Annotated in this window: 73 protein-coding genes and 3 pseudogenes (2 of these 76 running past the window's edge); 55 read left to right on the top strand and 21 right to left on the bottom strand. The window is 65.4% G+C overall.

The features are described from left to right. A protein-coding gene (locus ACQP2U_RS25265) for a YdcF family protein (RefSeq protein ID WP_433709770.1) crosses the window boundary here: on the bottom strand, window positions 1-333 show its 5' portion. The gene continues 318 nt to the left of window position 1, outside the view; 333 of the gene's 651 nt are visible here — the first part of the coding sequence; its start codon is at window positions 331-333; its stop codon lies off the left edge, out of view. A gap of 337 nt (window positions 334-670) precedes the next feature. Here ACQP2U_RS25265 and ACQP2U_RS25260 point away from each other — a divergent pair, with 337 nt between their 5' ends. Together ACQP2U_RS25260 and ACQP2U_RS25255 are read left to right on the top strand one after the other, a co-directional pair. Next, on the top strand, window positions 671-1879 hold the full coding sequence (locus ACQP2U_RS25260; RefSeq protein WP_433709769.1) for an esterase/lipase family protein: 1209 nt from the start codon (window positions 671-673) through the stop codon (window positions 1877-1879). A gap of 362 nt (window positions 1880-2241) precedes the next feature. Next, window positions 2242-3042, top strand: coding sequence for a VOC family protein (locus ACQP2U_RS25255; RefSeq protein ID WP_433709768.1), 801 nt, complete (start codon window positions 2242-2244; stop codon window positions 3040-3042). Window positions 3043-3060: 18 nt separating this feature from the next. Here ACQP2U_RS25255 and ACQP2U_RS25250 read toward each other — a convergent pair whose 3' ends face one another. Continuing rightward, complete coding sequence (locus ACQP2U_RS25250; protein ID WP_433709767.1) at window positions 3061-4014, bottom strand: AsnC family transcriptional regulator; 954 nt, start codon at window positions 4012-4014, stop codon at window positions 3061-3063. 85 nt (window positions 4015-4099) lie between these two features. On the opposite strand from ACQP2U_RS25250, the gene ACQP2U_RS25245 reads away from it, so the two are divergent. The 6 genes from ACQP2U_RS25245 to ACQP2U_RS25220 all read left to right on the top strand — a co-directional run bounded on the left by ACQP2U_RS25245 (window position 4100) and on the right by ACQP2U_RS25220 (window position 9460). Beyond that, the gene (locus ACQP2U_RS25245; protein ID WP_433709766.1) at window positions 4100-4981 is read left to right on the top strand and encodes a VOC family protein; all 882 of its coding nucleotides are present in this window, start codon (window positions 4100-4102) and stop codon (window positions 4979-4981) included. After that, on the top strand, window positions 4978-6192 hold the full coding sequence (locus ACQP2U_RS25240) for a carboxylesterase/lipase family protein (RefSeq protein ID WP_433709765.1): 1215 nt from the start codon (window positions 4978-4980) through the stop codon (window positions 6190-6192). Before ACQP2U_RS25245 ends, ACQP2U_RS25240 begins: the two co-directional genes overlap by 4 nt. 24 nt (window positions 6193-6216) lie before the next feature. Beyond that, window positions 6217-7173: a hypothetical protein gene (locus tag ACQP2U_RS25235; RefSeq protein ID WP_433709764.1), complete on the top strand. Its 957-nt coding sequence runs from the start codon at window positions 6217-6219 to the stop codon at window positions 7171-7173. Continuing rightward, window positions 7170-7622: an ABA4-like family protein gene (locus ACQP2U_RS25230; protein WP_433709763.1), complete on the top strand. Its 453-nt coding sequence runs from the start codon at window positions 7170-7172 to the stop codon at window positions 7620-7622. Before ACQP2U_RS25235 ends, ACQP2U_RS25230 begins: the two co-directional genes overlap by 4 nt. Beyond that, window positions 7623-8135, top strand: a complete 513-nt coding sequence (locus tag ACQP2U_RS25225; RefSeq protein WP_433709762.1) for a DoxX family protein — start codon at window positions 7623-7625, stop codon at window positions 8133-8135. It begins immediately after the preceding gene. A 359-nt stretch (window positions 8136-8494) separates the two neighbouring features. Continuing rightward, a complete protein-coding gene (locus ACQP2U_RS25220) occupies window positions 8495-9460 on the top strand; it encodes an alpha/beta hydrolase-fold protein (protein WP_433709761.1) in 966 nt (321 codons plus the stop codon). A gap of 63 nt (window positions 9461-9523) precedes the next feature. Here ACQP2U_RS25220 and ACQP2U_RS25215 read toward each other — a convergent pair whose 3' ends face one another. Beyond that, window positions 9524-10741 carry a PucR family transcriptional regulator gene (locus ACQP2U_RS25215; RefSeq protein WP_397029147.1) on the bottom strand — a complete coding sequence of 406 codons (1218 nt, stop codon included), beginning with the start codon at window positions 10739-10741 and terminating at the stop codon, window positions 9524-9526. An 828-nt stretch (window positions 10742-11569) separates the two neighbouring features. On the opposite strand from ACQP2U_RS25215, the gene ACQP2U_RS25210 reads away from it, so the two are divergent. The 15 genes from ACQP2U_RS25210 to ilvD all read left to right on the top strand — a co-directional run bounded on the left by ACQP2U_RS25210 (window position 11570) and on the right by ilvD (window position 32966). Continuing rightward, window positions 11570-11833 (top strand): acyl carrier protein, encoded by a 264-nt coding sequence (locus ACQP2U_RS25210; RefSeq protein WP_433709760.1) that lies wholly within the window; start codon window positions 11570-11572, stop codon window positions 11831-11833. 3 nt (window positions 11834-11836) lie between these two features. Next, window positions 11837-17872, top strand: coding sequence for an aminotransferase class III-fold pyridoxal phosphate-dependent enzyme (locus ACQP2U_RS25205; RefSeq protein ID WP_433709759.1), 6036 nt, complete (start codon window positions 11837-11839; stop codon window positions 17870-17872). Next, window positions 17869-18708 (top strand): hypothetical protein, encoded by an 840-nt coding sequence (locus ACQP2U_RS25200; protein ID WP_433709758.1) that lies wholly within the window; start codon window positions 17869-17871, stop codon window positions 18706-18708. The genes ACQP2U_RS25205 and ACQP2U_RS25200 overlap by 4 nt, the downstream gene beginning before the upstream one ends. Further along, window positions 18705-18959 (top strand): acyl carrier protein, encoded by a 255-nt coding sequence (locus ACQP2U_RS25195; protein ID WP_397029155.1) that lies wholly within the window; start codon window positions 18705-18707, stop codon window positions 18957-18959. The genes ACQP2U_RS25200 and ACQP2U_RS25195 overlap by 4 nt, the downstream gene beginning before the upstream one ends. Further along, the gene (locus tag ACQP2U_RS25190) at window positions 18956-20671 is read left to right on the top strand and encodes a fatty acyl-AMP ligase (protein WP_433709757.1); all 1716 of its coding nucleotides are present in this window, start codon (window positions 18956-18958) and stop codon (window positions 20669-20671) included. Before ACQP2U_RS25195 ends, ACQP2U_RS25190 begins: the two co-directional genes overlap by 4 nt. After that, a complete protein-coding gene (locus tag ACQP2U_RS25185; protein WP_433709756.1) occupies window positions 20668-22047 on the top strand; it encodes a cytochrome P450 in 1380 nt (459 codons plus the stop codon). Before ACQP2U_RS25190 ends, ACQP2U_RS25185 begins: the two co-directional genes overlap by 4 nt. Continuing rightward, window positions 22044-24767 (top strand): PEP/pyruvate-binding domain-containing protein, encoded by a 2724-nt coding sequence (locus tag ACQP2U_RS25180; protein WP_433709755.1) that lies wholly within the window; start codon window positions 22044-22046, stop codon window positions 24765-24767. The genes ACQP2U_RS25185 and ACQP2U_RS25180 overlap by 4 nt, the downstream gene beginning before the upstream one ends. Beyond that, window positions 24764-26086, top strand: a complete 1323-nt coding sequence (locus tag ACQP2U_RS25175) for an aminotransferase class I/II-fold pyridoxal phosphate-dependent enzyme (protein ID WP_433709754.1) — start codon at window positions 24764-24766, stop codon at window positions 26084-26086. The genes ACQP2U_RS25180 and ACQP2U_RS25175 overlap by 4 nt, the downstream gene beginning before the upstream one ends. A gap of 1 nt (window position 26087) precedes the next feature. After that, window positions 26088-27491 (top strand): nucleotidyltransferase domain-containing protein, encoded by a 1404-nt coding sequence (locus ACQP2U_RS25170; protein WP_433709753.1) that lies wholly within the window; start codon window positions 26088-26090, stop codon window positions 27489-27491. After that, window positions 27488-28210, top strand: a complete 723-nt coding sequence (locus tag ACQP2U_RS25165) for an HAD family hydrolase (protein WP_433709752.1) — start codon at window positions 27488-27490, stop codon at window positions 28208-28210. The genes ACQP2U_RS25170 and ACQP2U_RS25165 overlap by 4 nt, the downstream gene beginning before the upstream one ends. Then, window positions 28195-29127, top strand: a complete 933-nt coding sequence (locus tag ACQP2U_RS25160) for a diacylglycerol/lipid kinase family protein (RefSeq protein ID WP_433709751.1) — start codon at window positions 28195-28197, stop codon at window positions 29125-29127. The genes ACQP2U_RS25165 and ACQP2U_RS25160 overlap by 16 nt, the downstream gene beginning before the upstream one ends. Then, window positions 29124-29900, top strand: coding sequence for an SDR family NAD(P)-dependent oxidoreductase (locus tag ACQP2U_RS25155; RefSeq protein ID WP_433709750.1), 777 nt, complete (start codon window positions 29124-29126; stop codon window positions 29898-29900). The genes ACQP2U_RS25160 and ACQP2U_RS25155 overlap by 4 nt, the downstream gene beginning before the upstream one ends. A 164-nt stretch (window positions 29901-30064) precedes the next feature. Continuing rightward, complete coding sequence (locus ACQP2U_RS25150; RefSeq protein ID WP_433709749.1) at window positions 30065-30538, top strand: HAD-IIIC family phosphatase; 474 nt, start codon at window positions 30065-30067, stop codon at window positions 30536-30538. A gap of 248 nt (window positions 30539-30786) precedes the next feature. Then, on the top strand, window positions 30787-31122 hold the full coding sequence (locus tag ACQP2U_RS25145) for a hypothetical protein (protein ID WP_433709748.1): 336 nt from the start codon (window positions 30787-30789) through the stop codon (window positions 31120-31122). Between the two features lie 137 nt (window positions 31123-31259). After that, entirely contained in the window at window positions 31260-32966 is a 1707-nt protein-coding gene (gene ilvD / locus ACQP2U_RS25140; protein WP_433709747.1) for a dihydroxy-acid dehydratase, read from the top strand. Between the two features lie 559 nt (window positions 32967-33525). On the opposite strand, the gene ACQP2U_RS25135 is transcribed toward ilvD, so the two are convergent. Then, window positions 33526-34410, bottom strand: coding sequence for a sigma-70 family RNA polymerase sigma factor (locus tag ACQP2U_RS25135; protein ID WP_433709746.1), 885 nt, complete (start codon window positions 34408-34410; stop codon window positions 33526-33528). 102 nt (window positions 34411-34512) lie between these two features. Between ACQP2U_RS25135 and ACQP2U_RS25130 the strand changes: the two genes are divergently transcribed. Beyond that, entirely contained in the window at window positions 34513-34860 is a 348-nt protein-coding gene (locus ACQP2U_RS25130) for a DoxX family protein (RefSeq protein WP_433709745.1), read from the top strand. A 469-nt stretch (window positions 34861-35329) separates the two neighbouring features. On the opposite strand, the gene ACQP2U_RS25125 is transcribed toward ACQP2U_RS25130, so the two are convergent. The 5 genes and pseudogenes from ACQP2U_RS25125 to ACQP2U_RS25105 form a co-directional block, all read right to left on the bottom strand. Then, window positions 35330-36928 (bottom strand): GMC family oxidoreductase, encoded by a 1599-nt coding sequence (locus tag ACQP2U_RS25125; protein WP_433709744.1) that lies wholly within the window; start codon window positions 36926-36928, stop codon window positions 35330-35332. A gap of 106 nt (window positions 36929-37034) precedes the next feature. Then, a pseudogene (locus ACQP2U_RS25120) lies at window positions 37035-37321 on the bottom strand (F420-dependent methylene-tetrahydromethanopterin reductase); the annotation flags it as partial. After that, window positions 37312-37443: pseudogene (locus ACQP2U_RS25115) on the bottom strand (LLM class flavin-dependent oxidoreductase); the annotation flags it as partial. The pseudogenes ACQP2U_RS25120 and ACQP2U_RS25115, both read right to left, overlap by 10 nt. 78 nt (window positions 37444-37521) lie before the next feature. Beyond that, window positions 37522-38973, bottom strand: a complete 1452-nt coding sequence (locus ACQP2U_RS25110; protein ID WP_433709743.1) for an MFS transporter — start codon at window positions 38971-38973, stop codon at window positions 37522-37524. Between the two features lie 79 nt (window positions 38974-39052). Further along, entirely contained in the window at window positions 39053-39676 is a 624-nt protein-coding gene (locus tag ACQP2U_RS25105) for a peptide deformylase (RefSeq protein WP_433709742.1), read from the bottom strand. A gap of 137 nt (window positions 39677-39813) precedes the next feature. Between ACQP2U_RS25105 and car the strand changes: the two genes are divergently transcribed. Next, on the top strand, window positions 39814-43293 hold the full coding sequence (car, locus tag ACQP2U_RS25100; protein ID WP_433709741.1) for a carboxylic acid reductase: 3480 nt from the start codon (window positions 39814-39816) through the stop codon (window positions 43291-43293). On the opposite strand, the gene ACQP2U_RS25095 is transcribed toward car, so the two are convergent. From ACQP2U_RS25095 to ACQP2U_RS25085, 3 genes are read right to left on the bottom strand one after another with little or no spacing between them, the layout of a single operon-like run. Continuing rightward, complete coding sequence (locus ACQP2U_RS25095; protein ID WP_433709740.1) at window positions 43294-43917, bottom strand: TetR/AcrR family transcriptional regulator; 624 nt, start codon at window positions 43915-43917, stop codon at window positions 43294-43296. A 12-nt stretch (window positions 43918-43929) separates the two neighbouring features. Next, a complete protein-coding gene (locus ACQP2U_RS25090; RefSeq protein ID WP_397029194.1) occupies window positions 43930-44835 on the bottom strand; it encodes an SDR family oxidoreductase in 906 nt (301 codons plus the stop codon). Then, window positions 44832-46310 carry a flavin-containing monooxygenase gene (locus ACQP2U_RS25085; RefSeq protein WP_433709739.1) on the bottom strand — a complete coding sequence of 493 codons (1479 nt, stop codon included), beginning with the start codon at window positions 46308-46310 and terminating at the stop codon, window positions 44832-44834. Before ACQP2U_RS25085 ends, ACQP2U_RS25090 begins: the two co-directional genes overlap by 4 nt. A gap of 531 nt (window positions 46311-46841) precedes the next feature. On the opposite strand from ACQP2U_RS25085, the gene ACQP2U_RS25080 reads away from it, so the two are divergent. From ACQP2U_RS25080 to ACQP2U_RS25070, 3 genes are all read left to right on the top strand, one after another. Next, a complete protein-coding gene (locus ACQP2U_RS25080; protein WP_433709738.1) occupies window positions 46842-47270 on the top strand; it encodes a nitroreductase family deazaflavin-dependent oxidoreductase in 429 nt (142 codons plus the stop codon). A 201-nt stretch (window positions 47271-47471) separates the two neighbouring features. Then, on the top strand, window positions 47472-47609 hold the full coding sequence (locus ACQP2U_RS25075) for a phosphotransferase (RefSeq protein ID WP_433709737.1): 138 nt from the start codon (window positions 47472-47474) through the stop codon (window positions 47607-47609). Window positions 47610-47746: 137 nt separating this feature from the next. Continuing rightward, complete coding sequence (locus ACQP2U_RS25070; RefSeq protein WP_433709736.1) at window positions 47747-49216, top strand: bifunctional phosphatase PAP2/diacylglycerol kinase family protein; 1470 nt, start codon at window positions 47747-47749, stop codon at window positions 49214-49216. 9 nt (window positions 49217-49225) lie between these two features. Here the strand turns inward: ACQP2U_RS25070 and ACQP2U_RS25065 are convergent, their stop codons facing one another. Beyond that, entirely contained in the window at window positions 49226-50686 is a 1461-nt protein-coding gene (locus ACQP2U_RS25065) for an aminotransferase class I/II-fold pyridoxal phosphate-dependent enzyme (protein ID WP_433709735.1), read from the bottom strand. Window positions 50687-50806: 120 nt separating this feature from the next. On the opposite strand from ACQP2U_RS25065, the gene ACQP2U_RS25060 reads away from it, so the two are divergent. From ACQP2U_RS25060 to ACQP2U_RS25025, 8 genes and pseudogenes are all read left to right on the top strand, one after another. After that, entirely contained in the window at window positions 50807-51361 is a 555-nt protein-coding gene (locus ACQP2U_RS25060; protein WP_433709734.1) for a hemerythrin domain-containing protein, read from the top strand. 72 nt (window positions 51362-51433) lie between these two features. Further along, complete coding sequence (locus ACQP2U_RS25055; RefSeq protein WP_433709733.1) at window positions 51434-51667, top strand: hypothetical protein; 234 nt, start codon at window positions 51434-51436, stop codon at window positions 51665-51667. A 404-nt stretch (window positions 51668-52071) separates the two neighbouring features. Next, the gene (locus ACQP2U_RS25050) at window positions 52072-53466 is read left to right on the top strand and encodes a hypothetical protein (RefSeq protein WP_433709732.1); all 1395 of its coding nucleotides are present in this window, start codon (window positions 52072-52074) and stop codon (window positions 53464-53466) included. Window positions 53467-53484: 18 nt separating this feature from the next. Further along, window positions 53485-55038, top strand: a complete 1554-nt coding sequence (locus ACQP2U_RS25045; protein ID WP_433709731.1) for a hypothetical protein — start codon at window positions 53485-53487, stop codon at window positions 55036-55038. Between the two features lie 9 nt (window positions 55039-55047). After that, window positions 55048-84192, top strand: a complete 29145-nt coding sequence (locus tag ACQP2U_RS25040; RefSeq protein WP_433709730.1) for a helix-turn-helix domain-containing protein — start codon at window positions 55048-55050, stop codon at window positions 84190-84192. A 117-nt stretch (window positions 84193-84309) separates the two neighbouring features. Continuing rightward, window positions 84310-84501: pseudogene (locus ACQP2U_RS25035) on the top strand (transcriptional regulator); the annotation flags it as partial. A gap of 44 nt (window positions 84502-84545) precedes the next feature. Then, window positions 84546-86129: a recombinase family protein gene (locus ACQP2U_RS25030; RefSeq protein WP_433709729.1), complete on the top strand. Its 1584-nt coding sequence runs from the start codon at window positions 84546-84548 to the stop codon at window positions 86127-86129. A 110-nt stretch (window positions 86130-86239) separates the two neighbouring features. Next, window positions 86240-87139, top strand: coding sequence for a helix-turn-helix transcriptional regulator (locus ACQP2U_RS25025; protein WP_433709728.1), 900 nt, complete (start codon window positions 86240-86242; stop codon window positions 87137-87139). A gap of 84 nt (window positions 87140-87223) precedes the next feature. On the opposite strand, the gene ACQP2U_RS25020 is transcribed toward ACQP2U_RS25025, so the two are convergent. Next, on the bottom strand, window positions 87224-87376 hold the full coding sequence (locus ACQP2U_RS25020) for a hypothetical protein (protein WP_433709727.1): 153 nt from the start codon (window positions 87374-87376) through the stop codon (window positions 87224-87226). A 1198-nt stretch (window positions 87377-88574) separates the two neighbouring features. On the opposite strand from ACQP2U_RS25020, the gene istA reads away from it, so the two are divergent. Both istA and istB read left to right on the top strand, forming a co-directional pair. Beyond that, window positions 88575-90074 (top strand): IS21 family transposase, encoded by a 1500-nt coding sequence (istA, locus tag ACQP2U_RS25015; protein ID WP_433709726.1) that lies wholly within the window; start codon window positions 88575-88577, stop codon window positions 90072-90074. Continuing rightward, entirely contained in the window at window positions 90071-90862 is a 792-nt protein-coding gene (gene istB, locus ACQP2U_RS25010; RefSeq protein ID WP_433709725.1) for an IS21-like element helper ATPase IstB, read from the top strand. The genes istA and istB overlap by 4 nt, the downstream gene beginning before the upstream one ends. Window positions 90863-90921: 59 nt before the next feature. Here the strand turns inward: istB and ACQP2U_RS25005 are convergent, their stop codons facing one another. The 5 genes from ACQP2U_RS25005 to ACQP2U_RS24985 all read right to left on the bottom strand — a co-directional run bounded on the left by ACQP2U_RS25005 (window position 90922) and on the right by ACQP2U_RS24985 (window position 96269). Next, window positions 90922-91665, bottom strand: a complete 744-nt coding sequence (locus ACQP2U_RS25005; RefSeq protein WP_433709724.1) for a VWA domain-containing protein — start codon at window positions 91663-91665, stop codon at window positions 90922-90924. A gap of 12 nt (window positions 91666-91677) precedes the next feature. Further along, entirely contained in the window at window positions 91678-92091 is a 414-nt protein-coding gene (locus ACQP2U_RS25000; RefSeq protein ID WP_433709723.1) for a TerD family protein, read from the bottom strand. Between the two features lie 296 nt (window positions 92092-92387). After that, window positions 92388-93572 (bottom strand): DUF4041 domain-containing protein, encoded by a 1185-nt coding sequence (locus ACQP2U_RS24995; RefSeq protein WP_433709722.1) that lies wholly within the window; start codon window positions 93570-93572, stop codon window positions 92388-92390. Then, entirely contained in the window at window positions 93569-94834 is a 1266-nt protein-coding gene (locus tag ACQP2U_RS24990) for a hypothetical protein (protein WP_433709721.1), read from the bottom strand. Before ACQP2U_RS24990 ends, ACQP2U_RS24995 begins: the two co-directional genes overlap by 4 nt. A 634-nt stretch (window positions 94835-95468) precedes the next feature. After that, window positions 95469-96269 (bottom strand): helix-turn-helix domain-containing protein, encoded by an 801-nt coding sequence (locus tag ACQP2U_RS24985; protein WP_433709720.1) that lies wholly within the window; start codon window positions 96267-96269, stop codon window positions 95469-95471. Window positions 96270-96510: 241 nt separating this feature from the next. Between ACQP2U_RS24985 and ACQP2U_RS24980 the strand changes: the two genes are divergently transcribed. Further along, on the top strand, window positions 96511-97269 hold the full coding sequence (locus ACQP2U_RS24980) for a helix-turn-helix domain-containing protein (protein ID WP_433709719.1): 759 nt from the start codon (window positions 96511-96513) through the stop codon (window positions 97267-97269). 157 nt (window positions 97270-97426) lie between these two features. Here ACQP2U_RS24980 and ACQP2U_RS24975 read toward each other — a convergent pair whose 3' ends face one another. Further along, window positions 97427-98281, bottom strand: coding sequence for an MBL fold metallo-hydrolase (locus tag ACQP2U_RS24975; RefSeq protein ID WP_433709718.1), 855 nt, complete (start codon window positions 98279-98281; stop codon window positions 97427-97429). Window positions 98282-99038: 757 nt separating this feature from the next. Here ACQP2U_RS24975 and ACQP2U_RS24970 point away from each other — a divergent pair. The 15 genes from ACQP2U_RS24970 to ACQP2U_RS24900 all read left to right on the top strand — a co-directional run bounded on the left by ACQP2U_RS24970 (window position 99039) and on the right by ACQP2U_RS24900 (window position 114060). Next, window positions 99039-99842, top strand: coding sequence for a hypothetical protein (locus tag ACQP2U_RS24970; RefSeq protein WP_433709717.1), 804 nt, complete (start codon window positions 99039-99041; stop codon window positions 99840-99842). Continuing rightward, window positions 99839-101086, top strand: a complete 1248-nt coding sequence (locus tag ACQP2U_RS24965) for a cutinase family protein (RefSeq protein WP_433709716.1) — start codon at window positions 99839-99841, stop codon at window positions 101084-101086. Before ACQP2U_RS24970 ends, ACQP2U_RS24965 begins: the two co-directional genes overlap by 4 nt. Beyond that, the gene (locus ACQP2U_RS24960; protein ID WP_433709715.1) at window positions 101086-102234 is read left to right on the top strand and encodes a lipase family protein; all 1149 of its coding nucleotides are present in this window, start codon (window positions 101086-101088) and stop codon (window positions 102232-102234) included. Before ACQP2U_RS24965 ends, ACQP2U_RS24960 begins: the two co-directional genes overlap by 1 nt. Before the next feature lie 77 nt (window positions 102235-102311). Then, window positions 102312-103814, top strand: a complete 1503-nt coding sequence (locus tag ACQP2U_RS24955) for a cutinase family protein (RefSeq protein WP_433709714.1) — start codon at window positions 102312-102314, stop codon at window positions 103812-103814. A gap of 125 nt (window positions 103815-103939) precedes the next feature. Then, window positions 103940-104638, top strand: coding sequence for a hypothetical protein (locus tag ACQP2U_RS24950; RefSeq protein WP_433709713.1), 699 nt, complete (start codon window positions 103940-103942; stop codon window positions 104636-104638). 3 nt (window positions 104639-104641) lie between these two features. Beyond that, window positions 104642-105295: a DUF6668 family protein gene (locus tag ACQP2U_RS24945; protein WP_433709712.1), complete on the top strand. Its 654-nt coding sequence runs from the start codon at window positions 104642-104644 to the stop codon at window positions 105293-105295. After that, on the top strand, window positions 105292-105588 hold the full coding sequence (locus ACQP2U_RS24940; RefSeq protein ID WP_433709711.1) for a hypothetical protein: 297 nt from the start codon (window positions 105292-105294) through the stop codon (window positions 105586-105588). The genes ACQP2U_RS24945 and ACQP2U_RS24940 overlap by 4 nt, the downstream gene beginning before the upstream one ends. A 3-nt stretch (window positions 105589-105591) precedes the next feature. Continuing rightward, window positions 105592-106596, top strand: coding sequence for an alpha/beta fold hydrolase (locus tag ACQP2U_RS24935; protein WP_433709710.1), 1005 nt, complete (start codon window positions 105592-105594; stop codon window positions 106594-106596). Continuing rightward, window positions 106593-106826 carry a hypothetical protein gene (locus tag ACQP2U_RS24930; protein WP_433709709.1) on the top strand — a complete coding sequence of 78 codons (234 nt, stop codon included), beginning with the start codon at window positions 106593-106595 and terminating at the stop codon, window positions 106824-106826. The genes ACQP2U_RS24935 and ACQP2U_RS24930 overlap by 4 nt, the downstream gene beginning before the upstream one ends. A gap of 21 nt (window positions 106827-106847) precedes the next feature. After that, the gene (locus ACQP2U_RS24925) at window positions 106848-107489 is read left to right on the top strand and encodes a hypothetical protein (RefSeq protein WP_433709708.1); all 642 of its coding nucleotides are present in this window, start codon (window positions 106848-106850) and stop codon (window positions 107487-107489) included. Between the two features lie 16 nt (window positions 107490-107505). Beyond that, on the top strand, window positions 107506-108312 hold the full coding sequence (locus ACQP2U_RS24920) for a hypothetical protein (protein ID WP_433709707.1): 807 nt from the start codon (window positions 107506-107508) through the stop codon (window positions 108310-108312). Next, entirely contained in the window at window positions 108309-109760 is a 1452-nt protein-coding gene (locus tag ACQP2U_RS24915; protein ID WP_433709706.1) for a hypothetical protein, read from the top strand. The genes ACQP2U_RS24920 and ACQP2U_RS24915 overlap by 4 nt, the downstream gene beginning before the upstream one ends. After that, window positions 109757-111229, top strand: a complete 1473-nt coding sequence (locus ACQP2U_RS24910) for an SCO6880 family protein (protein ID WP_433709705.1) — start codon at window positions 109757-109759, stop codon at window positions 111227-111229. The genes ACQP2U_RS24915 and ACQP2U_RS24910 overlap by 4 nt, the downstream gene beginning before the upstream one ends. Beyond that, window positions 111226-112935, top strand: a complete 1710-nt coding sequence (locus ACQP2U_RS24905; protein WP_433709704.1) for a hypothetical protein — start codon at window positions 111226-111228, stop codon at window positions 112933-112935. The genes ACQP2U_RS24910 and ACQP2U_RS24905 overlap by 4 nt, the downstream gene beginning before the upstream one ends. Before the next feature lie 6 nt (window positions 112936-112941). Then, window positions 112942-114060, top strand: coding sequence for a C40 family peptidase (locus tag ACQP2U_RS24900; protein ID WP_433709703.1), 1119 nt, complete (start codon window positions 112942-112944; stop codon window positions 114058-114060). 85 nt (window positions 114061-114145) lie between these two features. Here ACQP2U_RS24900 and ACQP2U_RS24895 read toward each other — a convergent pair whose 3' ends face one another. Continuing rightward, complete coding sequence (locus tag ACQP2U_RS24895) at window positions 114146-114721, bottom strand: DUF664 domain-containing protein (RefSeq protein WP_433709702.1); 576 nt, start codon at window positions 114719-114721, stop codon at window positions 114146-114148. Between the two features lie 367 nt (window positions 114722-115088). On the opposite strand from ACQP2U_RS24895, the gene ACQP2U_RS24890 reads away from it, so the two are divergent. Next, window positions 115089-115343, top strand: partial view of a hypothetical protein gene (locus ACQP2U_RS24890; RefSeq protein WP_433709701.1) — the 5' end (the start) only. Its footprint extends 285 nt past the window's final position; 255 of the gene's 540 nt are visible here — the first part of the coding sequence; the start codon lies at window positions 115089-115091; its stop codon lies beyond the right edge, outside the window.

Raw genomic sequence — 115343 nt, 5'->3', positions numbered from 1 at the left:
CAGCGGAGCCAGCAGGGCCTGCACATATCCGGCGTGCAGCCGGCTGACCAATTCCGGTCGCATCTCGCCGTCGGGTAGCAGTCCGTAGCCGAGCACCACGATCGCGGTCTGCGGTCCGCGGAAGCCGAGCGGCTGTGCCGAGGGCGCGGGTTCGGTTGGCGGCCAACCGAAAAGCATCCCCCGTGGCTGCTCGGCCGCGCCGCCCGCATCGGCGAACGCTGGCGGGCTGTGCAGCAATGCCGCCGCCACCGTGGCGGCGCCGAGCAGCGTCCCCGCGGTCATCCGGGCGATGCCGCGGCCGAAGCGGACGGTGGATTCGATCGGATCGAACATGGCAGCTCCACTCATTAGCCGTCGGGTCGCCGCCGACGGCGGGGAAAACGTAGAACCATGGTCTTCTCGAATGTTCCGAATTCCTCGTAACCCTTTGGTGATCTGGAGAATTCACCGAATTCGATCGTCTGAATTGTGGCCGTCGCCGCTACACCGGAAACCGCAATTGTGCCGCACCCCTAACAGGGGCAAAGCCGTTTGGTGAGGTATCCAGTTACGTTGCCGTCGTATGGGTTTCGCCTACACCCGGCTTTAGCGTTGGCGCAGTTTCAGTGCCGTCGACCGACATACCTCGGCGCTGCGACTCGAACGCTGACGTTCTCCAGAAAGGCATGTCATGAAACGAAGTAGATGCGGTCGGTCGGTCAGCGCCGCGGTGATGATGGGCGTCTCGGTGCTCGCCATGAGTGTGACCGGGGTCGCAGCACATGCGAATCCCGATCCGGCCCCAACGGAGCAGACACTGGCCGACTACATCGCCGCGGGCCGCAAGGCGGCCCCGATCGCTGATTCCGGCAGCGCGGGCAGTTCGGGTTCGGCCTGTACCTCGGGCAGCGGCGCGGGATCGGGCAATGGCTCCGGTGATTGCTACGGCGGCTCCGGCAGCAGCTCCGGATCATCGGGCGGATACGCCAGTGACACAGTGGGTTACGGCCCGCCGATGACATCGTTCCTGGCCGCCTTCGGCTACGGCCTGTTGAATCCTGATGTCGCACCGCCAGGTACCAACGACTGGAACTACAAGCCGACCGCCGAACATCCGCGCCCCGTGATCGCAGTGCACGGCACGTGGTCGAACGCCTACAACGGGTTCGCCTACATGAGCCAGCCACTGAAGGACGCGGGCTTCTGCGTCTTCACCTTCAACTACGGTCGCTCGAACCTGTTGGAGGGCGGCGGTCTCGGTTCGGTACTGCCCGGCGTGAACGGCACCGGCTACATCCAGGACTCGGCCAAGCAGGTCGCTGTCTTCGTCGATCGAGTACTCGCCGCGACCGGCGCGTCCGAGGTCGATATCGTCGCCCACTCGCAAGGTGGCTCGATGTCGAACTGGTACACCAAGTTCGAGGGTGGTGCGGCCAAGGTGAAGAACCTCGTCACTTTCGGCGCCACCCACCACGGCACCAGCCTCGACGGCATCGGCGCATTGGGTCGGGCCATCAATAACCTCGGTATCGACGTTCTCGGCCTCATCGAGATCTTCGTCGGTCACGCGGGCATCCAGCAGACCATCGGCTCGGATTTTGTCAACCAGCTCAACGTGAACGGCGACACCGTCCCCGGCGTCGACTACACCGTGGTCGGAACTCGCTACGACGAGGTCACCAACCCCTACGACCTAACCTTCTTGAAGGCCGGTCCGGGCACGACCGTCCGCAACGTCACCCTGCAGGAGGGCTGCGAACAGGACCTGTCCGACCACCTGACGATGATGTACTCGCCACGCGCGCTGTCGATCGCGCTGAACGCGCTCGACCCGGTCGGACATCCGAATCTGGAATGCGCTTTCAACCCATGGTTGATCGGCGGTAGCGGCAAGCTGTGACATCACAGCAGGCGTGCACCGCGGCCGGACAGGACGAACCCTGACTCCCCGAGCCTGTGCGGCGGGTGCGCCCACCGCCACGCGACCCGTCCCGGTGAAACGGATTCTTACCCCGCCTCCGTTTCCCGGTCGGTGCAGGCGCGTGGCGGCCTGCCCACCGGGCCGATTCCGCACAATCGGCCCGGTGGGCATTCGGTTGTCCTGACTGTCGCGGTAGTGGTGGTAAACGTTCAGCGAACTCCGGGACATCAGCGAGGAAATGCTGGTTCACTACTAGACAGCAGCGCAATCGGCACCATCTCGGGTGGATCGGTACACCCCGCCCGCGATCTACGGCAACCGACGAGTGAACGGAGATATCGATGCCTGTTCGAAGCACACCTTGGTCCGAGGGCACCCCATGTTGGGTCGATTGCCAGGTCGACGACCCGGTCAAGGCGAGCGAGTTCTACGCCGAGCTGTTCGGCTGGACCATCGAGGGTGGTGGGGACGAGGCAGGCGGATATCTGATGGGGATGAAGGGCACGGATGCGGTAGCCGGAATCGGCCCCAAGCCGCAGGCCGAGATGCCCTCGGTGTGGACGACCTACCTCGCCGCCGACGATGCCGACGCGATTGCCGAGAAGGTGAGCGCGGCCGGTGGCCAGGTGGTCATGCCCCCATTCGACGTGCTCGACGCCGGCCGCATGTTCGTCGGAATCGACACCGTCGGCGCGGCATTCGGCATCTGGCAGGCCCGTGCGCACAACGGCGCCGCCGTTCACAACGAGCATGGCGCCTACTGCTGGAACGAACTGCACACCCGCCAGCTCGACACCGCGAAGAAGTTCTATGCCGATGTCTTCGGTTTCACCTACGCAGACGTCGGTGACGGCAAGAACATGATCTACGCGATGTTCACCCCGCGCGCCGGCGAACAGCCCGCCGGCGGCATGAACGACGACACCGTGATGCCCGGCGACCCCATGCCGAGCTACTGGCTGACCTGGTTCCAGTTCGACGACGTCGACGCCGGGTTGGCGCGGGCTGCCGAACTCGGCGCGACAGTCCTGATGCCCGCCGCTGACTCACCGGCCGGTCGGATGGCAATGGTCTCGGCGCCACAGGGCGAGGTGTTCGGAATTATCGACACCAACGTGACGGTAGGCGCGATGCCGCAGTAAACGACCGTTGCCGGACGACTAACGAAATATTTGGGCGTCGCGCTTGGTGTAGGAGGCGATCGGTGTGGTCTCCATGCGTTCGATGCCGTCCAGCGTGGTGATCCGTTCGGCGAGGTAGGTGTACAGCTCTGCGGAGTTGCGGACTACCGCGATCGCTATCAGATTGTGCTCGCCGGTGGTGGCGCCGATGAATGCTGCCTCGAAGTCGGAAGCCAAGGCTGTCGCCACAGTTTGGAGCTGGTGCGGCACTATGCTCATCCAGATCACGCAGGAGATGGTGAAACCGAATGCGGCGGGGTCGATTTCGACGCTGAACCGCAGGATCCCTGCGCGTCGAAGCTCATCGAGTCGACGCCGGATCGCTGTTTCGGACCAGCCGACGCGGCGGGCGAGATCGGGGTAGGCGGTACGGCCGTCGAGTGATAGGGCGGCGAGCAGCCGGCGGTCGAGCTCGGTCAGCGATAGAGACTGTGTCGCGGCGGTATCCGGTGGTTGTAGTGCCTCGATTTGCGCGGTGGTCAGCGCGGAGGTGCGGCCGCGCCAGCGGCGGTTCATGAAGTGGTGCAGGAGCCGGTGCGCGGAGATATCGAGGACATCCCCGTGTCGGGCGAGTCCGGCCAGCGGTGCCGGGCCGTCGTCGGGAATGCGGAAGATGCACACGATTTCGGTGCCACTGTCCACCACCGTCACCCAGGCGGTGTCCGGTCTCTTGGCGAGGGCGCGAGCCAGCGTAGTGGCGGCACTGGCTCGTACCGTGATTCGGACGATCCACTCGGCGGTAGCGATCTGCCCCGCGGCGGCGACGCCGGTGACTCGGACGAGTCCGTTGCTGCGCAGGCGGCCGAATCGACGGGCCACGGTGCGCGAGGAAACCCCCAGTACCTGGGCGATTGTGCTGTACGCGGCGCGGCCGTCGATCTGTAGTGCGTGCAGCAGTTGCAGGTCGAGATCGTCGAGGGTGTCCGAATCCACCCGATCAGGGTAGATAGATGTCCGAAAACGGCGTCGACCGCCCGATAAGCGGTCTTCGACGCTGTGTTCCAGCAGGGTCGTTCACATGAACGACGACATGGGCCAGCGGTACATCGGGGCCATCCACCACACCGGTCTCAAGGGCAATGACTTCGATGCGATGACGAGTAGATACCGGTCCTTCGGATTCACCTTGACGCCGCGGTCGCGACACCTGATGAGCCAGCGGCCGGGTGAACCGGCGATTCTGGGGTGCACCGCCAACGAATGCGCGGTGTTCGGCGGCTCGTACATCGAATTGTTCGGCATCGTCGATGCCGCGGCGCCGGACCCGTGGCACGCGAAGCCGCTGCCGGATGGATTCCGGCTTCTCAATCTGGAGACCGACGACGCCGCTGTCGTCAGCGCGCGGCTCATCGAAGCCGGGCTCCCCGCTTCCGGTGTGCTCGAGCTGGAACGTGACGTCGACACCGAGGACGGCGTGCGGACCATGCGCGCCCGCACGGTGCACATCGACCCGCGCAGCACGTCCGAGGGTCTGCTCGGCATCTCCCAGCACCTGACCCGCGAATATGTGCACCAGCCACGGTATCTCGACCATCCGAACGGGGCGCGCGGGATCGCGGCGGTGACGATCGTGGCCGCCGACACCGAGTTCGACGAGATCGTCGACCGCTACCGCCGCATCGTAGCGATCGATCCGACCACCGAGGGGTCATTGACGGTGTTGGCGCACAAAGAGGTGCGACTGGAGTTCGTTCGGGCGTCGGACGCCGGCCAGGTGCTGCCCGGCGAGCCGGTGCCAGCGTCGTCGTACTTCGCGGCGATGACCATCCGGGTCGATGATGTCGACCACGCGCGTCGGATTGTGGAAAGCGGTGGCACGCCGACTCGCACGACCGCGGCGGGGTTCTTTGTGTCCGCGCGCGACGCGTACGGCGCCGGGCTGGCATTCGTCGCGCAATGATCGTCGAGACTGCCGGGGGGAAGGTCAGGGGGAGTGTCGACGGTGCGGTAACCGCATTCCGAGGTATCCCTTTCGCGACTGCCGAGCGGTTCGGCGCGCCGCGCGCTCCGGCGCCGTGGCCGGGCATCCGCGACAGTGTCGAGATCGGCCCGGCCGCACCGCAGTTGGCGTCACGGCTGGAGCGCGTCATGGGTCGGTTCACGGTTGCCCAGGCCGAAGACTGTCTGTCGCTGAATGTTTGGGCACCGGCCGGGTCCGGTCATCCGGTGCTGGTCTTCTTGCACGGCGGCGGATTCACCAGCGGCTCGGGCGGATTGGCCTGGTACGACGGTGCGGAATTGGCCGAGCACGGCGACATCGTGGTCGTGACGATCAACTATCGGCTCGGTGTGCTCGGATATCTGTGCCTGCCCGGGGTGAGCGAAGGCAATCTCGGATTGCTCGACCAACTGGCCGCACTGGAGTGGGTGCGGGACAACATCGCCGCGTTCGGCGGGGATCCGGCGCAGGTCACCGCTGCCGGGCAATCCGGCGGGGCGCTCTCGATACTCGCGATGCTGGCCGGAACCGCCGGACTCTTCCGGCGCGCGATCCTGCAGAGCACCCCTGCGGGTATGCCGCCCGCGTCACCCGAGGACGCGGTGGCGGCCGGGCGAATGCTGTTGAGCGAGTTGGGTCTTGCGCCGGCCGAGCAGCGGCGCTTGTTCGAAGCTCCGGTTGCCGAGCTGCTCTCGGCGCAGTATGCAGTCGCGGCGCGGATCGGTGGTGCGGCTCCGCCGTATCAGTTGGTCGCCGATGGTGTTCTCATCAGCGACGACTTGGTGCGGTCGGTCTCTGCGGCGGGCATCGAGGTCCTGCTGGGAACGACAAAGGACGAGGCGGCGGCGATGGTCGCCGACGCAGCCGACACTGTGACCCACCAACTGTTCCGTGCTCCTACCTTGCGTTTGGCGGAAACCCTTGCCGCGCAAGGAAATAGTGCATGGCTCTATCGATTCGACTGGCATCCCGCGGGCAGCCCCTTCGGCGCCTGTCACTGCTTGGAACTGCCGTTCCTGCTCGGTAGTGCGGCAGCGTGGGCGCACGCACCGATGCTCATGGGCGAGCGGCCGCATGCCCTCGTCGAGGACATGCGCGAGCGCTGGATCGGCTTCATCCGCCACGGCGACCCCGGCTGGTCCCGTGCCACCGAACACCACATAAACACCTGACGAGTTCCTGCCGAAGGACACGACATGACCGCTCTGCAATGGCATCGCCCACTGATGCTGCTCGCCATCGCGATGGCACTGCTTGTTCTCTTCTCGATCGGGGGCTTGATCGTCGACGATCGCGTCCTCACCGGACTGCCGATCTGGGCCAAGGCGGTGAAATTCGCGCTCTCGGTGCTGATCTACGCGGTCACCTGGGCTTGGCTGATCGCTCAGCTGACCCGCTGGCGGCGGATCGCCTGGTGGGCCGGCACGGTGGCGGCCGTCGGTCTCGGTGTGGAACTGGCCGTCATCGTGACCCAAATCGCGCGCGGCACCACCAGCCACTTCAATTTCACGACTCCGCTCAACGCGGCGCTGTGGGACACCATGGGGCTGTCCATAATCGTGGTCTGGGTCGCGACGCTGGTCGTATCGCTGATTCTGTTCCGCAACCCGACGCAGGATCCGGCACGCAACGCCGCGATCCGCTACGGCGCCGCACTATCACTGATCGGCGCGGCGCTGGGGATGCTCATGGTGGTGCCGACCTCGGCGCAACGCGAGACGGGCAGCGCCATCCAAGGCGCGCACACCGTCGGCCTGCCCGACGGCGGGCCAGGCCTGCCGATTCTCGGCTGGAGCACCACCGGTGGTGACCTACGCATCCCGCATTTTCTCGGAATGCATGCGGTGCAACTGCTTCCACTGGTCGTCATCGCCCTGGAATTCGGTGCCCGCCGAATCCGTGCTTTTCAATCGGCCCGATCCAGGGCGGCGCTCGTGACCGTCGCGGCAGCAACCTTCGGCTGCCTGCTCGCCGTGCTGACCTGGCAGGCGCTGCGCGGACAATCCGTGGTGCATCCGGACGCACCGACATTGTTGGCACTCGCTGTAATCTCCACTGCTGCAACCGGATCGGCCACGATGATCATTCGGCGGCGAACGCGATTTACGCATCCGACACCCGATCCGCTGACCGCGACCGGAGCGATTCGATGACCCGTGCGCTATTCGACCTCACCTTCTGGCCGGCCGTGCCCTTCTGGGCTCTGATGATCCTGGCGCCGCGGTGGCGCCGAACGCCAACCATCGTCGCGTCACCGCTGATCTGCGCGCCGCCGCTGCTGATCTACGCGACGCTGGTGCTACCGGAGTTCGGGCCGTTCCTGTCCGCTCTTGCCAACCCGAACCTGCCTGGGCTGCGAACAATTCTCGCCGGCAGTACGGGCGCGGCAGCGGCGTGGGCGCACTTCGTCGGATTCGATCTTTTTCTGGGCCGCTGGATCTACTTCGACAGCCGCGAACGCGGCATCCATCCCGTGCCGATCAGCGCGCTGCTGCTGTTCACGATCTTGTTCGCGCCGCTCGGCGTACTCGGCTACCTGATCATCCGATTCCTCCCGGCATACCGACCGATACCGAACCAACCCACCTATGCGGAGACATAAATGGAAACCCTGATCTTTCTCCTGATCGTGCTGCTCGTGCTGCGCCTGGCGGGTGTACTGGGAGCCACTCGATTCACCGACTGGGGGACGTGCGCGGCGTATGCGCTCGCGGCGATGCTGATGCTCACCGGCACAACACATTTCCTTCCCGACGGCCTCGCGAGCGGACCCGCTCCCACCCATAGTGATCTGCTGCCGATGGTGCCGCCATCCGTACCATTTCCGAGTTTCATGGTGTACCTGACCGGTGTGCTGGAACTGCTCGGCGCGCTCGGTCTCGTCCTCACCAGAACCCGCCGACCCGCCGGGATCGGCTTGGCCGCACTGTTCGTCACCCTGCTGCCCGCCAACATCTACGCCGCCGTATCCGACATCCCGTTCAACGGTTCGCCGGCATCCCCGCTGTGGATTCGGATACCTGAACAGGTGCTCTACATCGCGGTGGCGCTGTGGGCGGTCGGGCTCTACCGCCCGAGCCGTGTCGAACGCGTCGACGTGACAGCGGAACGCTGACCGGTGTTGTCACACCGAACGTTGGGCCATTGTGCTGGCCAGGGCGCCAGCGGACGCCGAGAAGGGTGGCGCGTATCGCGGGCTGTGTCGTATCCCTAGAGGTGTCGGACGCATTCGTGAGGTGTCCACATCCGGCCGATGTTTGCCCAACATCGTTCTGCTCCGGTCTTAGCGTTGGCGCAGTTTCTGTGCCGCTGACGAGCACAAACGGTGTGAGTCGACGAACGCCAGGGTGCTGGAGGATGTGAATAATGAAGCAAAGTCCCGCCGGACGGACGGCTGCGCCGGTTGCTGATTCGGGCAGATCGAGGGGTGAAATACGTTGGCGCCGTTGTCTACACGCGCTGGCGGTGCTGGCGATGATGTTCACTGTGGGTGTGGTTGCGGTACCGTCGGCCGCGAATGCCGATGCGCCGTCGTCGATCACCGGATCGTGGGCTGAGGATGATCGCACGGTGCAGTTGCGGGTGTATTCCGCTGCTATGCGGCAAGACATCATGGTGAAGGTGCTGCGTCCGGCAGATAGGTCGACGCCGCGGCCCACGTTGTATCTGCTCAATGGTGGCGGGGGTGGTCAGGACAGTGCGACCTGGCAGAAGAACACCGATGTGCTGAGGTTCCGTGCCGACAAAGATGTGAATGTGGTGCAGCCGGTGGGGGGAAAGTGGAGCTACTACACCGACTGGCGTGCGCCGGATCCGAAACTCGGTCTGTACAAGTGGAAGACATTCCTCACCGAGGAGTTGCCGCCGCTGATCGATGCCGAATTGGGCACCACCGGTGTCAATGCCATCGCTGGGTTATCCACCTCGGGCACTTCAGTTCTGCAGCTACCGATCGCGAAACCTGGTCTGTACCGGGCGGTTGCGGCCTACAGCGGTTGTGCGCAGATCAGCGATCCGATCGGCCAACAGTTCGTGAAGCTCGCGGTGGAGGGCTGGGGCGGTGGCGATACGGTGAATATGTATGGGCCGTCGAACGACCCGATGTGGGCGGCCAACGACCCGTACCTGCATGCCGAGCAGTTGCGCGGCATCCACCTGTTCATCTCCACAGGTACCGGCGTACCTGGCATGTACGACGTCTACAACGGCATTCACATGCAGCCCGGGCCGCGAGGGTTCTTCAATCAGCTGGTGATCGGCGGTGTCATCGAATCGGCGGTGAACTGGTGCACGCAGAACCTGCGAGTCGAACTCGATCAACTGGGCATCCCGGCCACCTACGACTTCCAGCCCACGGGAACTCACTCGTGGGGGTATTGGCAAGAGGCACTGAAGGCTTCGTGGCCGGTGCTGGCCGAGGGACTCGGCCTACCTTCGTGATCGGCGTACCCTCCTGATGCAAAGGCCCGCCGGACGATGCGGCGGGCCTTTCGAAGTGCGTTGTCAGGTGCGGTACGTGCGCGCGACCAGAGCGGAGCGCAGATACCACAGTCCGGACGGTTGTGACGGATCGAAGCCGGTGAGTTGTCCGATGCGCTTGAGCCGGTAATCGACTGTATTGGTGTGCACGTGCAGCACCCGGGCGGTGCGCTGACGGTTGAGGTTGTTGCCGATGTGGCGCTGCAGGGTTTCCAGCAGTTCGGGGTGTTCGTCCAGCGGGTCCAGCAGCGAACCGAGGTATTCGCGGCCTGGGCCGGGCCGGGTGAGCTGGTATTCGAGGGCGAGTTCGTCGAAGCGGTAGAGCCCGGCCACCGCCTGCAGCCGCTGCACCATGTCCAGCAGTTCGTGCGCCTGGTCGGCGGCGTTGGGAATCTGTTCCGGCGTGGCCACGACCATGGTCGCGGTAATGCCGACCTGCGCGGCGTGCGAGAGCCTGGTCACCACCGCGTCGAGCTCGTCGTTGTCGAATTGGGTCGAGGGGATCAGTACGGTCCCGCCGTCCACGCTCAGCAGCGACAGCGCGCTGGCACCGCATTGCGTGGCGAGTTCGGCCTGCAGTCGACGCAACTTGCGCCGGGCGACCACCTGGGCGTCGAGCATCGGATTGTGCTCTTCGTGATGCGGTGGAATGGCAACGGCGAGAACGTCGTACGACTCGGCGATGGCGATTCCGCATTCGCGCGCCATGGTGGAGGTGCTGTGTCCGCCGAGTAGTGCGGAGGTAAGTGTGTGCACGGCGGTGTGATGCTCGCTGACGACGGCGCGCAATTCGCGGATGTAGGCAACCGAGATCGCCGAGGTGAGCTTGTCGAGCAGTTCGACAACCATCTTGGCGCCATTGACGAGATTGTCGTAGTCCTTGATCGTCGCACTCGACACCACCAGCTCGAGGCCCATCTGGAAGCCCTCGTGGATGGAATGCAGGATGGTGTCGATCGGCACGCCCTCGCGGGCCCAGCCCGCGGCATGGTCCTCCAGCCGCTGCACCTTCTCCGGGATGTCCTTGCCGTCGAGCATGCTGACCGCGATCTCGAGGCAGACACGGGTGCTCGCGGTGAAATCACCGGTAATCGCATCCCCTGGCATCGTCGAGCAGGGGATGACGTTGTCCACGAAGTGGCCGACCATCTGTCGGGACAGCGCGCGGACGTCCTTGAGCGAGGACGACATCGGCTTGCCCGATAGGGTCAGGGTCGGCCTGGTCGAGTGGTCGACGGACATTGGCGACTCCTTTTCGGCCACGGGTGTAGCTGTGTGGAGCATTCACAGTAACCGCCCTGGGGACCGTGTGGACTGGTTCGCATGGTTCTGTGAGAGTGCGCTACCCGGGCGGTGGAGCGCTTGTGACCGATCACAGTGGGTCAGAGGAGCTACTGGCCGGTAATGAGAGCCGTCACATCTGCCGACGGGACCAGAAGTTAGCCGGAAGTTCGGGCGCGGCGCACCACCGGCCGTGCGGCGTAAAAATGTCGTTACGTGACTTTGTATTCGCCGCGAAATGTGCTAGCGCCCGATGTAAAACAAAAGTACCGATGGGTCGGTTCGAAAACTCCACTATCCGCTCGGTGAACCGGGTGTGAACAGCGCATTTATTGACAGATGATTCTGCGCTGGGGTGGTTGGGCGAATTGGCGCATTATCTGTGACGGTGAATCGCGGAATATATTGTCTCAGACGCGGCCTTGGTCGGCCCCCTTTCAGGTGGGCTTAGCCGAGTTCTGTACGCGCCTGGGCAAAGAATTAGCGATATGGTTGCTGAAAGTGCGATCCCGCGCTGAGTCGCGGCTATTCACATTGCCAGTCGGAAATCTGCGGTGTACAGATGGGGACATGCACCGCTGTGATTGCTGACAGTCGTGCGCATGAACGAGATATTGGACGTGACAGTCCTGATTGCCGTATCGGAGGGCAAGTGATCGCAGTCTCGGCTGACGGTGAATATCGCGCTGAACAGCGAAAATTAGTGGCGTATGCGGCGGACTCGCTAACTTCTACCGGCGTTGCGTGCGCGGTGTACGCGACAGGTTCGAGCGTATGGGAGGACGGTCGATGACCGGGTTGAACGATATCGGTACGCGGGTGCGTGAACTGTTTTCGCGTGGATTGCAGGTGCCCTCGATCGATGTGAATACGCCGTTGCTGGATTATGGCTTGGACTCGGTCCGCTCAGCGGAACTCGTCATCGAACTCGAGCACGCGTTCGGCATCGAGATCTCCGACGCCGAGGCTGCGACACTGCATACCGCGCGTGAGGTAATCGACTGTGTGGTCGCCAAGTGCGCGCCCGAACGACACTCTGGTATCGGAGCATAAGGCGTGTCCGCAGGCCTTCTGTTTTCGGAACAAATAAATTCTTCCGCCATTGTTTCCGAAGACGAATTATTCGATGATTTCGCCCGGCACAACCGTCCGGGACTGGCTCGGCTGCTGCGTGCCTGCCATCTGGATGTGGTGTACGCGGGCGCTGAAAGTGATTACCTGATCCGGCCGGATGGGACCCGAGTACTTGATCTTGTCGGCGGTTTCGGTGCGGCGCTGTTCGGACACAACCATCCGGCGCTGGTGCGGGTGGCGACCGCCCTGCTGAATCAGCGGACGACGTTCGTCTCCCAGGGCAGTGTCCGGCCAGGGGCCGCGCGACTTGCCCGAAGACTTTCCGAAGCGGTGGCCGCCGAGCGCGGTCGCGAGTACGTGGTGACCTTCGGGTCCACTGGTGCCGACGCGGTGGAGGCGGCGATCCGGCACGCGGCGGTGGCGCACGCCCGCGCCCTCGACGATCTGGAGACCGAACTGCGGCGCACCCTGCGCCGGGTTGGGCGCGACGGTATACACGACGTTCGTCCGATTGCCCTGGCCGACAACGGATCCGACGACGACCGCTCGGTCGCCGAGATTCTCACCGAATCGCTGCGGGTGATCGACGAATTGCGACGGCGCGGCCCGGTTTTCGTCTCGCTGACCGGAGCCTTCCACGGTAAGACAGCCGGTGCCTTCGCCCTGACCGAGCAGGCCGATACGCCCGCAGACCTGGTGGTGCCCGGCCCGGAACGGCGCAGGCTCGACAGCTGGGTACCGGACGCGGTCGCCAACGCATTCGCTGAGGAGCTGCGGCCGGTAAGCCGGATCACCTTCGATGGCATGGGTCGGCCGGTGCGATCGTGGACCGGGATCTCGCCGATCGCCGCGGTATTCGCCGAGCCGATCCAGGGGGAGGGCGGTGTCCGCGAGGTTCCGGACGCGACTCTGCGGGCACTGCGCGAGTTGGCCGATCGGCACACGGCGGCCCTGGTATTCGACGAGATCCAGTCGGGCATGGGCCGCACCGGAACCTTCCTCGCCTCATCGCCGTCGCAGGTGAACGCGGACTACTACCTGCTCTCGAAATCGCTGGGCGGCGGGCTGGCGAAGATCTCGGCGCTGCTGGTCGACCGGCAACGCTCGATCGCCGACTTCGGTCGATACCACACTTCGACCTTCGCCGATGACGATCTGTCCTGCGCGATCGCCGACGCGGCACTGGACCTACTGCGGGACAACCAGATCCGCATCATCGATACCGGTGCGCGACTGCGATCGCGACTCGATGCGGTGGCGCTGCGCTGGCCCAAGGAGATCGTCGCGGTGCGGGGGCGCGGGCTGCTGCAGGGCATCGAACTGTCACCACCGGAACCGACATCGGCGCTGCTGCGCGAGATCTGCGATCCGGCCATGTTCGGGTATGTGGTGGCGGGATATCTGCTGCACAGCCACCGGATCCGCATGCTGCCGACACTTTCCGCGCCGACCACACTGCGCATCCAGCCCTCGGCGTTTCTCGCCGACGCCGAGCTGGACCGCCTGACGACGGCGCTCGATGATCTCGCCGCACTGCTGCACCGCGGCGACTACGCCGAACTGCTCGCACATTTGGCCGCACCGGTCACCACGAATTGGCCGGTACCAGAACGCAGGTCGCCATCGCGGCGACGCACCAACGAGGTCGCCCGCGATTGGAACGCCCCGACCAGGGTGGTATTCCTGGCCAATCTGCCCGACGCCGCGGATCTGCGCAGATTCGCACCGGAACTGGCCGGATGGTCCGACGGCCAATTCGCCGCACTGTTCGAACGGTTGCGCGGGGTGGCCGAACCCTTCGAACTGACCAGACAGATCGTCACGTCGCCGACCGGCGCGGTGGTAGAGGTATGCCTGATCGCGGTGCCGATTTCGGCCGAGCAGATCATCGAATGCCAGCGCGCCGGACATCGTGCCTGGTTGCGCGATCTGGTGCTCGAGGCGGTAGATCAGGCAGTCGCGTTGGGTGCCAGCGTCATCGGGCTCGGTGGGTACACCTCCATCGTCACCGATGCCTCGCGCGATGTGGTGGAGGACGCCGTCAAGGTGACCTCCGGCAATTCGCTCACCGCTGCGTGTGCCTACGAAGTGGTTCGCGCCGAACTTGCCCGCCTCGAACCGGGGCAGCGCCGGATCGGCATTCTCGGTGCGCTCGGCAATATCGGCGCGGTGATGGCCGAACTGCTTGCGCCACTCGCTGATTCGGTCACCCTCGTCGGTCGCACCGGGTCGGCGTCCCGGCTGGACCGGGTGGCCGCTGGCCTCCCCGGAGTGGTAGTGGTCAGTGAGGACCTGGCCGCCCTGCGTACCTGTCGCATCGTCCTCACCGCCACGAATTCGGCCGTGCCCGTGGTCGCCACCGAAGTGCTGGCCGATGACCATCCGGTGCTCGTGGTCGATCTCGCGGTCCCCGGCGATGTGGAACCCGCGGTGTCCCAGCAGTCGAATATCACCCTGGTCTCCGGCGGGCGCATGGCGCTACCGCTGGGCCAGACACCCCCGTTTCCCGAAACCGGACTGCCCGCCGGGGTCGTCTACGCGTGTATGGCCGAAACCGTCCTGCTCGGTTTCGAACCGCGCACGGCGAGTCCGTCCTATGGCGGCCTGACCGTGGCAGGCGTACTCGCCGCCCGTGACCTGGCCGCTCGTCACGATGTGCGCCCGGTTCTGCTTCCGACAGGAGCTCCCACCGTGTCCGAAACACCTACCGCAGCTGTCCCCGCCGCGATGTTCCTCGGCGCGGCCGATTTCGCACCGGACCGCGCCGGCGGCAAGGCAGGGACTCTGCACGAACTGATCATCGCCGGATTCGAGGTGCCGCCCGGCTTCGTCGTCACGGCCGATCTCGATCTGGCCGAGGTATCCGATGACGACCTGAACGGCTGGGTCCGCGCGCTGGGCGGCTTCCCGGTCGCCGCGCGTTCGAGTGGTGTGCTCGAAGACCTCGATGACGCGAGTTTCGCTGGTCAGTACGAGTCGTACCTCGACATCACCGATATCGCGACCTTGCGCAAACATATCGAGCAGTGCCGAGAGTCGGTGCACAACGAGCGAGTTCGTACCTACCTGGCCCGGCGCGGCTATCGAGAAGCCGGTGCTTCAGTTGCCGTTCTGGTGCAGCGCATGGTCGACGCGCGGTGTGCCGGTGTCGGATTCAGCATCGATGCGTTTACCGGTATCGAGGACCACGCGGTGGTCGAAGCCTGCCGGGGACTCGGCGAACGACTCGTCTCCGGACATGTCACGCCGACCAGATTCACGGTGCGATTGTTCGACGGCACGGTGGTCGAGCGTGACGCGGGCGATGAGGATGTCGAGCTGAATGCCACCACCACAGCCGAACTCGCCGCCCTCATGCTCGCGGTGCAGGCGCACCGGCACCGTCCACAGGACATCGAATGGGCCATCGACGGCGACGGGAAACTGTGGCTGCTCCAGGCGCGGGCCATTACCGCGATCACCTGGCGTACCGATATCGACCAGTTCTCCGATGCCGATCTACGCGATGGCGGCGTCTCGGCGCGGGTCTGCACGCCGATGATGTTCTCGTTGTACGACAACGCCTTCCAGTATTCGATGCAGCAGTTCTTCGAGCGGTTGAAGCTTGCCGAGCCGGGCGTGGAACCGGACTGGATGGCCATGTACTACGGCCGCGCCTACTGGAATGTCAGTGCGGTGAAGAAGTGCTTCTTCCGCATTCCCGGCTTCGACGAACAGCATTTCGACGACGACCTCGGTGTGCTCAACGACTACGGGCCCGACGGTCCGCACCGCACTCCGACAAACGCGAAGACGATCGCCAGGGCGCTGCCCGCGGCGCTGGCGGTGCAGAGGAGCTACCAGGATCAACTGGCTGCGGTAGACGCGTTCGCAGCGGAATGGCCCGCGAAATACGCGGTGTGGCGCGAGCGAGTACGCGAACTGCCGCGGACCGACGAGGCAACCTTCGTCGCGGATCTGGCGGACTGCCTGCTCACCTTCCACGCCGCCACCGAGCGCACCTACTTCACAACCATCTACAACAACTCCAGCGTCCAGACCGACTTCAAGCAACTGCTCGACAAGGTGGATGCCGCGACCGGCGCGACCACCTCGGCCATCGGCCTGATGGGCGGGCTCGCCGATATCAGCCATATGCAGCTGCAGCGCGGCATCGTCGATTTGCACCGGGTGGCACGTGATCACGGCCTCGATGGTCCCGAATGGGTACCGACGCTCGATGCCTTCCTCGACGAGCAGGGCTTCCACGCCGATGCGGAACTCGATCTCACCAGCCCGCGCTGGTCGGAGGCGCCCGAGCGGGTGCGCTCGATGATCGCGGTCATGCTCGAACACGGCACGCCGCCAGCGGATCCGGATGTGACGCTGGTGGACCAGCGCAAACGCTACGAAGACGAACTCGCTGCGGTGCGTGCGCGGTTGCGGGCCAAGCCGCTCGCTCGAGTGAAGTACGCCAAGGCTTTGGATAAGCAGGTCGAGCGGATGCGGCGGTATCTCGTTGCGCGTGAACGCATGCGGGAGTTCTCGTCGCAGTGCTATGCGGTCGTGCGCGCGTATGTCGTCGAGGCCGGGGTGCGCCTGGCCGCGGCAGGCACGCTCGAGCAGGCCGAGGATGTGTTCCAGCTGTCGATCCACGAGCTCTGCGATCTCGCGGCTGGACGGGTGGATATCACGACACTCGCCCCGCAGATCGCTTATCGCCGTGCGGTGTACGCCGGCTACCGGGACCTGGCACCACCGCATGAGCTCGGAGGCGGAGTCACCGTTGGCGCGGTCCGCGAGATCGGTGACGGCGATCTGACCGGACTCGGGTGCAGTCCCGGTATCGCCGAGGGCACCGCACGGGTGATCACCTCGCTCGCCGATATCGACCAACTGCGCGAGGGGGACATCCTCGTGACTCGTTTCACCGATCCCGGGTGGACACCCGCGCTCGGACTGGTTTCCGCCGTGGTGACCGAGGTCGGCGGGATGCTCTCGCACGCGGCGGTTATCGGCCGCGAATACGGAATACCAGCGGTGCTGAATGTCGCGGGTGCGACGACCGCGCTGCGCTCGGGTCAGCGGATTCGGGTCGACGGCGGTGCCGGTGTGATCAGCGTGGTGCAGACCGCATCCGAGCCGGTTGCGCCTGCGTCCGGTCAAGGCGACCACGCGCACGGATTGGACGTCAGCTCCGTCGCGGAACCGGAGCAATTGAACGAGGCGCCGATTCCGAAACCGGAACAGGTACAGAAGCGTCCGCGGCCGGTCCTGGGCGAGCCGCCGATCCCGGCACCGGATGCACCAGCCGCGCCTGCGCATGCGGTGCCGCTACGACCAAGTGACCCCGAACAACAACCCAAGCCCCCGGAGCACCCATGCCCGGCAGCCACTAGAACGGACGAACCACTGACCGCACGCAAACGCCTGATCTGCATCGCCGGTGCCGACGGATCGGGTAAGACCACCCAGGTTGCCCGCATCGCCGCGGAATTCGAGGCGCAGGGCCAAAGCGTTGCCGCCGTGACTATTTGGGACGCATTCCTGGATCCGAAAGTCTCCTCGAAGCTGCCCTGGCGCAGTCCCGCCGAGATCTACGACTATCTCAAATTGCTGTCCCCGCTGAGTCGCGCGCACTTCCTGTTCCACGCCATGCAGCTGTCCTTCGATCTCGCCGCCGAACGCGGCCCGGACATCCTGTTGGCAAATGCATACTGGTACAAGTACTTCGCCACCGAGGTCGCGCACGGCGGCGATGCGGCGGTGCTGCGCAAGCTGGCGGCTGGATTCCCGGAACCCGATCGCACCTTCTATCTCGCGGTGAGTCCACAGGATGCCTTGGGGCGCAAGCAGTTGCGCAGCGACTATGAGAGTGGCTACGGGGACGAGGAGGAATTCCTGGCGTTCCAGCGGCGCAGTCACGACGCGCTGGAGGCCTTGTCGGAGGAATTCGGCTGGATCCGACTGGACGGCACCGACGCACCCGCCGACATCACCAAGGCCGTTCTCGCCCAACTGCGGGAGGACGACCGGTGACCCGTCGCGTCGCGATCGTCGGCGTCGATGGTTCGGGCAAATCCTCGGTCATGGCGCGGCTGCGCGAAATGACCCCGGGTACCGACTCTTTCGCATCGATGACCTGTCCGGACTTCCACAACACCAGGAATGTGCCGCTGACGGATCTATCCGAGCAATTCAAGGCCTTCAGCGTCGGATGCGATGAAATCGGCAGCCTGGAAATGAAGGCCACCGCGATGTATCTGCAGATGACGCTGTTCGGCCCGGTGGAACGGCACTTCCTGACCACCTGGTCGCCGGATGTGCTGGTATTCGAGCGGCATCCGCTGATCGAATTGCTGGTCTACGGGCCGCTGTATGTCGCGTTGGGCCGCCCGGAATGGAACGGTCACGATCGCGCCGATGAGATCGCTGCCGTGTTGGAACGCCATCGGCCGGGCACCTTCGATGACATTCTCGCTTGGCAGCGGTCGGAATCCAGGCGTCTTGGCAGCTCCCCGGATATCTGGGACCTGCTGTCGGAGATCGCGGATCTGGTGCGCCGGGACGTGACCGTATCCGTCCCCGGCTTCGCCGACCGTTTTCGCACCACACTGCCCGACGCTGTGCTCTGGCTGGACGCACCGCCGGAACAGGCCGCGGCACGCTGCGCGCAACGTTCGGGCAACGGGCCGAAGGAGGCCCATGAAACGGCAGAGCGGCTCGCAGCCCTGCGTGAGGGATATCTACAGGTGCGCGACAACCTCGCGGTGGCCTTCCCCGAAGTGGGATTCCATCGCATCGACACCGGCGACGGCGTCGATCTCGAGGAGTCGGTCCGCGCCTGCGTGACCGAAGGGAAGTTACTCGGGTGAGTACACAGGCAGGTACCCCGGCCACCGAAACCGAGGCGCGGGTGCGCGCCATTGTCGGTGAGGTGCTGTGGGTTTCGGCGGATGAGATCGACGCGTCCGCGCAATTGATCGACTACGGACTGGATTCGCCGACCGCGATCGAGCTGACGATTCAGCTGGAGCAGGCATTCGGCATCGTCATTCCGGAAGATGCCGCGGCACAGTTGAATACGGTCGGCGAGATCGTGCGTTACGTGCGGGGTGGGCAGTGACGACTTTGGTTCCTGCACATCCGACGATCGTGCACGCGCTGCTGGCCAATGCCGAGCGTGGAGCGTCGGCGCCATCGACGATTTTCGTACCGGAGCGTGGCGACCACGGCGGTGAAATCGCCTGGCGACACAACGATCTCGTGGCGGCGGCGGGCAGGACCGCGGCCGCGTTGGCCGCCGAGGGTGTCGAGCCGGGCGATCGGGTGATGCTGTGTCTGCCCACCTCCCCGGAGTTCGTCACGGCATTCTTCGGTGCGCTGCTGCTCGGTGCGGTGCCGACCGCGGTGGCGACACCGGGCGGATTCGGTTCGGCGGATATCTTCCGCGACAAGTTCACTCGGCTGCTCAGTTATCTGGAACCAGCGGCGGTGGTCGCGACCGGGTCGGTCCTCGCAGGGGGAGAACTGCCGGACGCCGCGGCCGCCATCGATGGCGATGTGCTGCACGCCTCGGCCTGTTCATCCGACGCGTCGACGCTGGCACCGAGACTCCCCGAACCAGGCGATCTGGCATTCATCCAGGCGACCTCCGGCTCGACGGGAACGCCGAAAGGTGTGCAGATCACCCATGCGAATCTGGCGGCCAACTGCGAACAGATCGCACAGGCCGCCGCGATGGATGCGGGCGATACCTGGGTCGGCTGGCTGCCGCTGCATCACGATATGGGGCTCATCGGTGGATTCCTTACACCGGTATTCCGTGGTATCGACGCGGTGCTGATGCCGCCGAGTCGATTTCTGCGCAGTCCGGGGGACTGGCTGCGTGCGGTCGGACGGTATCGCGGAACATTCACGGCGGCACCGAATTTCGCCTACGGATATGCGGCGGCGCGGGTTACCGACGCCGAACTCGAGGGTGTGGATCTGTCGAGTTGGCGGTTCCTGTTCTGCGGCGCCGAGCCGATCCATCCGCCGACCGTGCAGAGCTTCGTCGACCGGTTCGCGGCCTGGGGACTGCCGAAAGACGCGCTGGTGCCCTGCTACGGCATGGCCGAGGCGTCCCTCGCGGTCACCGTGAATCGCCCGCATGCGCCGGTCGCCTATGACTCGGTGTCACGCCGAGCACTTACCGGAAACGGTGTGGCCCTGGATATTCCGGAGAGCGATCTCGACGCGATGCATATCGTCGACTGCGGCGCACCGCTGTCCGGTACCGAGGTGCGCATCGTCGACGAGGACGGCGTGGCGTGCGGTGCGGACGTGGTCGGTCGCATCCAATTCCGTGGCCCGTCGATGACCATCGGCTACTTCCGGCTGCCCGAGCAGACCGCGGCCGCGACTCGGGACGGCTGGTGGGACACCGGCGATATCGGCTACCTCCGCGACGGTCGGCTGCGCATCACCGGCAGGCACAAGGACCTGATTATCATCCGCGGCGCGAATTACCTGCCCAGCGATTTCGAGCTCGCCGCACAGGAAGTCGCTGGTGTGCGTCTCGGTGGTGTCGCGGCCGTTGGTCACGCCGATACCCAAGGGCTTTCGGAGGAGTTGCATCTCATTGTCGAATCCGGTGCGGAGGCGACCGAACACGACGCGTTGCGCCGGGCGGTGCGCGTCGCGGTGAGCAAGCGCACCGGTGTGCTGCCCGCCGGGGTTCGGGTAGTGCCGCCGCGCAGCATTCCGAAGACGACGAGCGGCAAGGTGCAGCGCGCAGAGGCCCGACGGCTGTTTCTGGTCGAGGACGATCTGGTCGGTGCCGGGGGCGCGGCATGAGCGAACGACTCGGAGGTCCGGCACTGCGACATCCACTGGGTGCGTATCCGGACTACCGCGCCGACCCGCTCGCCCTGTTCTACGAACAGGCCGTCGCACACGGCGGCAGCGTTCGGCTACGCCTGGCGCATCAGCAACTGCATCTGCTGGTCGAGCCGGAGCATATCAATCAGGTGCTGGTCACCAATGCGGCCAAGTACGAGAAGGGCATCAGCTACCAGAGTCTGAACTATCTGCTCGGCCCCGGACTGCTGACCAGCGGCGGCGAACTCTGGAAACGCCAGCGCGCCCTGATCAAACCCGCGTTCTCCCGCCGCCACGTCGACACCGAGATCCCGCTCATGGTCGAGTGCGGACAGCGGATGCTCGATCGGCTCGATGCGTACGCGGCGACGGATGCGGTCTTCGACCTGGTCCCCGAGGTGATGAGCTTCGCGGCGGATGTGGTGTGCCGCGCGATTATGGGCTCCGATATCGACGGTGTGCTGCCCCAGATCGAAGACGATGTGCGCGAAGGCGTTTCGTGGGTGATGCGGCATATGGCCGCACCCATTCAAGTGCCGCTGAAGGTGCCGACCCCCGCCAATCGGCGCTTCCATGGTGTTCGCGAACGACTACATCGCGTGGTGGACAGCGTCATTCAGCGACATCGGGACGCCGATGCCGAAACGACGTCCCTGCTGGCCCGACTTCTCGCGGCCCGCGATGACGCCGGGCACGCCATGGATGACGCGCAGCTGCGTCACGAGGTGCTCACCTTCCTGCTCGCCGGACACGAGACCACCGGTGGTGCGATGGCGTGGACCATCTACGAACTGGCTCGCAATCCAACGGTGCTCGCCCGGGTCCGCGACGAGATAGATATCGCACTCGCATCGGCCGATGTCGACCGGGCGCTGCCCGCGCTGGAGCTGACCGGACGCGCGATCGACGAGGCCATGCGCCTGCACCCACCCGCGTGGGCATTCAGCCGCACCGCCATCGAACCGGATAGCTTCGACCGCTTCGATCTGCGACCGGGCGCGATCGTGGTGATCAGCCCGTTCGTGAACCACCGCTTCCCCGAATTCTGGGATTCACCACTGACCTTCGATCCGGACCGGTTCACCAAGGAGCAGACCAAGCTCCGTCCACCGTTCCGCTACTTCCCGTTCGGCTGGGGCGCACATCTGTGCGTCGGCCAGCATATGGCACTGACTGAGGTCCGGGTCGGCATCGCAATGCTGTTGGCCCGCTATGACATCCAACTCGTCAACGGGATGCGGGTGCGGGAAAACCCGGAGATCTCCAATACCCCCGATCCGGTACTCGTGCGGCTCACCCGGCGTGCGCCCGCGGTGCCGACGGCCACGACCATGCGGGAGGCCGCGCAATGACCGGAACAATCGTCAGCGATATCGCACTGGCCGCCGATGCGACGACGGCGACGCAAGTGGGCGCCAAGGCCGCGAATCTCGGCAGACTGGTGGCGGCGGGCCACCGGGTGCCACCGTTCGTGGTGCTGAGCGCCACCGCGTGTGCGCGCATTCTCGGACCGATCCGTGAATCCATCACCGCGGAGCTGGCTTCGCTCGTTCACACCGACCCCGCGTCGTTGCGTGCGGTGGCGGGGGAGATCCGCACGATCATCCTGGCTCAGGAAATTCCGGCGGAGATCAGTACCGAGCTGGGTGCGAATGTGCGTGAAATCGTGGATCGCACATCGCAATCCGATGCTCGCCTGGCGGTGCGCTCCTCGGTCAGCGGTGAGGATTCGGCGTCGGACTCCTTCGCGGGCCAACTCGACACCCTGCTGAATGTCGCGCCGGCGGACGTTTCGTCGGCCGTGCTGGAGGTGCTGGCCTCCGCTTACTCGGAGCGGTCGCTGTTCTATCGAGTACATCGTGGACTGGACAACACCGAGATCGACTGCGCCGTCCTGGTGCAGGTGCTGATCGACAGCGCGGTCTCCGGCGTCGCCTTCAGCTGCAACCCGCAGACCGGCGATCCGGGCGAGGCGGTCGTCTCGGCAGCTCTGGGTCTTGGCGAAGGTGTGGTCGCCGGAACCGTGGAATGCGATACCTATTTCGTCGACACCGCACGGCGCACGATCGTGTCCCGTTCGGTGGCCGAGAAGCAGAGCCGGGTCGTGGTCGCGGCCGACGGTTCCGGAACCGTCGTCGAACAGATCGCCACCGTCACCGATCAGGCGCTCACCGACGCGCAGGTGGTCGAACTCGTTGACATCGCAACGGGATTGGCCGAAGAACTCGGCGTGCCGCAGGATATCGAGTGGGCCTATGACGCCGACGGCGTGCTGTATCTGCTCCAAGCCCGCCCGATCACCGCGACCGGCGCCCGCGAAACCATTTTCGACAATGTGAATGTCGCCGAGTCCTATCCCGGTGTGTCCAGCCCGTTGACCTTCTCGATCCTGCGGAATGCCTATGCACAGGTTTTCCGTGCCTGCCACAAGGATTTCGGCGCCACCGGCGCCATCGTCGAACGCAACACCGCGAGCCTGTATCCCTATCTGGTCGGTACGGCGCACGGCCGCATCTACTACAACATCAGCAACTGGTACCGGCTGTTCCTGCAGATACCGGGCATGGAGTTCGCCATCGAAGGCTGGGAGGCGGCACTCAATATCGAGAACCGTTACCAGCGGCCGTCCGCGCCGAAACGCGGTCGGGCACGGGTTGAGATGTATCTGCTGCGGTTACGGATCGCCGCCATCATCACCGTTGGCTGGTTGCGGCTACCGCGGCGGCTGCGCGCATTCTTCACCGAACTTCAGCTGTTCACCGCGGATCTGGAGCACCGGTTGCACCCGGAAACACCGGAGCGGGAACGGGATCCGGAAGCACTGCTGCAGTGGATGGAGCGCTGCCTGCGCGAACTCGTCCCCGCCTACGCGGTGCAGATCTTCAATGACTTTCTGGCCCAGCAGATGTTCCACGTCGTCGGTCTGCTGCTGGAACGCGAAGGCCTCACCGAAACAGCAGCCATCACCCTGCGCAATGAATTGTTCTGTGGTGAAGAGGGCGTCGACAGCGTAGACCCGGTTCGCTCAGCGCTCGCTCTGACCGCAACGGTCCGGGCGGACACCGCGCTGCGTGAGCTGTTCGAGGGTCCGCTGGAGCCGCATGAGGTATGGAAAGCCTTGGCGCAGCCCGAATTCACCGATTTCCACGGTGCATGTCTGCGGCATATCAGCCTGTTCGGCGACCGTACCGTCGACGAGCTGAAGCTGGAAACCGATCCGCTGAGCGAACATCCGCAGCGACTGGTTCCCATGCTGCGCAACTACCTGCGTGGCGGTCAGAACATCGACGAAATGGTGGCCAGAGAGAAGCAGATTCGGCGCGAGGCGGAGCGCACGGCCGCGAGACTTTTCCGTGGCAAGCTCCCGCAACGGTTGGCATTCCGGTTCGCACTCGGCCGCGCGCGCGAGCACGTGAAACAGCGCGAGAATATGCGGCTGGGCCGCAGCCGATCCTTCGGCCTGGTCAAACGGGTTTTCCGGGAATACGGCAGGCAGATGCACGCGGCCGGATTGCTCGAGGATCCGCGCGATATCTTCTGGCTCACCTACGAGGAAATCGCGGCCCTCACCCGTGGCACCGCGGTCGATACCGATGCGGCACGTACGGTCGCCACACGCAAGAGTGACCACGAGCGGTGGCGCGCCGAGCAGTTGCCCTCCCGAATCGTCACGGCCGGAATCGCGGCCGTCGGCATCAATGATCCGGCCTTCGATCATCCGGCCCCTACCGGCGATTCCGGCAGTGTGCTGCACGGAATCGGTTGTGCGCCAGGTCGTGTCGAAGCCCCGGCACTGGTGTTGACCACTCCGGAACCGGATGTGGTCGTCGACGGGCAGATCCTCGTCGCATCCAGCACCGATCCCGGTTGGGTCTTCCTGATGGTGGCCGCCGCGGGATTGGTCAGTGAGAAGGGCAGCCCGCTCTCACACACCGCCATTATCGGCCGCGAACTCGGCATCCCCACCGTCGTCGGCGTCCCTGACATCACCCGGCTGGTCGCAAGTGGAGATGTGCTGATTCTCGACGGCAAGGCCGGAACCGCAACCATCGTTGAGGAACACAGCTCATGACATCCACCGCAGCCGCACCGCACGAGACCGCGCACGGCGAGAATTTCAACCTCGAGCATTACCTCGATCCCGCAGCGCACACCTTCGAACAGCGCTTCGAGGAGTTCCGGACCTATGTCGCCAACGCGCGCGGCACCGGGTTCGTCCTGCGCGAGATCACCGGACCTGCGGGTCCGGTCGTGCAGGTCCGCGACCCCGACGGCGGCGCGGTCCGCGACCTGATCATGTTGGGGTCGAATAACTACCTCGGCCTCGGCAATGAACCGGAGATCGTAGAGGCTGCCGTCCGGGCCGTGCGCGAATTCGGTGTCGGCCACGGCGGGCCGCCACTGCTCAACGGCACCACCTCGGTGCATCGGCGGCTGGAGGAGCGCCTCGCCGAGACCAAAGGCTGCGAATCCGCACTGGTGTTCTCCTCCGGTTATGCCGCCAATGTCGGCTGGGTAACCGGTCTGCTGCGCAAGGGCGACATCCTGCTCTACGACGAGCAGAGCCACGCCAGCCTCTACGACGGCATCCAACTCGGGCGGGTCCGCTCGATGGCCTTCGAGCACAACGACCTTCGGCACCTGCGCCACCGGCTCATGCAGATCCGGTGGCGCAATCCGGGCGCCAACATCGTGGTCGCCGTCGAGGGCGTGTATTCGATGGACGGCGATATCGCACCGGTGCCGGAAATTCGGGCGCTGTGCGATTCGTTCGGGGCCTGGCTGGCCATCGACGACGCGCACGGCACCGGTGTGCTCGGCGCGAACGGTCATGGCACCGCCGAACATTTCGGCATGGGTTCCGGATCGGTCGAGCTGTACATGGGCACATTCTCGAAGGTGTTCGCCACCACCGGCGGTTTCGTCGCCGGTTCGAAGGATCTGGTGGACACGCTGCGGTTCTTCGCGCGCTCGTACATGTTCTCGGCGTCGCTGGCACCCGCGGTCGTCGCCTCGGTACTCGCCGCCATCGATTTCATCGACGCGCATCCGGAGCGAGTCCGCCAATTGCACGACAACGTCGACTATTTCGTGCGGGAACTGTGCCGAATGGGTTTCGCGGTCGATCCGCAGACCGCGATCATCCCGATCCTGGTGCCGCAGCGCCTCGCCGTCGCAGAGGTTGTCGCGGCACTGCACGCCGAGGGGGTGTTCGTCAACGGGGTCGAGTTCCCGGCGGTCCCGCGCGAACAGCAGCGGCTTCGGGTCAGCATGATGGCCACGCTCAGTCGCGATCAGCTCGATTTCGCATTGGAGAAGATATCGGCCGTGGCCCGCCGCTTCGCCTTCCACCCCGACCAAATCGGTCCCACCGAAGAAGGAATCCGCTGATATGACCGGAACCGAAATCGCCGCGGGCGGCACGGCTTCCGAACGCCTGCTGGTGCACGCCGCACTGGCCGAACCGAGCCAGGATGAGCGCGCCGCATTGGCGAAGCTCGCCCATGAGATCACGGACTGGGCCGAGGTTTTCGAACTCGCCGCGCTCAATGCGACTGTCCCGTTGGTACAACGCCGATTGGAATCCGAGCAGCTCTACGAACGCGTTCCGGAGCTGGTGCGCGCACATTTCGCCAGCGTGACCGATCACATTGCCGCCGTGAACGAGCGACGCCTGGCCGGTGCCCGTGAACTGTTGCGCCGCTTCGACGAACGCGGTGTGCGGTGCGTGGTGCTCAAGGGCATGTTGTTCTCTGCGCAGATCTACCACGACCCGCGCTACAAGCGCATGAACGATCTGGACATCCTCGTCGAACTCGATCAGGTCGACACGGTTATCGAGATCTACCGTGAGCTGGGCCTTTTCGCCACCTCCGAACTGCTCGGCAAGGCGCCGAAGGTCCGCGCCGAACGCTCACACCACCTGCCGTCGTTCGTCTCCCGCGACGGATCGCTCGTCGTCGGCACGCACTGGGGCCTGATCACACCGTTGGCCCCGTACACCGTCGACTACACCGCCATCTGGAAACGCGTGCGGCGCATCGACTTCTACGGTGTGCCCGCTTGGGCGATGTCGCACGAGGACAATCTGCACCACCTCGGCATCCACCTGCCCTACTACAAGACCGGTGTGCGCGAACTCGCCGACATCTGGAACCTGGCTCGCTATGCCGATGACCTCGACTACCACCTGCTGGCCGGTGAAATCGCCAAGGCAGGCAGCGAAAGCCTGATGTACCACGCCCTTTCGCTGGCCGATCGACTCGTTCCGGTACCAGAGTTCGCGGCATTGACCGGCTGGATCGCGCCGAAGGTCAACCGCTTCACCCGCTACGACACCGCGCGCAAAACCGCCGACATCCATGCCCTGCTGCGCAGCCGCTCCACCCACACCTCACGCATCGAAAAGGCCTATACCGAATTCAACATGACCGCAGTCGCGAGCGAGAAGCGCGACCGCTTCGGTCGCCTGTGGTCGGATCTGCTGCTCGTGCCCGGTGCGGAGGCGCGCAAGATGAGTTCACTGCGCGACCCTGCGCCGCTATCGGATCTCGGCGCGCGAATCTCGGCACCCTACCGGCTGACGCGTGTGTTCCAGCGCGATCTGGGCCGCTGGCTGTTTCCGGCGGCTCTGGCCAAGACCGTCTTCGATCTAGGTGCCGCATACGGTTCGGAGCTGGCAAGCCGGGCCGGAATCGGCGCGAGTGCGACCGAGCGTCCCGGCATCGACGAATACGCGGCACAGCTGGGCCTGACCCGAGCCGATCTACAAGCGGTACTGGACAGCCAGGAATGAACCGCACAGTGCTGTGGGACCTGGACGGCACCTTGGTGCGATGGCATCGACGTCGATTCAAGGCGCTGATGCCGCTGGCGGCCGCGCAGGCATTTCGCGAGTTGGCCCCACCGCATCGGTTCCTGCGTGTGCTGTCGGGCGTGCTGAAGCAGGTGCGGGCCAACGACACCGAGCACACCAACACCGAGCTCATGGTCCGGTTGCTCGCCGAGCGGTTGGACCTTGCACCGGATGAGGTGGCGAGGCAATTGAAGAGCCTGGCGGAAATGGGTTTTCCGCGCCTGCGTCGTTGTTTTCCGCCGGAGCCGGCGGCACTGGATACCGTGACTCGGCTCCGAGGAGCGGGCACGGTACAAGTAGTCGCGACCAACCCGCTGTGGCCGGACAGCACGGTCGCCACCCGGCTCGGCTGGGGCGGCTACGACCCGTCCGCGTTCGCCTACCGGACCAGTGGTGAAAATATGCGCCGCTCGAAACCGCGCATCGAGTTCTATCGAGAACTCCTCGACCGGCTCGGCGCGGAACCGGGGGAGTGCGTGATGATCGGCAACGACCCGGTCAACGATGCACCGGCAGCGCGAATCGGGATCCCCGTCTTCTTGGTGAATGTGCCGAAATTGGCTGTCCCACAGAAATATTCGGAGCTCGTACATGTAGGGGATTGGCCTCGGCTACGCGAGTGGCTTGGTATCGAGGAGGAATCATGCTCGTCGTCCTGAATCCGCAGTCCAATGCCGGGAAGGCGCTGCGGAGGTGGCGTCCGGTAGAAGACGTGCTGCGCGAACGGAATAACGATCTGACCGTCGAAATGCCCAGTGACGCGGAACAAGCAACCAAACTGGTGCAAGCGAGTCTCGAGTCGGATCCACCCGAGGTGATCGTCGCGGCGGGCGGCGACGGCATGGTCAACCTGGTACTCAATGCGATCATGGACCCGGCGACCGACCGGCCGCGGCATGGGGCGGACGCGATCGCACTGGGCGCGATCGGCCTCGGCAGTTCCAACGACTTCCATAAACCGGGGCGAACCAGCATCGCCGACGTCCCGGTCCGGCTCGGCGCACCCGAACTCGTCGATGTCGGCAAGGCTACCCTGCTCCTCCCGGACGGCACCCGAACGGTCCGCTACTTCCTACTCAATGCCAGCATGGGACTCGTTGCGGCAGGAAATCATTCGTTCAATCAAGCGCACGGGCTGATCGGCTGGCTGAAATCCCGCAATGTCGAGGCGGCCATAATCGCCACCGCACTGAGCAATATCGCCACTCACACGTCACTTGCCGTCCACCTGCGCGGATCCGACTGGGTACACACCGCGCCGATCACGAATGTCGGTGTGCTCAAGAGCGTCCACTTCGCCGGTGGTATGTACTACGACACGCCGGTAACCGGCGCGGACGGCATGTTCGATGTGAATATCTGGAAAGCTGCTGGACGGGCACGCATTCTCGGCCTCATCGCCGGTCTCTACCGCGGCAAGTTCAGGGGTTCCGCGCTGGCCACCTGCCGTCGCGACACCGTGGTGGAACTGCGACCCGCCGCACCCGCGCCGCTCGAATTGGATGGTGAGATCACGATTGTCGAATCGGCGCGGTTAGAGGTGCTGCCGCGCGTGTTGCGGGTGTGTGCGCGGTGAGCGTTGTCCTGGTGACCGGCGCCGCCAACGGTATGGGCGCGGCGACCGTCGAATACCTCGCGCGCGTCGGCTATACGGTCGAGGGCAGCGACAAGATCGCGCGGGATGGTGTGAGCGCGGTCGATGTTCGCGATACCGAGGCGGTGCGGAGCTGGGTGAAATCCGCGCACGCACGACACGGCCGCATCGATGCCGTTGTCACCTTCGCCGCCTACGGCATTGTCGGTTCGGTGGAGGAGACCGATCCGGACGAGGCCGCCGCGCTCATCGATACCAATGTGATCGGCACCCACCGCGTGCTGCGCGAAGTGCTGCCGGTCATGCGGGCGCAGGGCCACGGACGGGTGATCGTGGTGAGTTCTGGTGCGGGAGCCATCGCCGAACCCTATGGTGGCTGGTACTCGGCGACCAAGGCAGCCATCGAACGTCTCGGCGAGGCGATGCGGATGGAGACCGCCGGTTTCGGCATTCACGTCTCGGTGCTCGCGCCCGGATGGACGGTCACCCCGATCATCGATTCGGCTGCGCGCGTTGTCGATCCGATCGAGGCATACACGGCCGATCGGACTTCGGTATTGGCGCGCGTCACCGGATACCTGGAGCACGGGCAGTCCGCCGAGACGGTAGCCAGGAAGGTGCGGGCAGTCCTGGAAGCACCCGAGCCGCGCCAAACCTACCTGTGCGGCAGCGACGTTCGGCTCTCGTTCTGGACCCGACGATTCACGCCCGCTCGGGTCTATGAACGGCTCGTTCGCCGCTACTACGGCTTTTGACAGGAGCATTCGCGGGCGTGTCGGTAGTATCACCTCGGCCGCACGGGTCCCCAGAAAGCGGGGGCTTGTCCGGCACGTGCCGTTCGCTGGATGGTTTTGTCAGTAGCCCATCTGCCGACGACACGGCAGGAAAGGCAACAATGAGCAACCGATAGGGGCAGGCGATGGCACCGGCTCTGAGATGTCTGGTCTGGGAATTGGACAACACGCTATGGGATGGTGTCGTCTGCGACGCCACCAGCGGCGCACCACGCCCCGCCGCCCTGCGCACGCTACTGAAGCTCAGCGAGCGCGGCATCTGGCACGCGGTAGCCAGCCGCAGCGACCGCGACCTCACCCTCAAGAAGCTCTACCGACACGGGCTCTACGACATGTTCTCGGCCATCGAGATCGGCTGGGGCCGCAAATCCGCGTCGCTATTGCGGATCGCACACACCCTGGGCCTGGAACTGGACACCATCGGTTTCATCGACGCCGAACCGGTGGAACGAGCCGAGGTCACCCGAGCACTCCCATGCGTGCGTTGCTACGCCGCCCGCAACGCCGACGTACTACCCGCCCTCCCCGACTTCCGCCCCGTGCTCCGCACGGGCCCATCCCCCACCCCACCCATGGGCTTCGCCAGCATCAGGGCCTAACCCCCAGCGAGCGGGATCAAGATCAGGTGGACACTACGGCGGCGTCGGTCGAGAAGCCACCGCCCTCAGTGCCACCTGATCTTGGTCGGTCAGGTTCGGCCTGCTCGCTTTCCATCTCGCCAACCTGCAGCTCGTCCCGGTGGCGGTCGTCCCGATCGTCTATGGCGCGGCAATGGTCGTCGATGCCCTCGCCGCCTTGCTCACCGGCTGGTGCTACGACCGCAGCGGGTGCCCGAATCCTCATTGCGGTGCCGATACTCTCGGCTCTGATCCCGCCCCTTGCCCTTCAGGACAGCGCGATTCCGGCCGTTATCGGCGCATTGCTGTGGGGTGCGGTGCTAGACGTCCAGGAATCGACACTCCGAGTGGCCGTCGCCGATTTGGTCCCAGCAGCTCATCGACGCGGCACCGCCTACGGTGTTTCCGCCGCCGGATCGGGCTCGGCCGCCTTCGCAGGATCTGCGCTGTTGGCGCTGCTCTACACGCGTTCCCTGACAGCGGTGGTCAGCGTCACCGCCGCGATACAACTGATGGCACTGCTCGTCTTCGTCTGGGGATACCTTCGCTTGGACGAGCATCGTTGATCGTCAAGACGCTGGCTCTCCCTGGCGGGAGTGGCCGCGGTCCATCGGGACGTCCGAACCTGCTGGGCGCGGTCGAATTCCATGCCGATCGGCGTGGTCGGCAGCAGGTCGGGACACCGGCGGGGAATGATGTGACCATGGCGAATGATCCGAAGGGCCCCGATATCAAGCCGCGCAGTCGCGATGTCACCGATGGTCTGGAGAAGACGGCCGCGCGCGGCATGCTCCGGGCGGTGGGCATGGACGACGGCGACTGGGGCAAGTCACAGATCGGTGTGGCCTCCTCGTGGAATGAGATCACGCCGTGCAATCTGTCGCTGGACCGGCTCGCCAAGGCCTGCAAGGAGGGAGTGTTCGCGGGCGGCGGGTATCCGATGGAATTCGGGACCATTTCGGTCTCCGACGGCATCTCCATGGGACATGAGGGCATGAATTTCTCGCTGGTATCGCGCGAGGTGATCGCCGACAGTGTGGAAACCGTGATGCAGGCCGAGCGGCTCGACGGTTCGGTGCTGTTGGCCGGATGCGATAAATCCTTGCCCGGCATGTTGATGGCGGCGGCGCGGCTGAACCTGGCGAGTGTGTTCCTATACGCGGGCTCGATCCTGCCCGGTATCGCGAAACTCAGCGATGGCACCGAGCGTGAAGTGACGATTATCGATGCGTTCGAGGCGGTCGGCGCCTGTTCGCGCGGTCTGATGAGTCGCGAGGATGTGGATGCCATCGAACGGGCGATCTGTCCGGGTGAGGGCGCCTGCGGCGGCATGTACACCGCCAACACCATGGCCAGCGCGGCCGAGGCATTGGGTATGTCGCTGCCCGGCAGTGCGGCACCGCCCGCGACCGATCGACGTCGCGACGGCTACGCGCGGCGCAGCGGTGAGGCGGTGGTGGAACTGCTGCGGCGGGGAATCACGACGGCCGACATTCTCACCAAGGAAGCCTTCGAGAACGCGATCGCGGTGGTGATGGCATTCGGCGGCTCCACCAATGCCGTACTGCATCTGCTGGCGATCGCCCACGACGCGAAAGTCGATCTGTCACTCGAGGATTTCGCGCGCATCGGCCGCCGGGTACCGCACCTCGCCGATGTGAAACCCTTCGGGCGACATGTGATGACCGATGTGGACCGGATCGGCGGCGTGCCGGTGATGATGAAGGCGCTGCTGGATGCGGGGCTGCTGCACGGTGACTGCCTGACCGTCACTGGAGGTACGGTCGCGGAAAACCTCGCTACCATCGCCCCGCCCGATCCTGACGGAAAGGTGGTGCGGGCCATGGCATCTCCCATCCACCCGACCGGCGGCATCACTATCCTCGCCGGATCGCTCGCGCCCGGCGGTGCGGTGGTCAAGTCGGCGGGCTTCGATTCCGACGTATTCACCGGTACGGCACGGGTTTTCGACCGCGAGCGGGCCGCGATGGACGCGCTGGAGGACGGCACGATCACCGCGGGCGATGTGGTGGTCATCCGGTACGAGGGGCCCAAGGGCGGTCCCGGTATGCGGGAGATGCTCGCGATCACCGCGGCCATCAAGGGCGCGGGCCTCGGTAAAGACGTGCTGCTGCTCACCGACGGACGCTTCTCCGGCGGCACCACCGGTCTCTGCGTGGGCCACGTCGCCCCCGAGGCGGTCGATGCCGGGCCGATCGCCTTCGTCCACGATGGCGACCAGATCCGCCTCGACGTCGCCGCAGGCACCCTCGACCTTCTCATCGACCCGGAAGAACTCGACCGCCGTCGTGAAGGTTGGAAACCATTGCCGCCGCGCTACACCCGCGGCGTGCTGGCCAAATACTCGAAGTTGGTCGGCTCGGCTTCCTACGGTGCAGTCTGCGACTGAAGTGGGAGTCGTCAGCTGCCGATGCCGGTTGATCCGATCGACGGCCTAGGCGAGTCATAGGGTGGCTCAACGGCATTCCGCAAGCGACCATTCGGCTCGCTCAAGCGATTAGCAAGACCCACCCCGGTCGTATCGATGCTCTCGGAATCTTGCGAGCGTGGCGGTGTGCTCGCCAAGTGTTCGAAGTTGGCGGCTCGGTGCCATTGGGCGCCGTCCGCGACTGAAGTGGGAGTCATCAGCTGCCATCCCGGTTGATCCGATCGACCGCCCGGGGCGATAAGCGGCGTGTCGACCCGGTCGTATCGAGGCCCTCGGTATTTTGCGAGCGTGGCGGTGTGCTCGCCAAGGGTTCGAAGTTGGCGGGCGCGGTGTCCTTCGGTGCCCTCTGCAGCTGAGTATGGACCGATCGACCGCCGAGGTGAGTCATGTGGTGGTTCGGAGGAATTCGGTGCACGACCATTCGGCTCGCCTCGGCGATGGGGAGCCCGGGGTCCGTCTTATCGGAGCTTTCTACGCGACGCGTGGCGGCTGATGGTCGACGGACTGAACCGCCTCTGGCTCATGGCAATTGCGGGAGCACGGCCAGGTCGAGTTGCCGCAGTCGGGCTGGATCGGCGATCACCTCGTAGCCCGCGATTCGATCGTCTTGGACCGTAACCGCAAGCGCGAGGAGCAGTTTGCCGCGCGGCGCCACAATGATGCCGACCGCGCCATCGACCAGAGCGAGTGTGGCGACCTGGGAGCGGCGGCGCAAGATGACGGTCTCGCGGGCAACCGCCTGCGCACCCCGCACGACCGGGGCCATACCCGAGGGTAGTGCGGCCGGTTCGGCCGTACGCACCACATCGGGTGCCAGGACGGCGAGCAGTGCGTCGAGATCACCACTGCGGGCGGCAGTGAGGAAGGCATCTACGACATGCCGCTGCCGCGCGAGTTCGGCGGTGGACGCGGTCGCATCGCCGTGCGCCCGCGCGCGGGCCCGACTGGCGAGCTTCTTGGTGGCGGCGCTGGTGCGTCCGACGATCGGCGCGATCTGATCGAAGGGTACGGCGAACATATCGTGCAGCACGAATGCCACCCGCTCATCGGGACCGAGTGTATCCAGCACCACCAGTAGTGCGCGACCGACCGAATCGATCAGCACGGCTTCGCTTTCCGGATCGCGGTCAGAGGCGGTATCGCCGAGTTCGGCGAGCCGATCGATCGGATCCTCGCGTCGGGTGGTCCGCGAGCGCAGCATATCGAGGCAGATTCGGGAGACCACCGTGGTCAACCACCCCACGAGATTCTCGACACCGCTCATGTCGGAGCGATCCAGCCGCAGCCACGCCTCCTGCACCGCATCCTCGGCTTCACTCGCCGATCCGAGCATCCGGTAGGCCACCGCGTGCAGGTGATCGCGGTGCGTCTCGAATCGTCGCGCCAACAATTCCTGTGCGTGCATCGGTCACCTTTCGCGGTCGGCATCCGTCATGTGAATAGACGATCGGGTGCCCATCCCACGATCGCAGATCCGCAGAACCGAGATACCTGGAGGGTAGTTCCCATGTCTGTCGCATATGTCGTCGTCACCATCCTCGCCGCCGTAGCCGCCTTCGGCGCCGCCGGCTTCGATATCGTCAAGGCCGATCAGGTGCGCGAGACCATGCGCGGCTACGGCCTCCCGCAATGGACCCTCAACCCGCTGGCCATCCTGAAAGCGCTCGGCGGCCTCGGCCTCCTGATCGGCCTTGCTTTCCCGCTCCTCGGGCTCACCGCCGCCCTCTGCCTGGTCCTGTACTTCCTCGGCGCGGAAATCACGATCATCCGAGCCAAGTGGTACGCCGACCTCGCTTATCCCTTGCCATACCTGGTCCTGTCCGCAGCTTCCCTCGCCCTGTTCGCCTACGCCTGACTCGGCAGTGCCCCGTGCCCGCGATCGACCCCGCTGCGCCGTCGGATGCGGTCGCCGACGAGTGAGCCGCCTGACGGGGATGCGGCGTGCTCGTCGTCGCTGGTGGCGCCTGGTGCCGCTGGGTGCGTGCTGTCCGGCGCCGCTATCCGGCTGGTGCCATCGTCCTGCCAGGTGTATCGCACCGCCTTTCGGCGGAGACCAGCTGGTTCGCCTCGACGACCCGAGCCGCCCCGCCGTCGCAACAATTGGCCGGGCGGGGCGCTTCGACACTCGGTGCGATGCAGCATGTTATGCACGCACGCATGCAATGCGCTATTGCACCGCATGCCATTTCGAGCCCGATTTGCGCACGGACCCGCGGGACGATTGACCACTTTGCCGCCCCGGCACATTCCGTCGCCGCGGCGAGTCCGGCGGACTCGACCGGCAACAAACCGGTGGATCGAGCACCTTCGCTGACGGCAGCGCACTAACCGCGCAGAATGAACTGAGCCGCCTGCTCACCGATGAACACGCTCGGCGCATGGGTATGCCCGCGGATCAGCAACGGCATCACCGACGCGTCCGCAACGCGGAGTCCGTGCACTCCACGCACTTCCAGTCGTGGCGTGACGACACTGCCCGCATCGGTGCCCATTCGGCAGGTGCCGACCGGGTGGTACAGGGTGTGCGAGTAGCTGTTCAGTGTCAACTCCATCGCACCCTCGAGATCGGCTGGAGCTTGCGGCGGATAGATCAGCGGTCCGAGTACCGCCTTCAGCGCCGGAGCGGCGGCCAGTTCGGCGCACACGCGCAGACCGGACATGATCGCTGTTCGGTCCGCACCGCCGCTATCGGAGAGATAGCGCGGGTCGATGACCGGTTTGGCGGTGGGATCAGCCGAACCCAGCGAAATCCGTCCGCGACTGTGCGGCCGCAACAACACCGTCGCCAACACGACCCCGTGTTCGGTCGGATCCTCGAGACCCTCGTAGAAGAATGGCGCGGGCGCGAAAATCAGCTCCAGATCCGGCAATTGGAGATCGGACCGGCTGCGGATGAAGCCATAGGCCTCACCAACATTGGAGGTGAGCATGCCGCGATGCCGGATCAGGTAATCGAGCAGCTGACGCGGCTTCTCCGCGTCGAACAGCGAATCGGATTCGACGCCGTAGCCGAGCGCCGCCACCAAATGGTCCTGCAGATTCGCGCCCACCTCGGGCGTATGGTGCACAAGCGGAATGTGATGACGCGATAGCTCGTCCTCATCGCCGACACCCGAGAGCATGAGCAACTGCGGGCTATTGATCGCACCGCCGCAGAGGATCACCTCGCGCCGGGCGGCCACCGTCTGCGTGACGCCGTCCTTTCGATACTCCACACCGGTAGCGCGCGGTCGTCCTTCCGGCGAGGTTTCGAAGATGATCTGCGACGCGAGCGCCTCGGCGAATACGGTGAGATTCGGACGGCGCATCGCTGGCTTCAAATACGCATCGGCCGTACTCCACCGCCTGCCACCGCGCTGGGTGACCATGGTCTCGCTGAACCCCTCCGGCTGCGGCCGGTTCGGCGGCTCCACCGCGAATCCGGATTCCTCGACCGCGGCCAGATACGCCGCGGTGAGCGCGCGCGGACTGCGCTGCCGCGAAATATGCAGCGGCCCAGTGGTGCCCTCATCCGGATACTGGGCATCCTCGACGGTCTCGATCTTGCGGAACTGCTCGACCGCCGCCGAGAACCCCCACTCGTCCCCGGCCAGCAATGCCCACTCGTCATAGTCGGCCCGGAAGCCACGCACCCACATCATCGCGTTCATCGATGATGATCCGCCGAACATTTTGCCGCGCGGCCAGTAGATCTGCCGATTCTTCAGCTCGGGCTGCGGTTCGGTGAGGTAATCCCAGTCGACCTCCGCGCGGAACAGCTTGGCGAATGCCGCCGGAATATGGGCGAATTTGTTCTTATCCGGCGGTCCGGCCTCGAGCACCACCACCGAAATATTCGGATCGGCGCTGAGCCGGTTGGCCAGGACCGCACCGGCCGATCCGGAGCCGACGATCACATAATCCGCGCTAACCCCTGCTTGCACTGTCCCACTCCGATCTGAACTGCGTACGGCAAACATACGAGTAAGACGCGGTCTCGGGTTCGGTTTCCTGGCAAACGGGCCATCTTTCGCGGATCGGACGCGGTTATCAGCGCCTGGTCAACGGCGGTCGCGGCCGAGATGTTCGCGCAGGGTGGTGTCGGTGTACTCGGTGCGGTAGGAGCCGCGGTCCTGCAATTCCGGAATAAGCCAGTCGACGATCTCGTCGAGTCCGGTGAGCACCAGGTACGGCGAGATATTGAACCCGTGGGTCGCGCCGTGGCGGACCCAGCGGGTCAGTTCGTCCGCGACTCGGCTTGGTGTCCCGGCGAATCCGGACCGCTGTGAGGTCTCGATGGCGACTTGGCGCAGCGAAAGTGCTGATCCTTCGCATAACGGTTGATCGGCCGCTTCAGGCCGAGACTGGCGCGCAGCGTCGAACCCGGCACCGGACGGTGGGTCACACCAGCGCGGAAGAGTGCGGGTAGGACGTAGTGCGCCAGCGCCGGAAGGTCCTGATGATCCGAACCCGTCGGTCGCGAAATGGCGGTGATCCCGGATTCGCGACGAAGCGAATCCGGGATCGATTGTCGTGCTTATCGCGCGGCGCGCGCAGACAGCGCAGCGGCAACCAATACGGTGACGCCCTCCGCAATAGCGGTGCCGCCCAACGCGTGTGCGGCCGAGGGCAGCGTACTGCCCGCGAGGCCGAGGAAAACCGACCCGAAGCACGCGATCCCGACCACGATGCCGAGCTGCACACTGGTCACCAGAATGCCACTGGCATCGGCCGCGAGGGCCATCGGAATCCTGGCGAGGGTGCGGGTCATCAGCGGACTGAAAGCGAGCCCGAAGCCGATGCCCTGGATCCCGAAGACGACCAGCGGTAGCGGCCCGATGTCGGCGCCATTGCGCAGCATCGTGCCCAGCACCACCATGGTGGCCGCGCCGAGGACCAGCCCGAACGGAATCATGCTGGCGTGCAGGCGGTGTGGGATGCGCTCCCAGTTCAAACTGGCCAGTGCGAAGGTCACGCCCATCGGAATGAACAGCAGACCAGCGTGCAGTGCGGTGTAGCCGAGGGTGCTCTGCAGGTGGATCGCCATGACGAACATCCAGCCACCGAAGGTCGCCATGATCGTGAACAGCGTGCCCGCGGTGAGCGCCAGGCCCGGCGACTTCAGCACCCGCTGTGCGAACAGCGGTTCACCGTCGCGTGCCGCAACCACCCGCTCGATCGCCACGAACAATCCGACACCGATTACACTGGCTCCCAGTGCGATCCACGTCCACAGCGGCCAGTCCTGCTCATGTCCCAATACCAGCGGCAGTACGAGCAGCAGTACCGAGATGGTGAGCATGGTCAGCCCGGCCAGATCGAGCTTCCGATCGAATTGCGTGGTCGCCGTGGGCAATACCCGCGGCGCGATCAACAGCAGCACCACACCGATCGGCACATTCACCAGAAATACGCCGCGCCAGCTGCTCCCGAACAGGTCGGCATTGACGATCAATCCGCCCGCCACCTGGCCGACGACCATACCGCCGGAAATGATCGCCGAGTAGGCGCTGAGTGCCTTGGCCCTGGCGTTGCCGGTGAAGTTGCGCTGGATCATGGTCATGATCTGCGGAATCATCGCCGCCGCCCCGGCACCCTGCAGAAATCGGAATACGATGAGCGAGAACTCGTTCCACGCCGAACCGCAGGCCAGCGAGGCAACGGTGAACACCGCGAGCCCGGTAATGAAGGTGCGGCGCTGCGTGAACCGATCACCCAACCGAGCGCCGGTCACGAGCAATACTGCGTAGGCGATCACATACCCCGCCACGATCAACTGCAACGCGGATCCACTGGTATGCAACGAAGTACGAATAGAAGGAATGGCGACATTCACGATCGAGGCATCGAGCACCGCCATGAACTGCCCCGTGAGCAACACCGCGAGCACCGCGATGGTCCGCCGCGCACCGACCGCGGCGGGTTGATCTGCCGGTCCGGCAGCGGCAGACGTGGCCGCAGCGGTGCCCGGCTGCAAGGTCTGAGTCATGCGATGAGCTTGCAACCGATCCGACACCAGTAACAGGAGTCCGATAACACTGGTACTGGCAACACCTGGATACCGGCCCTCAGGGTAAGTCGAAGCCCAGGGCCTCGGCCGCGGCGGTGGGGGTTGGTTGAGACCAGCGGTCGATCAGGGTTTGCGCGGAGGTGAGCGAGCGGGTGATGGCGCGATCGAGGTAGAGGGTGCCATCCAGGTGGTCGGTTTCGTGCTGGACGATGCGGGCGGGCCAGCCGGAGACTTCCTCGTCCAGTTCGTGGCCGCCTGCGTCCTGGCCGCGCAGGCGTACGTGGGCGTGGCGCGCGACGACGGCCTGCCAGCCCGGAACGCTCAGGCAGCCCTCGAAGAATGCGGCGCGTGCTTCGCCGATGGGTTCGTAGGTCGGGTTGATCAGGACTCGGAACGGTAACGGGCACCGGCCGCGTACCGCGCGCACCTCCTCACTCACCTCGGCCGGATCCTCCAGTACCGCCAGCCGCAACGGTACCCCGACCTGCGGTGCTGCCAGTCCGACACCGGGCGCGGCATGCATCGTGTCCCGCATCGCCCGCACCAGGCGGTCCAATTGCGCCTGCGTCAGCTGTCCGTCGTAGCGCGCGGCGGGCGTGCGCAGCACAGGATCGCCTGCGGTAACAATGGAGAGTGGACCGTCGAGCAGCGTTTCGACAAGATCGGGAAGCGGGATCGTCATGGTCTCAGGATCGCAAGGCGCCGCGCGGCGCGATGATTTGGCCGGTCCGTCGCCTGATTCGGCTCGAAGCTGGAATATTTAGTCAAGCTAACGTATTACTGGATATAAGCGTCTTTTATGTGCGAAGGAGGCTGGCCATGCTGAGTAATATTCCGATGGAACGGCTCATGGATCGCATCGCCGATATGTACGCGAAATATTCGGACATTCGGGACGCGCGACCGATTCCGGAGACTTTCGCCGCGATCCGAGAACCCGGAATAGGGCCCGCGCAGATTGCGGCGACGGTCATGACGGCCTACGCCGATCGTCCCGCGCTCGGATATCGGGTCCGCCAACCGACCACGGACGCGTCGGGGCGGCGCACGCTGCGACTGCTGCCCGAATTCGCGACCATCACCTACGGCGAGTTGTGGGCGCGGGTCGGTGCGATCGCCGCCGCCTGGCACTACGATCCCGAAAACCCGATCCATGCAGGGGATTTCATCGCAACACTCGGCTTCACCAGTAGCGACTACACAACGCTCGATCTGGCGTGTCTGTATCTCGGCGCGGTGGCCGTACCGCTGCAGGCCGGTGCGGCTCCGAAGCAATTGTCGGCGATCATCGCCGAGACCGAACCGCGCATCCTCGCCGCGACGCCCGAAAACCTCACCGCCGCAGTGGAATGCGTCCGTATCGGCCCGACGCCGGAACGTCTCGTGGTCTTCGATTACCACCCTGAGGACGATGATCAACGCGAGGCATTCGAATCCGCCCGCAGCCGTCTGGTGCACGCCCCGATAGTGGTGGAATCGCTGGAATCGGTGCTCGAACGCGGTCGCGCCCTGCCGCCCGTGCCGCTGTTCGTTCCCGAGGACGACGCCTTGGAGCTGCTGATCTACACCTCCGGCAGCACCGGAACTCCCAAGGGTGCCATGTATACCGGCCGGTTGGTGACCGCGATGTGGTTGTCGCAGCCCGAGGTCGCCGGGATCGGCTTGAGCTATCTGCCGATGAGCCATGTGGCCGGTCGTATGTCGCTCTACGGCATGCTGGCCCGTGGCGGCACCGTGTATTTCACGGCCGAAAGCGATATTTCGACGCTGTTCGAGGATATCGGCCTCGTTCGGCCGTCCGAGCTGTTCTTCGTGCCCCGCGTGTGCGATATGGTCTTCCAGCGCTATCAGAGCGAAATGGAACACCGCGCCGAACCGGGTAGCGATCGCGCCGAACTCGACCGCGCGGTGAAAACCGAACTACGCGAGAAATTTCTGGGCGGACGCTTCATATCTGCCATTGTCGGTAGTGCGCCGCTGGCCGCGGAGATGAAGACGTTCATGGAATCGGTCATCGAAATGGATCTGCACGACGGCTACGGTTCGACCGAGGCAGGCGGCGCCGTCATGGTCGACAATGTCATCCGCCGTCCACCCGTGCTCGACTACAAGCTGGTGGACGTGCCGGAGCTGGGATATTTCTGCACCGACCAGCCACATCCACGCGGTGAACTGCTGCTGAAGACCGCTACGATGATTCCCGGTTACTACAAGCGTCCCGAGATCACCGCCGAGATCTTCGACGCGGACGGCTTCTACCGGACCGGCGATATCGTGGCCGAACTCGGACCCGATGAACTCGTCTATCTCGACCGTCGCAATAATGTGCTGAAGCTTTCCCAGGGCGAATTCGTCGCGGTCGCACACCTGGAATCCGTATATGCCAGTAGCCCGCTGCTCGAGCAGATCTTCGTCTACGGCAGCAGTGAGCGCGCCTACCTGCTCGCGGTGATCGTGCCGACCGAGGAGACGCTGGACAGCGCTGATCCCAAAGCGGCACTGAGTGATTCGCTGCAACGCATCGCCAAGGAAGCCGATCTCGAATCGTATGAGATCCCGCGCGATTTCCTGATCGAAACCGAACCCTTCACCACCGAAAACGGTCTGCTGTCCGGCATCGGTAAATTATTGCGTCCCAAGCTGATCGAGCGCTACGGCGAGCGGCTGCGGCAACTCTATGTCGAACTTGCCGAAGGACAGGCGAGCGAACTGCTCACACTGCGCCGCGAAGCCGCCGACCGGCCGGTTCTGGAAACCGTGAGCCGAGCCGCACGGGCATTGCTCGGTTGTGCGACAACCGATCTGCGACCGGATGCGCATTTCACCGACCTGGGCGGCGATTCACTATCCGCGCTGTCGTTTTCGAATCTGCTTCGCGATATTTTCGCCGTCGAGGTACCGGTGGGCGTTATCGTCAGCCCGGCCAACGGTTTGCGTGAGTTGGCGGAATACGTCGAATCGGCGCAGGGGACCGGCGCGATCCGCCCCACCTTTGCCGCGATCCACACCCACGGCGACCTCGCGCGTGCCGATGAACTGACGCTGGACAAGTTCATCGATGCGCAAACACTCTCCGCCGCAACGAATCTCCCACATGCGGTCGAAACGCAGACCGTCTTGCTCACAGGTGCCAACGGCTACCTCGGCCGGTTCCTATGCTTGGAATGGCTGGAGCGACTGGACACGACCGACGGCACACTTATCTGCATCATCCGCGGCAAAGACGCCGCGGCAGCACGGAAACGACTCGACGAGGCCTTCGACAGCGGTGATCCGGAGCTGCTGCGGCGCTATTGCGAACTGGCCGCCCGCCGCCTAGAAGTGCTGCCGAGTGATATCGGCGAACCAAATCTCGGCCTGGATGATGCGACATGGCATCGACTGGCCGACACCGTCGACCTGATCGTGCACCCGGCCGCGCTGGTCAACCATGTGCTGCCCTACGACCAGCTGTTCGGCCCCAATGTCGTCGGCACCGCCGAACTCATCCGCCTGGCCATCACCTCGCGGATCAAGCCCGTCACATATCTGTCCACCGTGGCAGTCGCCGCCCCGATCCAGCCGTCGTCCTTCGTGGAGGACGGCGATATCCGCCAAATCAGCCCTACGCGTGCGATCGACGACACCTATGCCAACGGCTACGGCAACAGCAAATGGGCAGGGGAGGTCCTGCTGCGGGAAGCGCACGATCTGTGCGGCGTTCCGGTCGCCGTCTTCCGATCCGATATGATCCTGGCGCACAGTCGATTCGACGGCCAGCTCAACGTTGCGGACATGTTCACCCGACTGCTGCTGAGCCTGGTGTCCACCGGCATCGCCCCGTACTCCTTCTACGAAACCGACGCCGACGGCAAACGCCAACGCGCACACTACGACGGTCTGCCCGCCGACTTCACCGCCGAAGCGATCACCACCATAGGCAGCCGGGCGCGCACGGATTTCCACACCTTCGACGTCCTCAACCCACACGACGACGGCATCTCCCTCGACGAATTCGTCGACTGGCTCATCGAATCCGGCCATCCCATCCGGCGGATCGATGACTATCACGAATGGTTGAGCCGATTCGAAACCGCGCTGCGCGGCCTCCCTGAGAGACAGCGGCAGGCCTCGCTGCTACCGCTGCTGCACGCCTATAGCCGACCCGCTCGGCCGATCCATGGCGCCGCCATCCCGGCAAAGGGGTTCGCCGCTGCCGTACAAGCCGCGAAAGTCGGCGCCGAACACGATATTCCGCATCTGACCCCGGCGCTCATCGACAAATACGTCAGCGATCTGCGATTGCGTGGACTGCTGTAGTCAGGTGAGCCCGAGGATGGTGATGGTGAGCTGGGTGGCGTAGTCGACGACCTCCCCGCGATTGGCCTCGACATCGCCGTCGAGCCAATCGAGGAACAGTGCGACGAGCGCGCCGGATATCGCGCTGACCGGCATCGGAATCCGGCCCGAAGTGGAGGTGAAGCGTGTGGCTTGCTCCGGAGCGAGCTGGGCGGCGACGAGTGTGACGAAGGCAGGCAGTGCGTCGGCGCCGTGAGCGCGCAGGGTGTCATCGGCGAGGGTCTCGCGGAACATGATCCGGCCACGGCGCGGATCATCCGCGAAATACTGTGCCGCCGCATCGAATGCCGCTCGGGCGCGGGCTGTTTCGTCGGCAGGTGCGTCGCCGAGCCGGGTGCTGACGGCATCGACGAGCCCGCGCGCGGTCTGGTCGTAGATCTCGATCAGCAGGGCTTCGCGGTCGGTGAAGTTCTCGTAGAAATAGCGCAGGCTCAGGCCCGCTTCGCGGCATACCGCCCGCATGGTGGTCGCCGCCGCGCCCTCGCCACCGAGCAGCGCATAGCCCGCGCGCACGAGTTGTTCGCGGCGCTCGGCGGCACGGCTGGCCATGGTGCTGCCGCGCCAGGTAGTGGCTGACGAACTCACGGTTGGATCATGTCATGCGCCGCTGGACTCGCGTTGCTCCAGGCTGGACTCACTGCGCGGGCGTTGCTCCAGCTTGCGAAGCAGAACACGCAGTTGTTCATCGGTGCTGAGGTACTGGTCCATCAGCACGTTGATCGCGCCACGCAGCAGCGAATAGGGCTCCCAGACGCGCGGTGCGATGGTGCGCGGGGCCCGGTGGGCAATGCCATCGGCCACGGCTGAAGCGGCCTGAGCGGCGCTGATGCGCTGGTTGAGGGGCCAGGGCAGCATGGCATCGGCCGCACGGCCGAATTCATCGTCATCGAGCGTGTCGTGGGTCATGGCGGTGTCGACGATGCCGAAATAGGCGACCCCGGCCGTGGCGCCGGAAGCGGCGAGTTCGACCCGCAGCGCGCGTCCCAACTGTTCCACACCGGCCTTGCTGATCATGTACGGCGACCCGCCCATACCGGGCGCGAATGCCGCGCAGGAGGAAACCACCACGACGTGGCCGCGGGTGGCGACGATATCGTCGAGCGCCGGTCGTACGGTATTGAACACGCCGGTCAGGTTGACACCGATGACCCGGTCGAAATCGGCCGGATCCATCGTGCGCAGCGTGGCGGGCATCGGGGTGATACCGGCATTGGCGATCACCAGGTCGATGCGGCCGAAACGATCGCGGACCGTCGCCATGGCGGCGACCATGCTGTCGCGGTCGGCGACATCGGCGCGCAGTGCGACGGCTCGTGACCCAAGTCGCGAGGCGACAGTGCGAACCTTGGCCTCGTCCACGTCGAGCATGACGACCCACGCGCGGCGGCGGTGCAGGATCTGCGCCAGTTCCGCACCGATGCCACGTCCGGCACCGGTGATCACGACCACCTTGTCGGCCACATCGAAGGTGTCATTGGTCGGCAACAGCCGTAGCAGGTTCATGATGCCTCGATCAGGTAGGCGTCGGAGTCGAATTGCTTGGTGCGCCTGGCATATTCGAAACTCCAGTTCGGATACAGCCCGGCATTGTGATGGCCATCGGCGGTCTGATAGTAGCTACGGCAGCCGCCGGTGACCCATACGGTATCGCGGCTGCGCTGCTCCATTTCCTCGACGAAGTCCCGCTGCGCCTGCGGTCGCACCTCGATACGGCGGAGTCCGTTGTCGCGCATATTCTTTACCGCGTCCACGATATAGCGGATCTGAGCCTCGATCATGAAGATCGCCGACTGGTTCCCGGCCGCGCCGAATGGCCCGAGAGTCGTGAAGAAGTTCGGAAATCCGGTAACGCTGGTGCCGAGATAGCTGCGTGGGCGTTCGCGATACAGCTGTGCCAGTGTGCGCCCCGCGGTGTCGTGGATGGCCTCGAATATCCGTGGCGGCACACCGAATCCGGTGCCCCAGATGATCGTGTCGACCTGGTGTTCGGTGCCGTCGACGGTGACGATCGATCGCGGGCGGATCTCGGCGATCCCGGCGGTTTCCACCTTGACATTGGGCTTGGACAGCGCGGGGTAGTAGGAGTCGGAGAAGATCGCGCGTTTGCAGCCGATCATGTAGTCGGGCGTCAGCTTGTGGCGCAGTCGCGGATCGGGAACCTGCCGACGCAGCTGCAATCGGCCCAGTGCCTCGAACGGATGACGGAACCGTTTGTCCACGAACCCGACCAGGCCGAATCCCTCGATGCCGGTGAAATATGCGGCGCGGATCGTCTTGCCAAGCAAGGGCATCCGGCGCAAGAGTGTGCGCTCGACGGTGCTGGTCGCCCAATCCATGCGCGGCACGATCCACGGCGCCGAACGCTGGAACACCGTCAGCCGTTCCACGATGGGCTGGATCTCCGGAATGAACTGCACCGCGGACGCGCCGGTGCCGATCACCGCGACCCGCTCACCGGTCAGATCGTGGTCGTGATCCCAGTGCAGTGAATGGAATTGGGTGCCGGTGAAATTCGCGATACCGGGCAGCCTGGGGATCTGCGCCTCGCTGAACGGCCCGATCGCCGAGACCAGCACATCTGCGGTCAGGGTTGCCTGCCCCGTGCGGATGCGCCACCGTCCAGCAGGCTCGTCCCATACGGCGTCGAGTACTTCGGTGTCGTACCGAATGTGTTGTGGCACATCGTATTTATTCGCAACACCGCGCAAGTAGTCGAGGATCTCCGGCTGGGTGCCGTAGCGGCGGGACCAATTCGGGTTCGGGGCGAAGGAATACGAATACAGCATCGAAGGCACGTCGCACGCGCAACCCGGGTAGGTGTTGGCGCTCCATGTGCCGCCCAGGTCGGAGCCCCGTTCGAGGATGACGAAGTCGCGGAATCCAGCTTCGCGCAGTTTCACCGCCAATCCGATACCGGCGAACCCAGCGCCGATGACAACAATCGGCACATGGTCGGGTCGCGCTGTCGGCTGATCCATCTGCACTCCTCCGGACGAGCATGCGCCCTTATGGGAATCGGTTGATTCCATTGGAATCATATGATTCCTCTACCGCCGTTCCTGTGTCAAGGTCCGGCAGTGTTATCGCAGGTCAACGGCCCAGCTATCGATTCCGGAATGCGCGCCGCGGCATATCGCCGCCGACGGGCATACTCCGAGGACCACGGTCTGCCTTCGTCCGCGTCGTCCGAACCCGGCCGTGTGTCGGTGTCACGCTCCGGAGCGCGCGGTGAGGTCGATTCGGGCACCGCGGCGGAGTTCATCGATGTGGGGCTGTGCGCGACGGCTTTGATAATTTCGCGAGCCGACGAGAACCGAAAACCGGGCGGTCGACTCCACCGCCGCGATCACGAACGCTGCCGTCGGCTCGACGACCGGCTCATCTGGGCGACCCGACTTCATCGAGGCTGCTCCCAGGCCCCTTGTCTACGCCGACGGACAGGTGGGACGCTCGAGTTCATGGCCAAGCCATATCGAGCCGGGTGGGGTGTCAGGGCATCCAACGCGTGGATGCGAACCGTGATACGCGCCGGATTGCCGATGTGGACCTTCCATGTCCTCACCGTGCGCGGACGCCGCACCGGCCGCGCGATCCAGACGCCGCTGGCGGTGTTCGAACAAGACGGCCGAAGATACCTGGTGGCGTCCTACGGAACGGTGAACTGGGTACGCAACCTGCGTGCGGCACAAGGCAAGGCGACACTGCGCCAGGGCAGGCACCTCGAGACGGTGACGGCCGTGGAATTGCCCACCGATCAAGCGGCCCAGGTGTTCCGCGCGTCGCTGCTGTCGGGGCCGCCGCACGTTCCCCAACCCATTGTGGCGCTGTATCGACGGTTTTTCGTGCTGCCCTACCTGGATGTGAATATGGACTCATCACCACAGCAATTCCTCGAAAACGCCCGCACCCATCCGGTTTTCGAAATCGTGCCGACGTGAGGGAAGCACCCAACACCAGCCGTGCGGTTCGTCGACTCATAGCCCAACCACCACCCCGAACCGCAAACCCGGTCGCGTTTCGCCAGGGCGGGCACGTCCGGTTCGCGTCGGCCGAACCAACAGTCAAGAGCTCCAGCCGAACCTGCATCGTGAGCGCGGGTCTACTAGCGCTGACAGCGCGCGGGAAGTCTGGGAGATGCCGTGGCAGCGCCCGTCTGGCAGGACGCGCAACTGTGGCTGCATGGTGACTTACATCCGGCGAACGTGGTCGTCCGGGACGGGATGTTCGCTGGGCTGATCGATGCAGGCCATGCCCCCACTGGAACCGAGAGACGGTGATGTCGACTCTTCCAGTGTGCCGAGACGCGCACGGACGAGCTGGACATGGCAACACCAGCCGGGCGCGAAATGACGCCTGACCTGGACTCACCGGACTCGCGGATACTCGTAGGACGAATCGTGGATAGCCTGTGAGGATGCGTAGGCAGTCACGGAAGCTCGCGAGTCAGGTGGACGCATGGCTCGTGGCGCGCAGTGCGCGGGCGCGTCCGACCGCAGCCGATCGGTTCCTGCGGACGCTGAGCATCAGCGCCGACCACAGTCGGTTGTGGCTGGTGGTAGCAGGGCTGATGGCGTTGGGTGGTCGAGCGCCGCGGCGGGCAGCTGTGCGTGGGCTGGTTTCGGTCGCGCTGGCCAGTTCGGTCGCGAACGGCATCGCGAAGCCGCTGTTTCCGCGCCGCCGACCGCCGGATGAATCGGTGCCCTTCGTGCGCCGGCTGGTGAAACCGCCGGTGTCCTCCTCGTTCCCCTCCGGCCACTCCGCATCCGCGGCGGCCTTCGCTACCGGCGTCGCCATCGAATCTCCCGCTGCGGCGGCCGTAGTCGCGCCGATTGCGCTGGCCGTGGGCTACTCCCGTGTGCACATCGGCGTCCACTGGCCCTCTGATGTGATAGCGGGCGGGGCATTGGGCGGCGCGATCGCACTGGGCACCCGGCGCTGGTGGGCGCAGCGCGACGATGAGCCCGCCGAACTCGGCGCGCATGAACGAATCACCCCGATGCGCGACGGATTCGGGCTTCTGCTGGTGATCAATTCGGGCGCGGGTGGTGGCACCGGCTCCGAACAACTGCGATTTCTGCACGAAAGACTGCCTGCCGCAGAGATTTTGTCGGTCACCGACGATCTCACCACCCAGATCGATAAGCGAGTCGGCCGCGATGAGATCGCCGCACTCGGCGTATTCGGCGGTGACGGAACGGTTTCGGCCGTCGCCGCCGCAGCTGTCGAGTATCGGCTGCCCTTGGCGGTATTCGCCGGTGGCACCCTCAACCATTTCGCCCGCGATACCGGTGTGGAATGCCTCGACGACACCCTCGCCGCGTTGGAATCGGGAGAGGCGGTCCGAACCGATACCGCCGAGGTCCGATCCGATGGACTCGAGCCACGAACCTTCGTCAATACCGCAAGTCTCGGCGGCTATCCCGACTTCGTCCGTTTCCGTGAACACTGGGAGCCGCGGCTGGGCAAATGGCCCGCCGCGGGAATCGCCATGCTCCGGGTGCTGTTCCGGGCACAGCCGCTGCCGACGACCATCGATGGCACCCGCACCGCCATCTGGATGCTGTTCGTCGGCAACGGCCACTACCGTCCCGCTCACCAGATCCCGATGTCGCGCCCCGCGCTGCGCCACGGCACCCTCGATATCCGCTATCTGCGCGCGGACCTGCCATTTTCCCGAACCCGACTGATCTGGGCCACCCTCACCGGCACCCTCGATCGCTCCGCGACCTACGTGAACCATCACGCCGACCGGATCAGCGTACACATCGAGGACGGCCCGGTCGCGCTAGCCACCGATGGCGAGGTCGATTACCGCGGTGACGACTTCACCTTTACCAGCCGTCCCGCGACACTCACACTGGTGCGCCGGGAAGAGCCGAATTGATGCCGTGCGTCACTCGGCGACCACGCGAACCGTCCGCATCGAACTATCGGCCGCGTCCGGCACCACCATTCCGGCGTGCACACCGGTGACCAAGTAGTCGATCACCGGCTCGTTGAGCCGCTCCCCGGGGACCGCGACCGGAATACCGGGCGGATACGGCGTGAGCTGCTCGGCGACAATCCTTCCGACGGCGGACTTCATTTCGATCGTATCGACCGATCCGAAGAACGCGTCGCGCGGGAGCATGGTGGTTTCGAGCTCGAGTTCTTGGGGATCGGGGAGTCGAATCTGTTCCGGCGCCGGAATTTCCGATGCCGCCGCGCTGAGCGACAGCAGCGCGTCGAGCAGCCGCCCGGTGGTCGACTCGTCATCGGCCATCGACAGTGTCGCCATGATCCGGCGATGATCGCTGAGACCGACATCTATGCGCGCGTTCTCGCGCAGCCAATCGGCGCACTGGTAGCCGGACAGCCCTAGCTCGCTGACATCAATGAGGACCTGCATACGGTCCAGATCGTGCGAGGACTCGGCGCCGAGCAGCTCGTCTTCGAGCACGTGAAGTCCCGGAATGTCCTCGATATCGGCACGCAGTTGTCCGGCCAATTTCAGTGCGGCGCCGAGCAATTCATGACCGTGCTCGACCATCTGGCGTCGCCAACCGTCCAACGCCGCGTACACCATGACATTCGGGCTGGTCGTCATCAACAGATCCGCGCACGCCGAGAGACGCTCGCGTTCGACGAGGTCGCCCTGCAGATGGAAGACCGAACCCTGCTCGAATCCAGTGCCCATCTTGTGCACGCTGACCACACAGACATCCGCACCGGCATCCATTGCCCAGGTGGGCAATTCCTCGTGGAACGGCAGATGCGCGCCCCATGCTTCATCGACGATGAGCGGTTTGCCGCGCTCATGGCACACCTCGGCGATACTCTGGATATCGGCGCAGGTTCCGTACGGACTCGGGCTGACGATCAGGGCCCCCGCCGCATCCGGATAGCGCTCCCAGGTTTCCCGGATCTGCTCGGGTGACGGCGGATGGGACAGGTGCTGCTCGGCATCCCAGCGCGGGGTGATCCAGCGCGGCTGCACACCGGAAAAGATCAGACCGGCGACGATCGACTTGTGACTGTCGCGCGCCACCAGCAGGCCCGGTGAGCCGCCCGCGACCGCCATCATCGCCGCCTTGACCGATAGTGAACTACCGCAGGTCGAGAAGAACGCATAGTCGGCGCCGACCGCGTCGGCCATCAATTCCTCGGCCCGCTTCAGATAGCCACCACTTGCCTTGCGGTCATCGAGCCCGCTGTTGCCCAGGACATCCGAACCGAACGTTTCGGCGCCGATGATGCGCCGTACGCGCTCGTCCGCGCCGCGGCCCTGTCGGTGGCCGGGCGGGGTGAAACCGTATCGTCCCAGCTCACGGTATTGAGCAAGGGCATCGAGTAGAGGAGCTACGGCATGGTCCATATTGCCGACCTACCCAGGGGCGCAGGTGGCAAACGGTTGGGTGGTGAGTTTGCCCGTGGCGCGCTGGTCGGCCTTCGGAGGAAGATGTGTAATACCCCGCCGCCAGAAATGAGGTGCACGATGGGAAAGCTGGATCAGAACGTGATCGATCTGCTGACCGCCCAGCACGAGCAGATCCGGCGCCTGCTCGAGAAGCTGAGATCGGGCCAAGACGATAAGCGGGAACTGTTCACCGAGCTGGTGCGCCTACTCGCGGTGCACGAGACCGCCGAGGAGGAGGTCGTGCATGCGGTGGCACGACGTGCGGCCTTCGGCGCCGACGACATTATCGGGCCCAGATTGGCCGAGGAAAACGCGGTGAAGCGCGCACTGGCCGAACTGTACGACATTGGGATCGACCATCCCGATTTCGATGCCAAGCTCGCCGCATTCGCCGATAAGGTCACCGAACATGCCGCACACGAGGAGACCGAGGAATTCCCCTTCCTACTCAAACAGTTCTCGGTGAACCAGCTCGAACGCTGGGCCGGCATGGTGCGCGCCGCCGAGCGCCTCGCCCCGACCCGGCCGCACCCGCATGCTGGAGAGAGCGGCTTGGCGAACCTCGTGACGAGTCCGCCGCTGGCCGTATTCGACCGAGCCCGGGATGTCCTGCGCGACATGCGTTCCCACTGAAACAGAATGGATTCGAACTCTTCCCGTTGTGTTCGGTGATCTATGTCCGCCACACAGGAGGAACGAAGCTCCATGATGACTACCCCGAACTCTCGGCGTTCTGCCCCGATCGCGGCTGTCTTCGCCGCGATGGCCGCGGCGTCGGTGATGGCTGCCGCTCCCGCGTTCGCCGCCACCGTTCCCCTGACGGCGGACCCCAGCCAGCCACCGCTGGCTTCGGGTTCCGAGGCGCAGGTGCGGGTGGCGCTCGTCGACCGTGACGGCATCGTGGTCTCCGGACAGGCAAAGAAGTTCACCGTGCCGTAGTGCGCACCTCGATTCCGCACCGGCACTCCAGTCGGGGTACCCGATGCCAGGATCTGGTCAGCCCATGCCTGAGTGATCATGGCCCGAGGTGCCGCCTGCGTATGCGGGAACGGCTCTGCCGGAAGATCTTCGGATGGTCCCGGGTCTTCGGAGCCGTTGCCGGGTGCTGTCGCGTTCACGTTATGACGGAGTTCACTGAGCGGTGGGTTTGCCATGGCTGGTAAATGCCGACGTTGCGCCGGGGCGGGAAATGCGAAATCTTCAGCCTGGGAATTTCCACATCATGACGACGTACCGATCCTGGTGATTGGGGGGACTGCTCGTGAACTGTTCGCGATCCATGTTGCGCGTTGGCGCCTCCGAGGTTTCGGCGCGCGTGTCGTTCCCGGAACACGGAGAGCGCCTTGACGCAGGCCGGGGATGAGGACCTCGCGGCGTTGGCCGATCGGATCGTGGCCGGGCTGCGTGAGATAGCCCCGCCCGGATGGCAGCGACTGGAGGCGCGCTTCGCGATGACCGTAGTCGCCGAATCGGCAGTCCTGATGGTCAACGACGGCGTCCGGTCGATCCGGTGCCCCGTACCGGATGCGGTGTTGGATGTGGTGCGTCGGCATCGGCAGGTGTCGGCAGACGCGGACGGCGGGCCGTGGTGGCGGTGGCTGGTCGGCATCGATGCGGACGGTGTCGAGACCGCTGCCGATTACGGTGCGGTGCCGTTCCCCAGCGAGCAGTTGTTCGCACCGGAGGCCTATCTCGCCGACCTGGAACGCTATCCGCGGGATCGGCTGCCGGTGTGGCTGGCGGCCTACCTCGGGCGCGGTGACCGTCGGACGCGGCCGCCGCGCGCTGCTGCCGCCGCGACGCGGGCGGACCAGCGCGCGGGTCTGCGGGCGGTCGCCGTGGATAACGAGCTGCCGGAGCTGGCTGTGTTGTGGGCCCGGTGGGCGGTGCTGGCGGCGGCCTTCGTGGCGGTCGGGTCGGGGCAGGGGCCGCGGATCGGTCCGTCGGTTGGCATCTTCGAAGGCGCCGGACGCAGCGGCTCGACGTTGACACTACTGCCCGGTGACCGGGCCGTGCTGTCGGGTGGTGTGTGGGATGCGTCGGTCTTGGACGCCGTGTACAACGCGGGTGCGGCAATGCCGGAATTGTTTGCGGGAGCGCCGGATTGGGTGGCTGATCCGGTGCTCAATCCGCGGGCGGCAACCGGTTTGCTGTCGTTTTGCTACTGGTGGGAGGCGGGCCAGTGGTACCGGGGTGAGTCCGCGCCGATATCGGAATGCGCGTCGGCGCTGCCCGCGGTGTGGACCGTCGGCACCGTGGCGGGTGTCGTCGGCAACCTGCTGGACGACCAGTCGGGTGGTACGTCGGGCGCGGCCGAGTTGTTGGTGTCGGCTGCGCAGGTCGGCGCGGTGACTCGGCAGGCGATCGTGCAGGTCTTCGGTGACGGTGACGGCACCGACATCGATGGCGCGATGTTCCAGTTCATGCTCGCGGATCTGGACGCGAACCACGCCGAGGGGATCGGCGAAGCAGATGCGCTCGACCTCGTCCGTGATCACATCCGAAGACAGGAGTACGACACCACGGGGTATCCGTTGTCGTCACTGCGGGCCGATCGCATCAGCGTGGGCTGGATGGTGCGTTCGCCGGTGCCCGACGGCGAAATCGCTTTGGACCGTGCGGTTTTCTATGTTGCCGATGATGGCATTGTAGAGCGCTCGACCACGTCGGTGCCGTGGTCGATGTTCGTCTCCGGCTTCGAGCGACGGTTCCGGCTGCGCGGCAACGGCCGAGCCTGACCGGAGGGCGATCGCGACGTGAACGATGATGTTCGGTTGGATCCGGACCAGCTGCGAAATCGGGGAGCGCGGCTGGCCGAACTCGGGGACCGCGTGGGGCAAACCTATGCCGGACTACGCGATTCCCTGGCGCACGCCGACGGCACTTGGGGCGACGACGATCTCGGTCTCGCGTTCGCCAAGGAGTTCAAGCCGCATGCCGACCAGTTGCTGGCCCATCTGCGGGCGATGGAGCAGAGCTTGAAGAGCACGGCGGCCGGAATAGTGGACGCCGCAAGCCGATTCGAAGAACAGGACATGCTCGGCGCCAGCCGGATCGGCACTGCCGCCGACCACCTGGACCCGATCGGCGAGTCTGCGTCGCCTTGGCCGATCGGCAGCCCGGGCACGTCGCCGCCCGCGGGCGCACAGTCGCCACTTACGTCCGAACCCGCGACGACGTTTCCGGCCAAGGGGGCGCCCGCGTATCCCACGGACCGGGCCGACCCCACCGAGCGATCCGTCCCCGGCGGGGCCCGGACACCCGAAGCGTCCGCGGGACGCACCACGCCGGAGAGCGGTCCCTTGCGGGATCCTTCGAATCGGTCAGCAGGCCGAGAGAGGGAGCGGGGAGCAGGCGGACCGGGTAACGGTAACCCCGGCAAGCCGGCCGGAGACTCCGGTCACCGGCCTCCGGCCTCCGGGGTGTTCCCCCCGGCCGCCACCCGGGACGCACCCCGTACCCCCGCCGCGCGGCAGGCGGCGGCAGGCTCACCGGGCGGTGTGGGACGGCGGGATACCCCGTGGTCCGGGCAGCCGCCCAGAACGGCAGGACCACCTGCCGCTGCCCAGGCGAGCCCGTCGAGTCCTCGGTTGCCGTCTTCGCCACGGGCGCCGAAGCCCGCCGACGAATCGCGGGATCAGCGCCGCGCCGACGCGCGCCCGGCTACGGATCCCGTAATCGGCTGGCTGGCCCGAGCTCTGGCCGAGCACCACGACGTACGGGTAACCGGATTCGATATCCCCGGCTTGCAGGTGCCGGTCATGCGAGAATTCGCGGCCGCTGTGGACCGGGTGCTCACCGACTACCCGGTGATCGCGCTCGATGTCGTCGCGGTGGCCGAGCTCGATGCTGAATCGGGGCCGGTGCGGTGGAGTTTCGAACCACGCGATACGCGGGGCACAGACGCCGGTCGGTCGATCACCCTCGATCAGCGGACCGCGACGCGAGCGACCGGAGCGGCGGAATCCGACGCCGAATCGGCGGAGCTGGATATCTACCTGGCGACGCTGCGCGAATTCGGCCGGGCACTCGACTTCGCCGGTGGCGGTGTCGCAAGCAGGCGGGCACAGCATGTTCTGATCGCGGAGTATTTGCGTCTCGAGGGGGTACGGAACAGCACATTCGCTGAGGTAGTGCGCGGCTACCGGCGCTGGCGCGACGAGTTGACCGGGGCCGCCGGGGACGCACGCGGGTTCGACGTGCGCCGGGCCCTCGGCGCCGCCTTCGCCGATGTCGTGCTGCGCGGCGACGAGGCGAGCGTTCAGGCACGAGCACTGCACGCGGTGCTGGTCGACGCGACGTCGCGGTAGGTGGTGCCGGTGGACGGTTTGTGGTCGCTGAACCCAGTCGTGGAGCTGCGCAAAGCATTCGACGAATTGCCCGCGGGAGTGCGGCGCCCGATCGTAACGCTGGTGTTCGGGGGAGAACTGCCACGCGCCGACGTGTCCGGGATGCGATGGATGGCCGCGGAGCTGCGGGCCAAGGCCGCGGCCATGAACGCTCATGCGGAAGACGCGGAAAAGCTACTGACGCAAGAGGATTCGCTGGGTGCGCTGGGTGACCGAGTGCGCGAAGTATTGCATCTGCAGCGCGAGGGCGCGGTCAGGCTGCGGGAGGAAGCGCTGGCGTTGGCCGATCAAGCGCACGCGGCCGCCAACGATGCGGAGAAAACACTGTGCGTGATGTTGGTGTTCGGTGTCGAGCTGGCCTGGCGCATCATCCGGATGGTGGCGGTAGCCGCCGCAGCCGGTCCGGCAGGAGAGGTTGCGGCGGCTCCCATGGTGGAGTCGATGCTGGTCGAGGGCCGAGCCAAGGTCGCGCTGATGCGCGTGGGCCTGGAGAAGGCCTACAAGGTGGGCGCGGCGAAGACGGCGGCACGATTGTCGGCGTTGGGGCCGCACCGGTTCGCTCTTGCCGTCGGCACGGCCGCCGCGCTGCCCGCGGGTGTGGATTTCGGGGTACAGCTCATGCAGGTCGGGTCCGGCGACCGGGTCTCGACCGTCAAGGGCCCCAACGGGGAGAACCCGATGGGTATCGATGTGAAGTCGATCGAGGCCGCAGCAGTGTCGGGAGCCGGAGGTGCGTTGGGCGGCATGGCCGCAGGCGTGTTCGCGCCCAAGGTCGTTCCCGCCCTGGCGACCAGCCGCGCGGCACTCGGGCTGGTACAGGGGGTCGCGGGCGCGGTGTCCGGCCTGGGTGCGGCGGCATTGATCACGGGCTGGCCGGAAACCTCCGAAGACGTCCTGACGTCGCTGCTCAACGGCGGATTCGCCGGAGTCGTTGATGTGCACGGCGGGGCCCACTCGAATCCCGGTTCCGCCCTCGGTGAAGTGGTCGACGGCAGCGGTGCCTACGTCCCTCCGGATCCTCCCACGGTGAGTCTCAGCAAGGATGCCGTGATGCGGCCGGCGGGGGCTCCGCAGGAGACGAAATCTCTGATGCCCGCTCCGGTGGACAGCAATGCGGGCATCATCCCGCAGCTCACGAACTCGGCTGCGCCCAGCCAGGCTGCGGCGCTGCTCGGCGGGCACCTGGTATCGGAGGGTTCGCCCGGAGCGACGGTCGACCGACAGCACGAGCCGGGAGACCTTCCGCGGCGCCTCGCCGATGCGGGATCGGGTGCGCAGGCTCCTGCCCCGGATGAAGACGCGAACAAAAGGGCAGCGGCGGACGGGCGACCAGGCAAGCCCGATTCGCCTGCGCGGCAAGGCGACCACGCAGCAGCAGACCGTGGTGATGAGCGTTCCGGTGGCGGTGCGCAGGCCGGTGCGGATGTGCAGGGCGCTGGTGGCGCTACGCAGACCGGTGATCGTACCCATACCGGTGATGCGCAGCAGGATGGTGCCGATGCGCGTGGCGGTGGTGCGCAGGCCGGTGGCGCCAACGATGCGCGAACCGGGGACCGCGGGCAGGCCGGTAGTGGCGGCGGCGCGCACGCTGGCGATGCGCAAACCGGTGGCGGTGGGCACGGTTCCGCCGGTGGCGGCAATGCGCAGGCCACTGGTGGTCTGCTCGGTGGCGGTGGCGGTGGCGGTGCGCAGGCTGGGAGTGGTGTGGCTGCTGGTGCACTCCTGGCGGGTGCGGGCGACGACCACTCCGGTTCGAAACCGCAGCAATCGGCAAGCCACGGCGAAGGCGACGCGCACTCGGTCGGTATCGGCCGGAGCGCCGTGACTCCGGCGGGCGACGGTGCGGCTGGGCACGAGTCGGCGGCTCCGCGGCCAGGACCGGGGGCGGCGAAGGCCGATCCTCCAGTGGAGATGGGCAATGCGTCCGGCCGCCATGGTGCCGGTGGTGAGGGCCCGGCCCGGGTTGCGGCCCCGAAGCAGGTGGATGTACCGCCCGCGCATGAGCCGTCGGCGGTGGAGCACACCAAGGATGCGGTGCCCACTGACGCTCGCCCGTCGGCGCACGACGGACCCGACCGCCCGGCGGAGGCGCTGGCACAGGAGCTGGTGGGGCTGCCGTCGGCGGATCCGGCGACGAAGCAGGACCTTACCGCCGAGCAGCAAACGCAGTTCAAGGCCGCGGCGAAGAAGGCGCTGGCGTTGTATCGGCTGCGGCAGGAGGAACTGGTCGGTGAGTCGTGGGAACAGCGCAGGCACGCGATGGAGCATGGCGATCGGGTGGAATCGCTGCTGCGATACATCGACGCGATGCGGGAGGGGACCGGGAAGACACCGCGGTGGAATCAGATCATGGCATTCCTGCTCGGCGAGCACGGGTTCATGCGTCAGATGGGCACGGGCCAGGGCAAGTCCATGGTCGGTGCGCTGGATACGTTGTGGCAGTTGTCGCGCGGGGAGCCGGTGGAGCTGGCGAGCGGTGAGTCGGTTCGGGTCCACCATGTGATCACCACGACCGAGGTGCTGGCCAACGAGGGGGTCCGGGAATTCGCGCCGATGCTGCGCAGTCTCGGGTACGAGGTCGCGCGCTGGGATCCGCACGACCCGCCGGGCGAGGTGGACCGCCCGACCGTGTACTACATGACCTACGACGAGCGCGCGACCGCCGAGCTGTTCGACCGGCCGCCGCCTGGGAAGACCGCGACCATTGACGAGGCGGACGCGGTGCTGGTGCACAACCAGACGGTGCACTACCAGTCCGAGGGGCAGCGGGAGATCGCCTCGGCGGGGGAGGCCGCCGCGGTGTGCCGGGTGCGTGACTTCTTGAAAGCCGTGTTGTGCAGCAGAATCACGCCGGCGAAAGACCTGGCGGTGCATTTCGAACAGGCACTCCACGACGGACCGTTGACGGCGGAGGAGTCCGGGGCGGTACGGGCGCTGTCGCCGGAGGAAGTCGGGGCGGCACGGACGCTGACGGCGCGGTCGCTGCGCGAGCAACCCGAGCAGTGCCTGGACACGGTGAGCCGGTTGTGGGAAAGCTACGCCGGGCGGAAATTCACCGCCGAGGAAACCGAGATGGCCCGTGCTTTCCTGGACGTCAAGGCGGGCCGGTTGAAACTGAATCGGGACTTCCAGATCTTCGGAACAGATTCCGAGAAGAAGGTACAGATTCTCGACGAGTACGGGAAGCCGCGAAGCGATCCGAAGATCGGTACCGAGAGCCGGTGGTTCGGTGGCCGCCACAAAATGGTGGAGGCCATGTTCGGTGCCCCGGTGTATTCCGATGGGACGGGATCGAAACAGGTCACCGTGGAGGACGTCCTCGGCGGGTACGAAAAATTGCATCTGATGTCGGGCACGCTGGAGCGGACCGCGGCGGAGATCAAGGAGAATTTCCCGGTCGAGGGTGGTCTGGCGAAGGTAGAGGATTTCGGCCGGTCGAAACTGGTGGGGGAGCAGGATCGGATATTCCTCACCGAGCCGGAGAAATTGCGGGACGCGGTGAGCCGGGTGCAGCAGTTGCAGGCCGAGGGGCGGCCGGTGCTGGTGATCTGCCCGTTCAACGATCTGGCTCGGAAATTCTCGCTCATGCTGACCAAGGCGGACGTGGAACACACTGCGATCGACGGCCAGTGGTTCGCCGCGCATCGCGACAACAATGCCGCCGAGGAGCACCTGCTGTCGGTCAAGGACACCGCGGGACTGCGGGGCGCGGTGACCGTCGGCACGGGGATGCTGGGCCGCGGTTTCGACGTATCGATCAGCGACGAGGTCAATCGGCTGGGCGGGGCGCACGCGCACATGCTGGGGCGTTCACCGTCCAATCCGGACGAGGATCATCAGCGGTCGGCGCGAGCGGGCCGCAACGGCCGCAACGGTAGTTTTTGTTTCAGCGTCGCCGCGTCCGACCGCCTCTACAGCGAGGCACAGCATCACGGTGCGCGGGTCGCGATCACCCACTATCGGGCCGCGGTGGCCAAGCACGCAGAGGCCACCGCCGAATACACCGAAGCGGCCCGGCAGGCGGGCAATACGAACACGGCACAACCGGGAGAGGCCGTGCAGGCGGCGCGGACGAAGGTCGCGGCCACCGCGGCCGATGTCGCCGCGGCCGAGCGGGAGATGCGCAGCCTGACGTCCCCCCTCCAGAACGAGGCGGCCGACCGCGCCTATCTGCAGCGTGCGATGCGCCGCGTCAGCCAGGCCAACGCACCCCCTGCCGCAGGAGATCCCGCTGTCAGCTCCGCAACTGCACCCCAGCCGACTGTCGCTCCGGGAGCTGTCCCCACCGGGTCGGGCACTGCCCGAATCGCGGCGGATGCTGGTCAGGCTGGGACGGACACCGGCTACGCGGGGGCAGACACGGGCCGTGCCGCGACGGAAGCCGTGCACGCCGGGCCTGACACCGTCCAACCGCACCTGCGGGGGGACCGGTTCGCGCGGCTGGCCGGGTGGCTCGGGATACCCGCATCGGTCCAGGCGGCCGCAGCCGTACTCGACATCGACGATGACGACGACCCGTTGAGCCGACTGCTGGAACGAGCAGGCATCTCCTCCGCTGCCGTGGAAGCGCTGAACCAGCACCTCGACCACGCCCCGCCCGTGACAGTGATGCAGGCGGACACCCTCACCGACGAGCAAGCGCTGAATCATCTGAGGCCGCAGCGTAACCGGCTGGCCGCCGAACTCGGCTGGGAACCCGCCCAGCTCGCGGGCGCGGAGGGCGTGCGCCAGGTCGGCGCCGCCGTCGACACGGCCCGCGCCGAGCTGGCGGCCCTGCTGGACGTTCCCGCCACCGAGGTGAACGCCGCAACCGCCCGCGACGTGCTCGCCGACGCGGTCGCCCGCCTGCTCACCGACACCGAAACCGCCGGCGACCCGGCCACCGAACTCCGCGTTTTCGCCGCCTCCGCCTTCCTGGCCGTCACCGCTCTGCTCGACATCGCCGTCGCCATCCACCAGCGCAGCCCGAAGAGCTGCGTCAACAATGGCGTGACGATGATGCGGGTGCTCTACCCCGACAACGAGCAGGCCTACCAAATGCCTGCCGACATGCCACTGCGGGGCCACGACGAAGAAACCACGGAGCGGGCTTTCGGCGGTTTCTTCACCATATTCGAATCGTTGGACGAGGCCGCCGAATCGCTGAAAGCGACGCCCGGGGGCAGCCAGGCGCTGGTCTACAAGTGGATGAACAAGGGAGAAGTCGAAAGCCACCTGGTGCTGCTGGTCAACGACAGTGACCGGGCAGATGCCCCGAACCTGGTCGTCCTGGACATCGCGGCCGCCCCCGGAGAGTCCCCGATCACCCCCGCCGATCTGGCCGGATCCCGCGCGCTGCTGAACAAAGCCGTCCCGTTCCAGCAGTGGCATCGCGAACAGCAGCCATTTATCGACCAGCTCGACAAGGCGGACCGGCAGATCTTGGCGATCGAATTCGACAGTGCGGGCAATCCCCTTGTCCGCCTGTCCAGGACGCGGCGTCCGGTCGTCTCCGCCCAGGATCCCGGTTCGACCTCGCCATCGCGGTGGTCGAGCCGCGCCCCGCCACTTCGGCAGGGCCAGTACGCGCTGTCCGGTCATCGCCCGCGCGGCGACAGCTCGTCACCGGAAAGCTCCGGCTCGGCAGAGTCCAGGCAGTCCGCGCAGCAGACGCCAACCCCTCGCCCCACACCCACCGGACAAGACAAGCCGGGGAAACGTATCGGCAGCCACCCACCGGATTACACACCGGAGCCGGTCGCTCGGCAGTCCTTCGAAGAAGATCCAGCGGCCCGGGACGAGCCCTCGATGCCGGACCCGGTGCATGCCACGCACCAGGAACTCACAGTCTGGGCAGCTCAGCTGTCGGATCGTGAGTTACAGCGTTTCCTCGCCGAAAAGCATGCCGAAGCGTCAGCTCATGTGGCAGCCGTGCATCGCGGTCGACCACCCGCGGTCAACATGGCCATCGGGACAGCACGAGCACAGATCGCCTTGGCGGCCGAGCGATGGCAGCGGCTCACGGACGGCAGTACTGAACTGTCGATCACCGGGGCCCGGACTGCCGCCGACGCCGCGACCGCCGTCTTCCACATCATCGGAGCGCTCCCGGTGGCAGCGGCGCTGCCACCGGCCTTCGCCGATGATCCCGACGGTCTGCTCGACCTGCTGATCCGATTCCCGGAGCGACTGCTAGTGGCCGCCGAGCTGGACCAGGCCGCCGGAGTCGACGCAGCGGATTGGGCAGAAGTCGCCGATGCGCTCCTGACCGAACACCGTGGCGGCGACTGGGATTCGGAACTGATCCGGGCGCTGCGATCGCTGCCAGTGAAGGCAGCCGAATTCACGCGCGCGCTCACCGGCTCGGACCGCGACTTCGGCGCGTCGGCCACGCAGTACATTCCGGATGCCTACCGCGCGGCAATTTACTTCCTGACCCGAACCCGAGATGTCGAGCAGGCGGTGGCCCGGCTGCGCGATGTGGATCACGCGGTCGCGGCAGCGATGGACCGCCTCGGATCGTCCCGGCCGGCCACCGACGCGGGCTTATCGCTACTTCAGCTGCGAATCGATATTCACGAAACAATGGCCTACGCGGCCGCCGCCATCGCATCGAAGATGCGGGCCAGCACACTTCTCGGGCTCGAGCAGAACCCGCTCTTGCCGCAAATGGTGGCGCGGGTTGTGGTTGACCTCGACACCGTGGCCCGCCACGGCTCGGAAACACCGAGACCTCTTCGGCCCGCCTATACCGCTCATCGGGTGACGTCGGAGGAACCATTCACCGATGACGACTACCGGGAAGCCATCGGCTCGAATTTCCAGCCTCGGGTGCTCGGCGCGCACGACGGACAGTTCCGCACGGTGCAAGGTACGTCTTTCGAACCACTACGGACCGGGACAGCGGGGATTTCCTTTGTCATGGACCGGTGGGGCCGGATGGTCGGTGAGAGCGAACACGCCCACCTGATGCACGTGCTGGCTGCCATGGGGGACGAGGCGGCCGGCTGGGGCGTGGTGTACACCGACGAGGACGGCCGCCCGGTTGGGCAACTGTATCCCTACGCATTGGGCGGCCTGTCCGACCCGATGTGCACAACACAGTTACGCGATGTGCTGATGCGGGGAGGATTCGACCTCACCGACACCCATTTCAACAACGAATCTCTCGGTCGGCTGTGGCAGGGCGAATTGCCATCGCTGCCGGATCTGTTCTCTATGCGCAAGTGGGGCCTGCTGAACAGCATCGTGGCGACCTTCGACGCGTACGACGACGGATTCTGGGTGCGGACCGATAGCGAAACGATCACTCAAAGCCCCGACGAGGTGCGAGTGCCACTGACTCTCGGTCCATTGCGCCGAGCGCCTGGGCACCTCGACGTAGTCGTATATCGTGCGGGCGAGCACATCATTGTGCAGTACCGCGACTGTGACCCGGGTGCCGAACCTGAACAGGTTGCGCGGGTGTTCAAGGCCTTCCACGAGCGGATGGCCAGGTGGGTATCCGAGTCCGACGGTGTCATGTTCCACCCCGACACCGATGATGTGGTCGCCACCTTCGAAGAATCCGCACCGGATTTCATCGGCAGCCGCCCGGGGGTAAGCGGTCGTGATCGGCGCGGCGACATCGACTCCAACGGAGCCACTCCGAGGTCACGGCAGCCGGAGAGCTCGCGCCCTGAACAGACGCAACCGCTCGAGTGGCCGGACCCTGGCGAGGTCAAGCCGTTCGGTCGATGGCTCGCAGCTGCCCGCGATTTCCGGGGCACGTCTCGCATGGAACTGGCCGCCCGCATGGGCGTGCCCGGTTCGGCCACATACATCGGTTCATTCGAGCGCGGTGTCAAGCCGACCCGCGAAATGATTGTGCGCATCCTCGATGCCTTGGATGCACCGGCCGACGTAGCCGAGGCGGTGCTCCGGGAAACGTTCACAGCGGAAATCGACAACCTGCCCGATCCCGCAGATCCGAAATTCCCTCACCCCAACGCTTGGCTCGTGGCCGCGCGTAAGCGTCGGAAAATGTCGCAAAAGGAATTGGCCGCTCACGTCGGCCTGAGCGTGACCCAATGGGCACCAAGAGAACGTGCCTCGAACCCCCGGACCAGGGTGTATCAGATCACTCGGGAACAGGCACAGCGCGCGCTCGAAGCCCTGGCAGCCACGGACGAGGTCGTCAGCGTGTTCATGCGGCGATTCTATCCGGATGCCATATCGGAGACCGCGCCGCCGAACAGCCATCCTCCCGATCTCATCGGCAGTCGTCCGTCGGACGGCGAAACCCCGCTGCCGACCAGGCCTGGCGTCGATGCGGTTGGCGACCCGGGCGAAGCACCGCCGGTCCCTGATTCGACGTCTGTCATGCCCGCCGAACCGGTGCGCGCTCGGCGGCAACCGGCCTTGCGCGCCCTGGACCGCGCGATGCTCTACGACTACATACAGCTGTACGAATTCGGGCGCGCGTCTTTGGGTGATCCGGCACGCACGTCCGAGGTCGCACGACGCAATGAGGAGTTCTTCGACCGATATGCACAGGCACGTGAGCCAGCCGTACACGGCCAGCTGGTGCAGTACCACGCCCTGCTACGCGAGATCAGTGATCTGGCAGACGACCTCGGCCTGAGTGTCACCGAACTCCGCGCGCAGATGACCGTCGAGCTCACCGATCTGGTCGAGGGCAAGCCGCTGGCGATCCGGATGAGACAAGAGGCTCTGTTCGGCCTGCTCGCCGACGGCCGGTTCAAGACACAGTTCGAGGGCACGGTCGGCGGTGGTCGCCAGACCGATGTGGCGCAGATGGAGAACCGGTGGTTCGGCAACCCCGAAGACATGGATCCGCGGCTGCGGCCGGTCTACGGGCACGTGCTCATCGACGGCGAGCGCCCGGCTGGGCTGTCCGACGCCAGCGTTTCGGCGGGGCTGCCCGACCGCCATATCAGGCTGCACACCGAAAAACTGGCGATGTACGGCCGAATCGATCTGGTGTTGAAAGACGATGTCCGCGAACGGGCGACGTTCTGCGTCGGTGATTCGCTCGTCTACTCCGGCTCCGTGTGGGGCGGGAAACCGACACGAACCGTCCCCTCGTCGCTGCTCGACCCGCAGCCGGAATCTTTCGGCGTTACACCGTTGTCCGCAAACGCCACCGTGGAGGATCAACCCCTACGCGGAACGAATCGCGACTACTCCGGCCAACACTTCCGGCGGTATCAGTTCGTCGAATGCCATATCCACGGCGGAATCACCCTCGCCGACATTGATCACATCAACCTTCCCGAACCACCTGATCCGGAGTTGCGCGCAGCACTCGAAAACGCAGGCGTACCGTGGCGCGTCCTCGACAGCCACGCTATTGCCCGCAGCGGTGACACCGAAGCGATCGCGAGAGAAAAGCGGCGACTCGAGGAAGACCTCGCCATGGTCGAGGCCAGGGTCGCCGACATCCGCAGAGAACTCGACGCTACCGAACGACCGGATGCCCCGCGTTTGCTGCGGGAACTGTCCGAACGCGTGCGAGTCGAGCTGCGCAACGCCGATGCGATGCGGACCCGGATCATCGAAATGCTCGCGCCCCTCGACGCCGGTCGCATCGGCAGCAGTCCTGATACCCAATCGGACGGACCGACAAGTTTCATCGGCAACCGTCCCTCGGACAGCTCGCCCGGGCGGTCATCAAAGGTGTTTTCGCCCGCCCGGTCCGTGGCGGACGTTCGTGCGGCGGTAGCACAGGCGCTGAGCGATCGTGACGCCGACGGTGCATCGGCGGAATTTCCGTCGCAATTGCCCGCGATGCCGGTGCACTACGCACGGACAGCGTTACCCGACGGGGCGGACACCGACCGCGGAATCGATCGCGACACGGCCCAGGAGACACCCGACGTGGCGCGAACCCAGGCGATGCGGGGACGTCCGGGAGTCACGATCGAGCTGATGACCTTCGAGGACGGTGTCCAGGTCCTCCGTGAGACCTACGCCTATGCCGACCACGCCATGCGGGAGTGGGCGAAGGCGCTGATCGGCCGGGTCATGGGAGCGCCGATCGCCGAGGTGCGTCTGAGTCCACCCGAATATCATGTCCTCTATCGGGATTACCAGTACGAGGGAGCATCTCGCGATCCCCGTGCGGCCGATATGCTGGGCATCTTCGCGGCCATCACCGGCAAGACGAGCCCGTTCGCCGCCGCCTTCGTCCGCCACGTCGGCGGTCGCAGCGTGTGGCAGGACCATCACCTCGGTCGGCAAGACATCGTCGACATCGGACTGCAGGTGGATCGCCTCGGGGACGAGCTGGAACAGCTGGCATTTCCCGGGTCGCTCTCGCGGACGGTGCTCGATACGCAGATGGCGGCGATGCGCGCGCTGCGCGAACTGGCACGGCACGCCGAGCATCCGCTGCGCATGGCCGGGCTCGACGACGAAACACGGGCCAAGGCTCGGCTGGTCGAAGACTTCGTGCTCGACCACCCTTATCTCGAGCTGGCCGGGTTCGACAGTCCGCACGTCCCGGTGGCGACGGTCGAGGAAATCCTGGGGAAACTGGATGACCTGCTCGGAAGGTACCGGTACGCGCCCGGATTCCAGAAGCTCATGACCGACATTCGCAAACTGCGGATCGACTTCCTTTTCGGACCGCGCGCCGTGGCCAGCGGCGTGCAGGACAAGCACGGTAAGGATGGCGAGGTTTCCACCGTCCGGACGGAATTGACATTCAGTTTGCAGTACGCGGCCGATCGGGATGAGGCTCGCGCTGACAGCGACCGTCGTCTCCAGTACGGAGCACATCCGAGCAGTGGCCAACCGTATGCAGATGACGTCCGCCACGAATTCGCCCACGCGATCGACCAAGCCACCGGGTGGGAACTCAGCCGGAACCTCCTCACCGTGCTGCGCAACGCTCACGCGAAGCTGGTAGAGCACGGCCTGATCGAAAGTTACGCGGAATGGCTCAACCGCCTGCCGTGGCACGCTTTCACCAACTCAGCCAAGACCACACTCAAAGACCGCGAGGCCATCGCCGTCGGATTCGCCGACGCGGACATCAACGGCATTGTCGTCGGCACCCCGCAATGGGTGATCCACGAGTACGTCACGAAACTTCGCCCGCCGGAAGTCTTTTCGGCACAACCCACAACGCACCGGCCGGACGGTCCCGAAGGCTTGATCGGCAGCAGGCCGTCGGATGGCCCGATCGACGGCGCTGGGCGAGCCGACGAAACCGGCACGGACAGCACGGTCGCCCGCCGGAACGCCGGGCTCGCGGATCATCACGACGGACCGGCCGAGCGACGCACTCCTCCTGGCGCGAGGTTCGCAGAGCTGATAGACGATGGTCTCGACGCCGGGGTGGCACGCACCGATTCGTTGCCGGGTCCGCCGGGAGTCAAATGCGAACTGGTGACCTTCGGCAACGGCTACCAGGCCGTCAGGGAGACCTACGATGCCGCGGCCAACGCCACGGTGGAATGGCTGAAATCGTTGATCGGCGGTGCCATGGGCGCACCGGTTGCCGACACATGTCTGCAGCCCGGCAACTACACCGTCCTGTACCGGGAACTCATTCCCGGCCGACCGGCGGATATGGTGCTCCCGCAGTCCACGGCCCGAGCCTACGACTTGGGACTTGTCCACGATGACCTGAACGAACAAGAACGGGAGCTGGCCGCGGCGCTCGGCCCCCTGGACCGCCGGTACCTGGACGCCGCCCCCGGGGATCTACTCGGGCTGTTCGACGCCGTGACCGGGACGAGGCGCAGCACTCGGCACTGGAGTATCGGCCCGGACGGCACTGTGCTGGCAGGGCGGGGCGCAACCACCGCCGAGGATGGCGGACCCAGCCCATTCGCCGCGAAGTTCGTGCAGCGCGTCGATGGCAGGGCGGTGTGGCGAGACCACCACCTCCCGCGGCGAGACATCACCGCCATCCGGGAGCAGGTGTCCTACGTCGGGGAACTGATGGAGGAGCGGCTGGCCGATCTTCCGCAGACGCACCGGAAAATGCTGCACGACACGCACCAGCGGGTGCTGGCAGCGCTGGCCCGGGTCGAGCAGCACGCTGTCCACACTCCGGAGGAGACCTCGCATGTCAGCGGGTTGAGCGCGGACGCGCAGGCCAAGGCACGGTTGGTGGAACAGTTCACCCTCAACCATCCGCACTTTGCGATCGCCGGTTTCGAGCACCCCCTCGTGCCCGTCGAAACCGCGCGGGAAATCTTCCAGACACTGGACGAACTGCTCACGAAGTACCGCTACACGCCAGGCTTCCGCACGGTCATGACCAACATCCGCGGGCTGCGGATCGACTTTCTCGACGATCCGGACATCAACGCCGAGACCGTTCCCGGCGGCAGCGATCGGACCCAGTGGATGACGTTCAACCTGCGCAGGGCCGCCAACCGAGCCCAGGCCATCGAGGCCGACAGCGAAGACAGCGCGACCGGTTATCACCCGTCCAGTGGACGTCCCTACCACGACGATGTCGTCCATGAATTCGCGCACGCGATCGATTACGCCACCGGAGGGCGCCTCAGTGCGAATATCGAAACCGTGCTGCACGACGCCTGGGAAGCGCTGCGGCGGCACCGCCTGATTACCGAACCGTATGACGCGTGGCTTCGGCACCTCCCGGAAGCAGCCTTCACCAGCACGACGAAGGAGACGCTCGTCCCGACGGAAACCGTCGCGGTCGGGTTCATCGACGCGGAGATCAACGGGCCCGTTGTCGGCACCCCGCAATGGGTTGTCCACCACTACGTCACCACCCTGCGGCCGCCGGAGGTTGACTCCAGCCCGGCGGTGTCGCACGACGAGCCGGAAAATCGCGTTACGGACGCCGGTTCCATAGCAGGCCACATCGGCAGCAGGCCGATATCGGATCCGAGTGATCGCTCCGACGAAGACGTCGCCAGGGTTGTCGAGGTGGGGGATCTCACCGATGAGCATGTGCTGCGGCGTGCTCTCGATCCCGAGCAGCTTCTGCTCTCCCAGGACCATGCTGTCGCACTGTCGGATGCGCTGACCGAACGCGATCAGGCAGTCGACCGGATCACCGATCAGGTGCGCGAATTGGAGCACGTGCTTGCGCAATTGGTCGGTGAATCGGGAACGGTAGACATGGTGTCTCTGACCGGTGTCCGCGATGAGCTGAATACATTCTTGAACGAGCGGTTGGCCGCATACGCCGAAACACCAGAGGGACGGCGTGACCAGATGATTGCGACCCTGCGTGAACTCACCGCGCAGCCACGTCTCGACGAGAAAGATATTCGAGTGCTTGCCGAGATAGTCTTGGTCGAGCCCACTAGATTCGCGGGGTTGCTTCCCGGGGCGAAAGAGCGTTATGCCCAGGCGTTGCACACCGCGGCACGGGTTCGGCTTGCGGAGCTGGATGCGCATCGGGTGGAGTCATTCCGAGTCGAGGACGCGATAAGGCGTTTGCAGCGTGGAATCCGGGGGCAGCTCGACCGTGCGGCAGAGGTGCTCGTTGACCACGGTTCGCGCCGGACGGTCCAGCGTTTGCTCGACGACATCGATTCGATGCGGTCCGAGATATCGGCGGCGCGTCGGGATATGAGCGTTGGATGGCACGATATCCCGGATACCGGTCTGGCGCCGTTGCTGTCAGAGATCGCCCGAGGTCTGCGTACCAGAGACGATGTAGTCGAAGCAGTAGCCGCCATTGCCGGGCCCCGGCACATCACGGTGATCGTTGATGACGCACTGCGGATGGTCGAACGGTCCGCGGTAAGCATATTCGCCGAATCCTCGCTGCGCGGGTTCGTGTTTCGGGATCACGACGCAAGGAATGTCAGGGCGTTGACGGACGCCATAGCCCGCGTGCGCACCATGCTGGGCATTCCTGAGACAACCCCCGATCTGTACACCCGAATAGTGGACAAGTCGGCGGAGCACCGATCCGATTTCGGCACCTACGTGGATCAGGCCGACACGTTATACCTGCACTTCACCCCAAACATTCGCGCCATCGCCACAGCGGGCATGATCCGATCCGGCGCACACGACGAGGTCATCAACACAACGGCCGCCCATTCCGTCGGGGTGCATTTCATCAAACCGGGGGACTGGCAGGGGACCGAAAACTTCAATATGTACGTCGGATACGCCGGACTCCGCCGCACACTCGAACCCGGAAACAGCGCTGTACTGCCTGACCCGCTCGGCGCGATCGTCGTGATGCCGCTCGGCGCGATCATGAAGACAACGCCGATACGCAACGAGGCCAAGACGACAGCACCGGACGAGGCTCATCTGGCCAGCGACGCCACGTTCCGTCCATTGGACGGGAATCCCAGATACGCCTACTCCCTCGACGACGCCTACATCATTCCTTGTTACAGCAACCTGCAGGTGTCTCGGGAGGAGCGTCTGATCATCGACCCCGACACTGGGGAACGAAGCGTTCGTCCGGTTGCCGAGCCGATCCGCGAAGCCTTTCGCCGCGCCGGATACGACGAGGCCTGGATCGACCGGCACGTCATCGAGCTGCCGGAACGCATCGCAGCGGACCCCGACACTCGCATGCTCTACGGGGAGTACGACCGTACCCAAAGGCTGATCCGACAGGCACAGGACGAGATCAAGCGGCGGATGGCCGAGGACAGGACGTACACGGATCGACTCGTCGTTCCATTGACCACCGAGCATGGGCGGCAGTTCGAGACCCTCGATATGCACGGCACAACGCGGCAGGGTAACCACGCGACATCCGTTCCTGCCATCGAACGGCTGATTGTCACCGACCGACACGCGCCGGTCAGTGACGCGGAGAAATCGCAGATCAAACGCACCCCGTGGACCCGGAGCGGCCGCCCGGACAGCGCACCCGACCAGCAGGAACAGCGCACTCGACCACCCGGACCGGGCGGTCTCATCGGTAGCCGTCCCGGGGAGCAGTCCGATTCGTTGGACGCCTCGCGGGGCGCGTGGCTGAAGGCGTTGCGGCTCGAACAGGGGATGAAGCAGAAGGACGTTGCGCAAGCCGCAGGCCTGCACAGTCGCGCGCTGTACAACATCGAGAGCGGACGGTCGACGACGCTCCGCACTTTTCACCGGATCTGCCGCGTGCTGGGAGTCGAAGGCGAGGCGTTGACCGAGGCCGTCCGGCGGCTCTATCCGGATGTCGAGGTGGAAACCGATGCGGCCGCGCATGATTCGGTGAGTGGCTGGGTTGCCGCGCACCGCAACATCCGGGGGATGACCCAAGCGGACTTCGCACGTGCGGTCGGTGTGTCGGTGACGCTCCTCAAAGAGATCGAGAACGGCAATCGCCCGCCGCCGAACATTTTCTTCCGGATTGCTCGAGCATTGGGCATGGAACAGCAGGCGATGGCGGAGGCTGCGCGTAGCCTCTATCGGGATCTCGTGCTCGACCTCGATCCGACCGCACACGATCCCGCGTCACCCGGCAACTGGATAATGGCACTACGCCATGACCGGGATATCACGGCGGCCAAGCTGGCGCGCGCGTCGGGCACGTCGGCGGCATACCTCTCCGAAATCGAAAGCGGAGTTTACACTCCGAATTCGATCATTTTCCGGCGACTCTGCCGGGCCGTGGATGTCGCGCCGGAACTCCTCGGCACAGCCACACACCATTTCTATCCGGATCTCGAACTCGATCTCGATCCGACCGCGCACGATCCCGCGTCACCCGGCAGTTGGATCGTGGCTCTGCGTCACGACAGTGATATAACCAGGCTCGAGCTCGCGAAAGCGACCGGTCCGGGCTGGGGTAATCTCGGCGATATCGAGACCGGACAATACATGCCGAGATTCGCGGTTTTCCGGCGAATCTGCGAGGTACTCGGGATCGACGACGAACTGCTGCGGGTGGCAACCCGGCATTTCTATCCGCACATCCTTGACCTCGAGCCAATCGCACAGGGTCTAGGCAGGTGGATCACCGCGCTGCGCCACGACCGGAACCTCAACCACGCCGAACTCGCCCGTGTGACCGGTCTGCCCGTGAAGTACCTGGCACAGGTCGAGACCGAGAACCGGCGGCCGCAGTTCAGCACGTTCCGGCGAATCTGCCGGGCGCTGGGAGTTTCGGGTGGCCTGCTTATCCAGGCGGTGCGGGATTTCTACAGCGATATCACCACCGATATCGATCCCGCTTCACACACTGCGCTGGGGAATTGGATTGTGGCGCTGCGTAACGACCAAGAAATGTCGACAACCGAACTCGCCCGGCAAATACGGATTCCTCGCCGCAGTCTTTCCAGTATCGAAAACAATGACTATCTTCCGCGGCTGGGAAAATTGCGGCAACTGTGTCGAGCGCAGGGTATCGGTGGCGAGTTATTGCTGGAGATCGTCGAGCGATTCTATGCAGATCGATACGAGCGGTCCGGCTATCGAGACGAAGAAGAGCTGTTCAAGCGGTATGTCCTGACTCGGGTGGGTTCACCCGAAGAACAAGCAGTCAAAGACGAGATCAGCAAAAGGTTTGCGTGGGTTCCGAAGGCGGTAGCGCGTCGCATGCATCCGGATATTCGTGAAGAGGCGGAACAGGTTGCTTGGATCGGGATGCTGCTCGCGATCGGCAATCACGTTCCATCTGCGTCGTTCGCTGCTCACGCGTGGGCCAGCTGCCGCGAAGCGGTGAGACGGTACCGTCTCGCGCTCCGATTCCCCGATCTCGATGACCGCACACGGAGGCTCGTGAGCACGGTAAATGCGCAGATCGACAGGATGAAAGCCGCGGGTGCGCCGCTCGAAAACACCGAGATCGCGCGGGAAACGGGATTGGCGGTGCACGATGTCGCGCTGGCTCGGGAGATCCTGCCCCCTCTGCCGCTGGAGGCTCCGATCAGCGGCAACGACGGGTCGCGGCACTCGGTCGTAGCCGATCCGGTGCCTGTAAGGCCCTTCTCCACCGACTTCGAGCGGACGGTCCACGCTGCACTGGAGGACATGGACGATGCCGCCACCGCGGAGCGGCTGGTCATGCTTCATCTGTTCGAGGGCTTGTCCTTGACTCGCACCGCCGAGCGGCTGGGGCTTCCCACCGCTGCCGCGGCGGACGTTCGCGCCGAGGCGGTCGACCGATTGCGCCGTGCGTTCGACGATCGTGAACCGTCCGACGGCACCGCAAGCGAGCAGAACCAGTCGACGCCGTGGAGCACGGCGAGCGAGGAACCGGATCAGCCGCCGATTCCGCCGGTGTCTCGCGGCGATTCCGCGCAAGGCGAGGGCGCGGCCGACCAGCGGGAACAGCGCACTCGACCGCGCGGACCGGGCGGTCTCATCGGCAGTCGGCCCTCATCGGAGCCAGGGGGTGGGGCCGAACTGAGAACGACGGAGGTCGGGCCGTTCGATGCCGGCGAGCTCGGTGCGGTGCTTGCTGAGCACGGCGGGTACGACCGTCCGGAAGGCCATATCGGCAGCCGTCCAACGGATTCCACATCCGAGCCCAGTGACCGGCAGCCCGCCGAAGATTCCACTACGCACTACGAGCCCGCCAGGCCCAATGCAGTTCACGCCACGCGAGAAGAACTCGCCCACTGGGCAACTCAGCTGTCCGACGACGGCCTGCGAACCTTCCTCACCCGGGCCCAGACCGAGACTTCGGCACACATCGCGGACCTGCACCGCGGACAACCACCCGCGCTCGAAGCAGCCATTGCAGCGGCACGAGTGCAGACCGCATTGGTGATCGAACAGTTGAACCGCAGCGCCGCAGGCGGTTCTGGATCTTTGCTCGCCGCGGCCGATGCCGCCAGCAATGTATTCGAGATAATCGGAGCGCTTCGCGTAGGCGACACGCCGTCGGCTTCCTACAGAGACAGTCTCGATATCCTGAGCCGATTCCCGGAGCGACTGCGCGCAGTCGCCGAACTCGGCGCGGCGCGTTTCCTCGATGGGTCCAATTGGGTAAGACTGGCCGACGCATACCTCGTCGAGGGGCGCGACAACGACTGGGATCAAGAGGTGATCCAGTCGCTGCGCTCGCTACCGGTACAAGCAGCGGAATTCGCTGCGGCACTTAGCAGCTCGGACCGGGCCTTCGGCGACGTTGCCAGCCGATATATTCCGAACGCCTACCGGGCGGCGATGTACTACCTGACCCGCAGCCACGACACCGACCAGGCGATCGACCGGCTTCGCGAACTGGACCACGCGGTCGCGGCGGCGGTAGATCGGCTGGGGTCGACTCGGGCAGCCACCCAGGCAGGGCTGTCACTGCTTCAGCTGCGCCTGGACATCCACGCGGCAATCGCGTCCGCTGACGGGGCGATCGCTCCCGCTCTGCGATCCAGCGCCCTGCAGGGTCTCGATCACAATCCGCTGCTACCGCGGGCAATCGAACAAATAGCACTCGACCTCGGCACCCTCGCCCAGCACGGCTCCGAAACTCCGAGATCGATCCGACCGACCTACACCGCTCGCCCGATTGCTGCCCAGGAATTGATCGGAGCCTACGACGAAGAAACTTTGCCCAATCTCGGAGCCCAGGCTTTTGCTGTGCAAGACGGAAATTTCATCATATCGACTGGCCGGTCGTCAGAGCCGCTGCGGACTGGATCAGATGGTATTTCCTTTGTGATGGATCAGTGGGGGCGTTTGCTAGCCGCGGTCACCCACGATTCCCTGCTCCACCTGATGTTGGTTATGGGAGACAAACTGTCCGGCTGGGGCGTTTTGTTCACCGACGATGACGGACGGCTGGCCGATCCGCTACGTCCCTATCGAGTGGACGAAATTTTCGACCCCATGGGGACCGCGCAACTGCGTGACGCGCTGACACGTGGCGGGCTCCGTCTTGATGACACCACCTTCGACAACGCGAGCCAAGGCAAACTGTGGCACCTCGATTCGACACCGGTGTCGGCGCTGTTCACCATGAAGCCGCTCGGCGTCCTAGGAAGCATCGAGTCGATGTTCGCTGTCTACGACGATGGCTTCTGGCTAAAGCCTGTTCGCGGCGGAACAACACGCAGCGCCGACGAGGTTCGGGTACCGCTGGTCCTCGGTCCCCTTCGTCACGAACCAGGCAATATCGAGGTTGCCGTATACCGGCAGGGCGACCGCGCGATCGTCCAATATCGTGACCCCGACCCCGGTCTCGAACCCGATCGGGTCGCCCCCGTATTCGCCGAGTTCCATCAGCGCATGAACCGATGGGTGGCTGAATCCGACGGTGCCGAATGGCACCCCGACACCGCCCAGGCAGTTCACACCTTCGAACAACACCTCGAACGATCAGCTCCCGAGCGAGACCAGCACGACGGCTACATCGGCAGCCGTCCAACGGATTCCGCGCCTGGTTCGAACGATCCGACTCGGTATTCATCCGCGGTGTTCGCACCGGATACACCCGCGCCGCAGGTACGTACTTCACTAGCGGAGTCGCTGACTTCTCTCGGAGTGGTCACCACTTCGGTCGGGCTGCCCACCGAACTGCTCGATGTCGCTGCGTCGCTGGTGAACTACGGTCTAGCAGCCGCGGGTGGCGACAGCGTCGAAGTTTCTATGTCGAGCAGAGACAACGACGACGGCTTCACGGTCGGCGGAATGCTGTCCGGAACAACCATCGTCCGTGCCCGTAGAGCTCTGGAGTCGGAGCTGTTGGGCAAGGGGTTCGGCACGTTCGAGTGGCGGGGGCGGACAGGTGAAACGGATTCTTGGTCGGTTCGACTGTGGGTAGATCGAAACAGCATCGGCCACGTCGACGCCGCGCAGTTGGCCGGGCTGGCAATGGGTTTCGATGCAGATCAAGTGAGTTCGGCGGTGTCCACTGCGGTCGGGCGGGCAACACGCCGCTGGGGTGGCCTGAAAAGGACCGGCACGCTGGCAGTCGAGGTGCACGATGGGCAGCTTCGGGTGCGAATGCTGGGGGTCGAACTGCCTGACGGTGTCGCTTACGACGCCCCCACGTTGTTCGACGAGACCATCACGCCGCCCGGCCCGAACCGGCCCCTCGGGTTCATCGGCAGTCGGCCGCCGGAGTCTGCCGAGGAGGACGGCCGTTTCGCTGAATTGGCGCGCAACCGCGCGGACGCCGCAGCGGAATTACGCGCGGCGGCACGGCAATTCGGCGAACAGCCACCCGCCCGCGGTGCGGAGGCCGCGGCCATCGAAGCATGGCGGCACGGCCAGAAAGCCTCGGCCGCGACGATTGCCGCGCTGACCGGGACCAATCCCAGCTTGGTGACGACACAGATAAGCGAAGTGCTCAACCTGCTGCACAGGCGGTTGACCGCGCTCACCCAGCCCGAATGGGACCGACTGCTCAGCACTGCCGGACAGCAGCTGTTGACAGCACTCGGTCCCTGGATCGGTCGCAGTCTCCAGCTGGAAGACGATCTCCAACGTGCCACGACACTGGCACTCGAAGGAACACCGGACAACGCACTCAACAACTCGAATGCCGAAAGGCGCACACAGCGATCACGAGATCTCGACGACATGCTCGGTCGCTCTGCCATCAGCGGCGACATAGCGGCGGACGCGGATCTGGATCTACCGCAGGCACTCGAACGCCTCGCCGCCTCGACGGCGCAAACCCCCACCGGTCGCCTCCTGAACGCGCTGCTCGATCATCTGCGGTTCGCCCGGCTGATCCAACTGGCCACCACTTGGATGGAACTCGACGGATACATCACCAAGAACTTCGGCCTATTCGAGACACCGGGACAGTCAGGGGATTCGGCTCCGGAGGAAGATCGCCCATCTGGGTCCATCGGGAACCGCCCGCCGGATCAGCTGACTTTCACCAGACCGGCAGATGAACAAGGGACGCGTGGCTTCATCGGCACCAGGCCGTCAGAAGGGCCCGAACAGCACGAACCTGCGCAGAAAGATCGTCAGTCGACGCCGTGGTCACGCTCGCACAATCGGGCCAGAGCGTCCGACCCGGCTGATTCCACCCATCGCCCCGAGCCGTCGGGTGCCACTCCGTGGTCCCGGCCGACCGACAGCACCGCTTCGGCCACAAATCTCGCCTCGGTCGAGCGCGGCGTGAAAGTGCCCTTTCCTGGCTTACCCGATCCGGCCGATCCCAAATTCCCGCACCCCAACATGTGGATCGCGGCCGCGCGCAAGCGCAGGAAGATTTCTCAGAAGGACTTGGCCGTCCACGTCGGTCTGAGCCTGACCCAATGGGCGGTGAAAGAACGCGCAACGAACCCACGCACCAAGGAGTTTCAGGTCACCCTGGAGCAAGCACAGCGTGCGCTCGAGGCGCTGGCCGTACCGGCAGATATCGCTACCGCGTTCCTGCAACGGTTCTATCCAGACGCGGCAGCGGAGCCCGGCGCCGATGATCCGGGCCCCGCACGACCGTCTGGTTTCATAGGCCGTCGGCCACCGTCCGACGAATCCTCAGGTCCCCGAACCGAGCATGAGGTGGTCCCGGCCAGCACGGTGGAGTCACCTGCGGTACCCGCATCGCGCCGCGTCGTGGAGTCATTGCTCGGGTATTTCACCCGCAGAGACACGATCTACTGGTGTCAGCTGGAGCCGGACAGCCTCTTCGCCGACTGGGTCTGGTCGAGTGATGAACAGCTTCCCGCCCTGGTGCCGGGCATGGCGATCAGCTGCATCGACATGGTGGGGTACGCCGCCGTCGCCGCCGGTGCGCTCGGCCGCGAGCAGCTCCGCCCGATCTACAATTGGAACGACCCCGACGATTTCCACCGGCGCTGGCGGCACGAACTGCCTGACCTCGTCGTTCCGGCTGGACGGCAACTCCTCTCCGACGGTGACACGGGGGCACGTCCAGAGCACGGTGACGTGGTGATGTGGTTCGGCACGACTGAGCCGGGTGGACAAGAGCAGCTGATGCATGTTGCGGTGGCGGACGGTAAGGCCGATCGCGGGACTGATTCCCCCGCCGTGCTTTCATTCGCCGCCAATTGCTCTTGGCTGCTGTCCCAGCCGCGCCGCGGCGGGACCAAATTGAGCGGGGTCGAACTCACGACAATCGCGGAAATCAACAAAACAATGGCGAACTGGTCGCACACGGTACGCGTCGAGTTCGGACCCGGGCCGTGGACGCAGCCATCGGCGATCGGTGGCGAGCTCCGAGTGCCAACCAGCCGGAAATCGCAAATCTTGCGGCCGTTCAACAAGAAGAATTGGCGCCGTGAGTTCCCGGGCGTGGCTGAATGGGTGCAGCGGCGACCCGACACGCAGCGATTGATCGCCGCGTTCGACGAGTGGGAGCGGGCCGAGGGTAGTGCGGGTGCGCCGACGCGACTGGTCGAGATGGTCGATGCCGCCGTGTCGAGTGCGCGGATCGAGGAGGCGCTGCGATCGCGCGGCGCGCTGCCGATCGACGGACACCCACAGGTGGCGGTACAGGTGGACCGGGGCGGCAATCCGACCGGCCTGAGTGTCGCGAGCATGGGCGGGCACGGCCGTGTCCTGCGCAAACTGTTCTCCGAACGCCCGGACCTACTGGGCACGATTCCGCGCCACGGCGGCCGCCTGCGGATCGTCTACGACGACGTAGAGGTGCGGATCGACGGGGAGGTGCGCGTCGCGCATCTGCAGCCCGACGATGCCGACCCGAGCCGCAAGAACATTCCGGGCCGACTGCTCGACGAGTACTTGCGTCTGTGCAGTGCGGGAGCGCTCGACAAGCCGGGGACCAAGCCCGGGAGAACACCGAAGCGGCCGACCTTCGAGCAGTGGATCCGGGGGCTCCCGCCGAGCGTGTTCAAGGGCTCCGGCGACTCCTTCTACACGATGACGACCCACGGCCACATCCTGACCGACCGTGCTGTCGAGGAGGCGTGCAGGCCGCCGCGGACGAGTGAATCCGACGAGCCGCACAGTGCGTTGGCGGCCCTGCGTCGGGTCGTCCTGCAAGCTCCCGACGATGTCGACCACCCCGCGCCGATACTGGAACAGCCCGCACCGTTGACGGAACGTTCCAGCGAAGTACTCGACCTCGGTGTCATGTCGGCGCGTGTGACGGTGGGGAAAGACTCATCGGGCACGTGGCGTGTGCTGGTGCCGTCCTACTCCGGCTTCTACCCGGGTGACGTGCTCGCACACTGGTGTCGGCAATTGCATGCCGGTCATCGTCGCCGGTTGCTGAACCTCATCCGGAGGCGGCTGAACGGCCGAGTGATCGCCGAACCCGCGACCAGCACTGTCGGACCCCGCGGCTACATCGGCAGCCGCCCGACAGACCCCTCCGATTCCGCGCCGCAGGCGCTGACATCACAGGAGAGATCGGCGCTGCGCGCCGAGCTCGCCGCACTGCTACCGCTGCATCGGGACGAGGGGCAGCCGGTGCCGATGCGCGGGGGACCGGGCACGGTACTGGAGCGGCTGCTGACCGAGGAATTCGGTGCCGACCCGCTACGGCCGGGCAGCTACGAGGCCGTAACGGAAGCCATCGCCGACATGGTGGCGACCGCATTCGGTGAACAGCCGAGACCCGCCCGCCGCAACCTGGTGGCGGCCATTCACGGCATACTCGGCGACCGGGCCCTGTCCGACGACGCCAGTGCCATGCGCCGACACATCGCCGATCTCATGCGGCACGGAGCGCAAACGGCCGCTTCAGGCGACCATCCTCCCGCTGGCGCCGAACCCGTTGGTGGGCAATCGATTCCCCGATCCGATGCCGAACCGGCCGAGCCCGGTCCCTCCGGGCCGGAGCACCGCGTGCCGGGCGACTCGACCCCGGAGCCCGACCAGTCTGCCGATGCGCCGATCGATTGGCTGCCATCGGCGCAGGTGCCGCGCACCGTCGTGTCGCTGATTCGCGAGCTGTCGAAGAAGGGCATGACGCAAGTGCTCGCGGAGCCGACGCGGGCACGGGCAATCATCGCCGAGGTCGGCAGTCGGTTCGCGGAGGCGAATCTCCCGGTGCGCGTCGGTGGTGCTACGCGTCGGCTTGCGGAGTTGTTCCCACCGGATCAGCTTGCGTACCTGCGGTATTCGCTCGAGCGGTCGATCGCGTCGGGATGCCTGCAGTACAAGCTGACCGAAACGGCGCTACAGCAGATGATGAGTCATCCGGAACGTGTGACGGCAGCATTACAGTCGGGATATTCGGAGGTCGAGCCGGGATATTTCGCATCGTGGCTCGATGATGACTACGTCATGCACGGCCGCGACGGCTATCCACGCGACAGCGGTCGGCACGCATTCATGCAAGCAGCGGTCGAGCATCTCACCGCGGTCTGGGATCTGGTGGACGGGCCGGTATGGCAGGAACTCGCGGACATCAAGGACGAATGCTCCCGCGACCGGGCTCCGATCCTGGAGGCGATCCCGCCGCACCGGCGAGCCGAGTTCGGCCTCCCCGCCCATTCGGTCGACGAATTCGCCGTACCCGGCGACAAGACGGTGCTCAGCGCCGCGACCAATATGGGCAGCATCCAGATCGTGTTGCGCGGTTATCTCGAGAGCCTCGTCGCGCACGCGGACGTGATCGAGGGCTGGCCGTGGGCGAGCATTCAGCACAGCATCCTGGAATTCGCCAGCCGCCTGAGTGTAATGGCCGGTGTCACCTTCGCCACACTGGGCGACTTCACCGAGCCGCGCGACCCGCCGCGGTTCGCCTTCGCATTCGACACCGCTAACAAGACGATCACGTCGGTCGCGATCACCGGAACGGCGAAACAGGCTCGCGCGGCCGATCGCGGGGGCGTGTGCCCGGGGTTCGTCACGTTCGATCCGGCCGGAGCAGCCGAGGCGTCGATTGATCAGCTCCGGCAGTCATTGGCGGAATTCGACATCGAGGCGTACCGCCAGACGTCGGGCTCGAAGATAGCCGTGATGGTCGGTGGGTTCCTGCTACCGCTGCTCGGACGCGATTACCCGCAACTTCGACTCACCGGACCGACCCTCACCGACCGCATGTCCGGCCGCTCCAGCGATCTGGACCGAGCGGTGCCGCGGCCGACCGGCCACTCGCCCGGACAGCCGGGAGACAACCGACGGGAACACCTTCTGACGCAGATCATCGCCGTCGCGGCCGACCGGGGATACGGTGCGATGTCGCTGGATCTCGTCCTGGAGCGCGCCCGGCTGACGCGCCGGATGTACTTCCAGATGTATCCCGGTAAGCAGAGCGGCTTCGAGGCCGCCTGTGCGGCGGCGATCGACCGCGTGCGGACCGCCTGTGCCGCGGCGATGCCGGAGCCGCACGGCAGGGTACGGTCGCGGCTGGAGACCGCCACGCGCGCCTACCTCACCGCCTTGGCCGAGCATCCGGACGCGGCCTGTGTTCTGCACCGAGACCTGCTCGCTCCCGGTCCCGGCGCACGCCCGCTGCACGACCGGCACCGGTCCATGCTCGCCGAGCACTTCGACAGGGCGCTCGGTTCCATCGACACACATACCGCCCGCGTGCTTGCCTCCGCGGTCACCGGCATCATCACCGATCGGATCCGGGCCGCAGGTGCCGAACGACAGGCGATCGCGAACCTCCCGAACCTCGCCCCGGCGATCACGGCATTAGCCCAAGCCCTCCTCCGGCCCGGCGGCGAAATGATCGAGCCGTTCCCGTCCGACGGGCGAGGAAACACCAGGCCTGATGGATTCATCGGCAGTCGGCCCGGTGGCGGTGACGAGCCAGCCGATCCGGTGCGGGCGCAGGGGCCGGAAGGTGCCGGAACCGGTGCTCACCTTCAGCTGATCGGCCCGGTCGATGCCCGTGCTGGGCTGCCCGATTACACCCCGCCCGATGCGGACCTGCGTATGCGGGCCGAGCGGGTTCTGCGTGAGCAGCGGGGGTCCGGGGCGAGCCCGGAGGACCTGGTGTATCGATGGCGGCGGCGGCGACCGGCCGGGAACCGCGCGGTCGCCGTCGAGGAACGTGCGGCGCACGCCGCCGAGAACGCGCGGCTCGCGCGAGGTCTGAGCGCGGACGAGCTGCGGGCGCTGGTGCTGGTGTGGCCGGAATTCGTCGGCAAAGCGGGGGGATTCCCGCGAGACGTGCGCGACCAGGCCAATCGGTGGGCGTTCGCGAAAGCGAGGGCCGCGGTCGAGGACGCGGCGCGGCCGACCGCACGGGAGCGGGCGCTGCGGGAGTATCTGCTGAATGTCGAGGACTTGTTGATCCGGGCCCGCCAGCGGGCCGCGACGGTCGCGACTCCCGGAGTACCGATACCGACCGTGCTGCTCGAGCAGTTCGACGCGGACCGACCGACCGCTGGCTCGATCATCATCTCGATCGGCAGCACCGATCCCCTGTCGGAGGCGTGGCATGTGGACGGCACCGCTGGCGATCTGCGCCGCCTGGATCAGCGAATGCAGTTGGCGTGCAATCACTATGAGGCGGCCGTACGGGAAAACCCGGATCGCCCGGTCCGGGTCGTGGTGTGGTCCGGTACTGATGGCCACCGGTTGGCCGGGGATATGGCGGCGCTGTCCGCCGACATGCACACCGGCGCAGCGTCGCATCCGGCGGTTCGGCCGCAACGGCAGCTGGTCGTGCACGGTAACGGCGGTCGGTCTGCGAAGAAGGCACTGTCACACGAGTCGGCCGCGCATTCGGTCGACACAGTGGTGGTCTGTGGCCAGTCGAATCTCGCGACGATGCGTGACGCACTGGCGGATATCGCACCATCCACCAACGTGTACTACGGGATCGCATCGCGGGCGAGTAGCCCCGCGAAAGCCCTGGATTTGCCAGGCGTGCAGTTCGCGTGTCCGTTTCCGACCGGTGATGCGGGCACTACCAATTCCGTGCTGAAGGATATGCGCGATAAGGCGCAGCGATACGAGAAGGAGCCGTTCGAGGCGGGCAAGCCGATCGATGACGAATTCCTCCTCTATATCGACGATCGCACCAAGGCGGCCACCGAGTCGCTGAACAATATGAGCCGCATTCTGGCCGGTCGCCCGGATCTGGTCGCGCGCCATGATGACGCGCAGGAGGCGTGGGTGCGCTTCACCGACTGCATCGAACGCAACGTCGACGCGCAGGTCGACTCGGTCTACGGTGCTATCCTTCCGCGCGATCCCGACACCGGCGTGCCCACCTTGGTCGAGACCGCCGGAGACGGTGCGCTGGCCCGAAGTGCGATCGACAAGCGCGGCGGCCGGGAGGCGGGGCCCGATGTCCTACTGCATCGAGGTCTGCCGGACGATTTCAGCAGAGCCGGTCGGCTTGCGGTCGACAACAAACGGTGGTGGGACGCACTGCGTCGCGACGAGCAGCGCGCGGTCGTGGCGCGGTACCCGGAAATCGGCGCTGCTCCGGGCATTCCGTCGGAGGTAGCGAACTACGCGAACGATTATCGGCGGTATGCCACTGCCGCCGCTATCCTTGCGAAAGGTGTCAGGAAAGCCGGGCGGACGGGGCGCCAGGTATTCAGGAATCTCTACGCCGTCGACGAGGCACTCATCCGCTCGGTAACGGTGCACCGCGACATCCCCACGCCGATCGTGTCAACGATGGCATTGGACCCAGAGGCATTCGGCGGCAACGGATCCGGCACATTCGTCATCGGCAACTGCCGACTCGAGGATGCCGAACACGTGGTCTGGTACGTGGATGGCGTCAACACGCGGCTGCAGTCGGCGACGGCCCGGCTGGGGAGTGCGCGGAATCTGTACGAGGAGTTGGTGCGGGCGGATCGTGCGAGCAAGGTCGCGGTGGTGTGCTGGATCGGCTACGAAGCCCCTGCCAACTACAAGGAAGCGTGGGCTGCCAGACCCGAACTCGCCGAGGCCGGTGGCCGACTGTTCGCGCGGGACGTGCTGGCCTTGCGCGCGGTGAGCAATGCGAGATTTTCCGTGCTCGGTTACAGCTACGGCACCCCGGTCGTATCCGACGCGACCGTGGGCGGGCGACTGAATGGCGTGTTCGGCAACCGCGCGATCGTGGGGTCGCCCGAGCGTGGCCGTCGCTACGACAGCGCGACCGATGCCAGTTGCCGCCACACCTGGGTGCTGGCGCAATCCGACGATACGGTGACCGGTTTGGGTGGCGTTTCACCGGACGCGCGTGGCCGGTTGCTCGGTGACGGGCCGCTGGGGCTGGGGACCGATCCAGCGACCGACACCAACGCGACCCGAGTGCGTGCCGAACGCGGTTTCCCGAACTCACTGGCTCCCTTCGACGGGCATGGCGAGTACCTGCAGTATTCATTGGTAGGCGCCGCGCAGCCCCCGGAGTCGTTGCGCTACGCCGCGTGGTGTCTTGCCGGGCGTGGTGCCGAGGTGCCTACCGAGCAGCATCGGCCCACCGTCGACAACCCGACCGCGATGCATCGCATTCGCGCGGCTGTGGTCGACGCCGCCCGTGATCGCCGTGCGCCGCAATTGGACGCCGCACTCGACCGGCCCGCCGGGCGCGCGGCGACCGATCCGTTCGGTGCACGACGGACGGATCCGGTCGAGGCTGGTATGGCGGCAGCGGACGCTTCCGATACGGCCAGCGTGGGACCCAGGATCGCAATCCAGCTCGGCGCAGGGGGGTTGGCAGATGACGGGCGGGCGTTGATCGACGCGCTCGCACTGGGCGTGCATGTGGTCGTCGCGCAGGTGGGCCGGGCCGCCGCCGACATGGCCGCCCTCGACGCCGTATGCCGGTCGGCGCCCTTCGCGGATGCGGCGCTGGCGGTGGAGGTGCCCGCGGGCCCCGCCTGGTCCGATGCGGAGGTCCGCACGCGGGTGCGAGAGATCGCGGCCGCGCTGGAGCGGCACGGTGTGCGAGGTGAGCTGCAAGCGGTCGACCTGCGGGTATTGGCCGCAGCCGCGGAGGTGGCACCGGATTGTCGGCGCGTGGCGATGATCAACTCGCTGACGGTGGCCGCCAGAGGGATGCGCGCCGCCGCGGGTTGGATGGCTCGGGCGGTGCTGCCGGGTGCCACTGACATCGACGCCATCATCGAGGAGGTGCGCGGTGCCGGGGCCAGCGGTATCGCGGTCCCGTATCCGCTGCTGTCCGAGAGCTTCGTGCGGCAGGCCGACGCGGCAGACATGCGTCTGGCCGCATCGGGCGTGGCCGGTTCCGGCAGGATGCGTGCGGTGATCGCGCTTGGCGTCGGCGAGATATGGGCGAGGAGCAGCGAGCATCTCGCACTCCTGCGCGCGGAGGTCGCCGAAAGCGGGTTCCGGATACCCGAAGCGTTCTCGCGCTCGACGCCACCGCCGGATGGCCCACCGAGAGCCACGCCGTGGTCCGGGTTCCCGGGCCGATGATGGGGGCCAGCGGCTGGTGCGGCCCGAGCGCGCGGCGTCGTACGCGATATGCGTTGCCACCGAAGCTATTACTGGTAGCACCTGGATACCGTTAGCAGGATCCGGGATGATCGCGACATGACCGATGTTGTGGACGTTCGCGCGATACGCAAGGCACGCCGCGCCGAATTGGGCGCCTTCCTGAAGTCGCGTCGCGCCCGGATCACCCCGGCCGATGTCGGTCTGCCCCCGGGCCCGCGCCGCCGAACCCCTGGCCTGCGCCGTGAAGAGGTGGCACAGCTCGCCGGAATCGGGATCACCTGGTACACCTGCGTGTAGTACCGAAAGGGGTATGTCTTACCTAGCCTGGGATTATGCCTCTGAGTCCCAAGGATTTTCCCGGTTTGGCGGCCGTCGTTCAGGCTCGTGTGTCCAAGGCCGGTAAGTACAAGAATGAGCGTTCCCCGAAGGAGCAGATCGCGTGGGCGCGGGGTGAGTGCGCCCGATTTGGGTGGGATGTGTGGCGGGTGATTGACGAGGGGGCAGTGGGTGCGACCCGGCATTCGCGGAAGGCTCGTCCCGGGCGTGATGAGTTGCGTCAGGAGTTGGAGGCGTTAGCTCGTCGGGTGAAGCGTGGCGAGGCGTCTGGGGGTGTCTTGGTCAATTGGTCTTCTTCGCGTGCGAATCGAAAGATCGGGGACATGGCCGAACTTCGGGAGCTCTGTGCCGAATTCGGCGTGTATTGGTACTACGGTGGCGTGCTCTACGACATGAACGATCCGGATGATCGGAAGCGTGTGGCGCAGGATGCCGTTGAGGACGAACACGCTCCTGAACGTAACCGGATTGATTCGATGCGGGCGCTAGCCCAGAACTTTGCCGAGGGTAGGCCGCATGGGCCCGAAGGGTTTGGTCTGCAAATTGTCTATCGGCGGGGCAAGGCAATTGGGCGTGTCGAATGTACAGAGAACGGGCCGGTCTTTCGTGAAATGGCGAGGCGTGCGTTAGAGCTAGAAAAGACGTATCGCATCGCCCGTTGGCTGAGCCGAGAGGGGGTGCTGGTCCCTAGTCACGACAAATCCTTTCCGTGCAATTGGTGCTCGGTCAAAGAAGGTCGGCGGGTTGTGCGCAAGGTGGACCGGCGGACGTGTCCGTGTCCGAAGACATGGCGGACCAAGTGGGACAGCGACATGGTGAAGCGCGTGCTTCTGAGTGAGGCTGCGGCAGGGTTGCGTGTGCATGTCGACGAGAATGGAAACCGGTTGACGGTCAAAGCCGCTTGGGACGGTTTGATTTCAGTGGACGAGCATGAACGTTTGAAGCTCATCCTCAATGACCCGCAGCGAGGCTCATTCCGGGGACGCGCGCCCAAGTGGTTGATGTCGGGTATCCCTCGATGCTGGAAGTGCGGCTCCGCTTGCGTGTATCGCCGTGCCTCCAACCGCGACCGCAAACGCTATCTGTATTACACATGTAAGTCGAACGGTTGCGTGTCGCGCAAGGCTGAGTTGGTTGATGTCTTCGTCGAAGAGTTGGTTCTTCGCCGGCTCGAAGATCCGGGACTGCTCAGTTCACTGGCGCGCACAGATGACGACGCAGTCAGGGCGCTTGCGGAGGCACGGGAATTGCGGGACGCCTACGAGAGGTGGTTGAACGATGCCATCGACGCGGACCTGTCTCCCAGGGAAATTGCGTTGTACAAGGCGAAGAAGCTTCCGTCGATCGAAGCTGCGGAGCGGCGCGCCCAGGCTGCTTTGCCGATGCCACATGTCGCCACGGCGGCAGGGCCAGACGCGCGGGCGAAATGGCACGACCCTGCAGTGACACCGCTGGAGGCGAAGCGTGACATCATCCGCTCGTTGGTCAAGGTGACATTGCTGTCTGCAGCCGGAAAGCGTCATGGCTGGGCTGCCGGTGCCGGTGTAGACACGATCAAGGTCGAACCACTTGTCGCATGATCACCTCATACTATGCAGAGTCCTGTCGTGGATCACTGATTGGGTCATGCCGTTGATACTGGTAGTAGTAGCACCTGGATACTGCTGTTGGCGTGCGGGAGGATTGGTTCATGACCATCGGTGATGTTCAGGCAGTGCGCAAAGCTCGACGCACGGAGCTGGGCGCTTTTCTGAAGTCCCGTCGAGCAAGGATCGCGCCGGAGGACGTGGGGCTTCCGCCCGGACCGCGTCGGCGAACACCTGGCCTTCGTAGGGAGGAAGTTGCTCAACTGGCGGGGATTGGAGTGACGTGGTATACGTGGCTTGAACAGGGGCGGAATATCAATGTCAGTGTGCAGGTGTTGAATTCGGTTGCGCGGACATTGTCTATGGATGCTGCGGAGAAGGCGCATTTGTATCGGCTGGCGGATGTGCCGACGGTGCCGACTGCGCATGCGGGAACTGCTCTGCCAGAAGAACTTCAGGTGATTTTGGATCATCTGGAACCTTTGCCGGGTGTGGTGTTGAGTCCGCGTTATGACGTGCTTGCGCACAATAAGTCGTATGAAGCGCTGTGCCCGGGTTTTGTCAAGGGCGAGCGGAATGTGGCCCGTCGGGTGTTCCTGACTCCGGAGTGCTGCAACACCTATCACCATAATTGGGATGACTTGCGGCGCATGGTTGGTTATCTGCGCGGGTCGTATGCAAAGAACCTCGGCGATCCGGGTTGGCAGGATTTCATCGCTGAATTGTGTGCCGAGAGTGAGACTTTCGCGTCGTTGTGGGCTCGTAATGATGTCGCCGTTCCGGCGAGTCGGACCAAGCAGATTCGTAATTTGGCGGTGGGGGAGTTGGAGATGTTCTTGACGAGTATGTCGCTGCCGTCGTTACCGCATGCGTGGATGCAGATCTATACTCCGGTTGATGAGGTGGCGTGGGGGAAGTTGGGTGAGTTGTTGGCGATGAGTGAGGAACAGCGGCAGCGTCCGTGGATCGAGCATCGCGAGCAGTATCATGCTGCTGCGGGGTAGTGGGCGGTTGGTTGGGTTCGCTGCCGTGGGTGTGGATCGTGTCGAGGTCCTGCCTGTAGGGATACAGTTGGCGGCAAGGTGGGCTCATTCGTCTGACGCGTAGCCGCCGTGCCACCAGCGGCGCAGTATGGCGAGTTGTCGTTCTGTGAGGGGGCCGGCCAGTTGTTCTTGGATCTTGTCGAGGTAGGCCAGTTCTTCGGCGGTCCATTCGCGGCGGTCCCCGGTGTTGTCGGTCAACGTTTGCTCGCTGGTGAGGTATCGGCTTGTTGCCGATCGCGGCGGCGAAGATCGTACTGGTGTATCGCGTTTCGGCGTCGGCTCAGTGGTGGGGAGGACGGGAGTGGGGCTACTGTGCGCATGCGGTTGCCTGACTGTGCAACCCGTCTGCTGATTCTCCCTAACCCATGAAACCTTATTTCTGGCGGTGGTGCCACCATTCATGGTTGCCGTAGATGGACGGTCTGTCTTGGTGCCTGGTGATCGACACCGACCTTGGGTAACTGTTGTGGCACTGGGGCTCGCCTTCGCGCAGCGGCGTGAGCGAGTAGCTTTCGTCGCACGATGGGGTGGGGTTCGGTGTGAACATGTTGTGGGCCCGAGGCATCGAGCTCTAGATCTGGCTCCCAGCTGTCGGTTGCACTAGGGCCTCGGCAGTGCGAAGCAATCGCAGCAAGTGGTTATCGGAGCGGTGGGTGGTCAACTCCGGACGGGGACATGCGCTAACCACACAGATCGACCTGCGGGGGCGGTAGAAAAAAGGGACTTCCCGAGCGGCGGCCGAATGCGACCGGGTTGCGGCATCTTTGGGCACCGGGTCGAGGGACTCCGCTGGGTCCGCCACCCCAGGCAACGTGGTGAAACAACGCCTACGGTGATAACGCATGTTCACAGCCTGTCCGGGCCGAGCGCTGCCGCGTACGTGCCTCACGGCGTGGCCGGACGGACTTGCGGGCGGGCAGATCTGACGGGCTGGAATTCGGAAGGTGTGCACCTCGATGTCGATGACCATCCAGTAGTTGCCCACCAACTCCGGCTCCGTCGAGTTGGCATGGCCCCCATCCGTAGACGCGGACAACCGGGGCTCCGGATGAAATGTTCGGAGCCAGCGTGGGATGAGCCCCACCGAATCACCTCGCCGACATTGTGGAACGCGCAGCCTGATCGGCAGAGGTCTTCACGTGGAATCGGCCGGACTCGACCCTAAGCTCGAGACCACGTGCTGAAGCCGCGGACTAGCTCCGCGTAGAACTGTTCATCCGGGACTGTGTGTCCGTGGCCATGAGAAAGTCCCCACTGGTGGCCGCCTGTAGGTCCCCGCTGGCGGCCAGGTAGAAGTCCCCATTCCCCTTGCTCGTCGTGTCATGCCCGGAACTCGTGGCCTGGGCGGTGACGGTGATAGCGCCAACTGTCATCCGTCACTGCCCAGGGAGTTCCATTGAAGTCTGCGAGGGAGCGAATGGACATCATTTCCGCCTATCGAGAGGTCGGAACCTATCGAGGGGCCGCCGAGTTGTGCGGCACCACGCACAAGACCGTGAAACGCGTCGTCGAACGCGCGGAGCGCGGTGGCGGCCGGTCGGAGCCGGCGCCACGGGCCCGCAACTACGAGCAGGTGCGGGACCTGGTTGCTGAGCGGGTCGTGAAATCGAAGGGCCGGATTTCGGCCAAGCGACTACTCCCGGTCGCGCGGGTGGCTGGTTACGAGGGGTCGCCGCGGAATTTCCGGCGGTTGGTGGCGGAGCAGAAGATGTTGTGGCGCAAGGATAATCATCGAGGTCGCCGTCCGGCGGTGTGGTCGCCCGGTGAATATCTGGTGATCGACTGGGCCGAGGCCGCGCCGGGGTTGCAGTTGTTCTGCGCGGTGCTGGCGTTCTCGCGGTGGCGGTTCACCGCGTTCGCCGCCGATCAGAAGCAGTCCACGACGCTGGCCATGATCGCCGAAGCATTCGCCGCGATCGGCGGGGTTCCCTCGCGGGTGCTCGCTGACCGGATGGGCTGCCTGAAAGGCGGCGTGGTCGCGAACCTGGTCGTCCCGACCGCCGAATACGTCCGATTCGCAACGCATTACGGGTTCTCACCGGATTGGTGCCATGCCGCCGATCCGCAGTCCAAGGGCATCGTGGAGAACCTGTGCGGGTATGCCCAGCGGGATCTGGCGGTCCCGTTGCTGACCGAGGCCGCGATGACCGGCCGGGCTGTGACGCTGCGGGAAGCCAACGCAGCGGCGAAAATCTGGTGCGCGGAAGTGAATTCGCTGGTGCACTCGGAGATCTGCGCTGTCCCCGACGAACGCCTCAGCGTTGAGCGGGAGTTGTTGGCGCCGTTGCCGTCGCTGCGGCTCGAGATCGGCGCCCCTGCTGTCACCCGCATCGTCGACCGGCTCTCATGTGTTCGTTACGGGTCGGCCCGCTACTCGGTGCCCACCCGGCTGATCGGCGAAAAGGTCGCGGTCATCGTCGATGTCGGTGCGCTGCTGGTGCTCGAACCGGCGACCGGGGTGATCGTGGCCGAGCACGAACTCGTCGCTCCCGGCGAGGTGTCGATCCTCGATGACCACTACGACGGGCCCCGTCCGGCGCTCAGTCGTGGACCAAGGCCGAAAACTACTGTCGAGCAACAGTTCTGCGCGCTCGGTGACGATGCCGAGGCGTTCCTCGTCGGCGCGGCCGCGATCGGCAACACCCGCCTCGGGCAGGAATTGGAGATCCTGCTCGCGCTTGGCGCCGCCCACGGTGAGCCGGTGCTGGTGGCGGCGTTGCGGCGGGCGGTGGCGTTCGGGCGGTTCCGCGCCGCCGACGTCCGCTCCATCCTCGCCGCCGGCACCGGGACCCCGCAGCCCCGCCCGGCCGGTGAGGCGCTGGTGCTGGACCTGCCGACCGCGCCGACCCGCTCGCTGGACGCTTACAAGATCACCCGTGACGGGAGCGCATCATGACTGATGCTCGATCGAAAACTGTTGCTCCCAAACCGATTCCGGACCTGGCTGCCGACCTCGATGCCGGACTGCGCCGGTTGAAACTGGCCGCAGTCCGCCGCACCGCACCCGAGGTGCTGCACGTCGCCAAAACCCAGCGGTGGACCCCGGAAGAGATGCTGCGCACCTTGATCGAGGCCGAATTGGCCGCCCGTGATGCCTCCAATGCCCGCAACCGGCTCAAGGCCGCCGCCTTCCCCGTTCTGAAAACCCTCGACAGCTTCGACGTCGCTGCCTCCTCCATCTCGCAGGCGACATTCGACTACCTGTCGAGTCTGGAATGGGTTCGCGCGCAACACAATCTCGCGATTATCGGGCCGCCCGGCACCGGCAAGAGCCACACCCTGATCGGGCTCGGCAACGCCGCGATCCAGGCCGGGCACAAAGTCCGCTACTTCACCGCCGCCGATCTGATCGACACCCTCTACCGCGGGCTGGCCGACAACACCGTCGGCAAAATCATCGACACCCTGCTGCGCGCGGACCTGGTGATCCTCGACGAAATCGGGTTCGCACCATTGGACGACACCGGCACCCAGCTTCTGTTCCGGCTGGTCGCGGCAGCATATGAACGCCGTTCGCTGGCCGTCGCCTCACACTGGCCGTTCGAACAATGGGGCCGGTTCCTGCCCGAACACACCACCGCCGCCAGCATCTTGGATCGGCTCCTGCACCACGCCACCGTCGTCATCACCGACGGCGACTCCTACCGCATGAAACACCGAGACAAACGAGGTGACCGCCCCTGAAATAGCAACCCCACCCCCCGCAAGCGGGGTGGGGACTTCACCTGGCCACCAGCGGCGACCTACCGATGGCCATTGACAACTGTGCCTGGATTCTTTCCGGTGTTGTAGAACGCGACGTTGCGGAAGGTCGCCGAGGTCGAGGAGTTGAGGTTCTTGTAGAACGCCATCTTCCCTCGGCCGAACCCGATGAAGATCCAGAACACTCCCAGCATCGCCGAGTTCTGCAGTAGCGTTCGCACCGCCGCTTTATCGTCGGGCTCGTCTCCCACCTGGACGATGACCAACGCGGGATCAGCTGCCCCCGACTCCTGGTAGTGATTGACCACGCAGCGCATCGCTTCATCGACTTGCGACCAGCCCCAGTCGACCTGGGTGTGCAATTGCCCGATCCTGCCCCGGTAGTTCTGCAGACTGAGGTCTTCGACGAAGGGTTCGCGCCGACCCGAGAACACCACAGGGACGGTGCCGTCGTCATCGAGGTTCGCCGCCAAAGCCAGAATTCGCTCGGCAAACGCCTGGACGGTGAACGACTCATACAATTCCCGCATGTCGTAGCTGTGGTCGAGAACCAAATACACCGCAGCGCGTCGGCTACCCATTCCCGCATCCGCCAGTGCCCGGTTCGCTTCGGTCGCTACCGGCAGCAACCCGGGCGCGATGTCGGTGACCTTCGCGAGCTCGGTCGGTGTCCTCGAACCCGATGGCGTACTCGCACCGACCTGGGCTGTTGTCTCGTCGGTGTCGATATCGACTCCATAGTCAGTTGCCAAGCCACCCAGACCGGAGGCGTAGCCTTGGCCCACTGCCCGCACCTTTCAGGCATCGTTGCGGCGGTAAGCTTCGGCGATGACGACGACCGTCTCCCTATTGGTGAAGTCCGGTGCGGTGTATTCGACTGTCGGTCCAGGGTTTTGGGTGACGACCAGCCGTGGGGCACGACTGAAGACCGCCCCCGGACTCAATGGATCGATGCTCGCGACAACCACTACGGTGGCAACGTCACGAGGAATACGTGTGAAGTCGACTTTCACTGTCGTGCCGGCCACTTCGACACCGTGGCGTGTCGGGTTGTTGTAGAACACGAGGTCACTGTCGTCGCGCACCTTCCCACCGGGGCCGAGTAGCAGCGCCGAAACATCGATAGGCGTCTGATCCAATGTGAGGGAGAAGGACACATGCCCTCCGTTGAGGGCAATATTCTCGCCCTTACGCAACGCGGTGCTCGACATTCGCTTCCTCGGCTGACGTGGGTGAGACTCGACTCTATCCGGGAGCTGCACCGCAGCAGGCGATTTCGGCACCAAACCGTCCCCCTCCTGCCGTAAGCCGGAGTTCCGACCCTGGCGGCGGACCTCAATGGAGGAGGCCACCTTCCGCCCTCGACCGGTGGGTCCGAGACGATCTCGGTGGAGGACGCTTTGCCCACCGTGCCGGTCTTCATGTGACCAGACTGCGCGGTTTCTCCTGGGTGCGTGGTGCGCGCTTGTGTCTGGCCTATACGTTTGAGCGACGTCCAAGAGATGATTCACTGTCCACGGTGGGGCCAGTATCGTTTGGATTGGAAGTATTGGGTGGCTTCGGGGGAGTCGTTGTAGTCGAGGAGGTTGCCGACTTTTTTCGCTAGGACTCGGCGTACTTGTTCCGGTGTGGCGAAGAAGAATTCGCGGCGGATGTTGGCGTGGTTCAGTCGGGCCGCGCCGAACTCTTTGTGGAGTTGGTTTTCGAGTGTGACTGCGTCGTCGGAGAAGTAGACGGCGTGGACGTCGAAGGGGAAGGGGACAGATGCTCCGCCGAGTTCGCGGACTCGGTCGAGTGGTTCGAGTCGGCGGGTCAGCCCGATCTTGACGACGTTGGGTCCGAAGGCGCCGATGTTGGAGATGACGTAGACGTAGCCTGCGCGGATGTTGGCTGCGCGGTAGTCGTTCTGTGTGATCGCCTCGGTGATGCGGGTGAGCTGTTTTTCGATGTCTCGGGTGTCTTGTCCGGTGGCGGTGAGCCGTTGCAGCACGGCTCGGTAGTGTGCTTGTTCTTTTTCGAGTCGTTCGCGTTCGGCGGCGAGTTCTTGTTCGGCTTTGCGTTCTTCCCGCAGGCGTTCGCGTTCCTCACGGGCCCCTTCTCGTTCTTGCTGGACCTTCATCATGTAGTCGGCGGTGAGTTCCAGTTCGGTGATCCGTAGCGCGTGATAGGCCGGTGACACGTGCATTTGCATTGCCGCGCCGAGCTTTTCGATATCTTTGGCGGCTTTGTCGAGTCGTCGTTTGGCGGTGTCGAGGTTGCCGGCGCGGATGGTTCGGACGCAGTTTTCGGCTTCGGCATTGTATGCCCGCAGCATGAGCTTGGACAGATCTGCGGTCAACCGGCGGCCCTCGGCGAGGGAGTTGTTGAAGCTGAACTTGTTGGCCACCACGATGGCCTCACTGGTTTTCACCGCTTCGCGTACGTCGGCGCGCAGTTCGGCGAGGGTTTGTTTGTAGCTGTCGGCGTTCTCCAGCGGATGGTGATACTCGTAGATTCCCACCTCCTGCAGCACCAGTGCGTCGTCTACGGTGATGAGGTCGGGATGGGCTTGTGCTGGTATGGCGACAGCGGACGGGCGGTTTTGCAGTTGCGCGGTGAGTTGTTGGACGCGGTCGTGCAGGTCGGCGGCTTCGCGTTCCTTGACGACCAGCATCTTGCGCAGTCCGACGATCACGGCTTGGGGGTCGTTCATCCGCGTACTCCATGGTTTGCCAAGGGCACCAGCCCGTAGGGGTTTTTCGATACCGCGGCGGCGAGGTGAGCCAATGTGGCTGGCGGTTCCACGCGTGCGAGGTCGAGCGGCAGGAAATCTGCGCGGTCGGTGGCCAGCCGGACGAGGTCGATGCGAGTGTCGTGGCCGGTCGCGCCGTCGACGGTGTCGACGGCGACGGTGAGTGCGATGCTGTCGATGATTTGTTCCCGATCGGCTTCGAACACTTCATGCGCTGTCCGCAACGCGGTCTGCGCGATCGCCGATGCGTAGCGGCGTTTGACCTCGGCCGCTGCCACCGTGGTTGTGGTGATTTCGTCGGTAGTTTTGTTGTAGCGGAATGCTTTCGTGGTCGGGAAGGTGTCGGGATGCGCAGCCAAGACCGTGATGTGTAGTTCGCGGTCGCTCGCGTCGAAGCAGTGTTCGTAGGACACCTCGAAGGTTTCGGGGTAGATCGAGTTGGCCAGTACGATGCCGACGTATTCGTCCATTGCGGCGGGCTGGCGGTCGCGTAAACCGGCGATCAGCCGGTCCAAGCGTGCGTTCGATTCTTCGACCTGGCTGCGATGGTCGACGTTTGCTTGCTCGAGTCGGCGACGAGCATCGCACAGCTCGGCTACACGCGCGGCTTCTTGCTGTCGCCAACCGGCGCGAAGCTCCGCGTTCGCGGCGCACGTCCGGGTAAATGTCAGCAGCCACTGCTGCACAACGTTGAGGTATTCCCGCTGCGCTGCCTCGAATTGGGCGGCGTGTCTACGGTTTCCGCCCAGAGCGCTGCTCAGACCTGAAGGCGGCACCGGTGCCACGAAGCTCGGGCGATCCGGCAGTGCGTGGTAGCGGGGGGCCGGTGATGGTGTGAGCAATTCGGGACGATCGAACGGGAGGTCTGCGGCCGATTCACGCAGCGACTCGAGGTCGACCCAGTCATCGACTTCCAGCGTGGCGTTGAGGAGGTTGTCGATCTCGTCGTAGGTGACGGCAAGCTGAGCGTTCTTCTCCTGGACCTCTGCCTCACGGGCGGCAAGGTGGGCGAGCTTGGCGGCCTTCTCCGCTGCCGCGCGTTCAGCGGCCGAGGCGCGCACGGCTGCTGCCACTGCCCATTGCTGCTCCCTCGCACGGCGTTGTGCCTCCCGCACAGCGATGTTGTGCGCCCGCATCGCTGCTCGTTGCTGCTGCGCCTGCCGTTGCTGTGCAAGCCTGTTCTGGTGCTGCAATTCAGCGAAGAATCCCCTGCGCCGCGCCACCGGCTCCACCCCTCTTCTGATACTTCGACATGATCCGGCCGTACAACTACGGCCGCAGTTACTGTCGCGACAAAGCCAGCACCGTTACACGCACCACACGCTCGCCACTCCGGCTATCAACGCTGGGCTGCGTCGTGGCGGCGGGTGGGTGTCGGTGTTCCAAGTCCCGGAACTGAAACGCGGCGCGGCGCTTCTATCCTCGACGCACCCGGCCGCTCCCGTTCAGTGCCCGCATCGACACCCTCGTGCCGCAGCGGATGTGATGGGCGGCGTGCGGCACCCCTGCGTTCCACATAACGATGTCGCCGGACAGGTTGAGCCCATTGTTGCCGAGTGCGGCGATCAATTCGCCGGGATCTATTCACCGCTAAACGCCAGGACTTCAACTCGTGTGGGGACAAGCGAATTCAGTCACAAGATGCGCAGCGGTTCCCTCGACACCGGTTGCCGAAGGGCAGCTATTCGCGGGTCAAGCCCAGGCGTACGTGCCGCCGCTACGTAGGTGAACATCCCTCGAAGGCCCGGGCCCGAAGGGGACGCCGCTACCGCACAGCCGGGAGGCGCTAGAGATCGAGGAGGCAATTGCAAATGTGGCCGCTGATCGGAGGGAAGCTCATTCCGCTGGCGGGTTTCGCTAGTCCGGCGGCGGTCCGCTGTACGGTTTGCGCAGAGCGGTGATGAGCTGGATGTGTGGGGGCTGGGTAACGTCGGCGACCGTGAGGCTGTAGGAGGTTGGTTCGCCGGATGGGTGGCGCCAGTGAACTCGGTCGCTGGCGGCGCGGCCATATGCGACGTTGCAACTCGATCTCCAGAGGTGGTGAAAGTCATTGTGAGAACGGAGCTTTCGTAAGAGGGTGTGGGCTTGTTCGGAGTCGCGGTAGCGGCCGAGTACGCCCTTGATGGTCGCTACGGAGTGGGCCGCTTCGCGTTCCCAGTCGATGACGATGGTTTTTGCGATCGGGCTGAAGAGCCATACCGGGATGCATTCGGAGTCTTCGAGTCCGGGCATGCCCGATCGGAATTCCGTGGTGGCCAGCAGTATGTTCCACATTGGGTCCACATAGGCCGCGAGCACTCCCCGTCCCTCGAGGTCTTGGATGTGGTTCCTTAGTGCGACGTTCTCGTGTACGGACTGGCGGAGTTTGTCTGTTGGCGGGAGATCTTCTGCTGGATAACGGAGTTCGCGGATGTGGCGCGCCTGTCCGTCGCTGAGGCCGTAGCCGGTGATGAGCTTATAGAGGGTCTCGGGGCTGGGGATGCGCTCGCCGACTTCGAGTTGGCGCAGGTAGGACGGGCTGATGCCGTGGCGTTTGTGGGCCGCGACTCGTGATAGACGCAGGTGGTCTCTGCTCAGCCATAGGGTCTCGTGCAGGGTCGGGATGCGGGCTAGGGGTCTGCGCCTGCGGTCCCTGTGCGAGCGGGTATTGCGGTTCACGCCGAGTTACTCCTTGTCTGGTGGTGCCGGTGGATAGAGATATCGCCGGTTCGTGTGTTCCGGGGTGTTGCGCGACATTCATTGGCGCTTCCTTCGGCTGCGGCTGATCGATGACATCGCTTGTGGCCCTGGAGTTCACATGCGATGCGCATGGACAGAGTCTCGATATACTGGCCTGTTGCCGTCAAGATCGACTCGGGGACAAGGTGTCCCGGCGATCAGGGGAGGGAAGGGGCGAGCGTTGGAAGAGATCACGAAGGTAGTCGGCCAGTGGTTGAGGACGCGTCGGATCCAGGTCGGGTTGGAGAGGCCCGAAGATCTGGGCAAGCTTGTGGGGCTGAGCGCGGATCAGATCAAGAAGGCCGAGAACGGCACACGCACGTTGAGTATCGAGTCGTTCGAGGCGATCGTCCAGGCGCTCGCGTTGCCGACCTGGTGGGGGCGGATGGTTCTCGCCTTGACTCGCACCAGCCTCATCCCCTCGTACGTGGCCGCCGATCATCCGCTCGCGGCTCGTGATTTGCGGATTCTGGAAGCGTATCCAGGACCCGCGTGCCTGTATGAAGTTCCTTTGTTCAAGGTGCGGGCGGCAAACAGTCAGTATCTGAAGGCCTTTCCGGGGTTGGTTCCTGGTCGAAACATCATCGAGTGGTTGGTGAATGAGCCTGCGGCGCGAAAAGTCTTGGGAAGCTGGGGCCTCGAGGTGCACTTGATGACGCAAGCGCTGAAATTGATGTCGCCTGGTCTGGTTGCACAGGACGAAGTTGACGCGGTCGTCGATGCATGTCGCCATGCGCCGGAATGGAATGATCTGTGGGCCACTGATTTTCCGCAGAGCTGGGCGTCTGTGGACAGTTCCCTGGAGTACTCGGTCATCAAGGACGTCGATAGCGGCGAGGAGCAGCCGATGTGGGTCTCGATTGATGTGAGCGAGGTGCCGTTTCGGCCTTGGTGGATCTACCACCTCACGCCGGTCGATGGTCCGCTTGCCACTTCCTAAGGTTGATGACCGGTTAGAACGGCGCACCAAGTTGAGTGGGTCCACGGGGTCATATCGAAACGATGGTGTGTCCCCGACAATTGCGTGCGTGGATTTGCGCAATCGGCTGTTGAGGCCGGCGCGGGGCTTTCGACGCTTTCGACGGTGAAGTCACGCCCTACTCGGCGCTTTCTGGCGGGGTTTGTGCTCGGCTGCGCAACTGCTCGAACTCGGTAGCGCAGTGTGATGAAAACATGGTCACGCTGTCGTGGTGATCGCGTAGGAGTTCGCGCAAGCGGCGTTGATTCTCTACCCGTAGTGTTCGCAGTGTGTCCACCGAGAGCTCGAAGATGCGTGCTCCCAAAGGCATTCGCGGTGGGTCAGCTATCTGGCCGTGATAGGAATACGCGTCCCCGGCATGCAGCAGCCAGCCGTTGCCGGTATCAACGGCAACTCCGACGTGCCCTCGGGTATGGCCAGCTAACGGAACCATCAGCATCTGCGGTGGCAGTCCCTGCAGCTCTCGCACCGCTTTGAAGCCGAACCAGTGATCATCGTGGCTGTCGGACTCGCCGTAGGCGATCCACTTCGGGCCGTGAGCGATCTGCACCGGCCGATATCTGAAGCGTTCTCCGCGTCCGTGCGGGCCGGTCATGGCATCGAGCTCGGCTTGGTAGACGTGCACGTTCGCGTCCGGGAAATCCGCCAATCCGCCCGCATGATCCAGGTCCAGATGTGTTGTGATGATGTCGCGAACATCCTCGCGTGAGTATCCCAGTGCCTCCACCTGCCGGGCGATTACCTGGTCGAGAATGGGGTTGGTGCGCCGGATGACCTTCTGCCCCACCCAGACTTCAGGTTGGATGGTTGCCTGCTCCCCGTAGCCGGTATCCACCAAGACCAATCCCGCGGGATGCTCGATCAACAGGCAGTGACATGCGACTTCGGCCCGACGAAACACCCCCGGCCGACCGTCGATCAACCGGCCCCCGAAGGGGCGCATTCCTCCGCCATCCAAGTGGTGGATACGCACGAACCGCTCCTGCCCGTTTCGCCGACTCGTGGTCACGCTACACACCACTCAACCAGATAGCGAGCGGACCGACGACGGTCGGTCACGCCAAAAGCCGTGTGGCGGAGCGAGATTAGCCGCTTGAGTACGCATTGATGTCTTTCAAAACAGAGGAATGCAAACAGAGGTTTGCGGAGACAGCAGGCATGCATGTTGCTCCGAATAGTGCGTTGGACCTCAGTCTTCGAAATTTCCCGTTTCACGCTGGTTGCGTGAAGTGTGTGGCAAATCTCCTGCACAGCAGCGGTTTTGCGGTTTGACTTCGGCTGCGTTAACGCAATTTAGGCGCGTCGAAACCCTAGCGTTGCAGCAGTTTTCGAGGTTTGGATGGAACTGCAAATCCAACCATGTGAAAGGAAATGTTGTGGACCCCTATGAGATTCTCGGATGGGTGAATACCGGATTGTCGGTCCTGTCGAACGGCCTGTCCGTGGCGGCTCAGGTGCTGTCTCTCATCTTCACCTTCATTTGACGCGACAGCTGTGAGAAGTGCCCTCCCAGTATCGCATTCGCGACTGGGAGGTGCACGGACGGTTCCGCCGCCCATTTTCCGATTACCAACCGAAATTCCGCCTTCAGATGAAGGGGCCTATTTGGCATGCCCAGATCAAGGAAATACCCCATTCTGCCGATACACCACGAGAAACGCCGCGGCATCGACCATGCCAGTCCGAAGCGACTGGGTCGGAGCGTTGTACGCGGCCGCCAAGCCATCCTCGTGAGCACGATTCCGGTTGCGCTTGTACTAGCGGCGGCAGCGACGAGCAGTGCCGCCGACTATGCCGGCGCCATCAATGACCAGCCCGGTGTCACCAATCCTGCCCAACCCGGAACGACGCCACCGCTACCACCGCCTCCAGTTGCCGTGCCGCCTCCGGAAACAGCGCCATCGCCGTATTACGAGCAGTCACCCGAGATCCGCAACGAGGCGCCCTCGCGTCCTGCTCCGCCGCTGGACCAACCGGTGGAGCCGATCGAGCTGGGGGAGTTGCACCTGCCCGAGCCCGTGGCCCCGGTGGCTCCGATCGAGCCGCCGGAGAACACGATTCGTGTCGGTCAGTGGCAGTCGCCCAGCCCGGATTGGCTGCCACCAGCATGGCGTGATGCCATCAATGACGCTGCGGCGGGCGCGGAGGCCCAGGTGGCGACGGCCTTGGATTCACTCGGTATTCCCGCCGGGCGTTCCGACCGCGTCAGCGGTGCAACCCTGGCCGGTGCGGGTCTCGGTGGCGCTGCCGGCGCCGTCGTCGCAGGTGTACCCGTTGCGGCGGCCGGAGCCGTGGTCGGCGGGCTCATCGGTGGAACGGTCGGTGGAATCGCGGGTGCGGCTCTCGGCACCGTAATCGCGGTCCCGGTAGTCGGGACAGTGACCTCCGGTGTGGCCGGCACCGCAATCGGCGCCGCAGCGGGTGCTGCGGCGGGTGCCGTGGTTGCCGGAATCCCCGCAGCGGTAGTCGGAGCGGTTGCCAGTGGAACCGTCGGCGCAGGATTCGGTGTCGGAGTGGGGGTGGGCCAGCCATGACCGTCTCGACACGGCACCGTGTGCTCATCGCCGCCGCTGCGCTGATCATGTCCACCGCTATCGAGTCGGTCGGCACCACGCTGGGAACGCCTGAGGCCGCAGCGGTCCCAATCGGGCCCGGGTGCCCGGCGCTCTACATCTTTGGTATCCAGGGCACCGGCCAGTCCTCACCGTCCGCGGACCCGCTCGCCGACACCGGCGTGGTTGGGTCGCTGATCGGTCCGGTTGTGTCGGCTGCGCCTGGCTTGGTGCAGCGCAGCTACATCCCCTATGGTGCAGGGTTCGGCGGTGCGGTCGCTGGCGGTCCTGATCCGTACCTCGTGTCGGTGCTCGATGCCCGTAACCAGCTCGATGCCGCCGCCACCGAGATTGCCGCCGCTTGCCCCGGCACGATGATCGCGGGGGTCGGTTATTCCCAAGGTGCGCAAGCGATGTCGTCATTCGCCCGTGACGTCGGTGCGGGCGCTGGGCCAGTCGGCCCCGAGCGCATCGCCGCGATCGCCTTGTACGCCAACCCCGACCGCGCACCACACGCACCGACCTTCCCCGGCCGTCCAGGACAGACGGTGCCCGACCCCGTTCCCGGCACCGGCGGGGCAGCAGTGTCGGCGGTGGAAATCCCCAATCCGCCGGCCGGTGGCGGCGGCATTGCCCAGGGCGCTAACAGCTACGGCGCACTGACCGGCCGGGTCGCCGACATCTGCACGGACGGTGATCTGGCCTGCTCAGCGCCCGACCGTGCCGCGCTGTTACGCGTCGGTGCGGAGATCGCCGCCCAAGCTGACCTGCGCAACCCGTTCGCTGCCGTCGGCTCGGTGGGCGCGATGCTCTCCGCCGCGCTCGGTGACGCTTGGACGACGGTGGTGCTCAACGACTTCCAAGTCGGCGCAGGAAGCGTCGACTACGCGCCGCAGCTGCCACTGGCGGCACGGTTGATCGATACCGCCGATCCCCGCGTTCCTGCACCGGCCCCGAACGACATCGGTGCTGCTGCCGCCCGGTGGAACGAGATCACCACCACGGTCGCGTCGAACCCAATTGGGTTGCTGCCCAAGCTTGTCGGCCAACTCGGCACGGCGTGGGGGCAGTTGGTCGCTGACAATGGCGACCTGCTCAACCCGGCGATATGGGTCCGCTACGCCGACACCGTGGCACGGCACAACAACTACGCCATCAACGGCCAGCTCGCCTCGGGCATCGCCTGGATGGTCGCCCTCGCCCACGACATCGCAGGAAGCCGCTAATGAATACGACCGAACCGCCCAGCGCGGACGACTTCTACAGCAGCCCGGCCCTGGACTTCACCCCACGACCGGGAGAGATCCTGCGCCGCCGCACCGTTGCCACTCCAGGCTTGTACCGCGCGAAACGGGCCTGGCAGCTCGTTTACGCCACCCGCACAACATTTGCCGCGCCGCTACCGGCGTCGGCGATCGTGATCACTCCCGACTCAGCCGAGAGCGCCGGACCGCGCCCGGTCCTGCTGTACTGCACGAGCTTTCACGGTCTCGGTGGCCGATGCGCACCCTCGCAACTGCTGGCGGGAGAGGGAACCGAACCCGAAACCGGGTTCATCGCCACCGCCCTCGAACGCGGCTGGACAGTGGCTGTTCCTGATGGTCAGTGCCTGGGCATGAGAGGGCTTGGCCCACATACGTTCCTGGCTGGACGGGCGGCTGCGCACGCTGTTCTCGACCTTGCGCGCGCCGTGCGCGCGCTACCGGAGTTGGACTCGGCGAAAGCGCCATGTGCGGTGTGGGGTTACGCCGATGGCGGCCGTGCGGCGGTATGGGCCGCCGAACAACAACCGAGGTATGCGCCAGAGCTGGACCTGCGCGGAATCGCCGCTGGTGCCGTCGTCGTAGATCCCAGAGCGCTGATCGGTGAGATCGACGGCGGCTCATGGGCGGGACTGGCGCTGGCCGGGCTGATCGGTCTGGCCCGCGCCTATGCCCACCTACCGGTCGATCATGTCCTCAGCCACGACGGTCGGCGCATGATCGAGCAGGCCCAGAACTTCGATGCCGCAACACTTCTGTTCGCTTACCGCGACGAACCATTAAGTCGCTGGTGCGAGCGAGCCGACCCCTGGAACGACCCCATCTGGCGGTACGTGCTGTCCAACGAGATCAGCGGACACGAAGCACCGCAAGTGCCCGTGCACCTCTACCACGGCACCGAGGACGCGCTCGTGCCGGTCTCGATGGGACGCGGTCTGTTCGCCGAATACCACGCTCTCGGCGTCGATCTGAGCTGGCGTGAATATCCGACCGGCCACATCGGCACTGCCACCGACGGTGCTGGCGAAGCCGTCGCCCGGCTCGCCAACTTCTTGGCGCGCCAACCCACCGATGCCGCCGATTCGACGTCATCCAGCCCGCAGACCAACTGAATTGCCTGCCCGCACCCACGGACCCCTCCCGGGGTGCGGGCAGGCCCCGAAGCCAACAACCGTTCGAGGTGAATCTCATGCACCCCAACTCCAACAGACTCCCACGACTGCGGTGTGCAACGGCGACGGCACTGGCGCTGGTCGTCGTCGCGGTCGCAGGAACCCGCATCGTCCACGCCGACACCGGTGCCTCGCTCGGCGCGACGTGCCCGAGTCTGTATGCGCTTGGGGTGCAGGGCAGTGACGAAGCCGCTCCCGAAGCGGCAATCACCAGCGACTCCGGAGCACTCGGGCAGATCTTCGGTCCGCTCGCTGCCGCCGCTGGGGATCTGGTGCAGCGCGCCTACGTCCCCTATGGCCACGCAGCCGACGGCACGGCACTGCCTTACGACGCCGCGGTTGCGGCCGCAACGCAGCGGCTGGAACAGATGGCTGCCGAGGTCCTCGCGCATTGCCCGACCACGAAGATCGCCGCCGCCGGATACGCCCAAGGCGCACCCGCGGTCGCGCAGTTCGCGCAGCGTGTCGGAGCAGGCAACGCACAACTCAGTCCCGACCAGGTCGCCGGGATCGCGTTGCTGGCCAACCCGAACCGCGACACCAACACCCCCGTCTTACCCGGCCGCGCCGGCGCCACCACCCCGTCTGCGGCACCCGGGACCACGGGGCAGAAGGTCGCCGAGATCGCGCTGCTCAACCCTCCGCTGGCAGGCGCCGGTATCACCGCTGGGGCGGCGTCGAGTGGATACGGCGCGTTGACCGGCAGAGTCGCGGACCTGTGCGTGGCGGGTGATGCGACCTGCGATACACCCACCGCAAGCCCGCTGGCCACCGCGGCGGCGAACATCGCCGCCCGCTCGGACCTCCGGGATCCGATCGCGGCGATCTCCACGATCGCCCAAGCCTTGTCGGCGACCGTCTACACCACCGCGGTGAATGTGGTCAACGAGGACCTGACCGGCACCAGCCTCGACCAACTGTCCTACCAACCGACCAAAACCCTCGGCCAGCGCCTGGCCGAAGCCTCCGACCCGAACACCACCCCACCCGGCCCGGCCGATGCGCTCGCGGCGCTGTTCAAGATCGGCACCATCGGCTTGAACGCCGCGATCTCGGTGGCACGCACAGTGTTTACTCCGGCCACGATTACCGAACTCGCCACTGTCGGCATGAGCGACCCCCTGGCGGCGGTTGCGGTACTGGGCACCAAACTCGCCGGCGCAGTGGTGGAGCTGGTTCCGCCCCAGACCACCAGCCGCTGGATCAACGAGACCTTCACCGCGATCACCAGCACCGTCACCGACCACGGCGAGCTCTACACCCTCGCCGGTACCGCCCAATACAGCGACACCACCGGCCGCCACGGCTCGTATCAGACCGTGCCCGCCACCACGACCGGGAAATCGGCCCTGGCCGCCACCGCCGACTGGTTCACCGCCCTTGCCCGCGACCTCGCCGCCACCGGAATCCCTTCGGCCCCACCACAGTCCACCACCGCCTCGCCAACCACCGCAGCCGCCACCACATCGAGCAGCAGCCCAGCCACGCCAGCGGCCCCGACATCGAGCGCCGGACCCTAAAGACCCCTTCGGGCGGAGCCCGACTCCGCAGACGTACCCACACCCTGTCTGCAGATTCTCCCCTGGCACCCGCCCGAAGGGCCCCGCACCGTCCACCAACCCCATCGAGGAGGTGAGAACCCGACATGCCCACTACCCCCACTGACACCAGCAGCCAGCACGGCTGGGGCTGGCTGCACCCGACCGAACCCACTGCCCTGCAACCCATCTCGGACACGATCGACGCCCCGGACAGCGGTGGCAACGAATGGCAGTGGATCAACAAACCGCCGCCCCCGCCACCGCCGACGGGATCGTGGCGCACGCGAGTGCCTCGACGTGGTTGGGGAGGGCTGGGCGCCGCACTGGGGGTGGCCGCCCTGCTCGTTGTGGTGGGGATCAACTCGGTCGCCGACGAATCCGACACCATGCCAGCGATCCCCACCCTGACCGCAGGTCCCCCAACGACCACACAACCACCGAGCAGCGCGTGCGCCGGACTGGCCGGGCAGACCGTCACCGACACCGAAGGCGACACCCACGGCCTCGCCGGTGTGATCGCCGCGTTCGAGCACGCCTACTACACGCAACGCAGCGCCGAGGCCGCACTGCGACTGGTCGCCCCCGAGGCCGGGCTTACGTCGGAGGCGTTGACGGCGGGCATCGCCTCCATCCCGGCCGGCACCACGCACTGCGTCGCGATCACCCCGATCGCCGACGGCACTGCCGAGGTCCACCTTGCCGAGCGGCACCCCGACGGGCAACGCGTGGACTACCTGCAACTGATCAACGTCCGCAGCGACCCACTCGGTGTCGTGATCACCAATATTCAGAAGCGGGGCTGAACTATGGCCGCACCGCTGCACCTGCACCACGACGACCACACCGGCGGAGCACACCGGCTCGAGCCGAGCACCATCGCCACCCCGCAACGGCTGGCACCCATACGGGAAACCCCGCTGCCGACCACCGCAGCGTACCCACCCTTGTTCGCCGTGCTCGGCGCACACGGCGGCGCCGGGACCTCGACCCTGGCGCGGTGGTGGGCCCCGGCCGCGGACACCGGAGTGGCCTGGCCCGCCTCACCACGCACGACTCAACACGTGGTCATCGCCGCCAGGCTGTGCATGCCCGGGCTCACCGCCGCGGCCGAACGCTTGCGCGAATGGCACGCCGGTCTGGCCCCGGACGGCGTGCGGGTGATCGGGCTCGTGCTGACAGCGATGCGACCGGGGCGAGTCCCCGCAATCGTGCGCCGCTACCGCACGGTGGTCGCCGGGCTGGTCGAGCACGTCTACGAAATCGGTTGGCACGACGAACTCGTCACCTGCGAACTCACCGACCTGGCCCAATACCTGCCCTACGACCCGGCACCCCCGCGCCGCACCAGCCTGCGCGACGCGGTCCCCACCGACGTGCACCGCGCCGGAACCCACATCATCACCCACCTCGCAGCCACCCATTCGATTGCTGCACAACCCGATTCGGAGACATCGCCATGACCACCGCAACCGTGGTCGGCGAGGCGCTGACCGTGCTCGCCCAACAAATCCCAATCACCCCGAAGCCACCTCCGGGATCGGACAGGCTCATCAACCTCGTCAACTATCTGTCTTGGATCGTCATGCTCGCTGGCATCAGCGCCTTGATCTACGCCGGTGGCAAATTCGGGTGGGAACGCTTCCACGGCGGCGCGGTGGAGTCACCCAAGATCATCCTCGGCGCACTGGTCGGTGGCATCATCGCCACCAGTGCCGGAACGATCATGAACGCCGTCGTCACCGGAGGCGCATAAGTCATGCGCCGCTTCCGGATTCATCCCCAACCCTCCACAACCGGGCAACACCGCTCCCTCGGTCCATCCAGTTTCCAGCCCGGTGAGTGCGGATTCTCGTCCGCATCGACATCGCGGCGCGAACCTTTCACCGCTGCCCACCTGGACCTCACGCCGTTCACCGTGGCCGCCGCGGACGGAATCCGGCTGTCGGCCAGCCAAATCGGCCCCACGTCGGCACCGGCGAGCGTGGTCTACGTCCACGGAATACTCACCGACTCCACCTACTGGAGGCCGCTGGCCGGGTATCTGCACCAACGCCTCGACGGCGGTATCGCCCAAATCGTCTACGACCAGCGCGGATACGGCAGCTTCAAAGAATCTGATCCGGGTGCGGAGACCACGTTGTCGACGCTCGTCGATGACCTCGACGCGGTCCTGGCGCACGCGCACGGCGCGGTCGTGCTCGTGGCGCACTCGGTGGCGTCGCTGCTGGTGCAGGCATGGGCCGAGCGGTACCCACGCCTGGCTCGTGCACTGGCGGGGGTCGTGCTGTTCAACGGCTGCCCCGCATTGCCCTGGCTCACAACTGTTTCCGATGCAGCTCGCACATCGAAGCGCTCGCGACGGCGGGAAAGCCGGCTCGTCGAGGAACTGAGGAGCCACCTGCACGAGCCACCGGCGCGCTACGGTCTGCCGCGCCGCAGCGTGTGCGCCGAAGTCGGCCCTAGCAGGGCTACCGCCAACCTCGAGGCGACCCTGGCCGCCTACGGCAGCACCACGCTGAGCAGTGAGATAGCCAGCATCATGCGCAGCGTCCCGACCTGGGTATTGACCGGCGAACTCGACCCGGTTGTGGCACCGAGTAGATCCCGCTACCTCGCCGAGCACATCTGGGGCGACTACGACAGCGTCCCAGGTGCCGGGCACTCGCTGCCGCACACTCACCCTGCCGCAGCGAGCGAGCCGGTCCTAGCCGCTCTCGAGGTCGCCTACCGCACCCACCAGCAGGACGGCGGCCCACTGTGATCGCCAAACCCGTTCCCGTGCAGGTTCTTTCGCCTCTGACCCAGTTGCTGGACTGGCTGGCGTGGTTCGTGCTGCTGCTGTGCATCGCGCGCGCGGTGTGGGTCGGTGGGCTGCTGGCGATCCGGACCTACCGCGAAGAAGCCGTCGAAGGACTCCTCGGCGCACTGCTCGGCGCGGCCTTGCTCGGGGCGGCCAGCTCCATCGCCATCGCCGTCCTACCGACCACCTGATCCACTCGAGGAGACCAACCCGTGAACCCTTCCCGCGCACACCACCGCAGCGTCGTGGCCGTGCTGGCATGCATCGGACCGATCGCCGCGTCCGGACTGCTCGCCTGCGGCACCGAGACCACCACCACTGAATCCACTGGAATGCCGTCCACGCCAGCGGTTGCTGAACCGACCGGATTGCGGTGGCAGCCGTTTCAAGGTGTCGACCTTCCGGTCGCCGAACAAGGCCCCCACAACATCGAGGGACCCGTAGCCAGCGGATACGAGCGCTCACCGGCAGGTGCCGCGCTGGCAGCCATCCACTCCACGGTCCGTATGTCGATCGCCACCGACAGCCAATGGCCGATCGTGGGTCAACGCATGCTCGCCCCAGGACCAGGGCGCGACACCTGGGCCACCGCCCGCGCCCAGATCTCGATCACCGCCCCGATCACCAGCGACGCACCGAAAGTCATGGGCTACCAGATTTCCCACTACAGCCTCGACGCCACCGACGTCGACATCTACACCATCCACCCCGACAACTCCATCACCTGCAACCACACCCACGTGCTGTGGCGCAGCGAGGACTGGCGTCTGCAGCTACCCGACGACCCGACCGCCGCGTCGGTCACCACCGTGGCCGCGTCCCCGGCCGACATGGTCGCGCTCGCGCCGCGCTGAGGAGGCCCACGAGATCATGAAACCCCATCGCCTGCTGATCATCCTGCCCGCCGGAATCACCGCCGTCGTGATCGCCGCATTCGTCCTGACGATCACCGACGACAACGGACCACACGATGTCCCCGCCGATCCCGGCAGCACCACAGCTCCGACCGAGCGAACGTTCCCTGACGTGCCGCCAACCGGATCGCCGCTACCACCGAGCACCGATCTGTTCGGCAACCGCCTGGAAGTGCCTGGCACAGAAGCCGGTGTCGCCCTTGCACAAGACACAAGCACACGACCTGACCCCACCCGCCCGGACTACCTGACCATTGCGCCCGCCCGGATGCAGTGGCAGCAAGGCTGGGGAGGAGCGGCATTGCCCGTCTCAGGCAGCGACGGACCGGCCCGCATCCACGACGGGATCGCGACCGGATTCGCCCACACACCCCAAGGCGCGGCGCTGGCAGCGGCCGACGCGCTCGCCCGCGCGCTCGCCGCCCCCGAGAGCGTCTGGCAGAAGGTTGTGCGCGAACGCTATTACGGCGGCGGCCAAGAGCTGCTGGACCGCTTCGCCCGTTCGCGCGAACGCACCCGCGACGCCGCACGCTACGTCGTGGTCCCCGACGGCATCCGAATCCAGCCCGGCTACCGCGACGACCTCGCAATCGTGCAATTCGCCAACCGCAACCAACTCGGTCACACGATCTCGACTTGGCCGATGGCCTGGATTGACGGCGACTGGCGCGTCCGCGTTCCCGACAACATCGAAAGCCTTTGGGGACCAGGCACATACGCGCCCACCCTGACCGAGTTCGGCTCATGGAAGACCATGTCATGAGATCTGTCCTCGCCGATGCGCGGGTCGACGCTTTGATGCCGTGGCGGTCGCAGCTCCCTCTACCCGACGTCTGCGATATGCCGTTGGGGCCCCAACAGGCATGTGAACAGCTCGGACAAGCTGCCACCGACACGGCAAGTTCCGTCCTCGACGACATGACATCGCAACTCGGGGAGAGCTTCGGCGGTTTGCTGCGATTCGTCATGACCTGGTGGACAGCGCTTCCGTCACCGCAACTGACAGACAACCAGGGGGGACCTGGACCGGTGTTGTCCGGGATCCGCGAATACACCAGCGGCCTGCAGGTGCTGCTGCTGACCTGCGGAATCATTTTCGCCGCAGCACGACTCGCACTGGCCAAACGCGGTGGGGTCGCGGGCGAAGCACAGGAAAGCTTCCTGATGCTGGCTCGAGCCGTTTTCGCTTCGATGGCCTTCGCCGCCATCATCACCGCCGGAACCCGTGCCGGGGACGCCTTCGCCGAATGGGTGCTGTTCGACGCGTCCCGCGGCGACGCACACAACATCGTCGCCGCGCTGGCCGAGTTCGATCTCAAGAGGAACTCCGGATTAGGCACAGGCGTCCTGCTCGTGCTGTTCCTCCTCGGCATCATCAGCATGCTCATACAGCTGGTCATGCTGGTACTGCGGCAAGCCCTGCTGATCCTGGTCGTCGCCGCCATCCCGCTCGCGGCAGCTGCTTCGGGGACAGGGCCAGGGTCCCAGGCTTACAAGCGTTTGCTGAGTTGGTCGCTGGCGTTCGTGCTGTGGAAGCCGGTCGGAGCGTTGGTCTATGCGATCGCCTTCACCGTGGCAGGGCGCGACCAAAAGGATCCGCAACTGGTGTTGCTGGGGTTGATTCTGCTGGTGATGAGCGTGGTGGTGTTGCCCGCGCTGATCCGATTGGTCGCCCCTGCGGTTGCGACGCTCGGAAGTGGTGGTGGCGCGTCGGCTGTGTTGGCTGGTGGCGCGGCCGGTGTGGCGATGGCGTCGCTGGGGGATCGATCGGGCGGCCGAAAGGTCAGTGAGGGAGAAAACGCGCCTGGCGGGGGCGGGGCATCCAACGGTTCATCGACGCCTGGCGGTAGTCCTGGTGGCGGTGGTGGTGGGGGCCGTCCGATGTCTGGTGGAAGCAGCGACAGTGGTTCTGCCGCGTCGGGAGCCGCGAGTCCCGCAGGTGGTTCGAGTGGCGGTGCGGGTGGTGGCGCTGCGCGGTCCACTGGTGCCGGAGCGGCACGGTCGTCGAGCACGCCCGGTGCGAGCGGCGCGGGCAGCGGCGGTGGGCAGGCTGCTGCCGGTGGCGGTATGGCCGGTGCGCTGGTGATGGGTGCTCAGATAGCCGCAGATATGGCGCAGCGGGGGGTTTCGGCGATCGACAGCCAGACCCGTGATGCGACAGAAGGCGCGTTGGATCCGGATGCGTTGGGGCCGGGGGAGGTCCGGCGATGACGGCTCGCGTGTATGGCCGCTGGGAACGTCCCCGCTCGGCCGGGTTCGTCGGATTGACCTGGGGTGTGTCGATGCTCGGGTTGGCGCTGATCGTCATGGTGATGGTCGGGTTCATGATCACTCGATCGCTGTCGGTAGCCGCGGGTCTGATTGTGGCTGCGGCGCTGGTGTTCACGCCCTTGGCTATCACTCGCAATGGCCGCACCGGCTGGGAGATCGCGATATTGCGGGTGCAGTTCGCCGCTGCCCGCGCCCGCGGTGAGCACGTCTACCAGGCCGGTCGATTCTCCAAGATTCCCGGCATCGCGAAACTACCTGGGCTGCTGGCTGATTCGCGGCTCTCGGAGTATGAAACCTCGGGCGGGAAACGCTTCGCCATGCTGCATATCCGCCGCAGCGATCACTACACGGTGGTGCTCCGGGTGATCCCCCGCGGCAAGGAGTTGGTCGATCAAGCCCAGATCGACGCCTGGGTGGAGGGGTACGGCCAATTCCTGGCCACCCAGAGTCGCGGTGGGGAAGTGGTCGCGGTGACCTCGGTCCTCGAGAACGTGGTCGAAACCCGCCTCAAGCAAGCCCGGGAAGTCACCCGCCTGGTCCGCCCCGATGCCCCGGCTTATGCGAAGGCGGTGATGCGGGAAGCCGCCGCCGACATTGGTGGGGTCGGTGTGCGCATCGAAGCCCGCATCGCGATCACCTACCGCGCCATCGGCAAAGGCCGCATCCGCCGCGACGAAGCCGAGCAAGCCCGCGAGATCGGTAACCGCCTGCAAGGTGTCCTGTCCCAGCTTGCCCGCGCAGGTTTGCCGGCGACGCCGCTGCAGGCATGGGAAGTACTCGGGCTGGTGCGCACCCGCTACGACCTGGCCGCTCAACGCGACGTCGAAGCCGCGGGCCCCGACATCACCGGCACGCAGTCGTGGGACTCGGTCGGGCCGATCGCGCACCAGGACCGCTGGGATCACTACGTCCACGACGGCGCTCGCTCGATCACCTGGGAGATGGACGCCGCCCCGCGCGGCGCGGTTATGGAAACGGTGCTCGAGGAGTTGCTGCGCCCCCGCGCGGATGTGCCACGCAAGCGGGTGGCGATCGTGTACCGGCTGCATTCGGCGGCCGAGGCCACCACCCTGGTCGACTCGGACTTTCGGGATGCGGTCGCTGCTGAGCAAACCGAACGCGGCATCGCCTCGGCGTCGGCGCGGATCCGGGTCGCCAATACCCAAGCCTCCCGCGAGGAGCAAGCACGCGGGGCGGGTTTGACCCGTTTCGGAGTGTTGGTGACCGTCACCGATCACCTCTATGGGGACCTGCCCGGGATCGAAGCGTCGGTCCAGGGGATGGCCGCCGCGTCCCGGCTCGGGGTGCGCCGCTGCTACGGCACGCAAGCTGCGGCATTCGCCGCGAGCTTGGGGATCGGGTTGATCCTGCCCGAGCACGCCTCGATCTCGAAGCGGGTGTCGATGTGAACGGGTTCCGCCGCAAGGCTTCTCGTCCTGCGCGTACCGAAGTGGTCGCTGGTATGCGGGTGCTCACGCCGGGGGCGCGCGCCGCGACCGAGGCTGCCGCCGCCAAGCCCGGTCTGCGTGGTTGGCGAGGAAGGCTGGCGATATCGAGCGATGATCATCGCCGCACGACCGCCGCGCACCGTGCGGCCGATGTCGTCGGCGACGGCTTCGACCGATCGCCCCTCCCGTTGACCGACCGTGGATATCGCGGGCTCGGCGGCGGCCGCGCCTCGGTGGTGCCCAGCACACCGGAATGGCGCGCGACCACCGTGCAAGTCGCCGGGTTGTGGCCGTTCGTCGTTGGTGCCAGCGCTCCCACGATCGGTGCACCTGTCGGGGCGCATTACATCACCGGTGCGCCTGTGCATTTCGACCCGATGAGCTGGTTTCTCAAAGGCTTCATCACCGCCCCGAGCGCGTTCGTGCTGGCACTCAACGGGTTCGGAAAATCCAGCCTGATCCGGCGCATGGTGACCGGCGCGGTCGCGGCCGGGGAAACGGTGTTGTGCATGGGCGACACCAAACCCGACTACCGCGACCTCGTCGAACGCCTCGGCGGCCAAGTCGTCGACCTCGGCTACGGGCACGGCACCCTCAACCCCCTCGATGTCGGCGCGCTCGGCGCGGTCGTCGAACGGCTCACCGACCCCGACCAGCGCCGCCAGGTCACCGCGCGCGTGGAGGCCGGGCAAGTCAACATCGTCGCGGGCCTGATCGAGTTGGTGCGCGGGTCACGAGTGGCCGACTTCGAAGAAGTCCTCCTCGCCGCCGGACTACGCGAGCTCTACAGCCCCACAGGTGGATTCACCTATCAACACCCACCCCTGCTGGCCGACCTACTTGAGGTCATCGCCGGCGGCGGGGAACAACTACGCCAATTCGCCGAAGAAGACTACGACACCACCTACCGAGCGAGCACCAAAACCCTGCGCCGCTCGCTACGCGCACTGGTCGAGGGCCCCTTCGGCGCCATCTTCAACGGGCCCACCACCACTGGTCTGGATCTCGCGAGTCCGGCGGTGTGCGTGGATGTCTCCCGCATCCCCGAAGGCGACACCAAACTACTCGCCGCGGTGCTGATGGTCTGCTGGAGCGAAGGCTTCGGCGCCGTCGCCGCCGCCCACGCCCTCGCCGACGCCGGGCTCGCCCCACCGCGCACCTTCGAGGTCGTCATGGACGAAATTTGGCGCGTCCTGGGCGTCGGTGAGTTCATGGTCGACCGCGTCGATGCACTCACCCGCCTGCAACGAGGCCTGGGCACCGGACTGATCATGTGCAGCCACACCATCAAAGACCTCGCAGCCTTCGACTCCCCAGCCGCCCAAGCCAAAGCGATCGGCTTCTTCGAACGCGCCCGCGCCAAACTCATCGGCCCGGTCGGGCCCGAGGAGATCAATCGTCTTCGTGCCGCGGTCGGGATCACCGACACCGAGAAACTACTCGTCACCTCCTGGGCTGCACCACGCCCACCCAGCGACGACGACCTGGACGCCACCCGCCGCGAAACCCCGCCTGGCACTGGCTGTTTTCTGCTGAAAACCGGCGAAGCCGAAGAGCCCGGGATTCCCTTCCGGCTGGTGTTCACACCAACTGAGCGCGCTACGGATGTGCACAACACAAACCGGCGGTTCGACGAGCTGCCCGGTACGGCGAAGGCGAGCAGGTGATGGCCGGTGGTTGCATCGAAAACCGTAGTCGCAATAGCGATCTCGCAACCGGTGGCGCTGATTCTACTGCTGCTGATGGTTATGAGCGTCGACTCGGTCCGCTCATGTGCGACCCCCCTTGTGAACAGTGTCGCCAGCGTCAGTGGTTCTACCGGTCAATCGATAGTGGGGCTGTCGGAGCGGCAGTTGCAGTTGGCCCGCAACGGCGTCGCGATCGGCAAACAACGCCGGATGCCGGAGAACGTGATCATCGCCGAGTTGGCGGCCCAGGCCACCGAGAGCGCGTTTCGGAATCTGGCCAACCCGTCGGTACCGGAGTCATTGAACTATGCCAACGACGGTGTGGGTTTCGACCACGACTCGGTTGGCCCACACCAAATGCGTACCAGCGTCTGGGGTGCGGTCGGCATCGCCACACTCATGGATCCGCTGTATCAGATCAATTGGTTCTACTCCGAAGCTGCACAGCTCGGCCCCACCGTCAAGGCGATGGCACCAGCCGAACTCGCCCAAGCGATCGAACAGTCCGCGCCGAATGCCTACGCTGGACAGTTGGAGTTGGCGCGGCAGTTGTACGCGTTGTTCGCGGATATCGACCGCGCCTCGATGCCCCGCACCACGGCAGGGTCACCAGCGAGCGGGTGCGGGTCGACCGGTTCCGGCGCACCGTTGCCAGCGGCAGCGAGCGCGTTCGGGCGGGCGGTGATCGAGCACGCTGCCCGCTGGCTCGGCACACCCTACGTGTGGGGTGGCGGCGACAGCTATGGTCCGACCGGCGGTGGGTTCGACTGCTCCGGGTTGACCCTGTATGCGATCTACCAAGCCTCCGGCGGCCGGATCCGATTGCCGCACTACACACAAGCCCAGCAAGACCATCCGACCGCGCAACCGGTGCCCTTCGCAGATCGGGCACCCGGGGACCTCATCTTCTTCACCGAACCGGGCGATACGGATTCCCATCACGTCGGCATCTACTACGGCCGCGACGCCCAAGGACGCGATCTGCTTCTCCACGCACCCCAGAGCGGGCAAAACGTCACCCTCACCCCACTCAGCGCATGGCAGGGCGAACACATGGACGTACGCCGTTACAGCAACCCCTCTACTGTAGGTTCTCGTGACTGATTGCGTCTTATCGGTCATTTTGCGTCGGTCTTGCGTTTGCGCAAGATCGGTGAGAACCGCGCAGGAGGGCGAGGCGGCAAAGTTGCTATGCCCGCCCGCTCTTGGGCCGCCAACGGGCTGGCGGATCTTCGCCGACCAGTCCGTCCACAGCCTCGCGGAGCAGGTCGGCGTGCCCGGTGTGGCGGCCGTATTCCTCGATCAGGTCGCAGATGAGCCGTCGCAGGCTGAGGTGGCGACCGTCGGGCGAGGACAGATGAACGAGCTGGTCGATCCCACCGGTAGCCAGAGCAGCGTGAAGCCGTGTGCGGGATCGTTCGACAGCGCCGTCCCACAGCGCATAGAGCTGCTCGGCGGTGTCGTCGGCAGTATCGAAAGTGAAGTCCCAGTTCTCGGTGCCGTCCCAACCGAAGGCATCCCAGGGTGCACCTACCGGATCCCCTGTGAGCTTGGTGGTGAACATGTAGTCCTCGGCAGCGGCAAGGTGTTTGAGCAGGCCACCGAGAGTCAGCGAGGACATCCCGACACGAGCTTTCAGCCCGGCGGCGTCGAGGTCGTCGGCTTTCCAACGGAAGGTCGTGCGCAACCTGTCGAGAGCACCGAGAAGGTGCTCGACCTCGCTACCGGCAAGCGGCGGCTCCCACGGGTAATCGCTAATCGTCATGGTCGCCACCGTAGATTCGATTGCTCTTCCTCACCGTATCTTGCACAGACTCTGCGGCCTTTCAGGTGCGGAGGTCTCGACACAGCAGGGCGGCTCGGCAGGGTTCGGGCCGAGCCCACCGTCGGCGACGAGGGCCCTGCTCCTCGCTGGAATGCGCAATGTCGGTGAGAATCCCCGCCGCAATGCGTGGGAGAAACCCCGGCGAATCCTCAGGTCGCCGGACGTCCGACCGCGAAGTCCGACGAGAACCTACATCTACCCCAGCCCGCGACTCCACCCCGGGAGATCGAGCATGAAAACCCAACCCGCGCATTCTGCCTCGGTCAACGGCGTCGCTGCCCCTATTGCATCCCCATCGGGAGTCGGCGTGACCCCGACAACCGTTCTCACCGCAGCTCTCGGCGTCGCCGCCGTGACCGCCGGATGCGCTGCGACCACACCTCAACCCATGACCAACGACGAACAGGAGTGCACGGCAATAGTTTTCGCGCCGCCTTTCGCGATGGTGGATCCGTGTTCGGTCGATGCCGTGCTGACGGCGGCGGTGACCGCCGTGTTCAGTTATCGGCCCAGCGAGCACACCGATGCGCGGGTGACGTTTCGGGCCGCGCGGGCGTTGATG

This window comes from Nocardia sp. CA-084685 (assembly GCF_050955785.1).
In the GTDB taxonomy this organism is placed as follows: Bacteria; Actinomycetota; Actinomycetes; order Mycobacteriales; family Mycobacteriaceae; genus Nocardia.
Note: the sequence above shows the minus strand (reverse complement) of the source record. Positions and strands in the feature narration are given on the sequence as shown.

What these genes read in the sequence shown, in the direction of transcription:
- ACQP2U_RS24965 (WP_433709716.1), top strand. Translation starts at nt 99,839, where the DNA reads ATGACCGTCTCGACACGGCACCGTGTGCTCATCGCCGCCGCTGCGCTG.
- car (WP_433709741.1), top strand. Translation starts at nt 39,814, where the DNA reads ATGCTGAGTAATATTCCGATGGAACGGCTCATGGATCGCATCGCCGAT.
- ACQP2U_RS24935 (WP_433709710.1), top strand. Translation starts at nt 105,592, where the DNA reads ATGCGCCGCTTCCGGATTCATCCCCAACCCTCCACAACCGGGCAACAC.
- ACQP2U_RS25000 (WP_433709723.1), bottom strand. Translation starts at nt 92,091, where the DNA reads ATGTCGAGCACCGCGTTGCGTAAGGGCGAGAATATTGCCCTCAACGGA.
- ACQP2U_RS24950 (WP_433709713.1), top strand. Translation starts at nt 103,940, where the DNA reads ATGCCCACTACCCCCACTGACACCAGCAGCCAGCACGGCTGGGGCTGG.
- ACQP2U_RS25110 (WP_433709743.1), bottom strand. Translation starts at nt 38,973, where the DNA reads ATGACTCAGACCTTGCAGCCGGGCACCGCTGCGGCCACGTCTGCCGCT.
- ACQP2U_RS25255 (WP_433709768.1), top strand. Translation starts at nt 2,242, where the DNA reads ATGCCTGTTCGAAGCACACCTTGGTCCGAGGGCACCCCATGTTGGGTC.
- ACQP2U_RS25230 (WP_433709763.1), top strand. Translation starts at nt 7,170, where the DNA reads ATGACCCGTGCGCTATTCGACCTCACCTTCTGGCCGGCCGTGCCCTTC.
- ACQP2U_RS25070 (WP_433709736.1), top strand. Translation starts at nt 47,747, where the DNA reads ATGCGTAGGCAGTCACGGAAGCTCGCGAGTCAGGTGGACGCATGGCTC.
- ACQP2U_RS25245 (WP_433709766.1), top strand. Translation starts at nt 4,100, where the DNA reads ATGAACGACGACATGGGCCAGCGGTACATCGGGGCCATCCACCACACC.
- ilvD (WP_433709747.1), top strand. Translation starts at nt 31,260, where the DNA reads ATGGCGAATGATCCGAAGGGCCCCGATATCAAGCCGCGCAGTCGCGAT.
- ACQP2U_RS25055 (WP_433709733.1), top strand. Translation starts at nt 51,434, where the DNA reads ATGATGACTACCCCGAACTCTCGGCGTTCTGCCCCGATCGCGGCTGTC.
- ACQP2U_RS24920 (WP_433709707.1), top strand. Translation starts at nt 107,506, where the DNA reads ATGAAACCCCATCGCCTGCTGATCATCCTGCCCGCCGGAATCACCGCC.
- ACQP2U_RS24955 (WP_433709714.1), top strand. Translation starts at nt 102,312, where the DNA reads ATGCACCCCAACTCCAACAGACTCCCACGACTGCGGTGTGCAACGGCG.
- ACQP2U_RS25165 (WP_433709752.1), top strand. Translation starts at nt 27,488, where the DNA reads ATGAACCGCACAGTGCTGTGGGACCTGGACGGCACCTTGGTGCGATGG.
- ACQP2U_RS25170 (WP_433709753.1), top strand. Translation starts at nt 26,088, where the DNA reads ATGACCGGAACCGAAATCGCCGCGGGCGGCACGGCTTCCGAACGCCTG.
- ACQP2U_RS25060 (WP_433709734.1), top strand. Translation starts at nt 50,807, where the DNA reads ATGGGAAAGCTGGATCAGAACGTGATCGATCTGCTGACCGCCCAGCAC.
- istB (WP_433709725.1), top strand. Translation starts at nt 90,071, where the DNA reads ATGACTGATGCTCGATCGAAAACTGTTGCTCCCAAACCGATTCCGGAC.
- ACQP2U_RS25030 (WP_433709729.1), top strand. Translation starts at nt 84,546, where the DNA reads ATGCCTCTGAGTCCCAAGGATTTTCCCGGTTTGGCGGCCGTCGTTCAG.
- ACQP2U_RS25090 (WP_397029194.1), bottom strand. Translation starts at nt 44,835, where the DNA reads ATGAACCTGCTACGGCTGTTGCCGACCAATGACACCTTCGATGTGGCC.
- ACQP2U_RS24945 (WP_433709712.1), top strand. Translation starts at nt 104,642, where the DNA reads ATGGCCGCACCGCTGCACCTGCACCACGACGACCACACCGGCGGAGCA.
- ACQP2U_RS25065 (WP_433709735.1), bottom strand. Translation starts at nt 50,686, where the DNA reads ATGGACCATGCCGTAGCTCCTCTACTCGATGCCCTTGCTCAATACCGT.
- ACQP2U_RS25085 (WP_433709739.1), bottom strand. Translation starts at nt 46,310, where the DNA reads ATGGATCAGCCGACAGCGCGACCCGACCATGTGCCGATTGTTGTCATC.
- ACQP2U_RS25180 (WP_433709755.1), top strand. Translation starts at nt 22,044, where the DNA reads ATGACCGGAACAATCGTCAGCGATATCGCACTGGCCGCCGATGCGACG.
- ACQP2U_RS25260 (WP_433709769.1), top strand. Translation starts at nt 671, where the DNA reads ATGAAACGAAGTAGATGCGGTCGGTCGGTCAGCGCCGCGGTGATGATG.
- ACQP2U_RS25220 (WP_433709761.1), top strand. Translation starts at nt 8,495, where the DNA reads ATGATGTTCACTGTGGGTGTGGTTGCGGTACCGTCGGCCGCGAATGCC.
- ACQP2U_RS24895 (WP_433709702.1), bottom strand. Translation starts at nt 114,721, where the DNA reads ATGACGATTAGCGATTACCCGTGGGAGCCGCCGCTTGCCGGTAGCGAG.
- ACQP2U_RS25080 (WP_433709738.1), top strand. Translation starts at nt 46,842, where the DNA reads ATGCGAACCGTGATACGCGCCGGATTGCCGATGTGGACCTTCCATGTC.
- ACQP2U_RS25210 (WP_433709760.1), top strand. Translation starts at nt 11,570, where the DNA reads ATGACCGGGTTGAACGATATCGGTACGCGGGTGCGTGAACTGTTTTCG.
- ACQP2U_RS25135 (WP_433709746.1), bottom strand. Translation starts at nt 34,410, where the DNA reads ATGCACGCACAGGAATTGTTGGCGCGACGATTCGAGACGCACCGCGAT.
- ACQP2U_RS24910 (WP_433709705.1), top strand. Translation starts at nt 109,757, where the DNA reads ATGACGGCTCGCGTGTATGGCCGCTGGGAACGTCCCCGCTCGGCCGGG.
- ACQP2U_RS25160 (WP_433709751.1), top strand. Translation starts at nt 28,195, where the DNA reads ATGCTCGTCGTCCTGAATCCGCAGTCCAATGCCGGGAAGGCGCTGCGG.
- ACQP2U_RS25025 (WP_433709728.1), top strand. Translation starts at nt 86,240, where the DNA reads ATGACCATCGGTGATGTTCAGGCAGTGCGCAAAGCTCGACGCACGGAG.
- ACQP2U_RS25130 (WP_433709745.1), top strand. Translation starts at nt 34,513, where the DNA reads ATGTCTGTCGCATATGTCGTCGTCACCATCCTCGCCGCCGTAGCCGCC.
- ACQP2U_RS25185 (WP_433709756.1), top strand. Translation starts at nt 20,668, where the DNA reads ATGAGCGAACGACTCGGAGGTCCGGCACTGCGACATCCACTGGGTGCG.
- ACQP2U_RS24915 (WP_433709706.1), top strand. Translation starts at nt 108,309, where the DNA reads ATGAGATCTGTCCTCGCCGATGCGCGGGTCGACGCTTTGATGCCGTGG.
- ACQP2U_RS25240 (WP_433709765.1), top strand. Translation starts at nt 4,978, where the DNA reads ATGATCGTCGAGACTGCCGGGGGGAAGGTCAGGGGGAGTGTCGACGGT.
- ACQP2U_RS24940 (WP_433709711.1), top strand. Translation starts at nt 105,292, where the DNA reads ATGACCACCGCAACCGTGGTCGGCGAGGCGCTGACCGTGCTCGCCCAA.
- ACQP2U_RS24995 (WP_433709722.1), bottom strand. Translation starts at nt 93,572, where the DNA reads ATGAACGACCCCCAAGCCGTGATCGTCGGACTGCGCAAGATGCTGGTC.
- ACQP2U_RS25105 (WP_433709742.1), bottom strand. Translation starts at nt 39,676, where the DNA reads ATGACGATCCCGCTTCCCGATCTTGTCGAAACGCTGCTCGACGGTCCA.
- ACQP2U_RS24960 (WP_433709715.1), top strand. Translation starts at nt 101,086, where the DNA reads ATGAATACGACCGAACCGCCCAGCGCGGACGACTTCTACAGCAGCCCG.
- ACQP2U_RS25175 (WP_433709754.1), top strand. Translation starts at nt 24,764, where the DNA reads ATGACATCCACCGCAGCCGCACCGCACGAGACCGCGCACGGCGAGAAT.
- ACQP2U_RS25150 (WP_433709749.1), top strand. Translation starts at nt 30,065, where the DNA reads ATGGCACCGGCTCTGAGATGTCTGGTCTGGGAATTGGACAACACGCTA.
- ACQP2U_RS25215 (WP_397029147.1), bottom strand. Translation starts at nt 10,741, where the DNA reads ATGTCCGTCGACCACTCGACCAGGCCGACCCTGACCCTATCGGGCAAG.
- ACQP2U_RS25235 (WP_433709764.1), top strand. Translation starts at nt 6,217, where the DNA reads ATGACCGCTCTGCAATGGCATCGCCCACTGATGCTGCTCGCCATCGCG.
- ACQP2U_RS25225 (WP_433709762.1), top strand. Translation starts at nt 7,623, where the DNA reads ATGGAAACCCTGATCTTTCTCCTGATCGTGCTGCTCGTGCTGCGCCTG.